99 protein-coding genes (1 of these 99 running past the window's edge) are annotated in these 102,182 nt (G+C 72.5%); 48 read left to right on the plus strand and 51 right to left on the minus strand.

Going from position 1 to position 102,182, the window contains the following annotated elements; all coding sequences use genetic code 11:
* From ACFYX3_RS26090 to ACFYX3_RS26130, 9 genes are all read left to right on the plus strand, one after another.
* Positions 1 to 571 carry the 3' portion of a carbohydrate ABC transporter permease gene (locus ACFYX3_RS26090; RefSeq protein WP_389017873.1) on the plus strand. Its footprint begins 359 nt before the window's first position, so the window shows 571 of its 930 coding nt (coding positions 360-930); its start codon lies off the left edge, out of view; its stop codon occupies positions 569 to 571.
* Positions 571 to 1,509, plus strand: a complete 939-nt coding sequence (locus ACFYX3_RS26095) for a carbohydrate ABC transporter permease (protein WP_389017876.1) — start codon at positions 571 to 573, stop codon at positions 1,507 to 1,509. The genes ACFYX3_RS26090 and ACFYX3_RS26095 overlap by 1 nt, the downstream gene beginning before the upstream one ends.
* Before the next feature lie 162 nt (positions 1,510 to 1,671).
* Positions 1,672 to 2,883, plus strand: a complete 1,212-nt coding sequence (locus tag ACFYX3_RS26100) for an ROK family protein (RefSeq protein ID WP_376594349.1) — start codon at positions 1,672 to 1,674, stop codon at positions 2,881 to 2,883.
* A 122-nt stretch (positions 2,884 to 3,005) separates the two neighbouring features.
* Entirely contained in the window at positions 3,006 to 4,070 is a 1,065-nt protein-coding gene (locus ACFYX3_RS26105) for a sugar ABC transporter substrate-binding protein (protein WP_389017880.1), read from the plus strand.
* 274 nt (positions 4,071 to 4,344) lie between these two features.
* The gene (locus tag ACFYX3_RS26110; RefSeq protein ID WP_167352215.1) at positions 4,345 to 5,133 is read left to right on the plus strand and encodes an ATP-binding cassette domain-containing protein; all 789 of its coding nucleotides are present in this window, start codon (positions 4,345 to 4,347) and stop codon (positions 5,131 to 5,133) included.
* A complete protein-coding gene (locus ACFYX3_RS26115) occupies positions 5,130 to 6,425 on the plus strand; it encodes a sugar ABC transporter permease (RefSeq protein WP_389017884.1) in 1,296 nt (431 codons plus the stop codon). The genes ACFYX3_RS26110 and ACFYX3_RS26115 overlap by 4 nt, the downstream gene beginning before the upstream one ends.
* Positions 6,426 to 6,648: 223 nt before the next feature.
* Positions 6,649 to 8,568 carry a 1-deoxy-D-xylulose-5-phosphate synthase gene (gene dxs / locus ACFYX3_RS26120; protein ID WP_389017887.1) on the plus strand — a complete coding sequence of 640 codons (1,920 nt, stop codon included), beginning with the start codon at positions 6,649 to 6,651 and terminating at the stop codon, positions 8,566 to 8,568.
* 178 nt (positions 8,569 to 8,746) lie between these two features.
* Positions 8,747 to 10,225: an amino acid permease gene (locus ACFYX3_RS26125; RefSeq protein ID WP_389018104.1), complete on the plus strand. Its 1,479-nt coding sequence runs from the start codon at positions 8,747 to 8,749 to the stop codon at positions 10,223 to 10,225.
* 88 nt (positions 10,226 to 10,313) lie between these two features.
* Entirely contained in the window at positions 10,314 to 11,393 is a 1,080-nt protein-coding gene (locus ACFYX3_RS26130) for a hypothetical protein (protein WP_389017890.1), read from the plus strand.
* 121 nt (positions 11,394 to 11,514) lie between these two features.
* Here ACFYX3_RS26130 and ACFYX3_RS26135 read toward each other — a convergent pair whose 3' ends face one another.
* Entirely contained in the window at positions 11,515 to 13,653 is a 2,139-nt protein-coding gene (locus ACFYX3_RS26135) for a 3-hydroxyacyl-CoA dehydrogenase NAD-binding domain-containing protein (protein ID WP_389017893.1), read from the minus strand.
* Positions 13,650 to 14,864 (minus strand): acetyl-CoA C-acyltransferase, encoded by a 1,215-nt coding sequence (locus ACFYX3_RS26140; protein ID WP_116158311.1) that lies wholly within the window; start codon positions 14,862 to 14,864, stop codon positions 13,650 to 13,652. Before ACFYX3_RS26140 ends, ACFYX3_RS26135 begins: the two co-directional genes overlap by 4 nt.
* A gap of 297 nt (positions 14,865 to 15,161) precedes the next feature.
* Here ACFYX3_RS26140 and ACFYX3_RS26145 point away from each other — a divergent pair, with 297 nt between their 5' ends.
* A complete protein-coding gene (locus ACFYX3_RS26145; protein WP_389017896.1) occupies positions 15,162 to 16,286 on the plus strand; it encodes an alpha/beta hydrolase in 1,125 nt (374 codons plus the stop codon).
* A 49-nt stretch (positions 16,287 to 16,335) separates the two neighbouring features.
* On the opposite strand, the gene ACFYX3_RS26150 is transcribed toward ACFYX3_RS26145, so the two are convergent.
* The 3 genes from ACFYX3_RS26150 to ACFYX3_RS26160 all read right to left on the minus strand — a co-directional run bounded on the left by ACFYX3_RS26150 (position 16,336) and on the right by ACFYX3_RS26160 (position 19,388).
* A complete protein-coding gene (locus ACFYX3_RS26150) occupies positions 16,336 to 17,619 on the minus strand; it encodes an HRDC domain-containing protein (protein WP_389017899.1) in 1,284 nt (427 codons plus the stop codon).
* 80 nt (positions 17,620 to 17,699) lie between these two features.
* On the minus strand, positions 17,700 to 18,365 hold the full coding sequence (locus ACFYX3_RS26155; RefSeq protein WP_382659281.1) for a LuxR C-terminal-related transcriptional regulator: 666 nt from the start codon (positions 18,363 to 18,365) through the stop codon (positions 17,700 to 17,702).
* 330 nt (positions 18,366 to 18,695) lie between these two features.
* A complete protein-coding gene (locus ACFYX3_RS26160; protein WP_389017903.1) occupies positions 18,696 to 19,388 on the minus strand; it encodes a DUF3000 domain-containing protein in 693 nt (230 codons plus the stop codon).
* Positions 19,389 to 19,478: 90 nt separating this feature from the next.
* Between ACFYX3_RS26160 and hemE the strand changes: the two genes are divergently transcribed.
* A complete protein-coding gene (gene hemE, locus ACFYX3_RS26165; protein ID WP_376594976.1) occupies positions 19,479 to 20,555 on the plus strand; it encodes a uroporphyrinogen decarboxylase in 1,077 nt (358 codons plus the stop codon).
* 60 nt (positions 20,556 to 20,615) lie between these two features.
* On the opposite strand, the gene ACFYX3_RS26170 is transcribed toward hemE, so the two are convergent.
* From ACFYX3_RS26170 to ACFYX3_RS26180, 3 genes are all read right to left on the minus strand, one after another.
* Complete coding sequence (locus tag ACFYX3_RS26170) at positions 20,616 to 20,762, minus strand: hypothetical protein (protein WP_389017907.1); 147 nt, start codon at positions 20,760 to 20,762, stop codon at positions 20,616 to 20,618.
* Between the two features lie 12 nt (positions 20,763 to 20,774).
* The gene (locus ACFYX3_RS26175; protein ID WP_389017910.1) at positions 20,775 to 22,148 is read right to left on the minus strand and encodes an FAD-dependent oxidoreductase; all 1,374 of its coding nucleotides are present in this window, start codon (positions 22,146 to 22,148) and stop codon (positions 20,775 to 20,777) included.
* A 62-nt stretch (positions 22,149 to 22,210) separates the two neighbouring features.
* Positions 22,211 to 23,155: a DUF4349 domain-containing protein gene (locus ACFYX3_RS26180; RefSeq protein WP_389017913.1), complete on the minus strand. Its 945-nt coding sequence runs from the start codon at positions 23,153 to 23,155 to the stop codon at positions 22,211 to 22,213.
* 195 nt (positions 23,156 to 23,350) lie between these two features.
* Here ACFYX3_RS26180 and hemG point away from each other — a divergent pair, with 195 nt between their 5' ends.
* Positions 23,351 to 24,814 carry a protoporphyrinogen oxidase gene (gene hemG, locus ACFYX3_RS26185; RefSeq protein ID WP_389017916.1) on the plus strand — a complete coding sequence of 488 codons (1,464 nt, stop codon included), beginning with the start codon at positions 23,351 to 23,353 and terminating at the stop codon, positions 24,812 to 24,814.
* 17 nt (positions 24,815 to 24,831) lie between these two features.
* Positions 24,832 to 25,545 (plus strand): hydrogen peroxide-dependent heme synthase, encoded by a 714-nt coding sequence (gene hemQ, locus ACFYX3_RS26190; RefSeq protein ID WP_116158303.1) that lies wholly within the window; start codon positions 24,832 to 24,834, stop codon positions 25,543 to 25,545.
* Between the two features lie 188 nt (positions 25,546 to 25,733).
* On the opposite strand, the gene ACFYX3_RS26195 is transcribed toward hemQ, so the two are convergent.
* The 5 genes from ACFYX3_RS26195 to ACFYX3_RS26215 all read right to left on the minus strand — a co-directional run bounded on the left by ACFYX3_RS26195 (position 25,734) and on the right by ACFYX3_RS26215 (position 30,958).
* On the minus strand, positions 25,734 to 26,456 hold the full coding sequence (locus ACFYX3_RS26195) for a TIGR04222 domain-containing membrane protein (protein WP_389017920.1): 723 nt from the start codon (positions 26,454 to 26,456) through the stop codon (positions 25,734 to 25,736).
* 48 nt (positions 26,457 to 26,504) lie between these two features.
* On the minus strand, positions 26,505 to 27,527 hold the full coding sequence (locus ACFYX3_RS26200; protein ID WP_389018107.1) for a TIGR04222 domain-containing membrane protein: 1,023 nt from the start codon (positions 27,525 to 27,527) through the stop codon (positions 26,505 to 26,507).
* Between the two features lie 10 nt (positions 27,528 to 27,537).
* Positions 27,538 to 28,923, minus strand: a complete 1,386-nt coding sequence (locus ACFYX3_RS26205) for a DUF692 family multinuclear iron-containing protein (RefSeq protein ID WP_389017923.1) — start codon at positions 28,921 to 28,923, stop codon at positions 27,538 to 27,540.
* A gap of 124 nt (positions 28,924 to 29,047) precedes the next feature.
* A complete protein-coding gene (locus ACFYX3_RS26210; RefSeq protein ID WP_389017926.1) occupies positions 29,048 to 30,163 on the minus strand; it encodes a hypothetical protein in 1,116 nt (371 codons plus the stop codon).
* 84 nt (positions 30,164 to 30,247) lie between these two features.
* The gene (locus tag ACFYX3_RS26215; protein ID WP_376590986.1) at positions 30,248 to 30,958 is read right to left on the minus strand and encodes a peptidyl-tRNA hydrolase; all 711 of its coding nucleotides are present in this window, start codon (positions 30,956 to 30,958) and stop codon (positions 30,248 to 30,250) included.
* A gap of 71 nt (positions 30,959 to 31,029) precedes the next feature.
* Here ACFYX3_RS26215 and ACFYX3_RS26220 point away from each other — a divergent pair, with 71 nt between their 5' ends.
* From ACFYX3_RS26220 to ACFYX3_RS26230, 3 genes are read left to right on the plus strand one after another with little or no spacing between them, the layout of a single operon-like run.
* Entirely contained in the window at positions 31,030 to 31,704 is a 675-nt protein-coding gene (locus ACFYX3_RS26220) for an AIM24 family protein (protein ID WP_376590988.1), read from the plus strand.
* Between the two features lie 10 nt (positions 31,705 to 31,714).
* Entirely contained in the window at positions 31,715 to 32,680 is a 966-nt protein-coding gene (locus ACFYX3_RS26225) for an ATP-binding cassette domain-containing protein (RefSeq protein ID WP_389017930.1), read from the plus strand.
* Complete coding sequence (locus ACFYX3_RS26230; protein WP_389017932.1) at positions 32,677 to 33,327, plus strand: ABC transporter; 651 nt, start codon at positions 32,677 to 32,679, stop codon at positions 33,325 to 33,327. Before ACFYX3_RS26225 ends, ACFYX3_RS26230 begins: the two co-directional genes overlap by 4 nt.
* Before the next feature lie 13 nt (positions 33,328 to 33,340).
* Here the strand turns inward: ACFYX3_RS26230 and ACFYX3_RS26235 are convergent, their stop codons facing one another.
* From ACFYX3_RS26235 to zapE, 5 genes are all read right to left on the minus strand, one after another.
* Positions 33,341 to 34,204: a polysaccharide deacetylase family protein gene (locus tag ACFYX3_RS26235; RefSeq protein ID WP_389018110.1), complete on the minus strand. Its 864-nt coding sequence runs from the start codon at positions 34,202 to 34,204 to the stop codon at positions 33,341 to 33,343.
* An 86-nt stretch (positions 34,205 to 34,290) separates the two neighbouring features.
* Positions 34,291 to 35,166, minus strand: a complete 876-nt coding sequence (locus ACFYX3_RS26240) for a PPK2 family polyphosphate kinase (RefSeq protein ID WP_389017935.1) — start codon at positions 35,164 to 35,166, stop codon at positions 34,291 to 34,293.
* 72 nt (positions 35,167 to 35,238) lie between these two features.
* Positions 35,239 to 36,600: an alkaline phosphatase PhoX gene (locus ACFYX3_RS26245; protein WP_389017938.1), complete on the minus strand. Its 1,362-nt coding sequence runs from the start codon at positions 36,598 to 36,600 to the stop codon at positions 35,239 to 35,241.
* Positions 36,601 to 36,767: 167 nt separating this feature from the next.
* Positions 36,768 to 37,193 (minus strand): OsmC family protein, encoded by a 426-nt coding sequence (locus tag ACFYX3_RS26250; RefSeq protein WP_116158292.1) that lies wholly within the window; start codon positions 37,191 to 37,193, stop codon positions 36,768 to 36,770.
* 33 nt (positions 37,194 to 37,226) lie between these two features.
* Positions 37,227 to 38,312, minus strand: a complete 1,086-nt coding sequence (gene zapE / locus ACFYX3_RS26255; RefSeq protein WP_116158291.1) for a cell division protein ZapE — start codon at positions 38,310 to 38,312, stop codon at positions 37,227 to 37,229.
* A 36-nt stretch (positions 38,313 to 38,348) separates the two neighbouring features.
* Here zapE and ACFYX3_RS26260 point away from each other — a divergent pair, with 36 nt between their 5' ends.
* From ACFYX3_RS26260 to msrB, 4 genes are all read left to right on the plus strand, one after another.
* Positions 38,349 to 39,119, plus strand: coding sequence for a pyrimidine reductase family protein (locus ACFYX3_RS26260; RefSeq protein WP_389017944.1), 771 nt, complete (start codon positions 38,349 to 38,351; stop codon positions 39,117 to 39,119).
* Between the two features lie 106 nt (positions 39,120 to 39,225).
* Positions 39,226 to 39,696, plus strand: coding sequence for an indole-3-glycerol phosphate synthase (locus ACFYX3_RS26265; RefSeq protein ID WP_382659250.1), 471 nt, complete (start codon positions 39,226 to 39,228; stop codon positions 39,694 to 39,696).
* A gap of 164 nt (positions 39,697 to 39,860) precedes the next feature.
* Entirely contained in the window at positions 39,861 to 41,252 is a 1,392-nt protein-coding gene (gene murC, locus ACFYX3_RS26270; RefSeq protein WP_389017949.1) for a UDP-N-acetylmuramate--L-alanine ligase, read from the plus strand.
* Positions 41,253 to 41,267: 15 nt separating this feature from the next.
* Positions 41,268 to 41,672: a peptide-methionine (R)-S-oxide reductase MsrB gene (gene msrB, locus ACFYX3_RS26275; RefSeq protein ID WP_376591006.1), complete on the plus strand. Its 405-nt coding sequence runs from the start codon at positions 41,268 to 41,270 to the stop codon at positions 41,670 to 41,672.
* A 10-nt stretch (positions 41,673 to 41,682) separates the two neighbouring features.
* Here msrB and ACFYX3_RS26280 read toward each other — a convergent pair whose 3' ends face one another.
* Positions 41,683 to 42,156 (minus strand): SgcJ/EcaC family oxidoreductase, encoded by a 474-nt coding sequence (locus tag ACFYX3_RS26280; protein WP_389017953.1) that lies wholly within the window; start codon positions 42,154 to 42,156, stop codon positions 41,683 to 41,685.
* 111 nt (positions 42,157 to 42,267) lie between these two features.
* On the opposite strand from ACFYX3_RS26280, the gene ACFYX3_RS26285 reads away from it, so the two are divergent.
* Positions 42,268 to 42,711 (plus strand): MarR family winged helix-turn-helix transcriptional regulator, encoded by a 444-nt coding sequence (locus ACFYX3_RS26285; protein WP_389017956.1) that lies wholly within the window; start codon positions 42,268 to 42,270, stop codon positions 42,709 to 42,711.
* Positions 42,712 to 42,730: 19 nt separating this feature from the next.
* Here ACFYX3_RS26285 and ACFYX3_RS26290 read toward each other — a convergent pair whose 3' ends face one another.
* The 4 genes from ACFYX3_RS26290 to ACFYX3_RS26305 form a co-directional block, all read right to left on the minus strand.
* Complete coding sequence (locus ACFYX3_RS26290; protein WP_376591013.1) at positions 42,731 to 43,513, minus strand: SDR family NAD(P)-dependent oxidoreductase; 783 nt, start codon at positions 43,511 to 43,513, stop codon at positions 42,731 to 42,733.
* A gap of 86 nt (positions 43,514 to 43,599) precedes the next feature.
* Positions 43,600 to 44,298, minus strand: coding sequence for a DUF4232 domain-containing protein (locus ACFYX3_RS26295; protein ID WP_389017960.1), 699 nt, complete (start codon positions 44,296 to 44,298; stop codon positions 43,600 to 43,602).
* Positions 44,299 to 44,413: 115 nt separating this feature from the next.
* Positions 44,414 to 44,593 (minus strand): DUF397 domain-containing protein, encoded by a 180-nt coding sequence (locus ACFYX3_RS26300; protein WP_389017963.1) that lies wholly within the window; start codon positions 44,591 to 44,593, stop codon positions 44,414 to 44,416.
* Positions 44,590 to 45,423, minus strand: coding sequence for a Scr1 family TA system antitoxin-like transcriptional regulator (locus ACFYX3_RS26305; protein WP_389017966.1), 834 nt, complete (start codon positions 45,421 to 45,423; stop codon positions 44,590 to 44,592). Before ACFYX3_RS26305 ends, ACFYX3_RS26300 begins: the two co-directional genes overlap by 4 nt.
* A 149-nt stretch (positions 45,424 to 45,572) precedes the next feature.
* Here ACFYX3_RS26305 and ACFYX3_RS26310 point away from each other — a divergent pair, with 149 nt between their 5' ends.
* Together ACFYX3_RS26310 and ACFYX3_RS26315 are read left to right on the plus strand one after the other, a co-directional pair.
* On the plus strand, positions 45,573 to 46,034 hold the full coding sequence (locus ACFYX3_RS26310; RefSeq protein WP_389017969.1) for an ATP-binding protein: 462 nt from the start codon (positions 45,573 to 45,575) through the stop codon (positions 46,032 to 46,034).
* A 33-nt stretch (positions 46,035 to 46,067) separates the two neighbouring features.
* Positions 46,068 to 46,526 carry a MarR family winged helix-turn-helix transcriptional regulator gene (locus tag ACFYX3_RS26315; RefSeq protein ID WP_389017972.1) on the plus strand — a complete coding sequence of 153 codons (459 nt, stop codon included), beginning with the start codon at positions 46,068 to 46,070 and terminating at the stop codon, positions 46,524 to 46,526.
* A gap of 55 nt (positions 46,527 to 46,581) precedes the next feature.
* Here ACFYX3_RS26315 and fusA read toward each other — a convergent pair whose 3' ends face one another.
* From fusA to ACFYX3_RS26330, 3 genes are all read right to left on the minus strand, one after another.
* Positions 46,582 to 48,567, minus strand: a complete 1,986-nt coding sequence (fusA, locus tag ACFYX3_RS26320) for an elongation factor G (RefSeq protein WP_389017975.1) — start codon at positions 48,565 to 48,567, stop codon at positions 46,582 to 46,584.
* A 253-nt stretch (positions 48,568 to 48,820) separates the two neighbouring features.
* Positions 48,821 to 49,228 carry a VOC family protein gene (locus ACFYX3_RS26325; protein ID WP_116158275.1) on the minus strand — a complete coding sequence of 136 codons (408 nt, stop codon included), beginning with the start codon at positions 49,226 to 49,228 and terminating at the stop codon, positions 48,821 to 48,823.
* Between the two features lie 139 nt (positions 49,229 to 49,367).
* Positions 49,368 to 50,021: a MerR family transcriptional regulator gene (locus ACFYX3_RS26330; protein WP_376591028.1), complete on the minus strand. Its 654-nt coding sequence runs from the start codon at positions 50,019 to 50,021 to the stop codon at positions 49,368 to 49,370.
* A 157-nt stretch (positions 50,022 to 50,178) separates the two neighbouring features.
* Here ACFYX3_RS26330 and ACFYX3_RS26335 point away from each other — a divergent pair, with 157 nt between their 5' ends.
* Both ACFYX3_RS26335 and ACFYX3_RS26340 read left to right on the plus strand, forming a co-directional pair.
* Positions 50,179 to 51,540 (plus strand): DUF3533 domain-containing protein, encoded by a 1,362-nt coding sequence (locus tag ACFYX3_RS26335; protein ID WP_389017979.1) that lies wholly within the window; start codon positions 50,179 to 50,181, stop codon positions 51,538 to 51,540.
* 31 nt (positions 51,541 to 51,571) lie between these two features.
* A complete protein-coding gene (locus ACFYX3_RS26340) occupies positions 51,572 to 52,207 on the plus strand; it encodes a nucleoside/nucleotide kinase family protein (RefSeq protein WP_389017982.1) in 636 nt (211 codons plus the stop codon).
* A 59-nt stretch (positions 52,208 to 52,266) separates the two neighbouring features.
* On the opposite strand, the gene ACFYX3_RS26345 is transcribed toward ACFYX3_RS26340, so the two are convergent.
* Positions 52,267 to 53,010, minus strand: a complete 744-nt coding sequence (locus ACFYX3_RS26345; protein ID WP_382659227.1) for a hypothetical protein — start codon at positions 53,008 to 53,010, stop codon at positions 52,267 to 52,269.
* 96 nt (positions 53,011 to 53,106) lie between these two features.
* On the opposite strand from ACFYX3_RS26345, the gene ACFYX3_RS26350 reads away from it, so the two are divergent.
* The 4 genes from ACFYX3_RS26350 to ACFYX3_RS26365 all read left to right on the plus strand — a co-directional run bounded on the left by ACFYX3_RS26350 (position 53,107) and on the right by ACFYX3_RS26365 (position 56,768).
* A complete protein-coding gene (locus tag ACFYX3_RS26350; RefSeq protein ID WP_389017986.1) occupies positions 53,107 to 53,628 on the plus strand; it encodes a tetratricopeptide repeat protein in 522 nt (173 codons plus the stop codon).
* A 3-nt stretch (positions 53,629 to 53,631) separates the two neighbouring features.
* Positions 53,632 to 54,504 (plus strand): LysR family transcriptional regulator, encoded by an 873-nt coding sequence (locus ACFYX3_RS26355; protein WP_389017989.1) that lies wholly within the window; start codon positions 53,632 to 53,634, stop codon positions 54,502 to 54,504.
* 49 nt (positions 54,505 to 54,553) lie between these two features.
* The gene (locus tag ACFYX3_RS26360; protein ID WP_376591040.1) at positions 54,554 to 55,513 is read left to right on the plus strand and encodes a hypothetical protein; all 960 of its coding nucleotides are present in this window, start codon (positions 54,554 to 54,556) and stop codon (positions 55,511 to 55,513) included.
* Positions 55,514 to 55,625: 112 nt separating this feature from the next.
* Positions 55,626 to 56,768 carry an aminopeptidase P family protein gene (locus tag ACFYX3_RS26365; protein WP_389017993.1) on the plus strand — a complete coding sequence of 381 codons (1,143 nt, stop codon included), beginning with the start codon at positions 55,626 to 55,628 and terminating at the stop codon, positions 56,766 to 56,768.
* Positions 56,769 to 56,774: 6 nt separating this feature from the next.
* On the opposite strand, the gene treZ is transcribed toward ACFYX3_RS26365, so the two are convergent.
* Positions 56,775 to 58,526, minus strand: a complete 1,752-nt coding sequence (gene treZ, locus ACFYX3_RS26370) for a malto-oligosyltrehalose trehalohydrolase (RefSeq protein WP_389018113.1) — start codon at positions 58,524 to 58,526, stop codon at positions 56,775 to 56,777.
* 52 nt (positions 58,527 to 58,578) lie between these two features.
* Positions 58,579 to 59,568, minus strand: coding sequence for a GNAT family N-acetyltransferase (locus tag ACFYX3_RS26375; RefSeq protein ID WP_389017997.1), 990 nt, complete (start codon positions 59,566 to 59,568; stop codon positions 58,579 to 58,581).
* Between the two features lie 135 nt (positions 59,569 to 59,703).
* Here ACFYX3_RS26375 and ACFYX3_RS26380 point away from each other — a divergent pair, with 135 nt between their 5' ends.
* The 3 genes from ACFYX3_RS26380 (at position 59,704) to ACFYX3_RS26390 (ending at position 62,126) form a co-directional block, all read left to right on the plus strand.
* A complete protein-coding gene (locus tag ACFYX3_RS26380; RefSeq protein ID WP_376591046.1) occupies positions 59,704 to 60,252 on the plus strand; it encodes an FHA domain-containing protein in 549 nt (182 codons plus the stop codon).
* Between the two features lie 291 nt (positions 60,253 to 60,543).
* Positions 60,544 to 61,551: a cytochrome P450 gene (locus ACFYX3_RS26385; RefSeq protein ID WP_389018001.1), complete on the plus strand. Its 1,008-nt coding sequence runs from the start codon at positions 60,544 to 60,546 to the stop codon at positions 61,549 to 61,551.
* A gap of 86 nt (positions 61,552 to 61,637) precedes the next feature.
* Positions 61,638 to 62,126: a hypothetical protein gene (locus tag ACFYX3_RS26390; RefSeq protein ID WP_389018004.1), complete on the plus strand. Its 489-nt coding sequence runs from the start codon at positions 61,638 to 61,640 to the stop codon at positions 62,124 to 62,126.
* Here the strand turns inward: ACFYX3_RS26390 and ACFYX3_RS26395 are convergent.
* Positions 62,104 to 62,667 (minus strand): hypothetical protein, encoded by a 564-nt coding sequence (locus tag ACFYX3_RS26395; RefSeq protein ID WP_389018007.1) that lies wholly within the window; start codon positions 62,665 to 62,667, stop codon positions 62,104 to 62,106. The two genes, ACFYX3_RS26390 and ACFYX3_RS26395, sit on opposite strands and share 23 nt — an antisense overlap.
* Positions 62,668 to 62,711: 44 nt before the next feature.
* Positions 62,712 to 65,030, minus strand: coding sequence for a malto-oligosyltrehalose synthase (treY, locus tag ACFYX3_RS26400; protein WP_389018116.1), 2,319 nt, complete (start codon positions 65,028 to 65,030; stop codon positions 62,712 to 62,714).
* A 99-nt stretch (positions 65,031 to 65,129) separates the two neighbouring features.
* On the opposite strand from treY, the gene ACFYX3_RS26405 reads away from it, so the two are divergent.
* Positions 65,130 to 66,362, plus strand: coding sequence for an MFS transporter (locus ACFYX3_RS26405; protein ID WP_389018119.1), 1,233 nt, complete (start codon positions 65,130 to 65,132; stop codon positions 66,360 to 66,362).
* On the opposite strand, the gene glgX is transcribed toward ACFYX3_RS26405, so the two are convergent.
* On the minus strand, positions 66,331 to 68,451 hold the full coding sequence (gene glgX / locus ACFYX3_RS26410; protein WP_376591054.1) for a glycogen debranching protein GlgX: 2,121 nt from the start codon (positions 68,449 to 68,451) through the stop codon (positions 66,331 to 66,333). The genes ACFYX3_RS26405 and glgX overlap by 32 nt on opposite strands.
* Positions 68,452 to 68,590: 139 nt before the next feature.
* Between glgX and ACFYX3_RS26415 the strand changes: the two genes are divergently transcribed.
* From ACFYX3_RS26415 to ACFYX3_RS26430, 4 genes are all read left to right on the plus strand, one after another.
* A complete protein-coding gene (locus ACFYX3_RS26415) occupies positions 68,591 to 69,433 on the plus strand; it encodes a Tat pathway signal sequence domain protein (protein WP_389018010.1) in 843 nt (280 codons plus the stop codon).
* Positions 69,434 to 69,487: 54 nt separating this feature from the next.
* Positions 69,488 to 70,825, plus strand: coding sequence for a copper amine oxidase (locus ACFYX3_RS26420; RefSeq protein WP_389018012.1), 1,338 nt, complete (start codon positions 69,488 to 69,490; stop codon positions 70,823 to 70,825).
* A gap of 121 nt (positions 70,826 to 70,946) precedes the next feature.
* The gene (locus ACFYX3_RS26425; RefSeq protein ID WP_389018015.1) at positions 70,947 to 72,269 is read left to right on the plus strand and encodes an SAV2148 family HEPN domain-containing protein; all 1,323 of its coding nucleotides are present in this window, start codon (positions 70,947 to 70,949) and stop codon (positions 72,267 to 72,269) included.
* An 87-nt stretch (positions 72,270 to 72,356) separates the two neighbouring features.
* Positions 72,357 to 73,082, plus strand: a complete 726-nt coding sequence (locus ACFYX3_RS26430) for a 3'-5' exonuclease (protein ID WP_389018018.1) — start codon at positions 72,357 to 72,359, stop codon at positions 73,080 to 73,082.
* Between the two features lie 14 nt (positions 73,083 to 73,096).
* Here the strand turns inward: ACFYX3_RS26430 and ACFYX3_RS26435 are convergent, their stop codons facing one another.
* The 3 genes from ACFYX3_RS26435 to ACFYX3_RS26445 form a co-directional block, all read right to left on the minus strand.
* Positions 73,097 to 74,947, minus strand: a complete 1,851-nt coding sequence (locus ACFYX3_RS26435) for an alpha/beta fold hydrolase (RefSeq protein ID WP_389018021.1) — start codon at positions 74,945 to 74,947, stop codon at positions 73,097 to 73,099.
* A 313-nt stretch (positions 74,948 to 75,260) separates the two neighbouring features.
* On the minus strand, positions 75,261 to 76,091 hold the full coding sequence (locus ACFYX3_RS26440) for an alpha/beta fold hydrolase (protein ID WP_376591063.1): 831 nt from the start codon (positions 76,089 to 76,091) through the stop codon (positions 75,261 to 75,263).
* A 46-nt stretch (positions 76,092 to 76,137) separates the two neighbouring features.
* Entirely contained in the window at positions 76,138 to 76,995 is an 858-nt protein-coding gene (locus ACFYX3_RS26445) for a phosphotransferase enzyme family protein (protein ID WP_389018026.1), read from the minus strand.
* Between the two features lie 146 nt (positions 76,996 to 77,141).
* On the opposite strand from ACFYX3_RS26445, the gene ACFYX3_RS26450 reads away from it, so the two are divergent.
* The 7 genes from ACFYX3_RS26450 to ACFYX3_RS26480 all read left to right on the plus strand — a co-directional run bounded on the left by ACFYX3_RS26450 (position 77,142) and on the right by ACFYX3_RS26480 (position 82,953).
* Positions 77,142 to 78,089 carry a carbohydrate ABC transporter permease gene (locus tag ACFYX3_RS26450; RefSeq protein WP_385665008.1) on the plus strand — a complete coding sequence of 316 codons (948 nt, stop codon included), beginning with the start codon at positions 77,142 to 77,144 and terminating at the stop codon, positions 78,087 to 78,089.
* Positions 78,086 to 78,928 (plus strand): carbohydrate ABC transporter permease, encoded by an 843-nt coding sequence (locus tag ACFYX3_RS26455; RefSeq protein ID WP_389018031.1) that lies wholly within the window; start codon positions 78,086 to 78,088, stop codon positions 78,926 to 78,928. Before ACFYX3_RS26450 ends, ACFYX3_RS26455 begins: the two co-directional genes overlap by 4 nt.
* Positions 78,925 to 80,217 (plus strand): ABC transporter substrate-binding protein, encoded by a 1,293-nt coding sequence (locus ACFYX3_RS26460; RefSeq protein ID WP_389018034.1) that lies wholly within the window; start codon positions 78,925 to 78,927, stop codon positions 80,215 to 80,217. The genes ACFYX3_RS26455 and ACFYX3_RS26460 overlap by 4 nt, the downstream gene beginning before the upstream one ends.
* 138 nt (positions 80,218 to 80,355) lie before the next feature.
* Positions 80,356 to 80,910 (plus strand): DUF1697 domain-containing protein, encoded by a 555-nt coding sequence (locus ACFYX3_RS26465; RefSeq protein ID WP_389018037.1) that lies wholly within the window; start codon positions 80,356 to 80,358, stop codon positions 80,908 to 80,910.
* A gap of 74 nt (positions 80,911 to 80,984) precedes the next feature.
* Entirely contained in the window at positions 80,985 to 81,611 is a 627-nt protein-coding gene (locus ACFYX3_RS26470) for a DsbA family protein (RefSeq protein ID WP_376591075.1), read from the plus strand.
* 195 nt (positions 81,612 to 81,806) lie between these two features.
* Positions 81,807 to 82,325 carry a hypothetical protein gene (locus ACFYX3_RS26475; RefSeq protein WP_389018041.1) on the plus strand — a complete coding sequence of 173 codons (519 nt, stop codon included), beginning with the start codon at positions 81,807 to 81,809 and terminating at the stop codon, positions 82,323 to 82,325.
* 55 nt (positions 82,326 to 82,380) lie between these two features.
* Positions 82,381 to 82,953: a TIGR03086 family metal-binding protein gene (locus ACFYX3_RS26480; protein ID WP_389018044.1), complete on the plus strand. Its 573-nt coding sequence runs from the start codon at positions 82,381 to 82,383 to the stop codon at positions 82,951 to 82,953.
* A 35-nt stretch (positions 82,954 to 82,988) separates the two neighbouring features.
* Here the strand turns inward: ACFYX3_RS26480 and ACFYX3_RS26485 are convergent, their stop codons facing one another.
* From ACFYX3_RS26485 to ACFYX3_RS26540, 12 genes are all read right to left on the minus strand, one after another.
* Positions 82,989 to 83,732 (minus strand): sirohydrochlorin chelatase, encoded by a 744-nt coding sequence (locus ACFYX3_RS26485; RefSeq protein WP_389018047.1) that lies wholly within the window; start codon positions 83,730 to 83,732, stop codon positions 82,989 to 82,991.
* An 8-nt stretch (positions 83,733 to 83,740) separates the two neighbouring features.
* Complete coding sequence (locus ACFYX3_RS26490) at positions 83,741 to 84,625, minus strand: ABC transporter permease (RefSeq protein WP_389018050.1); 885 nt, start codon at positions 84,623 to 84,625, stop codon at positions 83,741 to 83,743.
* Positions 84,612 to 85,406, minus strand: coding sequence for an ABC transporter ATP-binding protein (locus ACFYX3_RS26495; RefSeq protein WP_116158245.1), 795 nt, complete (start codon positions 85,404 to 85,406; stop codon positions 84,612 to 84,614). The genes ACFYX3_RS26490 and ACFYX3_RS26495 overlap by 14 nt, the downstream gene beginning before the upstream one ends.
* Positions 85,407 to 85,439: 33 nt before the next feature.
* Positions 85,440 to 86,546: an aliphatic sulfonate ABC transporter substrate-binding protein gene (locus ACFYX3_RS26500; protein ID WP_389018053.1), complete on the minus strand. Its 1,107-nt coding sequence runs from the start codon at positions 86,544 to 86,546 to the stop codon at positions 85,440 to 85,442.
* Positions 86,547 to 86,751: 205 nt separating this feature from the next.
* The gene (locus ACFYX3_RS26505) at positions 86,752 to 88,095 is read right to left on the minus strand and encodes a sulfate adenylyltransferase subunit 1 (protein ID WP_376591087.1); all 1,344 of its coding nucleotides are present in this window, start codon (positions 88,093 to 88,095) and stop codon (positions 86,752 to 86,754) included.
* Positions 88,095 to 89,030, minus strand: coding sequence for a sulfate adenylyltransferase subunit CysD (gene cysD, locus ACFYX3_RS26510; protein WP_376591089.1), 936 nt, complete (start codon positions 89,028 to 89,030; stop codon positions 88,095 to 88,097). Before cysD ends, ACFYX3_RS26505 begins: the two co-directional genes overlap by 1 nt.
* Complete coding sequence (gene cysC / locus ACFYX3_RS26515) at positions 89,027 to 89,605, minus strand: adenylyl-sulfate kinase (protein ID WP_389018058.1); 579 nt, start codon at positions 89,603 to 89,605, stop codon at positions 89,027 to 89,029. Before cysC ends, cysD begins: the two co-directional genes overlap by 4 nt.
* Complete coding sequence (locus tag ACFYX3_RS26520) at positions 89,605 to 90,318, minus strand: phosphoadenylyl-sulfate reductase (RefSeq protein WP_389018061.1); 714 nt, start codon at positions 90,316 to 90,318, stop codon at positions 89,605 to 89,607. The genes cysC and ACFYX3_RS26520 overlap by 1 nt, the downstream gene beginning before the upstream one ends.
* The gene (locus ACFYX3_RS26525) at positions 90,315 to 90,494 is read right to left on the minus strand and encodes a hypothetical protein (protein ID WP_376591095.1); all 180 of its coding nucleotides are present in this window, start codon (positions 90,492 to 90,494) and stop codon (positions 90,315 to 90,317) included. Before ACFYX3_RS26525 ends, ACFYX3_RS26520 begins: the two co-directional genes overlap by 4 nt.
* A complete protein-coding gene (locus ACFYX3_RS26530; RefSeq protein WP_376591097.1) occupies positions 90,491 to 92,188 on the minus strand; it encodes a nitrite/sulfite reductase in 1,698 nt (565 codons plus the stop codon). The genes ACFYX3_RS26525 and ACFYX3_RS26530 overlap by 4 nt, the downstream gene beginning before the upstream one ends.
* 136 nt (positions 92,189 to 92,324) lie before the next feature.
* Complete coding sequence (locus tag ACFYX3_RS26535) at positions 92,325 to 92,408, minus strand: putative leader peptide (protein WP_351188065.1); 84 nt, start codon at positions 92,406 to 92,408, stop codon at positions 92,325 to 92,327.
* A 145-nt stretch (positions 92,409 to 92,553) separates the two neighbouring features.
* Positions 92,554 to 93,123 carry a GNAT family N-acetyltransferase gene (locus tag ACFYX3_RS26540; protein ID WP_359516143.1) on the minus strand — a complete coding sequence of 190 codons (570 nt, stop codon included), beginning with the start codon at positions 93,121 to 93,123 and terminating at the stop codon, positions 92,554 to 92,556.
* Between the two features lie 221 nt (positions 93,124 to 93,344).
* On the opposite strand from ACFYX3_RS26540, the gene ACFYX3_RS26545 reads away from it, so the two are divergent.
* Entirely contained in the window at positions 93,345 to 94,406 is a 1,062-nt protein-coding gene (locus ACFYX3_RS26545) for a hypothetical protein (protein WP_389018066.1), read from the plus strand.
* 35 nt (positions 94,407 to 94,441) lie between these two features.
* On the opposite strand, the gene ACFYX3_RS26550 is transcribed toward ACFYX3_RS26545, so the two are convergent.
* Together ACFYX3_RS26550 and ACFYX3_RS26555 are read right to left on the minus strand one after the other, a co-directional pair.
* A complete protein-coding gene (locus tag ACFYX3_RS26550; protein WP_389018069.1) occupies positions 94,442 to 95,737 on the minus strand; it encodes a GAF domain-containing protein in 1,296 nt (431 codons plus the stop codon).
* Between the two features lie 295 nt (positions 95,738 to 96,032).
* Positions 96,033 to 97,670, minus strand: a complete 1,638-nt coding sequence (locus ACFYX3_RS26555; RefSeq protein WP_389018072.1) for an acyl-CoA dehydrogenase family protein — start codon at positions 97,668 to 97,670, stop codon at positions 96,033 to 96,035.
* Between the two features lie 17 nt (positions 97,671 to 97,687).
* Here ACFYX3_RS26555 and ACFYX3_RS26560 point away from each other — a divergent pair, with 17 nt between their 5' ends.
* Together ACFYX3_RS26560 and ACFYX3_RS26565 are read left to right on the plus strand one after the other, a co-directional pair.
* The gene (locus ACFYX3_RS26560) at positions 97,688 to 98,812 is read left to right on the plus strand and encodes a YihY/virulence factor BrkB family protein (protein ID WP_389018075.1); all 1,125 of its coding nucleotides are present in this window, start codon (positions 97,688 to 97,690) and stop codon (positions 98,810 to 98,812) included.
* A gap of 15 nt (positions 98,813 to 98,827) precedes the next feature.
* The gene (locus ACFYX3_RS26565; RefSeq protein ID WP_389018078.1) at positions 98,828 to 99,565 is read left to right on the plus strand and encodes a helix-turn-helix domain-containing protein; all 738 of its coding nucleotides are present in this window, start codon (positions 98,828 to 98,830) and stop codon (positions 99,563 to 99,565) included.
* Here the strand turns inward: ACFYX3_RS26565 and ACFYX3_RS26570 are convergent.
* Complete coding sequence (locus ACFYX3_RS26570) at positions 99,499 to 99,915, minus strand: VOC family protein (RefSeq protein ID WP_376591111.1); 417 nt, start codon at positions 99,913 to 99,915, stop codon at positions 99,499 to 99,501. The two genes, ACFYX3_RS26565 and ACFYX3_RS26570, sit on opposite strands and share 67 nt — an antisense overlap.
* A 101-nt stretch (positions 99,916 to 100,016) precedes the next feature.
* Here ACFYX3_RS26570 and ACFYX3_RS26575 point away from each other — a divergent pair, with 101 nt between their 5' ends.
* Positions 100,017 to 100,226, plus strand: coding sequence for a hypothetical protein (locus ACFYX3_RS26575; RefSeq protein ID WP_389018081.1), 210 nt, complete (start codon positions 100,017 to 100,019; stop codon positions 100,224 to 100,226).
* On the opposite strand, the gene ACFYX3_RS26580 is transcribed toward ACFYX3_RS26575, so the two are convergent.
* Positions 100,201 to 102,182 (minus strand): PA domain-containing protein (locus tag ACFYX3_RS26580; RefSeq protein ID WP_389018083.1); only part of this gene is annotated, 1,982 nt, incomplete at its 5' end. The genes ACFYX3_RS26575 and ACFYX3_RS26580 overlap by 26 nt on opposite strands.

A 102,182-nucleotide genomic window follows, 5' to 3' on the forward strand; every position in this document is an offset into this window, starting at 1 on the left:
TCAGGTGCTGTCGATCGCGATCGTCGCGCTGCTCTTCCAGTTCGCGTACAACCCGAACAGCGGAGCCATCAATTCCGTATTGAAGGGCGTCGGCCTCGGCTCCGTCCAGCCGGACTGGCTCGGTGATCCGGACCTCGCCCTCATCTGCGTGATGGTCGTCCTCGTCTGGTCCACCGTCGGATTCTTCGTCGTCCTCTTCTCGGCCGGCATGGCGTCCATTCCGAGGGACTTCTACGAGGCGGCCCTGCTCGACGGCGCGAACCGCTTCACCACCTTCTTCAAGATCACCATGCCGCTGCTCTGGGACACCGTGCAGTCCGGCTGGATCTACATGGGCATCCTCGCGCTCGGCGCGGAATCCTTCGCCGTCGTCCAGATCATGACCGTCGGCCCCAACGGCGGCGGACCCGACTTCTCCACCGTCGTCCTTCCGCTGTACGTGTACCAGAAGGCGTTCCGGGACGGTCAGGCCGCCTACGCAACGACCATCGGTGTCGCGCTCCTCGTCGTCACGCTGGCCTTCGCGGCCGTCGTGATGAAGGTGGGCCGGCGCGAGCGGCTGGAGTTCTGATGAAGACGACCGACACTGCCACCACCGGCGTCGGGACCCCCGGCTCCCCGGCCGGCCCCGGCCCCACGGTCACCAAGATCGCGACGCCCGCCGCGCGCAGGACCGCCAAGGCCGAGGGCGCGACCCTCAACGTCTTCTCGCACGGCGTCCTGATCATCTGGGCGATCATGGTCGTCATGCCGCTGCTCTGGGCGGTCATGACCTCCTTCAAGGACGACAAGTCGATCTTCACCTCCCCGTGGTCGCTGCCCGACAAGCTGCACTTCGAGAACTGGTCGCGCGCCTGGACCCAGGCGCACATGAGCGACTACTTCCTGAACACCCTGCTGGTGGTCGGCGGCTCGCTCGTCGGCACGCTGCTCCTCGGCTCGATGGCGGCCTACGTCCTGGCCCGCTTCGACTTCCCGGGCAACCGCTTCATCTACTTCCTCTTCATCGGAGGGATGAGCTTCCCGGTCATCCTGGCGCTCGTGCCGCTCTTCTACGTGCTCCAGAACATGGCCCTGCTCAACACGCTGCACGGCCTGATCCTGGTCTACATCGCGTACTCGCTGCCGTTCACCGTCTTCTTCCTCACGGCCTTCTTCCGCACCCTGCCGACCTCGGTGGCGGAGGCGGCCTTCGTGGACGGGGCCTCGCACACCCGGACCTTCTTCCAGGTGATGCTGCCGATGGCCAGGCCCGGCCTCATCAGCGTCGGCATCTTCAACTTCCTCGGCCAGTGGAACCAGTACCTGCTGCCCACGGTGCTCAACACCGAGCCGGAGAAGAAGGTGCTCTCGCAGGGCCTCGTCCAGCTGGCCGTCAGCCAGGGCTACAAGGGTGACTGGTCCGGCCTCTTCGCCGGCCTCGTGATGGCGATGCTCCCGGTCCTCGCCGCGTACATCGTCTTCCAGCGGCAGGTGGTCGCGGGCCTCACCGCGGGCGCCGTGAAGTAGCCCCGCGGACCCTTCCTCCGGAGCCCCCGGCGCACCCGCGCCGGGGGCTCCGGACGTCGTGTGACACTCGCCGCCGGATACTCAAGGTCTTGACGGGGACCAAGCCGAAAGCGTCCCCTTAGAGTTCACATGTTGGAGAAAACGGTGGGAGTGAGAGAGTCGATGGAGACTCCGGGGTCGCAGACCTCTCTGCACAGGGCCAATCTCGAACGGGTCGTCCGGGCGGTACGCATGGCCGGCTCGCTCACCCAGGCGGAGATCGCCCGGGCGACGGGCCTCTCCGCCGCCACGGTCTCCAACATCGTCCGGGAGCTGAAGGACGGCGGCACCGTCGAGGTCACGCCCACCTCCGCGGGGGGCCGCAGGGCCCGCAGCGTCTCCCTCTCCGGCGACGCCGGCATCGTGATCGGCGTGGACTTCGGCCACACCCACCTCCGGGTCGCCGTCGGCAACCTCGCCCACCAGGTGCTCGCCGAGGAGGCCGAGCCGCTCGACGTGGACGCCTCCGCCGCCGAGGGCTTCGACCGCGCGGAACAGCTGGTCAAGCGGCTGATCCGGGCCACCGGCATCGGCTACGACAAGGTGATCGGCGTCGGCCTCGGCGTGCCGGGACCGATCGACGTCTCCTCCGGGACCCTCGGCTCGACCTCGATCCTGCCGGGCTGGAGCGGCATCAACCCGGCCGACGAGCTCTCCGGCCGGCTCGGCGTCCCCGTGCACGTCGACAACGACGCCAACCTCGGCGCGCTCGGCGAGCTCGTCTGGGGCAGCGGCCGGGGCGTCAAGGACCTGGCCTACATCAAGGTGGCCAGCGGCGTCGGCGCCGGACTCGTCATCGACGGGCGGGTCTACCGGGGGCCCGGAGGCACCGCCGGGGAGATCGGGCACATCACCCTGGACGAGTCCGGACCCGTCTGCCGCTGCGGCAACCGCGGCTGCCTCGAGACCTTCACCGCCGCGCGGTACGTGCTGCCGCTGCTCCAGCCGAGCCACGGCCCCGATCTGACGATGGAACGGGTCGTCCAGCTGGCCCGGGAGGGCGACCCCGGCTGCCGCCGGGTGATCGCCGACGTCGGACGGCACATCGGCAGCGGCATCGCCAACCTCTGCAACCTCCTCAACCCCAGCCGGGTGGTGCTCGGCGGCACCCTCGCCGAGGCCGGTGAGCTGGTCCTCGCGCCCATCAGGGACTCCGTCTCGCGGTACGCGATCCCCAGCGCCGCCCGGCAGCTCTCGCTGGCCCAGGGGGCCCTCGGCGGGCGCGCGGAGGTGCTCGGCGCCCTCGCTCTCGTGCTGAGCGAAATGGGCGATTCGACCCTGTTGGAGAGTGCGCTGCCCTCTGCGGCGCCGACCTCCCGTCTTGCCTTCACTTAGAGAACGAACACCACCGTTGTCATCTCGTTAAGAATTTACTTCTTGACGACAACGTTGCGGCCGAGTTGACTTCGTGGCACCTCGGCCGCACCGTCGCGGCCTCGTCAGGGAGGCAACCCCACATGAACGCAGTGACGCGTCGTGCCGTCATAGCCACGGCCGCGGTCTCGATGGCCCTCTCGCTCGCCGCCTGCGGCCAGGCCGGTGGCGACGACAGCGGTGACAAGGGCAGCTCGACCAAGATCGGCCTGCTCCTGCCGGAGAACAAGACCTCGCGCTACGAGGCCCTGGACAAGCCCCAGTTCGAGAAGGCCGTCAAGGCCGCCTGCTCCGACTGCGAGATCGTCTACAACAACGCCGTCTCCGACGTCGTGAAGCAGAAGCAGCAGTTCGACCAGCTCATCGCCGACGGCGTCAAGGTCATCGCGCTCGACCCGGTCGACGCCGCCAAGGCCGAGGGCTGGGTCAAGGACGCCAAGGCCAAGGGCGTCAAGGTCGTCGCGTACGACCGCGCCGTCCCGGGTGCCGACGCCTACGTCAGCCACGACAACAACAAGGTCGGCGAGCTCCAGGGCCAGGCCCTGCTGACCGCGCTCGGCGCGAAGGCCGCCACCGCCAACGTCGTGATGATCAACGGCGACGAGAAGGACCCGAACGCCGCCCTGTTCAAGAAGGGCGCCCACACCGCGCTCGACGGCAAGGTCGGCAAGATCGCCTACGAGGCCTCCGGCGAGTGGGACCCGAAGGTCGCGGGCGAGAAGATGTCCGCCGCGATCTCCTCGGTCGGCAAGGACAAGATCGGCGCCGTCTACTCGGCCAACGACGGCATGGCCGGCGGCATCATCACCTCCCTCGAGAACGCCGGCGTCAAGGGCATCCCGGTGGGCGGCCAGGACGCCGAGGTCGCGGGCGTCCAGCGCATCATCGCCGGCACCCAGACCTTCACCATCTACAAGTCGCCGCTCCAGCTGGCCCCCGAGGCCGCCAAGTTCGCGGTGAACCTGCTCAAGGGCAAGGACCTCGGCGCCCAGGGCGCGACCGACGGCGTCCCCTCCACGCTCTTCGCCCCGGTGGTGGTCGACAAGACCAACATCCAGACCACGGTCGTCAAGGACGGCATCTACAAGGTCGCCGACCTCTGCACGGCGGACCTCGCCGCCAAGTGCACCGCGCTGGGCATCAAGTAGCACCGCCCGAACCCGCCGGGCCCGTAGAGGCCCGGCGGCGCGGATCCGGCCCCAGCGCCCCCGAAGCGGGCGCCGCCGCCCCGAGTACAGAGGGTGAAGACCCCCGGTAACAAGGCGGCGTACGACGCCCGGATCCGTCCCCAGAGCCCGTCCGGCCCCCGGCCGACCCAGACCCCGCTGTCGGTCCGGGGGCCGGACGAGCCCAGCCCCCCTCGAAACTTCGGCGCCGCACGACGGCGCGACATGCCGTCGCCCCCCTCGGGCGGCGAAGGAGTTGGTTCACGTGTCCCAGACGCCCGTGCTGGCGTTGCGCGGGATCTTCAAGCGATTCGGAGCGGTCCAGGTCCTCTCCGGTGTCGATCTCGAAGTCCACGCAGGAGAGGTCGTCGCGCTCGTCGGCGACAACGGAGCGGGAAAGTCCACGCTGGTCAAGACGATCGCCGGCGTGCACCCCATCGACGAGGGCGTCATCGAGTGGGAGGGTGAGCGCGTCGAGATCCAGCGCCCGCACGACTCCCAGAACCTCGGTGTCGCGACCGTCTACCAGGATCTCGCGCTCTGCGACAACCTCGACGTCGTCGCCAACCTGTTCCTCGGCCGCGAGATCAAGAAGGGCGGCGTCCTCGACGAGGTCGCCATGGAGAAGCGGGCCAAGGACCTGCTCTCCACGCTCTCCATCCGCATCCCCAGCGTCCGCATCCCCGTCGCCGCCCTCTCCGGCGGTCAGCGGCAGGTCGTGGCCATCGCCCGCGCCCTGGTCGGCAACCCCAAGATCGTGATCCTGGACGAGCCCACCGCCGCGCTCGGCGTCGAGCAGACCGCGCAGGTCCTCGACCTGGTCGAGCGGCTGCGCGAGCAGGGCCTCGGCGTCATCCTCATCAGCCACAACATGGCCGACGTGAAGGCCGTCGCCGACACCGTGGCCGTGCTCCGCCTGGGCCGCAACAACGGCACCTTCCCGGTGGCCACCACCACGCACGAAGAGATCATCGCCGCGATCACCGGTGCCACGGACAACGCCGTGACCCGCCGTCAGGCCCGCAACGCGGAGGTAGCGAAGTGAGCACGACCCCCAGCACCTCCGAGGAGACCGTGCCCGAGCCCCGTACGGGCGAGGAGGCGCCGGCCGCCGCCGCGGTCCCCGCCGTCGACCCCCGCCTGCTCGTCCGCGAGCAGGGCTTCAAGGGGTACGTCGACGAGTTCAAGCGCAAGATCCGCTCGGGCGAGATCGGCTCGCTGCCCGTCGTCGTCGGCCTGATCGTCATCGGCATCGTCTTCCAGGCCCTCACCGGCAACTTCATCACCTCGTACAACCTCGACCAGATCACGCTGTACGCGGTCGGCCCCGGCATCATGGCCGTCGGCATCGTCTTCGTCCTGCTGCTCGGCGAGATCGACCTCGCCGTCGGCTCCGTGGCGGGTCTGGCCGGCTCGGTCTGGGGCGTGCTCGGCACCGACATGCCCGACGGCCTCGCCATCCTCCTCGGCATCCTGTCCGGCACCCTGATCGGCGCCTTCCACGGCGTGGTCTTCGCCAAGATCGGCGTGCCCGCCTTCGTCGTCACCCTCGCCGGCTTCCTCGGCTGGGCCGGACTGCAGACCTGGGTGATGGGCGACCGGTCGACCATCCCGACCCCGATCGGCAGCTTCGTCGAGGACCTCACCAAGTACTACTTCTCCGACGTCGCCGCCGCCTACGGCCTCGCCGTGGCCGTCATCGCCGGCTTCTACCTCGCCCAGCTGCGCGACTCCCGCCGCCGCAAGGCCGCCGAGCTGCCGCACCGCCCGCAGAGCGAGATCATCCTGCGCACCGCCGTCCTGGCGGTCCTCGTCCTCGTCGCCGCGTACGGCTTCAACCAGGAGAAGGGCCTGCCGCTCTCCCTGGTGATCTTCCTGGTGATCCTGCTCGCCACCGACTTCGTCCTGCGCCGCACCACGTACGGCCGCCAGGTCTTCGCGGTCGGCGGCGGCATCGAGGCCGCCCGCCGCGCCGGCATCAGCGTGGACTGGATCCGGATCTCGGTCTTCATGATCTCCGGCACGCTGGGCGCCGTCGGCGGTCTCTTCCTCGCCTCCGCGACCGGCGGCGCCGACCGCTCCCTCGGCGGCGGCAACCAGCTGATGATGTGCATCGCCGCCGCGGTCATCGGCGGCACGTCCCTGTTCGGCGGACGCGGCAAGGTCTGGTCGGCGCTCCTGGGCATCCTGGTCATCCAGTCGATCGTCCAGGGCCTCAACCAGATGAACCTGTCCTCGAACGCGATCCAGTACATGATCACCGGAGCGGTCCTGCTGATCGCCGTGATCATCGACTCGGTCTCCCGCCGCACGCAGAAGACCGCCGGCCGCGCGTAACACCCGTCACATCAGCCCGGCACCGGGAAACCGGTGCCGGGCTGCGGCGCGTCCGGAGCGGTACGCCCGACCAGCACGCGCACGCGTGCGGAGCCGTACAGATCAGCGGCTTGTCGGCCGTGCGGGTGACGCCTCACCCCATGGCCCGATGCCCACGATCCAAGACGGAACATTAGACTCGACAAATCGGCAAGCTCGACCAGCTCAAAGCAAGGAGGAACGGGTGGCTCTGCTGACCCGTATCAGGGGACCGCGAGATCTGGACCGGCTCTCCCCGGAGCAGCTGGACCAGCTGGCCGACGAGATCAGGACGTTCCTCGTGGACGCCGTCTCCAAGACCGGCGGGCACCTCGGCCCCAACCTCGGTGTGGTCGAGCTGACCATCGCCCTGCACCGGGTGTTCGACTCCCCGAAGGACAAGGTCCTCTGGGACACCGGCCACCAGAGCTACGTCCACAAGCTCCTCACCGGGCGCCAGGACTTCTCGAAGCTCAAGATGAAGGGCGGCCTGTCCGGCTACCCCTCGCAGGCCGAGTCCGAGCACGACGTCATCGAGAACTCGCACGCCTCCACCGTCCTCGGCTGGGCCGACGGCCTGGCCAAGGCGAACGAGGTCCTGAAGAAGGACGACCACGTCGTCGCGGTCATCGGCGACGGCGCCCTGACCGGCGGCATGGCCTGGGAGGCGCTGAACAACATCGCCGCCGCCAAGGACCGCCCGCTCGTCATCGTCGTCAACGACAACGAGCGCTCGTACGCGCCCACCATCGGCGGCCTCGCCAACCACCTGGCCACCCTGCGCACCACCGACGGCTACGAGCGCTTCCTCGCCCGCGGCAAGGACATCCTGGAGCGCACCCCGGTCGTCGGGAAGCCGCTCTACGAGACCCTGCACGGCGCCAAGAAGGGCCTCAAGGACTTCATCGCCCCACAGGGCATGTTCGAGGACCTCGGCCTGAAGTACGTCGGCCCCATCGACGGCCACGACATCGAGGCCCTGGAGTCCGCGCTCACGCGCGCCAAGCGCTTCGGCGGCCCGGTCATCGTCCACTGCCTCACCGAGAAGGGCCGCGGCTACCAGCCCGCCCTCCAGGACGAGGCGGACCGCTTCCACGCCGTCGGCAAGATCCACCCCGACACCGGCCTGCCCATCGCCTCCTCGGGCGCCGACTGGACCTCGGTCTTCGGCGAGGAGATGGTGGCGCTCGGCAAGGAGCGCGAGGACATCGTCGCCATCACGGCGGCCATGCTCCAGCCCGTCGGTCTCGACAAGTTCGCCAAGGCCTTCCCCGAGCGGGTCTTCGACGTCGGCATCGCCGAGCAGCACGGCGCGGTCTCCGCGGCCGGCCTCGCCACCGGCGGCCTCCACCCGGTCTTCGCGGTCTACGCGACCTTCCTCAACCGGGCCTTCGACCAGGTCCTGATGGACGTGGCCCTGCACAAGTGCGGCGTCACCTTCGTCCTGGACCGGGCCGGTGTCACCGGCACCGACGGCGCCTCCCACAACGGCATGTGGGACATGTCGATCCTCCAGGTCGTGCCCGGCCTGCGGCTCGCCGCCCCGCGCGACGCCGACCAGGTCCGCGCCCAGCTGCGCGAGGCCGTCGAGGTGACCGACGCCCCCACCGTGGTCCGCTTCTCCAAGGGCGCGGTCGGCCCCGCCGTCCCGGCCCTGCGCCGGGTCGGTGGCATGGACGTGCTCCGCGAGGCCGGCAGCGACGAGCCGGACGTCCTCCTGGTCTCCGTGGGCGCCCTGGCGCCCATGTGCCTGGAGATCGCCGACCTCCTGGACCGGCAGGGCATCTCCACCACGGTCGTCGACCCCCGCTGGGTCAAGCCCGTCGACGAGGCCCTCGCCCCGCTCGCCGAGCAGCACCGGGTCGTCGTCACCGTCGAGGACAACAGCCGCGTCGGCGGTGTCGGCTCCGCGGTCTCCCAGGCGCTGCGCGACGCCGGTGTGGACGTGCCGCTGCGTGACTTCGGCATCCCGCCGCGCTTCCTCGACCACGCCTCCCGCGGCGAGGTCCTGGCCGAGATCGGGCTGACCGCCCCGGACATCGCGCGCCAGGTCACCGGCCTGGTCTCGCGGCTCGACGGACGGTTCGAGAGCAGCGCCAAGGCCGTGGAGCCCGTGCGCGACTGACGGACCGCCGTCACCCGGCGTCACCTTTGGGCCGGTCGGCTCACTCTTCGGAGTGCCGACCGGCCCTTTCGCGTGCATTCTGACCCTATGGCGGGCAGCCCCATGGCAGGGCAGACGCCAGCGAGACGGCAGGGAGGTGGACGTGAGTACGGACCAGCAGCCACGCGCCAATACCGGAATGTTCCGTACCAAATCGGTCGAGCAGTCGATCCGTGACACGGAGGAGCCGGAGCACGCGCTCAAGAAGTCCCTGTCGGCCTGGGACCTGACGGTGTTCGGTGTCGGCGTCATCATCGGCACCGGCATCTTCGTCCTCACCGGCAAGGTGGCCAAGGAGAACGCGGGCCCGGCCACCGCCCTCGCCTTCGTCGCGGCCGGCATCGTCTGCGCCCTCGCCGCCCTGTGCTACGCCGAGTTCGCCTCGACGGTGCCGGTGGCGGGATCGGCGTACACCTTCGCGTACGCCTCGATCGGCGAGCTGCCCGCCTGGATCATCGGCTGGGACCTGGTCCTGGAGTTCGCCCTCGGCACGGCGGTGGTCGCCGTCGGCTGGTCCGGGTACGTCAGATCCCTGATGGACAACATCGGCTGGCACCTGCCGGCCTCGCTCGAAGGCCCGGACGCCGCGGGCGGCACCTTCGACATCCTGGCGTTCCTCCTCGTCCTCGTGCTGACCGCGGTCCTCGTCCTCGGCATGAAGCTCTCCGCGCGGATCACCGCGGTCGTCGTCGCGATCAAGGTGACCGTGGTGATGATCGTGATCGTCGCCGGTCTGTTCTTCATCGTCGGCGACAACTACCACCCCTTCATCCCGCCGGCCGTCACCCCGCCCGGCGGCGGCTCCGGCTGGACCGAGCCGATGGTCCAGTTGATCTTCGGCTACGAGCCGACGAACTTCGGCGTCATGGGCATCTTCACCGCCGCCTCCGTCGTCTTCTTCGCCTTCATCGGCTTCGACGTGGTGGCCACCGCCGCCGAGGAGACCAAGCTGCCGCAGCGGGACATGCCCCGGGGCATCCTCGGCTCGCTCTTCATCTGCACCGTGCTGTACGTGGCCGTCGCCCTCGTCGTCACCGGCATGCAGAAGTACACCGAGCTGTCCACCAGCGCCCCGCTCGCCGACGCCTTCAAGGCGGCGGGACACCCGTGGTACGCGGGCGTGATCAGCTTCGGCGCCGCCGTCGGCCTCACCACGGTCTGTCTGATCCTGCTCCTCGGCCAGACCCGCGTCTTCTTCGCGATGAGCCGCGACGGCCTGCTGCCGCGCTTCTTCTCCATCACGCACCCGAAGTTCAAGACCCCGTACCGGCCGACCATCCTGCTCGGCGGGATCATCGCCGTCGTCGCCGGCTTCACCAGCATCAACGAGCTCGCGACCCTGGTGAACATCGGTACCCTCTTCGCCTTCGTCATGGTCGCCATCGGCGTCATCATCCTCCGCCGCACCCGCCCCGACCTGCACCGGTCCTTCCGTACCCCCTGGGTGCCGGTCCTCCCGATCATCTCCGTCGCGGCCTCGGTCTGGCTCATGCTCAACCTGCCCGGGGAGACCTGGTTCCGGTTCGCCGTCTGGATGGTGATCGGCTTCTTCGTGTACTTCCTGTACGGGCGCCGTCACAGCCGGCTCGGACAGGTGGGACGGGACGCCCGGTACTGATCCCCGGGGGTCGGAGACCGTCCGGGAGGGCGACTAAAGTCGGTTCGTACCCGAACTCCTCCCGACGACCGGAGTGCTGGATCCCCCCATGGCGAATCGATCCCAGGCCACCGACGACCGTTCCCACGGACCCGCCGCCCCCGTGCTCCAGGGCGGCTGGCTGACCAGAGGGGAGGAGGGCCGGTTCAGCGCCTACCTGCCCCGGGACGGCGAGGTGGTGCGCTGGACCGAGGAGCCCCGCGGCGGATGGAGCGGCCCCGTCTCCCTCGGCGGCGACGGACTGACCTCCTTCCTCGCGGTCGGCCAGGGCGCCGACCGCTACGTCCACCTCGTCGGACTGCGGCCCACGGGCGGCGACGAGGGGCACGTCGAGCTGGTGCACGCCGTCCAGTTCCAGACGGGCCGCCCTGCGGCCCCCTGGCGCTCCCTGGGGCACTCCAACGGCAAGGGGCCCTGGATGGGCAACCCCGCGGTCGCCGTGGACGCCCAGGGCCGCGTCTACGCCTTCGTACGGAACGGGGGCGGCGGCATCAGCTGCCGCGCCCAGAAGGACGCGGGCGGCTGGCACCCCTGGTGGGACCTGAAGGGTTCGAGGACCGACCCCTCGCCGGTCGCCGTCACCAACGGCGTGGGCATGGTCGAGCTGTACACCTCGCACGCCACCGGCCTCGCCCGCTACGTGCAGCGCGAGGCGGGGGCGAAGCCGGTCCGCGAGGAGATCCTGCCCGCCTCCGTGACCATGGGCACCCTCGCGGCCGTGACCGGTCCCTCCGGGCACGTGACGCTCTTCTACCTCGACCAGGAGGGCCAGGTCACCGCCTGGTCGCCGGAGCGCTCCCTGGAGCCGACGCCGCTGGGCAAGGCGGCCGGCACCGGCCGACCGTCCGTCACCCGCTGCCTCATCGACGGCTTCGACTGCACGGTCCTCGCCCAGCAGTCCGAGGACGGCCGGCTCGCCCTCGCCGCCTATCCCAGCGAGCAGGAGTCGGCAGGCCTGAACTGGTCGGAGACGGGGGAGCGGCACGGCAGCCTGAACGCCGTGCTGACCCGCGGCCTCGACGGCGGCCTGGTCGCGATGACGGTGGCCGACGGGCGCACGCCGGTCACCACCCGTCAGAAGGTGGGCGCCGAAGGGCTGCTGCTCGAAGGATGGCGCTCCATAGGCTGAGGCCGGCCCGGCCCGGCCCGGCACGTGGGCGAAAGGCCTTGTCGCGGACGCGAAAGGCCTCGCCACGTACACGAGAAGGCCCCGGCACCTGGGAAGGTGCCGGGGCCTTTCGCATGAGGCGTTACGCCGGGACGCTCGCCACGCCCTGGGCGAGGAAACGCTTGCCGTTGACGCGCTCGGAGACGCCCTCACGGTCCAGGTACGGCGTGATGCCGCCCAGGTGGAAGGGCCAGCCCGCACCGGTGATCAGGCAGAGGTCGATGTCCTGCGCCTCGGCGACGACACCCTCCTCCAGCATCAGGCCGATCTCCTGCGCCACCGCGTCCAGGACGCGGTCGCGGGCCTGCTCCTCGGTCAGGACGACGTCGCCCTGCTTCAGGAGCGCGGCGACCTCGGGGTCGAGCTCCGGCTTGAAGCCGTTCTCCGCGTTGTAGACGTAGAAGCCGCGCTTGCCGGCCTCGACGACGGCCTTCAGGTTGGGGGAGACCTTGAAGCGCTCGGGGAAGGAGCGGTTCAGGGTCTCGGAGACGTGCAGACCGATGGCCGGGCCGACGAGCTCCAGGAGGACCAGCGGCGACATCGGCAGGCCGAGCGGCTCGACCGCCTTCTCCGCCACGGCCACCGGGGTGCCCTCGTCGATGATGTTCTGGATCTCGCCCATGAAGCGGGTGAGGATGCGGTTCACGACGAACGCCGGGGCGTCCTTGGTGAGGACCGCGGTCTTCTTCAGCTTCTTGGCGACACCGAACGCGGTGGCCAGCGAGGCGTCGTCCGTCTTCTCGCCGCGGACGATCTCCAGGAGCGGGAGGATCGCGACCGGGTTGAAGAAGTGGAAGCCGACCACGCGCTCCGGGTGCTGGAGCTTGGAGGCCATCTCCGAGACGGACAGCGAGGAGGTGTTGGTGGCGAGGATCGCGTGCGCCGGGGCGACCGCCTCGACCTCCGCGAACACCTTCTGCTTGACGGACATCTCCTCGAACACGGCCTCGATGATGAAGTCCGCGTCCGCGAAGCCGGCGGCCTTGTCCAGGACACCGGAGACCAGGCCCTTGAGACGGTTGGCCTTGTCCTGGTTGATCCGGCCCTTGCCGAGCAGCTTCTCGATCTCGGCGTGGACGTAGCCCACACCCTTGTCGACGCGCTCCTGGTCGATGTCGGTCAGGACGACCGGCACCTCGAGGCGGCGCAGGAAGAGCAGGGCCAGCTGGGAGGCCATCAGACCGGCGCCGACGACACCGACCTTGGTGACCGGGCGGGCCAGCGACTTGTCCGGGGCGCCGGCGGGGCGCTTGCCGCGCTTCTGCACCAGGTTGAAGGCGTAGATGCCGGAGCGCAGCTCGCCGCCCATGATCAGGTCGGCGAGGGCCTGGTCCTCGGCGTCGAAGCCCTTCTGCAGGTCGCCGTCCTTGGCGGCCTCGATGATGTCGAGGGCGCGGTAGGCGGCGGGGGCGGCGCCGTGCACCTTGGAGTCGGCGACGAGACGGCCCTTGGCGACGGCCTGGTCCCAGGCCTCGCCGCGGTCGACCTCGGGACGCTCGACGGTCACGGAGCCGTTCAGGACGGACGCCGTCCAGATCAGCGACTGCTCCAGGAAGTCCGCGCCCTCGAAGATCGCGTCGGCGATGCCGAGCTCGAAGACCTGCTTGCCCTTGAGCTGACGGTTCTGGTTCAGCGAGTTCTCGATGATGACCGAGACGGCCTTCTCGGCGCCGATCAGGTTCGGCAGGATCGCGCAGCCGCCCCAGCCCGGGACGAGACCGAGGAAGACCTCGGGCAGCGAGAAGGCCGGGAGGGCCTTCGACACGGTGCGGTAGGTGCAGTGCAGACCGACCTCGACGCCGCCGCCCATGGCCGCGCCGTTGTAGTACGCGAAGGTCGGCACGGCGAGCGCGGACAGACGCTTGAAGACGTCGTGGCCGCCCTTGCCGATGGCGAGCGCCTCGTCGTGCTTCTTCAGCAGCTCGACGCCCTTGAGGTCGGCGCCGACGGCGAAGATGAACGGCTTGCCGGTGATGCCGACGCCGACGATCTCACCGTTCGCGGCCTCGGCCTCGACCTGGTCGATCGCCGTGTTCAGGTTGGCGAGGGACTGCGGGCCGAAGGTGGTCGGCTTGGTGTGGTCGAAGCCGTTGTCCAGCGTGATCAGCGCGAACCGGCCCGCACCCGCGGGGAGTTCGAAGTGCCGTACGTGGGCCGAGGTGACGACCTCGTCCGGGAAGAGCTCGGCGGCGCCCTTCAGAAGCTCGGCGGTGGTGCTCACTTGCCCTCCCAGTGGGGGTTTTCCCAGATGACCGTCGCGCCCATGCCGAAGCCGACGCACATCGTGTTGAGGCCGTAGCGGACCTGCGGGTTCTCCTCGAACTGGCGGGCCAGCTGCGTCATCAGACGGACGCCGGAGGAGGCGAGCGGGTGGCCGTACGCGATCGCGCCGCCGTACTGGTTGACGCGGGCGTCGTCGTCGGCGATGCCGTAGTGCTCCAGGAACGCGAGGACCTGGACCGCGAAGGCCTCGTTGATCTCGAAGAGGCCGATGTCCTCGATGGACAGGCCGGCCTGGGCGAGGGCCTTCTCGGTGGCCGGGATCGGGCCGTAGCCCATGACCTCCGGCTCGACGCCGGCGAAGGCGTACGAGACGAGGCGCATCTTGACCGGGAGGTTGTTCTCGCGGGCGAAGTCCTCGGAGGCGATGATCGAGGCGGTGGCGCCGTCGTTCAGGCCGGCCGCGTTGCCCGCGGTGACGTTGCCGTGGACGCGGAACGGCGTCTTCAGGTTCGCCAGCGACTCCAGGGTGGTGCCCGGGCGCATCGGCTCGTCGGCGGTGACCAGGCCCCAGCCGGTCTCGCCGGTGGAGGCGTCGGTGCGGCGGACCGAGATCGGCACCAGGTCCTGCTGGATCTTGCCGTCGGCGTACGCCTTGGCGGCCTTCTCCTGCGAGCGCACGGCGTACTCGTCGGCGCGCTGCTTGGTGATGCTCGGGTAGCGGTCGTGCAGGTTCTCGGCGGTCATGCCCATGAAGAGGGCGGACTCGTCGACCAGCTTCTCGCTGACGAACCGCGGGTTCGGGTCGACGCCCTCGCCCATGGGGTGGCGGCCCATGTGCTCGACGCCACCGGCGATGACGGCGTCGTACGCGCCGAAGGCGATCGAACCGGCCGTCGTCGTCACGGCGGTCAGCGCGCCGGCGCACATACGGTCGATGGAGTAGCCCGGGACCGACTGCGGCAGGCCGGCGAGGATGCCCGCCGTGCGGCCGAGGGTCAGGCCCTGGTCGCCGATCTGCGTGGTCGCGGCGATGGCGACCTCGTCGATCTTCGCCGGGTCGAGGGCCGGGTTGCGGCGCAGCAGCTCCCGGATGGCCTTCACGACGAGGTCGTCGGCGCGGGTCTCGTGGTAGATGCCCTTCGGGCCCGCCTTGCCGAACGGGGTGCGGACGCCGTCGACGAAGACGACGTCCCTGACGGTACGAGGCACGATGGCTCTCCTCCAGGGTGCGGGATGGCACTGCTGCTGCGGCCCACGCCTAAGCGCGCGCTTGCTCCCCCCATGCTACTTGCGGGTAACCAAGCTGCCCACCCCCTGAGGGCCAAGCGGTGAAGGTCACATCCCGCACCACCGCGCGCGCCCCCTCCGCGCGCCCCTCCGTTGGGACGGACCCGCAACCCGATGGGCCCAGGGCGGCGGCCCTGCCGTGGCGCCCGGCACCCGCCCGGAACACGCTGGCCGGGCCGGGGCCGCGCGGCCCCGGACCCCCACACGGAAAGGATTCCCATGGCGAAGGTCATCACCACCGATCACTGGGTCTGGCACACGTCCACCGTCCCCGCGAACAAGGACGAGGAGGTCGAGCTCTTCGTACGGGAGCGCAACGGCACGCCCCCCGGACAGAAGCGCAAGCCGGTCCTCATGCTCCACGGCCGGAGCGTCCCGGTGCTCCCGGGCTTCGACCTCCGGTACAAGGACTACAGCTGGGCCGGGGCGCTGGCGCAGGCCGGCTACGACGTCTTCATGATGGACCTCCAGGGCTCCGGCCTCTCGGCGCGACCCCAGATGGACGACCCCCGCAACGTCAACCCCGCCCAGCAGAATCTGCTGACGCCGAGGCCGCCGGGATTCGTCCCGGGCCCGCCGCACTACCCGTACCAGCTGAACGACTCGTACAGCGACTGGGGCGAGCTGCACACCGTCGTGGAGTTCATCCGCGAGCTGTGCGAGGCGGACAAGGTCGCCTTCATCGGCTGGTCCGCCGCCGCGTTCTGGATGGGGCCGTACGCGGTCAAGAACCCCGGCAAGGTCGAGAGCCTTTTCCTGCTGGCGCCGATCTTCCCGCCCAAGGGCAGCTCGACTCCGCCGGCCACGCTGCCGGTGCCGGGATTCCCGACCAACCTCAGCACGAAGGCCGGACTGTCTTCCCCGGGCGGCTGGGGCGGCGAACTGCACTGCGAGGGTCAGCGCGAGGACGGCATCGTCGACGTGGTCTGGGACGCGCTGCTGAAGAGCGACCCGGTCGGCAGCGTCTGGGGAGGCATCGACGGGCTCAGCCGCTTCAGGAGCTTCACCCGATGGGGGTGGAACGAGACCACCGCGAAGCAGGACGGGGTGCTCGGCGGAAGCGTGCCCGTACTGATCGTCTACGGGGAGTACGACAAGCAGGCGAACACGACCAGCACCAACCCGGAACTCGACTTCTCCGTCCCCGAGCTCTACAAGGCGGTCACGGGCTCCCACAAGCTGATGGTCAAGCTGGCCTGCGCGGGGCATTCCGTGCCGTGGGAGATGCAGCACGGGAACGTGCACGAGCTCTCGAAGCACTGGCTGAAGCACCTCAAGGTCGACGGCAAGACCAACGGGGTCTTCGACATGGACACCGCCGGCAACCTCAGCCCGGCGCCCTAGCGAAGAGCCCCCGGCGCCCCGAGGGGCGCCGGGGGCTCTTCCCGTCCGGTCACGCCTTCGCCGACAGCGCCTTCACGAGCAGCGGGGTCACCAGGTCGACCTGCCACGGACGGGCGCCGTAGCCGCTCAGCGCGGCCGCGACCACGTCCGGGGTGCCCGGGGCCGGCGGCTCCCAGCAGATCCGGCGCACGGTGTCCGGCGTGATCAGGTTCTCCTGGGGGAGGTGCAGCTCCTCCGCGCGCGCCGAGACCGCCGTGCGGGCCGCCGCGAGGCGGGCCGCGGCGACCGGGTCCTTGTCCGCCCAGGCGCGCGGCGGGGGCGGGCCCGCGACCTGCTGGCCCGGCTGGGGAAGCTCGCTCTCCGGGAGGGCCCTGGCGCGGTCCACCGCGGCCTGCCACTGCTCCAGCTGGCGGCGGCCCATGCGGTTGCCGAAACCGGGCAGCGCGGTGAGCGCGCCCACGTTCAGGGGGACCGCGAGCGCCGCCTCCACGATCGCCGCGTCGCTCAGCACCTTGCCGGGGGAGACGTCGCGCCGCTGGGCGACCTTGTCACGGGCCGTCCACAGCTCCCGTACGACCGCCATCTGACGGCGGCGGCGCACCTTGTGCATGCCGGAGGTGCGGCGCCACGGGTCCTTGCGCGGCGGGGCCGGCGGGGCCGAGGCGATCGCGTCGAACTCCTGGTGGGCCCACTCCAGCTTGCCCTGCCGGTCGAGCTCCTTCTCCAGCGCGTCGCGCAGGTCGACGAGGAGCTCCACGTCGAGCGCCGCGTACCGCAGCCACGGATCGGGCAGCGGGCGGGTCGACCAGTCCACCGCGGAGTGGCCCTTCTCCAGGGCGTAGCCGAGGACGGACTCGACCATCGCGCCGAGGCCGACCCGCGGGAAGCCCGCGAGGCGACCGGCCAGCTCGGTGTCGAAGAGCGAGGTGGGGAGCATGCCTATGTCGCGCAGGCACGGGAGGTCCTGGGTCGCGGCGTGCAGGATCCACTCGGTCCCGGTGAGCGCCTCGCCGAGCCCCGACAGGTCGGGACAGCCGACGGGGTCGATGAGCGCGGAGCCCGCGCCCTCGCGGCGGAGCTGGACGAGGTAGGCGCGCTGGCCGTAGCGGTAGCCGGAGGCGCGCTCGGCGTCCACGGCCACGGGACCGCTTCCGGCGGCGAACGCGGCGATCACCGCGGCGAGGGCCTCGTCGGTCTCGACGACGGGCGGAATCCCCTCGCGGGGCTCCAGCAACGGGATCGGAAGCCCATTCGCAGGGACATCGTCGTCCGGGGGGCCGCCCCCGGTGGTGCGCAGTGCTGTGTCTGCTGCGGTCTCTTGGGCGTCGGTCACGTGTCAAGGGTATCGGTCGACGGCAAGCGCCTGCCGACGGAACGTTCCGTCGGCAGGCGCGGGCCCGTGTCCACCGGCCGTCAGTGGATGATCCCCGTCCGCAGGGCGACCGCGACCATGCCGGCGCGGTCCCCGGTGCCCAGCTTGCGGGCGATGCGGGCGAGGTGGCTCTTGACGGTGAGGGCGGACAGCCCCATGGAGACGCCGATCGCCTTGTTCGACTGGCCCTCCGCGACGAGCCGCAGCACCTCGACCTCACGGCCGGAGAGCTCGCGGTAGCCGCCCGGGTGGCTCGGGGCACCCGGGGGGCGGCGGTGGCCGAGGCGGGCCGCCGAGGAGCCGATGGGGGCGGCGCCGGGGCGGGTCGGGTGACCGATGTTGGTCCGGGTGCCGGTGACGACGTAGCCCTTCACGCCGCCCGCCAGGGCGTTGCGTACGGCGCCGATGTCGTCGGCGGCCGAGAGGGCGAGGCCGTTGGGCCAGCCCGCGGCGCGGGTCTCGGACAGCAGGGTCAGGCCGCTGCCGTCGGGCAGGTGGACGTCGGCAACGCAGATGTCGCGCGGGTTGCCGACGCGGGGACGGGCCTCCGCGATGGACGACGCCTCGATCACGTCGCGCACTCCGAGGGCCCACAGGTGGCGGGTGACGGTGGAGCGGACGCGTGGGTCGGCCACGACGACCATGGCCGTCGGCTTGTTCGGGCGGTAGGCGACCAGGCTTGCGGGCTGCTCGAGGAGAACGGACACCAGGCCTCCTGGGGGGAAGGGTGCGGGACGGAGCCGGCTCGGGGAAGAAGCCGGGGGCGAACCCGTGCTGTGAAGGGGTCACTGACTCCTTCGGCAGCTGGGCCGCCCGCCTTTAGGGAAAGATCACGATTTGGTGAGTAATAATTAGGGCAATTCGGACGCGTGATCGATCATCCTACGAGCGGCCTCGCCCCATCACCCCCACGAGGGACGCGAAGGAGCCCCGCTCACGGGCCCCCTGCGGGGCCTCGTCCGGCTCGTCCTTCCAGGCCCCCACGAGGCCCCGTCCGGCTCGTCCTCGAGCCCCCGCGGCCTCGTCGAGCTCGTGCCTCAGGCCCCCTGCGGCCCCCGGCGCTGGGGCAGTGAGACGACCCCCGCGCCCGTCACCGTGCCCGCCCCCGGATCCGCCGGCGCGGGAGGCAGTCCAGCGATCTGGCAGAGCAGGTCGCACCAGGCCGCCAGGTGCGCCCCCGTGTCCGGCACCCCGCCCAGGCCCTCGCGCGGGGTCCAGGACGCCCGGATCTCGATCTGCGTCGCCGGCCTGCGGTCCGCGAGACCGCCGAAGTAGTGCGAGCCCGCCATCGTCACGGTCCCGCTCGCCTCCCCGTACGCGAGGCCCCGCGCCTCCATCGCCCCGGTCAGCCAGGACCAGCACACCTCGGGCAGCAGGGGGTCCGCCGCCATCTCCGGCTCCAGCTCCGCCCGGATCAGGGTCACCAGGCGGAACGTGCCCTTCCAGGCCTCGTGCCCGTCCGGGTCGTGCAGCAGGACGAGCCGCCCGTCCGCCAGGTCCTCCTCGCCCTCGACGACGGCCGCCTCCACCGCGTACGCGTACGGGGCGAGCCGCTGCGGCGGCCTGGTCGGGTCGATCTCGATCTCGGACCGCAGCCTCGCCGACCGCAAGGCCTCCACCGCCCGCCGGAACGCGGGCGGAACCCGGTTCGCCTCCGTACTGTCCGCCGTCTCGTCCTTCCCTCGGTCGCCGTCGGAATGATCGGAAAAATGTCCCTGAGCCGCAGCCATGCGGGGAAGAGTAGGCGGAACGGGGCCTCCGTGCAGGGAGGACACCCGGCCCGGACGAGCGGCTTCCCGCCACATGCGAAGATTCTGGGCGTGAGTGCCATGGACAGCCCGCAGGGCCAGCAGAAGAAGCAGCAGTCGCGGACGTACGACTCCGCGTTTCTCAAGGCGTGCCGGCGCGAGCCGGTGCCCCACACCCCCGTCTGGTTCATGCGACAGGCCGGGCGCTCCCTCCCCGAGTACCTGAAGGTCCGCGAGGGCATCCCGATGCTCGAGTCGTGCATGCGGCCCGAGCTCGTCACCGAGATCACGCTCCAGCCGGTACGCCGCCACAAGGTCGACGCCGCGATCTACTTCAGCGACATCGTCGTCCCGCTCAAGGCCATCGGCATCGACCTCGACATCAAGCCCGGCGTCGGTCCGGTCGTCGCCGACCCGATCCGCACCCGCGCCGACCTGGCCCGGCTGCGCGACCTCACCCCCGAGGACGTCCACTACGTCACCGAGGCCATCGGCATGCTCACCGCCGAGCTGGGCGACACCCCGCTCATCGGCTTCGCCGGCGCGCCTTTCACCCTCGCGAGCTACCTCGTCGAGGGCGGCCCGTCGCGCAGCCACGAGCACACCAAGGCGCTCATGTACGGCGACCCGCAGCTCTGGGCGGACCTGCTCGACCGCCTCGCCGAGATCACCTCGACCTTCCTCAAGGTCCAGATCGAGGCCGGCGCCTCCGCCGTGCAGCTCTTCGACTCCTGGGTCGGCGCCCTCGCCCCGGCCGACTACCGCCGCTCGGTGATGCCGGCCTCCACCAAGGTCTTCGACGCGGTCGCCGGCTACGGCGTCCCGCGCATCCACTTCGGCGTGGGTACGGGCGAGCTGCTCGGCCTCATGGGCGAGGCCGGCGCGGACGTCGTCGGCGTCGACTGGCGCGTCCCGCTCGACGAGGCCGCCCGCCGCGTCGGCCCCGGCAAGGCCCTCCAGGGCAACCTGGACCCGGCCGTGCTGTTCGCCTCGACCGACGTGGTGGAGGCGAAGACCGACGAGGTCCTGGCCGCCGCCGAGGGCCTGGAGGGGCACGTCTTCAACCTGGGCCACGGCGTCATGCCGGCGATGGACCCCGACGCCCTGTCCCGCCTCGTCGAGTACGTGCACACGCGGACGGCCCGCTGACCGGTGCCCGCACGCCGCTGTGCGCCGCCGGACATCCGGCGGCGCACAGGGCGACGGGCGTCAGGCCTCGCAGCCGACGGGCGGGCTGCCGGAGGCCACCCGGCACACGTCGAGCCCGGTGCCGCCGTTGACGGAGCCCGCGTCGTGGTCGCGGCCGGTGCCGCCCCGCACGGTGGCGCCGCCGCCGTCGACGACACGTTCGGTCATGCGCCGCTCAGGTCATTCCGCCGCCCGAACAGCCGCCACCGCCTTGCGCGCCGCGACCAGGACCGGGTCCCACACCGGCGAGAACGGCGGCGCGTACCCCAGGTCCAGGGCCGTCATCCCCTCCACCGTCATCCCCGCCGTGAGCGCCACCGCCGCGATGTCCACCCGCTTCGCCGCCCCCTCCCGGCCCACGATCTGCACCCCGAGCAGCCGTCCCGTGCGCCGCTCGGCCAGCATCTTCACCGTCATCGGCGCGGCCCCCGGGTAGTAGCCCGCCCGGCTCGTCGACTCGACCGTCACCGTCACGAACCGCAGGCCCACCTCCCGGGCGTCCCGCTCCCGCAGACCCGTCCGCGCGATCTCCAGGTCGCACACCTTCGACACCGCCGTGCCCACCACGCCCGGGAAGGTCGCGTAGCCGCCGCCCACGTTCGCGCCGATGACCTGGCCGTGCTTGTTCGCGTGCGTGCCGAGCGGCACGTGCCGCTCCCGGCCCGAGACCAGGTCCAGGACCTCCACGCAGTCACCGCCGGCCCAGATGTTCCCGTGGCCCCGGACCCGCATCGCCAGATCGGTGAGCAGCCCTCCGTACTCCCCGAGCGGCAGCCCCGCCGTCCGCGCGAGCGAGGTCTCCGGCACCACGCCCGTGCCGAGCACCACCACGTCCGCCGGGTACTCGTCGGCGTCCGTCGCCACCGCCCGCACCCTGCCGTCCTCACCCGTCAGGATCTTCGTCACCGGCGCCGAGACGACCGTCCTGATCCCGAGACCGTCCATCGCCCGGTGCACGAGCCGCCCCATGTCCGGATCGAGGGTCGCCATCGGCTGCTCGCCCCGGGTCAGCACCGTCACCTCGTAGCCCCGGTTCAGCAGGGCCTCGGCCATCTCCACCCCGATGTACCCGGCACCGACGACGACCGCCCGCCGCCCCGGCGTACCGGACAGCGAGTCGAGCAGCGCCTGGCCGTCGTCGAGGGTCTGCACCCCGTGCACCCCGGGCGCGTCGATCCCCGGCAGCGGCGGGCGCAGCGGCCGGGCGCCGGTCGCGATCACCAGCTTGTCGAAGCCCGTCCACGCCTCCGTGCCGGTCTCCAGGTCCCGTGCGCGGACCCGCTGCCCCGGGACGTCGATCTCCGTCACCTCGGTCCGCGTCCGCAGGTCGATGTCACGGGCCCGGTGCTCCTCGGGGGAGCGCGCGATCAGCTCCCCGCGCTCGGCGACGTCACCGCCGACCCAGTACGGGATGCCGCAGGCCGAGTACGAGGAGAAGTGCCCGCGCTCGAAGGCGACGATCTCCAGCTCCCCGGGGGACCTGAGCCTGCGCGCCTGCGACGCGGCGGACATGCCCGCCGCGTCGCCGCCGATGACCACCAGTCGTTCGCTCATGAGACTCATGGGACTCATGATGGGACGTCAGGGGGACGCCGGGGGACCTCGGGGGCACGAGGCTACTTCTCGGGGGTCTCCCGGGGGTGAGGCATCGTCGGCGCCCCGGCCGCGTTCCGCGGGGTGCCCGGCAGGACGGGGCCGGGCGCGGGGACCGCCGCCCTGGTGCGGGTCGCCAGACGGGGGCGGACCAGACGGCGCCACAGGACGAAGCCGACCAGCGCCACCGCGAGCCACGGGGCGAGCGCGCTCAGGACGACCCCGATCCAGGCCGCCGCGCCCACCAGCGCGTTCCAGCCGCCGCTCAGGGCCTCCCCGAAGCCGGGACGGCCCTCCTCCGGCTTCTCCTCCACCGGCTTCTCCTTCTCGGAGAGCCGGAGGGTGATCGTCGCCATCGTCGTCCGGTCCTTCAGCGAGGCCTGCTGGGCGAGGAGCGCCTCCAGGTCCGCCTGGCGGCGGCTCAGCTCGCTCTCCAGGCTCACGACGTCGGACAGCTTCTCCGCCCGGTCCATGAGCGCCCGCACCCGGGCCACGCTCGCCCGCTGGGTGGCGATCCGGCTCTCCACGTCCACGACCTGGTCGGTGACGTCCTTGGCGTCCGCCTTGCGGTCGAGCAGCTTCCCGGCGCCCGAGAGCTCGCCGAGGACGGAGTCGTACCGCTCCTGCGGCACCCGCAGCACGATCTGCGAGGCCAGGTGCGTGTCGTCGACCCGCTCGGTCGACTCGTTCTCCACGTGCCCGCCCGCGTCCGCCGCCACCCGGCGGGCCGTGGCCAGGGCCTTCGCCGCGTCCTTCACCTCGACGGAGAGCGAGGCCGTACGGATGACGTGCTGCCGGACCTGCGCCTTCGGCGCGGGCTTCCCGGCGGCCCCCGCGCTGCCGTCCGCGGCGCCCCCGCCCTCGGCCGCCCCGTCGGCGGGCTTCGCCGCCGCCATGCCCTGCTTGCCGTCGGAGGCCGTGTCCGTGGCGCCCGCGCCGCAGCCGGTCAGGACCAGTGAGGCCGTCAACAGGACCGCGGCCGTCGTTCTCGTTCTCGCTGCCCGCACGAGGATCCCCCCAGGTGGTGGTGAGTGATGCCCTTTGGATGAGTGATGTCCTTTGGACGTACGAGCCTCGGGCACGGGTTGCCCTCCGGCGGTAGCGATGCGGTCACGGTCCGGCCTCGGAACGGGAGCGCGCGGGCGATTTGAGAGAGTGGTGCCATGAACGCGGACATCACGGGACAGCACGCCGGGCCTCATGTCGTCGTCGCCGGAGGCGGGATCGCCGGTCTCGCGGCCGCCCACCGGCTGGCCCTCGCCGGCCACCGGGTGACCCTCCTCGAAGCGGACGGCCGGCTCGGCGGCAAGCTCCTCGCCGGGGAGATCGCGGGCGCGCCCGTCGACCTCGGCGCCGAGTCCCTGCTCGCCCGCCGACCCGAGGCCGTCGCCCTCGCCCGGGCCGTCGGCCTCGGCGACCGGCTCCAGGCCCCCGCGACGACCACCGCGTCCGTCTGGTCCCGGGGCGAGCTCGTCCCCATGCCCAAGGGCCACGTCATGGGCGTCCCCGGCGACCCCGCCGCCGTCGGGGGCCTGCTCTCCGCGGAGGGCGTGCGCCGCATCGGCGGCGACCTGGAGCTGCCGCCCACCGAGATCGGCGAGGACATCGCCATCGGCGCGTACGTCGCCGCGCGCATGGGCCACGAGGTCGTGGACCGGCTCGTCGAGCCCCTCCTCGGCGGGGTGTACGCCGGCGACGCCCACCGCATCTCGATGAAGGCCGCCGTCCCCGCCCTCTTCGAGGCCGCCCGCGTCCACCCCACGCTCACCGCCGCCGTCCACGCCGTCCAGCGGGCCGGCGCCGCCACCCCCGCCGACGCTGCGGGCGCCGCCACCGGCCTCGGAGGCTCCGCCTTCCTCGGCATCGACGGCGGCATCGGCACCCTCCCCGGCGCGGTCGCCGACGCGATCCGCGCCGCCGGCGGCGAGATCGTCACCGGCACCCCCGTGACCCTCCTCAGCCGCACCGGCGCCACCGGCTGGCGGGTCGTGACCCGGGACCGGACCTTCGACGCCGACGCCGTGGTCCTCGCCACCCCCGCCGGCGTCGCCGCCGGCCTCCTCGGCGGCCACGCCCCGGACGCCGCCGCCGAGCTCGACGCGATCGACTACGCCTCCATGGCCCTCATCACCCTCGCCTTCCGCCGCGCCGACATGCCCGCCCTGGAAGGGTCCGGGTTCCTGGTCCCGCCCGTCGACGGCCACACCATCAAGGCCTCCACCTTCTCCGCCCGGAAGTGGCAGTGGGTCGCCGACGGCGCCCCCGACCTGTTCGTGCTGCGCACCTCCGTCGGTCGCCACGGCGAGGAGGAGCAGGTCCACCGCGAGGACTCCGACCTCGTCGACGCCTCCCTCAAGGACCTCGCCGCCGCCACCGGCCTCTCCGCGCGTCCCGTCGCGAGCACGGTGACCCGCTGGATCGGCGGCCTGCCCCAGTACCCGGTCGGCCATCTCGCCCGTGTCGCCCGCGTCCGCGCGGCCGTCGCAGCCCTCCCCGGACTGCGCCTCGCGGGCGCCGCGTACGACGGCGTCGGCATCCCCGCCTGCGTCGCCTCGGCCCACCGCGCGGCCGACGAGATCATCGCCACGTCGAAAAGGACCGACCCCGGTGCGGGGCACTCCCTGTGACGGGCGAGAATAGGCGTATGAGTGCGCCCGAAAAGATCCCGAACGCCGGTAAGAAGGCGAAGGACCTCAACGAGGTCATCCGCTACACCCTGTGGTCTGTGTTCAAGCTGCGCGACGTTCTGCCCGAGGACCGCGCCGGCTACGCCGACGAGGTCCAGGAGCTGTTCGACCAGCTCGCCGCCAAGGACATCACGATCCGTGGCACGTACGACCTGTCCGGTCTGCGCGCCGACGCCGACGTCATGATCTGGTGGCACGCCGAGACGAGCGACGAGCTCCAGGAGGCGTACAGCCTCTTCCGCCGCACCAAGCTGGGCCGCGCCCTGGAGCCGGTCTGGTCGAACATGGCGCTGCACCGCCCCGCCGAGTTCAACAAGTCGCACATCCCGGCCTTCCTGGCCGACGAGAACCCGCGCGACTACGTCTCGGTGTACCCCTTCGTGCGCTCCTACGACTGGTACCTGCTGCCGGACGAGGACCGCCGCCGCATGCTCGCCGACCACGGCAAGATGGCCCGCGGCTACCCCGACGTCCGCGCCAACACGGTCGCCTCCTTCTCCCTCGGCGACTACGAGTGGATCCTCGCCTTCGAGGCCGACGAGCTGCACCGCATCGTCGACCTCATGCGCCACCTGCGCGCCTCCGAGGCCCGGATGCACGTCCGCGAAGAGGTCCCGTTCTACACCGGCCGCCGCAAGAGCGTCGCCGACCTGGTGGCGGGCCTGGCCTGACGGCCCTGCGAAACCTGGTGGCGCGCCCGGCTCCCGGCCGGGCGCGCCACCCCTTGACCCGGAAGATCAGACGGCGGGCGGCACCATTGCCCGCCGCTCCAGCGACACCGGGTCCGGCTCCGGGTGCGGCGCGCGTCACGCGCGCCGCACCGGCGTCATTTCCGGGACCTTTTTCTTCGAGGCGGCTCTCAGCCGCGCAGGGCCGCGCGGAGCTCCGGCTCCAGGACGGCGGGACCCCGCGTCGCGAGGGCGGTCAGCGGATCGGCCGACGACAGCCCGGACAGCAGCCGCTGCCCGGCCGGTGAGGCCCAGCGGGTGTACGGATACACCTCGACCCGCCCGATCAGCAGGCAGAGCCCCGACCCCACCAGCGGCAGCGCGAAGGCGGCGACGACCAGGCCCCGCTCCTCCGCCGGCACGAGCAGCGCCGCGACCGCCCCGAGCACCAGCGTCAGCAGGAACCCCGCCCGTACCGCCCGCATCCCGGCCGCGACCTCCCGGCGGCCCTCCTCGGACACGGCGAGCCCCCGCTCCACGAGTCCCTCCGCGAGGAGACGTACGGACTCGGCGGCGGCGACCACCGGACGCACGGCGGGAATCGGCGACTGTCCGCCCGGCCCGATCGCGCCGAGCACCGCACGCTCCAGCTCGTCCCCGCCGCCGGAGGCGTCCACGACCGTCGCCCAGCCGGTGTGGGCGAGCAGCAGCCGCCGCGCCCGGTGCATCGACACCAGGGTCAGGTCCGTCACCCGGAGCGGTCCGCCGGCCAGATAGGCCGCCTCGCACACGGTGAGATCGTCCGCACCGCCCGGCGTGGCGTGGGGGCCGGCGGCGAGCGAGGCACGGCAGACCCGCACACAGCCGACACCGGCCACGACGTACGCCACGAGGAGGAGCGGAACCCAGACCATGCCCCGGTTCTACGGGACGACGGGCAGGCCCGCCACCCGAATGGCCGCTCAGCTGCTGGAGCTGGAACACGAGCTGGAACTCGAACTCGAACACGAGCTGGAACTGGAACACGAACCGGAGCTTCCGCAGCTCGACCCGCCGCCGGAGCAGGAGCCGGAGGAACAGGACCCGGAGGAGCAGGAACTCCCACCCGAGCAGGAACTCCCGCCGCCTCCTCCGCCTCCGCAGGAGCTGTTGGTCGCACACCACTCGGTCGCCACGCCGAGGGCGACGGCGTCCGAGGACGAGAAGTGCGACGGCGAAGGCCGCCGCCCGCCGCGCCCGTTGCGGCGGGGCGGCCCGTAGAACCGGGCGGCGGCGACGAGCTGCTCCCGGAGCACCGGGTCCGGCACGGCCCGCAGCCCGTGCAGGGCCACGGGAAGGCCGGCGTCGGCGAGATGGCCGTGCTCCCTCCCGTACGCGAAGACCGCCCGCCGGCCCGCCGAGGTGACCTGCTTCGCGGCGATCGAGGCGCAGACGATCGCGGTGATCCCGGCCGCGAACAGCATCGGCAGCACCTTGATGATGAACGGGAGCCGGAAGTCCGGGTCGGCGGCGAAGTCGACCACCGTGAGGACGATCGACAGGGGGAAGAGCGCGAACGCCGTCACCCCGAGGACGCCGCACCAGCGGCCCGTGGTCCGCCGCGTCGCCGGCTCGACCACCAGCCCGCGCGCCGCGAGACCGTTGCCGATCTCCTGGACCGCCGGGTGCCGCATCACACCGAGCCGCAGATGGTGCAGGGCCCCGTGCGGGGCGGCCGCGAGCTCCTGGAGGACGGCGCGCTCCACCGGGTCGTACGCGGTGGGGCGGACGACCGCGACGATGCCGGGCCCGCCGATGGCGATCCTGCCGTCCGCCTGGAGGGCGGCGAGGGCGGTGTCCACGACCCTGGCCGGGCCGCCGTTGAGGAAGGCGACCTCGTACCGGTCGTGGACGGGCCCGCCGGGGCCGCCGCGCGTCCGGACGACCCGGGCGATGACGAGGGCGATGCCGACGGCGCCCGCGAGGTAGACGAGAACGACGAGCATGTTCACGGGGTCATCTCCGTACGAGGGCGTGGCGGGCGGCCCGGACGAGCCGGGTGGCACGGCCCGGCGGGCGGCTGCCGGAACGGTCCTGCCACCACTCGGTGAGCTGTTGCCGCGCCGCCGGATCCTCCGGGCGCCCCGCGAGCAGCAGGTGCTCGGCGAAGTCGAGCGCGTCACGGCGGTAGCCGCCGGTCATGGGACGGGACCTGGCGTACGCGAGGAACGCGGGCCGGAAGTCCTTCCCGAGGATCTCCGGCAGCTCCGGCGCGACCTTCGCGACGACCCCGGCCCGCTTGGCCGCGAGGGCACGGCTCTGGACCCCGACACGACGGGTGTCGAAGCCCTCGGGGACGGGGGTGCCGGCGACGAGCGCGGAGAGGAGGGAGGCCTGGGTGACGGCGAGGTGCTGGCGGGCGGCGTCCGCCGGCGCGGGGTCCGCGACGACGGCCCCCGGCATGACACCGCCCGAGACGCGCGCCCCGGCGCCGATCAGGAGCGGGGCCCGTCGAGGTGCGGGAGTCAGCGGAAGGGCGCCGTGCCGGTGGGTGGTGCCCACATGGTCCGCCCTTGCGGAACGTACGCCCACAGCGGTGGTGATCGCCCCCAACTCCCGCGCCAGCTCCTCCGCCGGCGGGAAGTCGTCGTCCCTCTCCAGCAGCACGCCCGGCGGGGTCACCCGCGAAGTGAGGTCCGCCAGGATGTCGAGGACCGCGGGCGGGACCGGGTGGGCGTGGGTGTCGTGCCAGACGCCGTCGCGTTCGACGCCGCCCGCCACGTGCACGTACGCGATGGCCTCGACCGGCAGTTCGGACAGGGCCCTGGCCGGGTCCTCGCCCCGGTTGACGTGGTTGGTGTGCAGGTTGGCGACGTCGACGAGGAGCCGTACCCCCGTACGCTCCACCAGCTCCGCCAGGAACTGCCCCTCCGTCATCTCCTCGTCCGGCCAGGCGATCAGGGCCGCGATGTTCTCCAGGGCGAGCGGCACGGGCAGCGCGTCCTGCGCGATGCGCACGTTCTCGCAGAGCACGTCGAGCGCGTCCCGCGTCCGGGGCACCGGCAGCAGGTGCCCCGCCTCGAGCAGCGGGGTCGCGGTGAGCGGTCCCCCGGCCCGTACGAACGCGATGTGCTCCGTGACCAGCGGCGCCCCCAGGGCCACCGCCTTCTCGCCGAGCGCCGCGAGCCGCGCCGGGTCCGGCCGGTCCGCGCCGCCGAGCCCGAGCGAGACGCCGTGCGGGACGACCGTCACGCCGCGCTCGCGCAGCCGGGTCAGCGAGTCGGGCAGGTGGTCGGCGCAGATGTTCTCCGCGACGACCTCCACCCAGTCGACTCCGGACAGCGCCTCCACCGCCTCCGCGATCTCGGGACGCCAGCCGATGCCGATGCCGAGTTCCGTCATGTCCCCCTCCTTCGGTCCTCAGTCCCTCACCTGATGGCCCAGGCGGCGTCAACCGAACCCCACGAGGCCGAGGTTCAGAGCTTCATTTGAGCTTCGGCCGACGTGATCGCCCCCGTCCCGGCGGTCACCGACCGGCAGCCACCCAGACGTGCAGGGCGTCGCCGGACTCGGACGGCGTCGCCCAGGCGCCGTTCCCGAGTGCGGTCGGCTGGCCGGAAGGCTGGGCGGGGTAGGTGATCGGCCGGAGTCCGTGCGTGCCCGTGGTGTCGAGCAGCCAGTGCCGGACCTCACCCCACTCGTCGTCGCTCTCGACGGTCGAGACGACGAGGGTCGACTCGTCCACGAAGCCGCCGGCCCAGTCCCAGTAGACGGGTTCTTCGTCCTCGTCCTCCGACGGGGCGTCAGGATGCGGTGGGAGCACCGACTCCGCGTCCCATTCGAGGCCGTCGAGCAGGATGCCGTGGAGGTCCCGGACGGAGAGCTCGTTCTGGTCGTGGGAGACCGTCATGAGCCGTTCGCCCGACGGGCTCATGTTCATCAGGCAGAGGTCGCCCTCCACGTACGTCACGTCCAGTCGTTCTCCGTCCCAGCCGCCCAGGCGCAGGGGTGCTCCGTCCTGGCCCTCACCGATGCTGAGGCCCATCCGGCGGGGATCGGCCGGGTGCGGGACGTGGAGGCTGCCGGCCGCTGCGGACTCGGCGTTCGCGCGGGCGAGCACACGACCGGTCCCGGTGTCGATCACCAGCCACTCGTCGACCGTGTCCGGGCTCAGCTCGCCGTCGGGCAACGGGCCGCGTACGTGGGCCCAGACGAGTGCTCCGTCCGCCGAGAAGCCGACCGACCCTCCGTCCGGGTAACGGTGGCCCGGGTCCTCCGCGTACTCCCCGTACGACTCGTGCATCGTCCGGCACGCGCCGTACCAGCATCCGTGCCGGACTTCCCAGCGCGTCGCACCCGACGGCTCCACGGCGCGCACCGCGTGCACCCCGGCGAAGACGGTCAGGCTCGCGTCCGGCGACACCTCCCACGTCCCGCGGCTGCGCGGCCACGGCGCGGGGAAACGGACCTCCGCCCCCGGGACCGCGGCGAAGGCGTCGTCCAGCGGCTGCGCCACGATCTCCTCGTCGCTCCGCTGGACGAGCATCCTGCGCCCGGGCGGCCCCGCGATCTCCGGCGGACCGGCCTGCGGTGAGGACATGAGCGACGGGACGGTGGCGTGGAGCCGGGCGTGAACGGACATGGAGAACTCCTCGAGGTGCAAGACCCGACGCACGCTACGGCACGGGTCCGACACCCGCGGCTCGCCCGCCGGGGCGGGGCGTCGTCACGCCCGGGGGAGACGCAGCTGCGGGGCGAAGCGAGCGCTGCCCTCGGACACCACCGTGCACGAGCCCGGGGCGATCTCCGTGAAGCCCGCGTCGCGGACGACCGGGAGGCCGCTCGACGTCAGGCGCGGCCAGTCCTCGGCCGCCGCCGTCCGGACCGCGAGCGGGAAGCCCGCCTCGTGCCAGGCCTTCCGGTCGGCCTCCGGCATCGCCCACCACAGGAGCTGCGCCCCGTGTCCGGCCTGGGCCATCGCCTTGCCGGCCGACATGTCGAGCTCCGGGTTGAGCCAGAGGACCGCCGCCCCCTCCGGTACGGGACCGGGCGCGGACGGGTCGTCGAGGTCGGTGCCCGAGACCTGGAGCTTGGCGAGGTCCTTGGGCCAGCCGTCGAGCGGGACGGGCGGGAAGACCCGTACCTCCGCCTCCGTGCCGTCGACCGTGATCCCCGGCAGCGTGCCCGCGCGGCGCCACTCCGCGCCGCGCGCCCGGCGCACCACCTTGCGGATCCGGGCGTCCTGCCAGTCGGTGACGGCCTGTGCCCACTCGCCGTCGCCGAGGGAGCGGTCGTCGGTCAGGATCTCCAGGACGGCCCGCGCCGCGGTCTCCAGGGCGTCGGTACGGCTCGGGGGCGCGTCGCGCTCGATCCTGACGACCAGGGGGAGGACGAACTGGGGCTTCTCATCGCGGAGATCGGTCTCGTTGCTGCTCACCCGGCAAGTCTGCCACCGCGGCGAGGCCTGATTCTTGTGGGAATCATCGCTTCCGGGACAGGATGCCCCTCATGAAGAGTGATCTTTTTGCAGGCGAGCACCTCGCCGAGGCGGCGACGTTTCCGGGGATGACCCTCCAGAACGCCAAGTCGGTCAAGTACACCGTGAACGGGGAGATGCACGCCCGCCAGGGTTCGATGGTCGCTTTCCGCGGCGACCTCCAGTTCGAGCGCAAGGGCCAGGGCATCGGCGGCCTCCTCAAGCGTGCCGTGACCGGCGAGGGCCTGGCGCTGATGGCCGTACGCGGCCAGGGCGAGGCCTGGTTCGCGCACGAGGCGCAGAACTGCTTCATCGTCGAGATCGAGCAGGGCGAGGCCTTCACCGTCAACGGCCGCAACGTGCTCTGCTTCGACTCCACCCTCCACTACGACATCAGGACCGTGAAGGGCGCAGGCATGACCGGCGGCGGCCTCTTCAACTCCGTCTTCTCCGGCTACGGCAAGATCGCCCTGATGTGCGAGGGCAACCCGATCGTCATCCCCGTCACCCCGCAGGCCCCGGTGTACGTCGACACCGACGCCGTCGTCGGCTGGAGCGAGCAGCTCCACACCTCCCTGCACCGCTCGCAGTCCCTCGGCTCGATGATCCGCGGCGGCTCGGGCGAGGCGGTGCAGCTCAAGCTGGAGGGCCAGGGCTTCGTCGTGGTCCGGCCGAGCGAGCTCACCCCGCAGAAGACCGCGAACTGAGGTTCTCGCATTGAGGCTGGAGCACGTCGGGCGGCGGCACGGCCTGCGCGGGCCGTGGGTGTTGCGGGGGGTCTCGCTCGACCTCCCGTCCGCCGCCCTCGTCCGGGTCGTCGGCACCAACGGCACCGGCAAGTCCACGCTCCTCCGGCTCCTCGCCGGCATCGACGCGCCCACCGAGGGCCGCGTCACCGGCCGGCCCGCCCGCACGGCGTACGTCCCCGAGCGCTTCCCGGTCGCCCTCCCCTTCACGGCCCTCGACTACCTGGTCCACCTCGGACGCGTCCAGGGCCTCGGCCGGGCGGCGGCCCGGGCCCGCGCGGGGGAGTGGCTGGAGCGTTTCGGGGCCGCCGAGCACGCCGGGACCGGGCTCGCGGAACTCTCCAAGGGCACCGGCCAGAAGGTCGCCGTCGCCCAGGCCCTCCTCGCCGACCCGGCCCTCCTCGTCCTCGACGAGGCCTGGACGGGCCTCGACGCCGGCGCCCGCGCCGAACTGGACACCGCCGTCCGCGAGCGCCTCGCGACGGGCGCGACGGTCGTCTTCGTCGACCACGACCCGCGCCGCCTGGAGGGGGAGTCGGCGGTGGTGTACGGGGTGGAGGCAGGCGGGGTACGGGAGATGAGGCCGGTGCTTGCGTCGACAGGGCCCGAGTCCGTGGCGACGGGCGTGGGGCTTCGGGGGGCTCGGTCCGGGCCCGGGACGGGGGCGGGCGGTCTTTCCGGGGGCAGGACCGGGCCCGGGCCCGACGTACGCCTGCCGGGGGCCGCTCCCGGCGTCCCCGGGGCCCGCGTCCGTATCGTCGTCTCCGGGGGATCGTCGCTCCCCGGGCGGCTGCCCGGCGGTCCGGCGGTCGTGGTCGGCGACGGCGGCACCACCGTCCTCACCGTGGACGCGGCGTACTCCGACGCCCTTCTCGGCGCGCTGCTCGCCGCGTCCTGGCACATCCACCATCTCGGCACCGAAGGCGTACGGGTATGACGGCGCTGCTGCGCTACCAGTCGGGTCTGCTGCTCCGCTCCCAGCGCTGGCTGGCGCCGCTGCTGCTGTACGCGGCCTTCATCGGCGTCGGCGTCCAGGCGGGCGAACCGGTGCTCGGCGCGCTCGGGTTCAGCGCGGCCGCGCTGCTCCCGGTGGCCGCCTGGTCGGTGCGGATCTGCCTCACGCAGGAGCCGCCCGCCGCCCGGAGCGTGGTCGCGGCGGCCGCCGGCCGGGGCCGTGCGCATCTCGCGGCGCTGGTCACCGGGACCGCGTGGCCGGTCCTCGTCGGTACGGTCGCGGTCCTCGCGGTGACGGCGATCGGCGACCGGCGCGGGGTCGGCGGGCTCGCCGCCGCGTCTGCCGGGCTGCTCGCGGCGTCGGCCTGCGCGTTGACGGGAGCGGTCGTCGGCGCGCTGAGCTCCCGCCCGTTCCTGAAGGCCCCCGGCTGGTCGCTCACCGCGCTCGTCCTGGGCTCCCTCCTCACGCTCGTGACGACGGGTTCCCCGGCGAAGTACGCCATGACCGCCCTGGTCACCGGGGCCCGCACGGCGACGGCCGACCCGCCGTGGCTCGCCTGCGGCGAAGCGCTGCTCCTCGCGGCGGCGACGGCGGCGCTCGCGTGCAGGGCCACGGCACGCCTGGAGTGAGGCGCGCGCCGGGTCAGCGGCGCATGAGCTCCGAGACCTTCACGAAGCGGTAGCCGCGGGCCCGGAGCTCGGGGACGATCCGGCGGATCGCCTGCTCGGTCACGGGGGCGGCGCTGCGGGTGCAGTGCATGACGACGAGCGAGCCGGGCTTCACGCCGTCGAGGACCTGGTCGGCGACGGCGTCGGGGTCCTTGGCGAAGGCGTCGCCGCTGACGACGTCCCACTGGACGGCGGTGACCCCGGCGGGCGCGAGGGCGCGCAGGGCGGCGTCGTCGTAGCAGCCGCCGGGGAAGCGGAAGTACGGGACGACGTTGACGGCCCCGGCGTCCCGGAAGGCGTCGAAGGCGCGCTGCACGTCGGACGCCTGGTCGGGTCCGGCGACGGTCGGCAGGCCGTAGCAGGGGGTCGCGAAGGCGTAGTGGCTGTAGGAGTGGTTGGCGATCTCGAAGCGCGGGTCGCCGCCGATGGACTTGGCCTGGGCGGGGTACTCCTCCGCCCAGCGGCCGGTCATGAACACGGTCGCGTCCACCTTGAGCCGGCGCAGGGTCGCGATGAGCTCGGGGTTGTCGAAGTGCTCGCCGCGCGCGGCCCGGGGTCCCTGATCGGCCGTCATGTCGGCGTCGAAGGTGAGCGCGACGACCTTCTCGGCGCTCTTCGCGCGGTGCGTGTAGACGGGGGTGAGGCCGCCCGGGCCGGGCGCCATGGTGGGCGGGGCGGCGGGGACGCGCGCGGGCTTGGGGCCGGGTGCGGCCGCGCTCGCCTTGGGCGAGGGACTCGCGACGACGGCCGCCTTCGCCTTCGGCTTGGGCGCGGGTGCGTCGGCCGCGCCGGTGCCGCAGCCGGCGAGGGCGGCACCCAGCAGACCGAGCGCCGCCATTCTTCGTACAGAAGTGTTCACGATCGGAAGTTAACCGATCAAAGTGATGATCGGATGACGGCTCGACGTTCACCCGCCGGATCGGCCTACGAGGCGAGCAGCCGCGCCCGGCACTCCTCCACGTCGAAGTCCCCCGGCGGGTACTTCGGATCCAGCGCCTCCAGGTGTTCGAGGAGCAGCTTGCTGATCGCCCAGTTGCGGTACCACTTGCGGTCCGCCGGGACCAGGTACCACGGTGCCTCGTCCGTCGAGCAGCGTTCGAGGGCCAGTTCGTAGGCCTGCTGGTACGCCGGCCACAGGGACCGCTCCTCGACGTCGCCCGGGTTGAACTTCCAGTGCTTGTCGGGGTTGTCCAGGCGTTCGAGGAGGCGGGCGCGCTGTTCCTCGTACGAGAGGTGGAGGAAGACCTTGACCACGGTCACCCCGTCGTCGGCGAGCGTCTTCTCGAAGCGGTTGATCTGGCCGTAGCGGCGGCCGAGCAGACGCCGGGGGACCAGTTCCCGGACCCGGGCGATGAGGACGTCCTCGTAGTGCGAGCGGTCGAAGATGCCGATCTCGCCCGGTTGGGGGAGCGCCCGCATGATCCGCCACAGGAAGGGATGGTTCCGCTCCTCCTGCGTCGGCGCCTTGAAGGCGTGGATGCGGCAGCCGGACGGGTTGAAGAGGCCGATGACGTGCTTGACCGTGCCGCCCTTGCCACTGGTGTCCATGCCCTGGAGCACGAGGAGCAGCCGCCGGCGGTCGCCGGCGGTGCTCGCCGCGTACAGGCGCTCCTGGAGCGAGGCGAGGCGCGGCCCCAGAGCGGCGGTGGCGGCGAGCCCCGCCGCCTTGTCGGCGGGGCCGGCCGGGGTCGCCCTCGCGTCGTACCCGGCGAGGTCGATCCGCTCGCCCTCGGGGATGCGCAGGACGTCGCGCAGGACGGGTTCCGGAGCGTTCCGTTTCTTCCCGTTGTTCTTCGCCATCCGTCGTCCCTTCCGTCGTCCCGCTCGACCTCTCCCGATCGATCCTGCGACGGATCCCGCGCGCCCGCTAGCTCAGCACCACGGCCCCGTCACCGCGAACGTCGTGCCGGGCGTGTAGCAGTTGACGTACATCGTCGAGCCGTCCGGGGAGAAGGTGACGCCCGCGAACTCGCCCCACTCCGGGGCCTCGGGGGTGCCGATGTTCTGTGCTCCCCGCGCGACCGCGTACACCTCGCCGTCCGCGCTCAGCCCGAAGACGTGCTGCGCCCCGTCGCCGTCCTCGCAGACCATCAGGCCTCCGGTCGGTGCGAGGCAGATGTTGTCGGGGGACTCGCCGGGGAGCCGGACGTCGGTGTCCGGGCCGAAGACCACCACCAGGGTCAGCCTGCGCCTGTGCGGCTCGTACTTCCACACCTGGCCGAAGTGCGTGGCCGCCGAGCCGTCCTTCGCCCGGGCGAAGGAGGACACGAAGTAGACGGCCCGCCCGCCCCAGTAGCAGCCCTCCAGCTTCTGGGCGTGGGTGATGCCCCGGGGGCCGAAGTCCTGGTGCCGGATCGGGGTCGCCGTGGCCAGGGGGTCCGGTACGGGGACCCATTCGACGCCCTCGAAGCGGGTGCCGGTCTCCTGGACCACGGACAGGTCGGGTACGCCCGGTACCCGCATGGCCTCCAGGGTGCCGCCCGCGCGCAGCGAGCCCGTGCCGCCCAGCGGCTTCTCCGGAAGGAAGCGGTAGAAGAGGCCGAAGGGGCGTTCGAAGGCGTCCTCCGTCTCGTAGACGATGCCGTTCGAAGGGTCGACGGCGATCGCCTCGTGCTGGAAGCGGCCCATCGCGGCGAGCGGGACGGCTCCCGTGCGGCGGGGGTCGGCGCCGTCGACCTCGAAGATGAAGCCGTGGTCCTTGGTGTAGCCGTTGGTGCCGGCCCGGTCCTCGGTCTCCTCGCAGGTCAGCCAGGTGTTCCAGGGGGTCGGGCCGCCCGCGCAGTTGACGGCCGTGCCGGCGATGGCGACCCGTTCGCCGAGGACGTTGTTCCGGCCGTCGAGTTCCAGGACCGTACAGCCGCCCTTGCCGGCCGGGTCGTACGTGAGCCCGGGGACGGTGGGGACGGCGATCTTGCCGGTGACCCGGTTCTCGTGGTTGCGGACGAGGTGCACCCGGCCGCGGCGGCCGGCGAAGGCGCCCATGCCGTCGTGGTTGCCGGGGACGAGGCCCTCGCCGGAGCGGAGCGGGTCGCCCTGCCGGGAGAGGACCCGGTAGCGGAAGCCGGCCGGGAGGTCGAGGAGGCCGTCCGGGTCGGGTACGAGGGGGCCGTAGCCGGCCGTGCGGGGCGCGGCGCTCGCGCTGCCGGCGAAGAGTTCGGAGAGAGCGCCCGTGAAGGCGATACCGGCGACGGACGCGCCGGTGCGGGAGAGGATCTGACGTCGCGTTGCGGACATGAGGCAACCCACTTTTCCTGTTCGGGGGTCTCCCCAGGCCGCAGGGCCCAGGGGGAGGACAGGTGTGTGATGTGACGTGTGACCCGCATGTGTGTATCACGCACTCTCGTGGCGCGTGAACTATGCGGGCCACAACTGCCTCGTGTGGCGCCCGTTCCGACCTGATGTCAGGCCAGTTCGGCGGTCAGCGTGATCGTCGTGCCCGTGAGCGCCTGGCTGACCGGGCAGTTCTTCTTGGCGTCCTCGGCCAGCGCCTGGAACTCGTCCGCGTCCAGGCCCGAGACCGTGCCGCGCACGGTCAGGTGGATGCCGGTGATGCCCTCGCCCGGCTGGAAGGTGACGTCGGCCTTCGTCTCCAGGCGCTCGGGCGCGTGGCCCGCCTTCGCCAGGCCGTTCGAGAAGGCCATGGAGAAGCAGGAGGAGTGCGCCGCGGCGATGAGCTCCTCGGGGCTCGTCTTCCCGTTGGGCTCCTCCGACCGGGCCGGCCAGGAGACGTCGTACGAGCCGAGACCGGAGGAGTCGAGAGTGACGACGCCGGAGCCCTTGAGGAGGTCGCCCTGCCAGATGGTGTGGGCGTGACGCACGGTGGCCATGTGAATCCCTTTCGATCGGGTACGGCCCCCAAGCTACTGCGCCACGAGCCCCTTCGCGTCGCGGGCGAGCGCGGTGAGCCGGGAGATCGCCCGGAAGTACTTCTTGCGGTAGCCGCCGTTCAGCATCTCGTCGCTGAAGAGCTTGTCGAAGGGGAGACCGGAGGCGAGCACGGGTATCTCGCGGTCGTAGAGCCGGTCGGCGAGGACGACGAGCCGCAGCGCCGTGGACTGGTCCGGGACCGGCTGGACGTCGGTGAGGCAGACGGCGCTGAGGTCGTCGGTGAGGGCGCCGTACCGGCTCGGGTGAACCCTGGCCAGGTGTTCGAGCAGGTGCGGGAAGTCGTCGAGGGAGGCGCCCGGCGTCGCGTACGCGGTCTGGGTGACGACCTGGTCGGAGTACGGGGACGGGGCCTCGGGCAGACCGCGGTGGCGGTAGTCCTCGCCGTCGATCCGCAGCGGCCGGAAGTGGGCGGAGAGGCCCTGGATCTCGCGGAGGAAGTCGGCGGCGGCGAAGCGGCCCTCGCCGAGCTTGCCCGGCAGCGTGTTCGAGGTGGCGGCGAGGGCGACGCCCGACTCGACGAGCTTGCCGAGGAGGCTGGAGACGAGGACGGTGTCGCCCGGGTCGTCGAGCTCGAACTCGTCGATGCAGAGGAGACGGTGTCCGCTCAGCGTCTGCACCGTCTGCTGGAAGCCGAGCGCACCGACCAGGTTGGTCAGCTCGACGAACGTGCCGAACGCCTTCAGCGCGGGCTCCGCGGGGGTCGCGTGCCACAGCGAGGCGAGCAGGTGGGTCTTGCCGACGCCGTACCCGCCGTCCAGGTAGACCCCGCGCGGGCCGCTGGGGGCGGCGGGCTTCTTCGCGAACCAGCGGCGCTTCCCGGCGCCGGTGGCGTGCGCCCCGCCGAGGCCCTCGGCGAAGGTGCTCAGCGTCTTGACGGCGTCCGTCTGGCTCGGCTGGTTCGGGTCGGGGAGGTACGTGTCGAAGCGGACGGAGTCGAAGCGCGGCGGCGGCACCATCTCCGCGACGAGGCGGTCGGCGGGGACGTGGGGCTCTCGGGAGCAGAGCGAGAGCGGGGCCGCTTCCTGGGAAGCCGCTTCGGTGAGGGCACGGGTCGACACAGTTCCCCACTGTAAGCGCCGTGTCAGACTTCGATCATGCGCCAGCTCTTCCCTGTGACGGACATGACAGCCTTCAGCGCCGCCTCCGACCGGGAGTGGTCGCTCGACGGCCTCGCCGACGCCTACGCGTATCCGGAAGGAGACGGTCCGTGGCTGCGGGCCAACATGGTCTCCTCGCTCGACGGCGCCGGTCAGCACGAGGGGCGCTCCCAGCCGCTCTCCTCCGAGACCGACATGCGGATCTTCGGCATCCTGCGCGGGCTCGCCGACGTGGTCGTGGTGGGTGCGGAGACGGTACGCCTGGAGGGCTACCGCCCGGCCCGCGCGCGGGAGGCCTTCGCGGACCGCCGCGCCGCCGCCGGCCAGGGCCCGGCGCCCGTGATCGCCGTGGTCAGCGCCTCCCTGAACCTCGACTTCTCGCTGCCGCTCTTCACCGAGCCGCTGCTGCCGACCCTGGTCCTCACGGGGGCCGCCGCGCCCGCCGAGCGGGTCGCGGCCGCCCGGGAGGCGGGCGCCGAGGTGCTGATCGCGGGCGACGGGGCCGGGGTGGACCCGGCCCGCGCGGTCGAGGTGCTCGCGGAGCGCGGGCTGCGCCGCCAGCTGACCGAGGGCGGGCCCCGGCTGCTCGGCCAGTTCGTGGGGGCGGGCGTCCTCGACGAGCTGTGTTTGACGATCTCCCCGACGATGACGGCGGGGGACGCCCAGCGCATCGCCGGAGGCCCCGCGGTGGCCGTCCCGACACGCTTCCGGATGGCTTCCGTGCTGGAGCAGGACGGCTTCCTCTTCACCCGATACCGTCGGATCTGACAATCGTCGGAATTTGCCGTTCCGCTTAGCGTCCGCTGGGCACACTTACTGTCGCAGACCCCGTGCGGGCACGGGGAAGGATGGTTTCCGCAGAAGGGCTCCTGAGGTGTTCACAAGCGTTCTGATGATCGAGAAGCCCCTCACGTCCGTCGACGTGGAATTCGTCACCACCCTGCACGGCGACGAGGGCATGTCCTTCATCGTTCTCATGCAGCCGCGTGGTGACCAGGCCGATGTACTGCTGCGTGCCATCGACGACGTCGCCATGGGCGAACTGAAGGATGCCGCCCACGAGGGCGACGAACCGGAGGGCAAGGAGGCCCGGCCGCTGGCCGAGAAGGCCCTGGAGGTCTCGCTCCAGGCCCTGAGGAACGCCGGCTGCGAGGCGGTCGGCCAGGTCGTCGAGGACCACCCGCTCGACAAGATGAAGGCGGTGGTCGACGAGTCGGAGGCGGACGAGGTGATCGTCCTCACCGCCCCGCACTACGTGGAGGAGTTCTTCCACCGTGACTGGGCCTCCCGGGCCCGCCACAAGGTCGGCGTCCCCGTCCTGAAGCTCTTCGCCCACAGCGAGTAGCGGGAAGGCCGGGTCCGCGCCCCGTGCAGGGGGCGCGGACCCGGGCCCGCTCCGCCGCGCCCCGCCGGGCACGCGCCTGGCGAGCCACTAGGCTGGGGGCTTCCAGATGCTTACCCGCTGCGCGCGCGGCAGGCAGTCACGAGACACCCCGGGGAGAGATCCGCATGGCACCCGCCATTCCCGCCGCCATGGAACGGCCGCACTTCATCGGCATCGGCGGTGCCGGAATGTCGGGCATCGCGAAGATCCTCGCCCAGCGCGGCGCCAAGGTCGCCGGCAGCGACGCCAAGGACTCCGCGACCGCCGAGTCGCTGCGCGCCCTCGGCGCCACCGTGCACATCGGCCACGCCGCCGAGCACCTCGCCGACGACGCCTCCGCCGTCGTCGTCTCCAGCGCCATCCGCGCCGACAACCCCGAGCTGGCCCGCGCCGCCGAGCTCGGCATCCCCGTCGTCCACCGCTCCGACGCGCTCGCCTCCCTCATGGACGGCCTGCGCGCGATCGCCGTCGCCGGTACGCACGGCAAGACGACCACCACCTCCATGCTGGCCGTCGCCCTCACCGAGCTCGGCCTCGACCCCTCGTACGCGATCGGCGGCGACCTGCACGGTCCCGGCACGAACGCCCGGCACGGCGCCGGCGAGGTCTTCGTCGCCGAGGCCGACGAGAGCGACCGCAGCTTCCAGAAGTACGACCCCGAGGTCGCGATCGTCCTCAACGTCGAGCTGGACCACCACGCGAACTACGCCTCCATGGACGAGATCTACGAGTCCTTCGAGGCCTTCACCGCGAAGATCCGCCCCGGCGGCACCCTGGTCGTCGGCGAGCACGCGGGCGCCCGCGAGCTGGCCCGCCGCGTCGCGGACCGCGAGGGCCTCTCCGTGATCACCGTCGGCGAGTCCGAGGACTCCGACGCCCGCATCCTGAAGATCGTCCCGAACGGCATGAAGAGCGAGGTGACGGTCCTCCTCGACGGCGTCGAGCACGCCTTCACCGTCTCCGTCCCCGGCCGCCACTACGCGCACAACGCCGCCGCGGCCCTCGCCGCCGGCGCCCGCGTCGGCATCGACCCGGCCGAGCTCGCCCAGGCCCTCACCGCCTACACCGGCGTCGGCCGCCGCCTCCAGCTCAAGGGCGAGGCCAAGGGCGTGCAGGTCATCGACTCGTACGCGCACCACCCCACCGAGATGACCGCCGACCTGGAGGCCATGCGCGGCGCCGCAGGGGCCTCCCGCCTCCTCGTCGTCTTCCAGCCGCACCTCTTCTCCCGCACCCAGGAGCTGGGCAAGGAGATGGGCGACGCGCTGGCCCTCGCCGACGCCTCCGTCGTCCTCGACATCTACCCGGCCCGCGAGGACCCGATCCCCGGCGTCACCAGCGAGCTGATCATCACGGCTGCCCGCGCCGCCGGTGCCGACGTCACGCCCGTCCAGGACAAGACCACCGTCCCGGACGTGATCGCGGGAATGGCCGCCCCCGGCGACCTCGTTCTCACGATGGGCGCGGGCGACGTCACGGACCTGGGTCCGCAGATCCTCGCCCGCCTGTCGAACTGAGGGAGTGGACGAACGATGGCGTACGAGGTCGAGAAGCCGGACGAGGAGTGGCAGGCGCAGCTGACCCCGTCGGAGTACCAGGTGCTCCGGCTGGCCGGCACGGAACCCGCGTTCCGCGGTGAGTACACCGACACGAAGACGAAGGGCGTCTACTCCTGCCGCGCCTGCGGGGCGGAGCTCTTCACGTCGAACGAGAAGTTCGAGTCGCACTGCGGCTGGCCGTCCTTCTACGACCCGAAGGAAAGCGAGGCCGTCGAGCTCGTCGCGGACACCTCGCACGGCATGATCCGCACCGAGGTCCGCTGCGCCCGCTGCGGCTCCCACCTGGGCCACGTCTTCGAGGGCGAGGGCTACCCGACCCCGACGGACCAGCGGTACTGCATCAACTCGATCTCGCTGCGGCTGGAGCCCACGGAGTGACCGAACGCCCCTAGGCCTGCGGGCGGGTCTTCGGCTGGGCGCGGAAGGAGAACGCCTCCGTCAGGGGGCGGTGCCTGGTCTTCTGGACGGCGGCGATGCGCCAGTCGCCGCCGTCCGTGCGGACCAGGGTGTACGTGGCGAGCTTGCCGAGGCGGCGGGGGCGGCGCGCGCCCTTGTGGACCTCGCCCCGGGTGACGGCGATGGCGGTGCCGGGCGCGGGGAAGCGCAGGTCGACGATGTCGACGACGAGCTTCGTGCCCTTGAGGAAGCTGTCGAAGAGCGCCTGGTGGGCGCTGCCGATCTCCGTGGCGCCGCGGTAGACGGTGCCGACGAAGGTGACGTCGGTGGCGTCCTCGGTGAAGAGAGCCCCGTAGGCGGCGCCGTCGCCGCGGCCCCATGCTTCGGCGCTGGAGCGGAGGAGCGCGTGGATCGCGGCGGTGTCGGTCTCGGTGCCGGGGGCGGTGGTGCGGGCGTGGGTGTGCATGGTGGTGCTCCCTTCCGTGGTATCTTCCGCAAGGAAGTAACTTCTTAGAGGAAGTCTCTTCCTTCGTAATTTCTCTTCTCTTAGGAAGAGATTAGGGAGTGGGGAGCCCCGATGTCAACGTCCGAGATGCCGTCCGACGCGAGCGCGATCTACCGCCGTTATCTGAGCGCCGTCCTGCTGCACGGCCACGCCGGCGCGCGCGCCGTCGGGCTCGGCGCCACCGACCTGTACGCGCTCAACATCCTCGACCTGGCCGGGCCCATGACCCCCGGCGAGCTCGGCGAGCGCACCGGTCTGACCACCGGGCCCACCACACGGCTCGTCGACCGCCTGGAGAAGGCCGGCTACGTCCGCCGCGCCGCCGACCCCCACGACCGGCGCAAGGTCATCGTCGAGCCCCTCGACCGGCCCGCCGGTCTCGACGGGGCCCTCGACCCGGCCCGCCGCCGGATCGGCGAGATCCTCGGCGGCTACACGCCCGAGCAGCTGTCCGTCCTCTTCGACTACTTCACCCGCGCCGCCGAGGCCTACCGAGAGGCGGCCGAAGAGCTCTGACCCGCGGCCGGAGTCGTCGCTAGTGGACGGAGAACCCGCCGTCCACGAAGAGGGACTGGCCCGTCACGTACGCCGAGGAGGTGCTCGCCAGGAAGACGGCCGCGCCCGCGAAGTCCTCGGCCAGGCCGTTGCGGCCGACCATCGTGCGGGCCGCCAGGGCGGCGACCTTCTCCGGGTCGGAGGAGAGGCGCCGGTTGAGCGGGGTCATCACGAAGCCGGGAACCAGGGTGTTCGCGGTGACGCCGTACGGGGACCAGGCCTCGGCCTGTGAGCGGGCCAGCGACTCCAGGGCGCCCTTGGACACCCCGTACGCCCCGCTCTGCACGAACGCGCGGTGCGCCTGCTGCGAGGTGATGTGGATGATCCGGCCGAAGCCCCGCTCGGCCATCCCGGGCCCGAAGCGCCGGCCGAGCAGGAACGGCGCCTCCAGGTTCACTGTCATCGTCGTGTCCCACACCTCGTCGCCCAACTCGCCGAACGGCGGACGCAGGTTGATGCCGGCCGAGTTCACCAGGATGTCCGGCTCCCCGAACACGGCCGCGGCGGCCTCCGCCCCCGCCTTGATGCCCTCCCGCGTGCTCAGGTCCGCGGTCACCCAGGCCGCCCGGCAGCCGTCGGCCGTCAGCTCGTCGACGGTCGCGACGAGCTCGGCCTCCTTGCGCGCCAGGATCACCACACGCGCCCCCGCCCGGGCCAGTGCCCCGGCGATGGCCTTGCCGATGCCGGAACTGCCGCCGGTGACCAGGGCGTTGCGCCCTTCCAGCGAGAACAGTCCGGAGAGGTAGCCGGCGGGGGTGCTCATGGAGGTCGCTCCTCGTGTCGTACGGTGCCGGCCGCACGTGTGCGGTGAGCGGCCGGTCCCCGCATCCTGACACACGGGTCTCGACGTCACCGGGCCTTGAAGACGAACCTCTCGACCTCGCTGCGGTCCAGGTTCCAGAACGTGACCGAGGGGTTCCGGCCCACGTTGACGAACTGGACCTCGTCGGAGAACGCGACGTCGATCGGTGACCCGTCCTCGGTGCTGCTCGGGTCCGCGTACGCGATGCCGAACGACTTGTAGGCGTCCGTCTTCTCGCCCCCCAGGAACAGCTTCACACCCGCGTACGCCTTCCCCTTCGGCCCGATCGTGGCGATCGCCTTCGCCGGGGACTCCATCGGGGTGAGCGGGCTGTCGGCGTCCTGACCGAAGGTGATGAACGGGTAGTTGTAGAGGGTGCACGGCTTGTCCGTGACGTTGGTGGCCGTGATCAGGAGGTGCTGGCCCGAGTCGTGCGCCCAGTACGACGTGCCGATCGAGACGTCCTTGTCGCCGCAGGCCGGGGCCTTGCCCGATCCCGTGGCGGACGGGCTCGCGGACGGGCTCGTGGAGGTGGTCGCGCTGGGCTGCGGTGCTTCGGTGGACGGGCTCGGGCTGGGGTCGGCGGGCCGGGTGGTCGCGCTCGCGGTCGGCGTACCGGAAGGGGCCTGGCTCGCGGCCCCGTCCTCGGTACCGCCGTCCGGCCCGCACGCCGTGGACGAGAGGAGCGCGGCGACGGCCGCGGCTCCCAGGGCGTACGTCTTCCAGCTCCTGCGGGCAGCGCGCATGGTGATCCCCCGTGTCATTCGCATGGCTCGACGAGCAGATTCTGCACCGGCTCGGCTGCCGTATTCCGGTGCAGGACTGCTCGTTACGAACCACGGACATGGAGGTGATGCTTCCTCAGCCGAGCTGGTCGAGGAACTCCGTCCAGGTGCCGGGGGAGAGGGTCAGCCGGGGGCCGGTGGGGTTCTTGGAGTCGCGGACGTGGACGGTGGTGGGGTCGGTGGCCACCTCGACGCAGTTGTCGCCGCTTCCGCTGCTGTAGCTGCTCTTGAACCAGGCCAGTTCAGTCGTGCTCATAGTGCTCCTCGGATCTCCCGCAGCAGGCTCGCGGATGCTTCTACGGACAGAGCCTGTGTCCGCATCCTGGCATATCGCTGTTGGAGGATGCTGACCACTTTGGGCTCGGAGATGAGCTGGCCGGTCTCCTGGCCCTCGCAGTACGCGTACCAGGTGTTCTCCTCGGTCTCCAGGAGGCACAAGGGGCCGCCGAGACCCGCGTGGTACCCGCGCGATTGCGACATCACCTGGATGTCGATGTTGCGCCGCTCGCAGAGATCGAGGATGTGGTCGATCTGCTCGCGCATGACGTCCGGGCCGCCCATCCGGCGGCGTAGTACGTGCTCCTCGATGATGAAGCTGAAGATCGTCTCCGGGCGTTCCGTGAGGATGCTCGCCCGCTCCATGCGGGCCACCAGGTTCGAGGCGATCTTGTCGTCGCTCATCGCCGGGATCTGCTCCTCGAAGAGTGTCCGGGCGTACGCCGGGGTCTGGAACAGGCCCGGCACGAGTCGGTTCTCGTATGTGTACAGCGTCACCGCCAGCGGCTCCAGCTCCGCCCACGCCGCGAACCACTTCGCAAGCCCCGCCCTCCGCGTCAGGTGCTTCGCCGCCGCCTTGATGACGCCGAACGCCTCCAGCACCTCCTCCGCGCGGTCCACGAACTCCTTCGACGGCAGTCGCCTTCCCTGTTCGATCGAGGCGATCATCGGCACCGAGTACCCCACCAGCGGGGCGAACTGTTCCTGTGTCAGGCCCGCTCGCCTGCGGAAGACCTTGACCACTTCCCCGAAAGCCCTCAGGCTCTCCGACGTCTCCGGTTCGCTGCCCTTCGGGACCTCGTCCGTCACCCCGCCACCTCCCGTACCGATGTGCTCGCGCTGAACGCATCAAGGTTCACCGATAGTCACCGGTACAGTCCAGGGAGTGAACCCGTACGCTGTGCAGCGTACGAGTTTCTGAGCTGGTAACTCGCCCCGGGCGACGTCACATTGGCCCCATGACCTCCCCCGTGACCCGCGAACCCGCCGTCACCGTACGTGTGTTCACCCAGCGCTTCAGCTCGACCCCGCGCGGCGCCCGCCTCGCCCGCCGGCTGGCCCTCCATCAGCTGGACCGTTGGCGGCTTCCGTACGGCTCCGAGACCTCCGACGCCGTCGGGCTGCTCGTCGCCGAGCTCGCCGCCAACGCCGTGACGCACGGCCGGGTGCCCGGGCGCGACTTCGAGCTGACGCTCTCGTACACCCCGGAGCTGCGGCTTCGGATCGACGTCTCCGACACCCGGGGGGAGCGCCGCCCCGCGCCCGTCGCCCCGGGGCCCCTCGACGAGGGCGGCCGTGGCCTGCTCCTCGTCGAGGCGCTGGCCACGCGGTGGGCGGTGCTCGACCGCGTACCGGTCGGGAAGACCGTACGGGCCGAGCTGGACCTCGCCGCTCGGCGGGCCGTTCGCGACGTGCCTTGACCTCAAGTCTGCTTGAGGTCCTACGTTCGCGTCATGACCACCACCGATCCTTACTCCCAGGAGCAGCTCGCCGCCCAGCCCATCGGTTACTGGAGCCGCGCTGCAGCGGACCGCGTGATCGGCGGCCTCCGCGCCGCCCTCGCCGAGGAGGACCTCACCCAGCCGCACTGGTGGACCCTCAACCACGTCGCCGGCGCCCCGGGCGAATGGACCCGCCCCGCCCTCACCGCGAAGCTCTCCCCCTACGACGACCAGCGCACCGACTTCGACGCCGTCTACGACGACCTGACGGCCCGCGGCTGGCTGACCGAGGCCGCCGGCCGTCTGACCCTCACGGAGTCGGGCGAAGCCGGCCGTCTTCGGGCCCGCGGCCGCAATGCCGAGGTCCACGCCCGCATGCGGGTCGGCATCGACGACGCCGAGTACGCCGCGACGATCGACGCCCTCCGCCGCATCGTCGCCAACCTCGGCGGCGACGGCACCCTGCCGTGACACCCGGCGGTGGGCCCGCACCGGCCTGCGGGCCCACCGTGTCCTTCCGGTGGTGCTACGGCGCCGGGGCGTACCCCGCAGGACGGGTGGTGAAGGTGCCCCGGCCCTGGGTGCGGCCGCGGAGGCGGGACGCGTAGCCGAACAGTTCGGCCAGCGGGACCGTCGCCGAGACCACCGCCGTGCCGGAGCGGGTCGTCTGGTCCGTGACCCGGCCCCGGCGGGCCGCGAGGTCGCCGAGGACCGAACCGACCGACTCGGCGGGGACGGTGACCGTCACCTCGGCCACCGGCTCCAGGAGCGTCATCACGCTCGCGCGGAGCGCCTCGCGCAGGGCGAACCTGCCTGCCGCGCGGAACGCCATCTCCGAGGAGTCCTTCGGATGCGTGGCGCCGTCCGTGAGCGTGACCCGGACACCCGTCACCGGGTGGCCGCCGAGGGGGCCCTCGACGAGGGCGTCCCGGCAGCCGGCCTCGACCGCGCGGACGTACTCCTGCGGGACGCGGCCGCCCGTGACCGTCGAGCGGAACGCGAACTCCTCCTCGTCGCCGGCCGGTTCGACGTCGATGACGACGTGGGCGAACTGGCCCGCCCCGCCGTCCTGTTTGACGTGGCGGTGGAGCAGACCCGTGACGCCCTTCGTCACCGTCTCCCGGTACGCGACCTGCGGACGGCCGACCGTGACCTCGAGGCCCCGGTCGCGCCGCAGCTTCTCCACCGCGACCTCCAGGTGCAGTTCGCCGAGACCCGACAGGACGGTCTGGCCCGTCTCCGGGTCGGACCGCACCACGAGCGACGGGTCCTCCTCCGTCATCCGGGCGAGGGCCGTCGCGAGCCGGCCCGTGTCCGTGCTGCGGCGCGCCTCGACGGCGACCGAGACCACCGGGTCGGCGGTCGTCGGCGGTTCGAGGACGACCGGTGCGTCCGGCGCGCACAGCGTCGCACCGGCGCGGGCGGACTTCGGCCCGACGACGGCGACGATGTCGCCGGCGCGCGCCTGGTCCACCTCGGTCGCCCGGTCGGCCTGGACGCGCAGGATGCGGGAGATCCGCTCCGTGCGCCCGGCGGCGGTGTCGAGCACGGTGTCCCCCTTCCCGATCGTGCCCGCGTAGACGCGGAGGTAGGTCATACGGCCGGTGGCGGTCGCGTTCACCTTGAACGCGAGCGCGGTGAACGGCGCCTCCGGGTCCGCCGGGACCTCGCCGCGCACCGGCGGCATGTCCGAGGGGGCCGGGAGGTACGCGACGACGGCGTCGAGCAGCGGCTCGATGCCCCGGTTGCGGTACGCCGAGCCGCACAGCACGACGACGGCCTCGCCGGAGAGGGTGAGGTCGCGCAGGGCGCCCGTGAGGGTCCCGGCGGAGAGCGCCCCGTCCGCGCAGAACTCCTCCAGGGCTCCCGGGTGCAGTTCCGCCACCGTCTCCTCCAGGACTCGCCTGCGCCGCCGCGCCTCGTCCGCGAGCTCGTCGGGGACCGGCAGGTCGGCGAAGGTGTCGGCGCCGTCGGCCCACACGTACGCCCGCATCCCGACCAGGTCCACGACTCCCGTGAAGCCGTCCTCGCGCCCGATGGGGAGCTGGACGGGGAGCGGGACGGTGCCCAGGCGCGTACGGATCGACTCGACGGCGTTGTCGAGCTCCGCGCCCGCGCGGTCCAGCTTGTTGACGAACGCGAGGCGCGGGACGCCGTGCCGGTCGGCCTGGCGCCACACCGACTCGCTCTGCGGCTCGACGCCCGCGACGGCGTCGAAGACGGCGACGGCGCCGTCGAGGACGCGCAGCGAGCGTTCGACCTCGTCGGAGAAGTCGACGTGACCGGGCGTGTCGATCAGGTTGATCCGGTGGTCCGCCCAGTCGCAGCTGACGGCCGCGGCGAAGATGGTGATGCCCCGGTCCCGCTCCTGCGGGTCGAAGTCCGTGACGGTCGTGCCGTCGTGGACCTCGCCGCGCTTGTGGGTGGCACCGGTCAGGAAGAGGAACCGCTCGGTGACGGTGGTCTTGCCGGCGTCGACGTGGGCGAGGATGCCGAGGTTGCGGATACGCATGGGGTCGTGCCTTTCGCTGCTGCGTGGAGAACGGGCAGCGCGATTCCCGGACGGATCGCCGGCGGATCAGTACGTCACGGGTCGGCGATGGCGGGCGCGCAGCCGCCATCGGCCGGAGCGAGAGGCGAGGATCACGTCGAAGCGGCGCGTACGCACGGTCGGCTCTCCTCGGTGGACACTCTCGCGGCACGGCGCACCGGTCGGTGTGCCGTGCCGCGAGTGTAGGGAGCGCCGCCGCGCGGGCGACACCGAATTATTCGGCGGGCTGCAGAAGGTCCCAGCGGTTGCCGTAGAGGTCCTCGAAGACGGCGACCGAGCCGTACGGCTCGTGGCGCGGCTCCTCCAGGAACTTCACCCCGGCGGCCGTCATGCGCTCGTGGTCGCCGGCGAAGTCCTCGGTGTGGAGGAAGAAGCCGACGCGGCCGCCCGTCTGGTTGCCGACGGAGGCCTCCTGCTCCTCGTTCTTCGCGCGTGCAAGGAGCAGCCCGGCGTTGCCGAGGCCGCCGACACCGGCCGCGCCGCGCGGTCGGACGACGACCCAGCGGCTTCCGTCGCCGCGGTCGGTGTCCTCGACCAGCTCGAAGCCGACGGCGTCGGTGTAGAAGGCGATGGCCTCGTCGTAATCACGGACGACGAGGGTGACGAGTGCGATGGACGGCATTTCCTCAACGTAATACGCGGAGGGGGAGGAACCCACCCGCGTCGACCCGCGTCGTGGCGGGGGATGACCCTTGTGGAAGGGAGGGTAGGAACGAGGGTGGGGAGAGGGTCGGGGGAGGGGTGGTGGAAGCGGTCGTCCCCTACGGGTTCTCGGGCGTGCGCGCCCACGCCGCCCTGCGGCGGGTCTCGCTCTCCTGGGCCATACGACGCAGCAGGGCCAGGACCGGTTCCAGGAGGAGGACGACGACGGCGGCGTGCTCGGCGAGCTTGAGCCGGTCCTCGGAGTCGTCGAGCTCCTCGACCCGGTCGACGTCGAGCTTCGCGGCGGCCGCCGCCAGTTCGGCGTACGGCAGGAGGTCCCCGGTGCCGTACTCGACGCCGAGGCGGCTGAGGTCCATGAGGCTCGCGGCGAGGGCGCGGCGGTGCGGGGAGTCGGGGGAGACGTCCCAGCCCATGGCGCGTACGAGCTCGTCGACCCGGGGGGCCTGCTCGTCCACCGCGTCCGTCTCGGCGGCGTCGACGGGCGTCGGCAGCGCGTAGTGCACGACGCCGAGCGTCGCGAGCGGGTCGAGCGGCTCGTCGATCGCCGTGAGGACGTCACGGGTGGCGGCGATGGACAGGCCGCCGCGGGCGGTCAGGGCGCGGATCAGGCGCAGGCGCTGGACGTGCTCGTCGCCGTACAGGGTCAGCGTCGCCCCGAGCGGGCGGCCGGGCGGCAGCAGGCCTTCCCGCAGGTAGTACTTGATCGTTCCGACCGGCGTTCCGGACAGACGGCTCAGGTCAGAGATCTTCATGCGCACTCTCGCTCGACGCTCTTCGGGTGTGATCAGTCTCCCAGGCCCACGAATGGACAGCTTCTCTGGATAGTGCCACTCTCTAGCTAGAGAGTGAAGGTTTCTAGTGTCATCGCTGAGCAGCGACGACGCCCCATCGAAGCGGGAGCCCCCTGTTATGCCCGAACCCACCCACCCGCTGCGCGTGAGCGCCCGCGGGCTGCTGCGCCGGCGCGGCGTGTGGCTGCCCTCGGCGGTGATCCTCGGCCTGCTGTCGTTCGTCCTGTCGCTGCTCTACCTGGGCGCCAACAACGACCCGGCCGGCTACACGAAGGACCTGCCCATCGCCCTGGTCGACACGGACGAGGGCACCCGGGTCGCCGGGAAGGAGATCGACCTGGGCGCACAGATCACCGCGAAGATCACCGGGTCGGCCGACCTCAAGGAGAAGGTCGACTGGAAGCAGGTCGACCGCCGCACCGCCGACGACCTCCTGGCCCGCGGCAAGGTGTTCGGCGCCCTCGTCATCCCCGACGACTTCTCCGCATCCGTGGCCGCCCTCGCCGGGCCCGCGCAGCGCACACCGCACCCGCCGACCATGACGGTCCTCACCAACCCCGCCGCGGGAAGCTTCGGGTCCGCCATGGCCACGGAGATCAACCGCAAGGTCGTCGCGACCACCTCCGCGGAGGTGGGCAAGCAGCTGAGCCAGGCCGCCGCGCACCAGGCGGCGCAGGCCGCCAAGGCGCACCCCGCCCCCGGGCACGCCGCCTCCGCTCAGGCCGCCGCGCCGGGCGCCGCCGCGCAGCTGATGATCGCCGACCCGGTCCACATCTCCGTCCAGGAGGGCCACCCCCTCGGACAGCACAGCGGCCTCGGCCTCAGCGCCTTCTTCTACGCGCTGATCCTCGTCCTCGGCGGCATGCTCGGCGCCAACGTCATCCACATGCAGGTGGACACCGACCTCGGCTACGTCGCCAGCGACAAGGGCCCGTTCCGTGCCCTCAGGCCCGTCCAGCACGCCACCCGGGTGCACCACTTCCTGGTCTGCTCGGTGCTCATGGTCGTGCTGTCGATGCTGACCTCCGCGCTCGCCATGATCGCGGCCGTCGACGTCGTCGGCATCGACGCCTCCCACCGGCCGATGCTGTGGTTCTTCGGCACCTGCGCCACGGCCGCCATGGGCATCACCGCGCTCGCCCTGCTCGCCGTCTTCGGCACCCCCGGCCCCATCGTCTCGATGCTGGTCCTGATCGGCCTCGCCATCCCGTCGGCCGGCGCCACCATCCCGATCCAGGCGCTCCCGGACTTCTACCGCTTCCTGGCCGAATTCGAACCGTTCCGGCAGGTCGTCGACGGCGTCCGGTCCATCCTCTACTTCGACGCACAGGTCGACGCAGGACTCGGCCGCGCCTGGACCATGGTCGGCATCGGCTTCGCCGTGTCGCTCGTCCTCGGCCTCGCCTTCACCTGGTTCTACGACCGCCGGGGCCTGCACCGCTCGACGCCCCACCTGGCACAGCCGGTTCCCGTCGGCTGAGAGGGGCCGGGGTCGCGGCGGCGGTGCGAGAATGCCCCGCATGGACGTGCAGGAGTTCGACCGGCTCGCCGCCCGAGCGCGAGGACTCGCCTCGCCCGGGCGGCGGCGGATCCTCGGGATCGCCGGGGCGCCCGGGGCCGGGAAGTCGACGCTCGCCGAGCGGCTCGTCGCCCGGCTCGACGGGCTCGCCGTCCTCGTCCCGATGGACGGGTTCCACCTGGCGCAGGCCGAGCTGGAGCGGCTCGGACGGGCCGGCAGGAAGGGCGCGCCGGACACCTTCGACGCCGCCGGGTACACCGCGCTCCTCACCCGGCTGCGCGCCCCCGTCCCCGGCGTCACCGTCTACGCCCCGGCGTTCGACCGCTCCCTGGAGGAGCCCGTCGCCGGGGCGATACCCGTCGCGCCCGAGGTTCCCCTCGTCGTCACCGAGGGGAACTACCTGCTGCACGACGAGGGCGCCTGGGCCGGGGTCCTGCCCCTCCTCGACGAGGCCTGGTACCTCGACCTGGACGCCCGCCGCCGCGTCCCCCGGCTCGTCGGGCGGCACGTCCGCTTCGGCAAGGACCGGGCGCACGCCGAGCGCTGGGTCCGGGACTCCGACGAACCCAACGCCCGCCTGGTCGCCCGCGGCCGCGACCGCGCCCACCTCGTCGTACCGATGGACTGATCCGGCCCGATCCGCATGTCCCGACCGGGCCCGACGCGGTCTGATCCGGAAGACCGGGCCTACGCGGCCTGCTGCGCCGCCACGCGCGACGCGTGTTCCGTCGCCGCCACCGCCAGCGCCCGGACGATCGGGTGCGGGCGGGTCCCGTCGCCCGCCAGTTCCGGCTGGAAGAGGGTCGCCAGGAAGAAGGGGTGCGAGGGGAGTTCGGCGATGCGGATGCCGCCCTCCTCGTCCGCGCCCGAGAAGCGCAGGCCGTGGGCCCGCAGGGTGTCCAGGTGGCGGCTGTCGGCGCCGTAGTTGCAGTGGTAGCGCTCCGTCGTCCGCTCCGCGCCGAGCGCCTTCTCGGCGAGCGTGCCCGGGGTGACGCGTACGACGCCCTCGTGGCCCACCAGCGAGCAGGCGAGCGGTGCGATCAGCAGGTCGCCCGGGTCGGCCTCCGGGTCGTTCTCGGCGTGCGCCGCCCGCTCCAGGCCGCAGACGTCCCGCGCGTACTCGATCAGGGCGTGCTGGAAGCCGGCGCAGGTGCCGAGGAAGGGGATGCCGTCCTCGCGGGCCGTACGGATCGCCGCGAGCGCCCCCGCCTCGCTCGCGTACGGGCTGCCCGGCAGCACCCACACCGCGTCGAAGCCCTTCACCGCGCCCGGGGCCTCCGCGTCGCCCGTCGGGATCCAGTACGCGTCGAGCGCGAGCCCGTCCCGCTCGGCGAGGGCGTCCAGGAGGACCGGGACGCGGACGTGCGAGCGGACGTGCGGGGAGCGGTCGCCGACCAGGGCGATACGGGGGGTGTGCGTGTTCGTGTTCATGTCCCTCATGCTCGGCCGCGCCCCTCGTTCACGTCCAACGATGATTCATGGACTCGCCATCACGGATGCTTATGTCGCTCCCGTTAGGGTGGCCGCATGACGAACGATCACGACTGGGAGACCCGCGTCGCCGCCCTCTGGGCGCGCCTCGACGACCTGGAGCCCGCCGACTTCCGCGCGCAGGTCGCCGCCCTCGCCGCCGAGCGCTCCGACGACGCGGCCGCCGTCTTCGAGCAGGGCGCCGCCCACGACTCCACCGGCATGCCCGAGGAGGCCGTCGTCCACTACCAGCGGGCCCTCGGCCTCGGCCTCACCGGGCTGCGCCGCCGCCGCGCCGTCATCCAGCTCGCCAGCAGCCTGCGCAACCTCGGCCGTCCCGACCGCAGCGTCGAACTCCTCACCGCCGAACGGGAGATCCCCGCCGACCGGCTCGACGCCGACGAGCAGGCCCTCTCCGGCGCCGTCGACGCCTTCCTCGCCCTCGCCCTCGCCGACACCGGCCGCGACCGCGAGGCCGCCTCCCTCGCCCTCGGTGCCCTCGCGCCCCTGCTGCCCCGCTACAACCGCTCCCTCGCGTACTACGCCAAGGACCTGTTGAAGACTCCCTTCGGGTCCTGATCCGTGGACCCGCACCTCCTCCGCACGTACGTCACCGTCGCCCGCCTCGCCTCCTTCTCCGAGGCCGCGCGCGACCTCGGCTACACCCAGTCCGCCGTCTCCCAGCACATCGCCGCCCTGGAGTCCGACCTCGGGCTCCCCCTGCTCACCCGGCGGCCGGTCGCCCCCACCCCGGCGGGGGAGCGGCTCCTCGAACACGCCGGGGCGCTGCTGCTCCGCCTCGACGCGGCCCGCGCCGACCTCGAACGGTTCACCGCCGCGTCCCGCACGACCCTGGGCGTCGCCGCCTCCCCGCTCGCCCTGACCGCCCGTATCGTCGCCGCCCTGCCCGCCACCGGCGTCACCCTGCACGCCCTGCCCCGCGAGCGGGTGCCCGTCGCCGTCGCCACCGGCGAGGCCGACGCCGGGCTCGTCGACGGCATCGCCGCCCCCAGCGACCCGCTGCGGCTCCCCGACGTCGCCCCGCTGTCCGCGACGCCCGTCGCCGAGGAACCGCTCGCCGTCGTCCTGCCCGACCACCACCCCCTCGCCGGACGTCCCGGGCTCCGCCTCGACGACCTCGTCGACGCCCGCTGGCTGGACGCCCCCGCCGCCGGCATCCCCCTCGACCGGCTCCGGGCCGTGCACGGCGGGCCCGCCGGTCGCGGCTTCCGCCCCGGCCTGCGCTACGACGGCACCGACACCCGCACCCTCGCCGTCCTGGCCGCCGCCGGGCACGGTCTGGCCCTGCTGCCGCTGTCCGCCGCGCAGGGCGCCACGGCCGTCCCCCTGGTCGCGCCCCGGCTCGTGCACCGCACCGAACTCCTCGTCCCGGCCGGCGCGCACCCCGAAGCCACGGGACCGGTGGCCGAGTTCACCGGACGGCTCAAGCGCTGACACCCGCAGTCGCTACCCTGTGCCCAACGGCGACGGAAGGCGGACGGGCGTGGGGTGGCTGCGACGAGGACCCAGGCGGGACGGCGACGACGCACCGAGGGACCCCGAGTTCGCGTACTTCTCCCAGCGCGAGGCCGCGGTCTTCCGCGGCCGCGTCCGCGAGACCTTCGCCGAACTCGGCCTGGAGGTCACCGTCTACGCCGGCCACGTCGTCGACGACAAGGGCCGCCGCTTCGGCCTCGGCAACCTCGCCGCCGTCTGCCACCAGGACCCGCGCGGCCCCCGCGTCTGGCCCGGCATGATCCAGCGCCACGTCGGCCTCGTCGTCCGCGCCATGGACGGACCCTCCGCGCTCGACACCCTGCCGCCCGAGCAGATCCGCGCCCAGCTCTATCCCCGGGTCGTCAGCGGCGACGGCATCGACGCCGGCGCCTTCGGCTACGCCAGGACCGTCGCCCCCGGCCTCTACGAGGTCCTCGCCCTCGACCTGCCCGAGAGCGTCATGATGCTCACCGACGAGGCCCTCGAACGGCTCGGGGACCACGCGCAGCTGCGCGACCGGGCCCTGCGCAACCTGCGGGGACTGCCCGTCGAGGAGCACGAGACCGTCCGCGACGCCGACGGCATGTGCTTCGAGATCATCCTCGGCGACTCCTTCTACACCGCGAGCCGCGTCCTCGACCTCGACGGCGTCGTCCGGCGCGTCACCGGCCTCCCGCTCGGCGAGCACGGTGCCCTCGTCGCCCTGCCCTTCCGGCACCAGCTCGCCTTCCACCCCATCCGGGACACCTCGATCATCCCGGCCCTCGGCGCGATGGCCTCCTTCGCCGCCGCCGGGTACGAGGACGTGCCGGGCGCCATCAGCCCGTACGTCTTCTGGTGGCGGGACGGCACGCTCACCCAGCTCAGCGAGCACGACGAGGAGCGGGGCGACCTGCGGATCGTCGTCGGCGACGACTTCCAGGAACTCCTGGAACGGCTCATCGCCCAGGGCCCCGACCGCCGCTGACCCCGGCCCGGTCCCGGCCCGGCCCGAGCCGCCCTCCATCCGGTCGCGTCCCGCGCCCCCGCCCGGCAGGATGCTGTACGACGACGATGTCGAACAGCCGAGGAGAAGTCCCATGCCGCGCACGGAAGCCCCCGAAGACGTCGTGCCCTTCACCGCGGACGACTACCGGGCCCGGATGGCCCGGGCCGCCGAGTCCGCCGCCGAGGCCGGACTCGCGGGCGTGCTCGTCGCCCCCGGACCCGACCTGGTCTACCTCACCGGCTACCAGCCGACCGCGATCACCGAGCGGCTCACCGTCCTCGTCCTCGCCGCCGGGCAGGAACCGGTGCTCGTCGTCCCGACCCTGGAGGCGCCCGACGCCGAGAAGGCCACCGGCGCCGCCGCGCTCACCCTGCGGGACTGGACCGACGGCAAGGACCCGTACGCCGTCACCGCCCCGCTCCTCGACGCCGACGGCCGCTTCGGCGTCAGCGACAACGCCTGGGCCATGCACCTCCTCGGCCTCCAGGCAGCCCTGCCCGGCACCTCGTACGTCTCCCTCACCGAGGCCCTGCCGATGCTCCGCGGCGTCAAGGACGCCCACGAGCTGGCCCGGATCGCGGCCGCCGGGGCCGCCGCCGACCAGGCGTACGGCGAGATCCTCAAGGTCCGCTTCGCCGGCCGCAAGGAGACCGACGTCGCCGCCGACCTCGCCCGGCTCCTCATGGAGTTCGGACACTCCCAGGTCGACTTCACCGTCGTCGGATCGGGACCCAACGGCGCCAACCCGCACCACGAGGCCGGCGACCGGACCATCGAGCGCGGCGACATGGTCGTCCTCGACTTCGGCGGCCTCAAGCACGGCTACGGCTCCGACACCACCCGCACCGTCCACGTCGGCGAGCCCACCGACGAGGAGCAGCGCGTCCACGACCTCGTCCGCGAGGCCCAGCAGGCCGGCTTCGAGGCCGTACGCCCCGGGGTCGCCTGCCAGGAGGTCGACCGGGCGGCCCGCAAGGTCATCACGGACGCCGGCTACGGCGAGTACTTCATCCACCGCACCGGCCACGGCATCGGCGTCACCACCCACGAGCCGCCGTACATGATCGAGGGCGAGGAGCTCCCCATCGTCCCCGGCATGTGCTTCTCCATCGAGCCCGGCGTCTACCTCCCGGGCCGCTTCGGCGTCCGCATCGAGGACATCGTCACGGCGACGGAGGACGGGGCGGGGCGCCGCTTCAACAACACCCCGCACGAGATGGCGATCGTGGAGTAGTGCGTATCAGCCGTCCGTGAGGACGATCGCCGACTCGCCGGGCAGGCGGAGGATGCCGTCCGCCGCCGGGGACTCGACCGGGTCCCAGGCGGCCAGGACGCGGTCGCGGCCGTTGGAGCCGAGCGGGATCACCGCCGGCTCCTTGCCCAGGTTCACCGCCACCCGCAGGACGCCGCGCCGGAAGACCAGCCAGCGGGCCTCCTCGTCGAAGGCCGCCTTCACCCCCGCCAGGTCCGGGTCCGTCAGGTCGGGCAGCGTGCGGCGCAGGGCGATGAGCTGGCGGTGCCAGGCGAGGAGCCGCTTGTGCGGGTCCCGCTCGCGCTCGGTCCGGTCGAGGACCGAGCGGTCGCGGGTGGCCGGCTCCTGCGGGTCGGGGACCTCGTCCTCGGACCAGCCGTGCGCGGCGAACTCCCGCTTGCGGCCCCGCCGTACGGCCTCCGCGAGCTCCGGGTCGGTGTGGTCGGTGAAGTACATCCAGGGCGTGCTCGCGCCCCACTCCTCGCCCATGAAAAGCATCGGCACCGAGGGGCCGGTGAGGACGAGCGTCGCCGCGCAGGCGAGCAGGCCGGGGGAGAGGGAGGCGGAGAGGCGGTCGCCGAGCGCCCGGTTGCCGATCTGGTCGTGCGTCTGCGCGTACCCCAGGAAGCGGTGGGCGGGGGTGCGCTCCCGGTCCACCGGCCGCCCGTGGTGGCGGCCGCGGAAGCCGGAGTACGTGCCGTCGTGGAAGAAGACCCGGGTGAGGGTCTTGGCGAGCGCCGCCATCGGGGCGCGCGCGAAGTCGGCGTAGTAGCCCTGGGATTCGCCCGTCAGGGCGGTGTGCAGGGCGTGGTGGAAGTCGTCGTTCCACTGGGCGTGCACACCGAGACCGCCGAGCGTGCGCGGGGTGGTCGTGCGCGGGTCGGCGAGGTCGGACTCGGCGATCAGGAAGTGCTGGCGGCCCTGTTCCTTCGCCAACACGTCCACGGCGGCGGAGAGTTCCTCCAGGAAGGTCAGGGCCCGCGTGTCGGCGAGGGCGTGCACGGCGTCGAGCCGCAGCCCGTCGATCCGGTAGTCCCGCAGCCAGGCGAGCGCGCTCCCCAGGAAGTACGCCCGGACCTCGTCCGAACCCGGCGCGTCCAGGTTCACCGCCGCGCCCCACGGCGTGTGGTGGGTGTCCGTGAAGTACGGCCCGAAGGACGGGAGATGGTTCCCGGACGGGCCCAGGTGGTTGTGCACCACGTCGAGGACGACGCCCATGCCGAGGCCGTGCGCCGCGTCCGTGAACCGCTTCAGCGCCTCGGGACCGCCGTACGGCTCGTGGACCGCCCACGGCGCCACCCCGTCGTACCCCCAGCCCCGCACCCCGGGGAACGGGCACAGCGGCATCAGCTCCACATGGGTGATGCCGAGGCCCGCGAGCTCCCCGAGCCGCGCGGCCGCCGCGTCGAGCGTGCCCTCCGGGGTGAAGGTGCCGACGTGCAGCTCGTACAGGACGGCGCCGCGCAGCCGCAGCCGCGGGGACTCGTGGCTCCAGGTGTACGCCGAGTGGTCGACGACCGCGCTCAGGCCGTCGGGCCCGTCGGGCTGCCGGCGGGAGCGCGGGTCGGGCAGCACGGGCCCGCCGTCGAGCGAGAAGCCGTACCGGTCGCCGTCCGCGGCGGGCACCACGCCCGACCACCAGCCGTCCCGCTCGGCGTCCCGGTCCAGGGGATGGTCGGAGCCGTTCAGCTCCAGCGCCACCCGGTCACGGGCGCTCGGCGCCCACACCTCGAAGAGCACGGGGATCCCCTCGTCGACGGTCAACCAACGGCTACCGCGACCATCCTGGCAGTCAGGAACCCGACTCGCCCGGCGCGTCCCACACGTAGTTGATCGCATGCTCGAATGCGACGTACCCCGCGCGGGCGAACGACGCCGCCATCGGCACGTTCCCCAGGTCCGTCGCCGCCCGGATCCGGGGCACCTCGGCGGCGGCCAGGATCCGGGTCCCCTCCGCCAGGATGTCGTCGACGTACCCGTGCCCGCGCCGGGCGGGCAGCACACCGATGTACGCGATCGTGTGGTGGTAGTTGTTCCGCGCGGGCACGACGAAGCCGACCGGCTCGCCGCTCCCCGGCAGCTCGGCGATCCGCCACCACTCGCGCGGCGAGGAGTAGTTCGCCAGCTCCTCGTCGAAGTGGAGCTCGGCCGCCTCGCGCACCGAAAGGCCCGAGGCCAGATCGGCCTGGCCGTGCGCGTCGAGCGTGCCCTCCATCACCGGCGTCATCAGCGCGAGGAGGTCCTCGCGGTCCCGCACCGGACGGAACTCCAGACGGCCCTTCGGTTCCGGTACGGGGGTGCCGGGGCGCCATTCCAGGCGCAGCCGCTCCACCAGCGGGCGGGCGCCCGTGCGTTCCAGGACCGAGAACACGGACTCCAGGACGGAGCGGGTCTCCGGGACCTCGCGCCAGTCCGCCGGGATGAACCGCCCGAACTCGGGGCGGGACGCGCCCGCCGGGATCACCGCGGCCGTCGCCGTCTCCAGGAGCCGCAGGCCGACCTCGGCGCGCTCCTCGGCGGACAGCTCGGGGGAGAGGTCGAAGAAGTCGAGCGCCTGCGGGTCGACGCCCGCCGTGTGCGTCCACCAGGACAGCCGGCCGAGGAGCCGGTCGCCGTCGAGCGCCACCCACATCCACGCGGGGAGACGGAGGCCGGTGGCGAGGTCGTCGGCGAGCTCGTGGTCGAGCGAGTACGTGAGGCGGAGGAAGAGATCGAGTTCCTCCGGCCCGGCGAGCGGGCGGATGACGAGGTCGGTGGCGGACGGTGCGGAAGACGTGGTCACGTCGTGGTTCCCCCGGGGGATCATGTGGTTGGCGAGCCCACGGACCGTAACAGCGATGTCGCCGTATCGGTACGGAATTTCCAGGTCAGCGGCCCTTCTGGACACGTCGGGGCCGACCGACGGACAATCAGTTGCGTGACGACCCCTTTCGAGCTTCCCGCGAACTCCCCTCGGCTGACCGACGCCGAACGGGACCGCGCGCTGGGGCTGCTCCGTGAGGGTGCCGCCCAGGGCCGCCTCTCGCACGACACCTTCCTCTTCCGGATGGAGCGCGCGCTCCAGGCCCGCCGGCCCGACGAACTCGCCCTGCTCACCGCCGACCTGCGGACCGAGGGCACCTGGACCCGGCGGGTGGTCGGCGCGGTCGAGCGGATGTCCGCGTTCACGGCGCGGATCGGGCGGGCCTGGAGCGCGGAGCGGCTGCCGAAGCTGCTGCTGCCGCTGCCCGGCCCGCATCCGCTGCGGATCGGGCGCGACCCGGTCAACGGGCTGCGGCTCAGCCACGAGACGGCCTCCCGGCTGCACGCCGAACTCTCGCTCCAGGGCGGGCTGTGGGTGCTGCGGGACCTCGGCTCGACCAACGGCACCACGGTCAACGGGCGGCGGGTCACCGGCGCCGTGGTGGTGCGGGCGGGGGACGTCGTCGGCTTCGGCCAGATGTCGTTCCGGCTGTCGCACGACTGAGCCCGGCCTTCACCCGTTCGGCGGTACGCGGCGGGCGGTGCGGTCCGTGCGGTGATGGGCTGGGCAGCACGCGCGCCACGATCTCCGGCCGCGCCACCCACCCGCCGATCGACAGGGGGCGAGATGAGCGACGCGCCGAACCACGAGCCGGACCGGGGCATACGGAGCGCAGGGCCGGAGGGCGAGCCTGACCGGGGCGTGCGGAGCGCACGGCCGATCCACGAGCCTGGTCGGGCCGTACGGAGCGCGGGACCGGAGGAGTCCGGGGATCCCTGGACCCGTCTGCCGTCCATGGCTCCGGCTGCGCCGTCGGGCCCGGCTTCCAGCCCCGGTCGTGTACGGCCCCTGGCCGGTGCGGTCGCCGCCGGGACCGTCCCGCCGAGCGGGCGGACCGTCGCGCCCAGCCCCCTCGACCCCGGCGCCACGCTGAACCCGCACGGGATCCACCGGACCCTGCGCGAGGAGTTCCCGCTCACGTACGACCCGCTGCTGCGCGCCTGGGTCCTCAGCCGGTACGCGGACGTGGCCACCGCGCTCACCGACGGGCGCTTCACGCACGGGCACCGGCCCGGCGACCCGCCGTGCGCGCGGGCCCACGTCGACGTCGACGCCGAGGCCCTGCGTGCGGTCACCGAACGGACGGCCTACGTCCTGGCCCGCCGGATCGCCGAGCGGCCCCAGGCCGACCTGGTCGCCGACTTCTGCCACTGGCTGCCCGCCGGCACCGTCGCCGCGGCCGTCGGCGTGCCCTACCGCGACATGATGCGGCTCGTCCGCGGCCGGGCGGCGGGCGCGCTCGCGGGGGAGTGCGGCGGCCAGATCGCCGTAAGGGAGAAGGCGCTCGCCTCCTTCCTCGGCAACGTCCTGTCCGACCCCGACCTGGTCGCCGCCCTCCGCGACGCGCCCGCGGGTCTCGTCGCCCGCGCCTGGACCGAGTCGCTGCGCCGGGACCCGCCCGTGCAGATCGCGGTGCGCCGCACCAGCGCCGAGGTGCCGGTGAGCGGCGGTGTCGTCCCGGCGGGCGCGTCCGTCGCCCTGCTCGTCGGCTCGGCGGGCCGCGACCCGGAACGCTTCCGCGAGCCCGACCGTTTCGATCCCTTTCGCAACGACCCGGGCCAGCTCACCTACGGCCCCGGCTTCTGCCCGGCCGTCCTCCTCGCCGGTCTCGAGGCGGAGTACGCCCTGCGCGCGCTGTTCACCGCGATGCCCCGGCTGCGGCTCGCCGACGGCTTCCGCCCCACGTCCACGGGCCTCATCACCCGCGCTCCCCGCAGTCTCATCGTCCGGCCGGGCGGCTGAGCGGCCCCTTCACCGCTGTTAGGGTGACGTGCGCCCGTCAACCGGACGCTCGAACCACCACTTTCCACGGGGATTCACATATGAATATGCGCCATGTTCGCGCCATCGCCGTCTTCGGCATCGCGGTCGTCGCCCTGACCGGCGCCCGCGGCTCGCACGGCGGCAGCTGCGGCGGCGGCCACAGCTCCGGCAGCCACAGCAGCAGCAACCACAGCGACGACCACGACGACACCTCGGGCAGCAGCTCCAGCGGCTCCGTGACGGGTGGGTCGAGCAGCGCGAGCAGGGCCGTGAAGGACGTGACCATCGACTCGTGCAAGTACGACCCGGCGACCAAGAACCTCGTCGCCCGGATCACCGTGAACAACGGCGGCGCCTTCGACTACGACTACAGCCTCACGATGAAGTTCAACGGCGAGGAGGGCTCCGGCGTCGTCCCGGTCACCGCGACGAAGACCGTCACCAAGGTCGCGGCGGGCGGCTCCGCGAGCGCCGAGCTGTCCGCCCCGTACCCCGGATCCGGCGACGCCTCCGAGTACACCGAGTGCTGGGTCACGCAGGCGTCCCGCTCCTGACCTCGGACGCCGCTGCGGCCGGGGTCGTACGGCCCGGCCGCAGCACCGAGGCGAGCAGCAGGGCGCCGGGGAGGACTCCGGCGACGGCCCGGATCGCGGCGACCGGGGCGTCGAGCCCCGCGAGGACCAGGCCCGCCGCGCCGCAGGCCGCGATCGACGCTCCCAGCACATGGAGCGCGGGCCTGCGCCAGGCGACCGCGAGGCCGGAGAAGTGCACGCCGACGACGAAGGCGATCCAGCCCACGGACGCCTGCGGGGTGTGCAGCACCTGGGCGATCACCACGAGGCCGGCCGCGAGCCCGGCGACCTCGGCCGCCACCACGTACCAGTAGCGCCGGCCGAACCGGGTGCCGGAGGGCGCCCCGGCCGGTGGGGCCGCCGCCCGGCCGCGCCGCCCGAGGACGGCCACCCAGAGGAACGCGGCGAGGGACAGCAGGCGCAGCGGCACGGCGACCGCCGTCGGCAGGGTGGCTGCGTTGGCCTGGATGAACACGAGCCCGAACGCGGCGCCGATGATCCGTCCGGTCTGATCTTTCGTCATGATCATCAGCTTGTCATGGCCGTGGCATCAACCCCTTCCCAGGTTCACTCCACCCGGGCGAGCAGCGCCACCGGCCGCTCCGCGAACAGTTCCGCCAGCTTCACCTCCGTCGCCGGTCCGCCCGTGAACTCCCGTACGCCGTCGAGCACGTCGGCCCAGCGCCCCTCCGGCAGCACCAGCTCCGTGTCCTGCCAGCCGCCCGCCTGCGCGAGCCGCAGCGAGAGCCGGGTCACGGCCGTCACCACCCGGCCGGAGCGGGCGAAGGCCAGGCAGTGCGCTGCCGCCGGACCCTCCGCCGGCAGCGGGACGTACGTGCCGGCCGCCCCGAAGGCCTCCGGGTGCGCCCGCCGCAGCCGCAGCGCCGCCCGGACGAGCGCGGTCCGCTCGTCCTCCGGGCCGACCGCGAACGGCGCCCGGTTGTCCGGGTCGACGAGCGCCCGGTACTCCCGCTCCGTGTTCTGGTACAGCTCCGGCACCCCCGGCATCGTCAGCTGCGCGAGCGCGGCGCCCAGCGCGTGCGCCCGGATGTGCGGCTCCAGGGCGAAGGCCGCCTCCGAGGCCGCCCGGAGCGGGATCCGGCCGGGCCCGGCCGCCGCGAACTCCGCCACCGCCCGCTCGTACGCGACGTCCGGCTCGGTCCAGCTGGTCCGGAGCCCCGCCTCCCGCACGGACTTGAGGATCGCGGGTACCAGCCGGTCCGGGTCCGGCGTGCCGAAGCCGAAGGCAGTCTGCCAGGCGGTCCACGCCACGTGCGCGTCGGGCGCGGGCACCCCGGCGACCTCCGCGAGGAGGTCCGCCCACACCTCCGGGCACTGCGCGAGCACCGCGATCGCCGCCCGGACGTCCGCGCTGCGCTTGGTGTCGTGCGTGGAGAGCACGGTGCCGGTGTCCGGCCAGTCCCGGGCGATCCGCAGGCAGTACGCGTGGAACTCGTCCACCGGCACGGCCGGACGCCCCGCGTCGCCGCCGACCTCGTTCGCCGAGAGCAGCGGCGCGTACCGGTAGAAGGCGGTGTCCTCCACGGACTTGGCCCGCAGCGCGGACGAGGTCTGAGCGAACCGCGCCCGGAACGCCCGGTGTTCGGGCCCGTCGCCGCGCGCCCCGAGCGCCAGGTCCCGTACGAGGTCGACCGCCGCCGCCTCCTCCGGCACCGCGAACGCGGCCTTCGCGCCGCGCGCCGCCTCCGGGGTCAGCACCTCCTCGCCGCCGGTCCGGTAGGGGCGGTAGACGGGGACCCGCACGAGCAGCTCCCGGATCGCGGTGCGCAGCGCCCAGGGGGCGTGGTCCCGCAGCGCGGGGTCGGCGGCGCAGATCCGGCCGGCGATCCGGGTCAGCGCGGCCGTCTCGGCGGCGAGGTCATGGCCGACCACCTCGTACGCGGCGCGGCGCGCGGTCGCCTCCCAGTGCCCGCCGCGGTCCGCGGCCTTCCCGACGGACTCCCGGTAGACGTCGGCGAGTTCGTCGGCGCCCACCGGGTCGGTGAACACGCCGTCGAGCTGCCGGAGCGCGTCGTACCCGGTGGTGCCCGCCACCGGCCAGCCGGCCGGCAGCGTCTCCCGGCCGGTGAGGATCTTCTCGACGACCGTCCAGCAGCGCCCGCCGGTCGCCGCCGCCAGGTCCTCCAGATAGCCCTGCGGGTCGGCGAGCCCGTCCGGATGGTCGATGCGCAGCCCCTCGACCACCCCGTCCGCGACCAGCTCCACGATCTTCGCGTGGCTCGCCGCGAACACCTCGGGGTCCTCCACCCGCACCCCGATCAGGTCCGAGATCGTGAAGAAGCGGCGGTAGTCCAGCTCGGTGCGGGCCAGCCGCCACCAGCCGAGCCGGTACCACTGGGCGTCGAGCAGCTCGTCGAGCGGCAGCCCCTCGGTGCCCGCGCGGAGCGGGAACTCCTGGCCGTCCAGGTGCAGGGACCCGCCGGAGACCCGGAACCGGTCCCGCACCTCCGGGAGCCGCGCGGGCAGCACGGGGAGCAGCACCCGGCCGTCCCCGGCCCGCCAGTCGATGTCGAACCAGCGGGCGTACGGCGAGTCCGGGCCCTCGCGGAGCACGGCGCGCAGCGCGTGGTTGTGGCGCGGGGAGGCCGCCATGTGGTTGGGCACCAGGTCCACGACGAGCCCGAGGCCGTGCGCCCGCGCGGTGGCCGCCAGGGCCCGCAGCCCCTCCTCGCCGCCCAGCTCGCCCCGTACGGACCGGTGGTCGGTGACGTCGTAGCCGTGGGTCGAGCCGGGCACCGCCTCCAGGACGGGGGAGAGGTGCAGGTGCGAGACCCCGAGACCGGCCAGGTACGGCACGGCGCGCTCGGCGGCCGAGAACGGGAACTCCGGCTGGAGCTGCAGCCGGTAGGTCGAGGTGGGTGGAATGGGCGTCATGCGAACGTACGTACCCCGTCGGAGGGCTTCTGTGTCATCGCCCCATGCACCCGTTCGAGTGCATCGCGTTACGTTCGCGTGATGCTCCGGATGTATCGCGACACGCTGTCCCTGCTCGGACCGGCCCTGCCGGTCGTCTCCTTCCTCGGCCGGCTGCCCACCGCCATGTGCCAGCTCGGCAGCCTGCTCCTGGTCGCCGAGACGAGCGGCTCGCTCGCCACCGCGGGCCTCACGGGCGGCGCGCTCGCCGCCGGACAGACGGTCGCCGGACCCCTCATCGGCCGGCTCGCCGACCGGCACGGCCAGCGTGGGATCGTCCTCGCGGCCTCCCTCGCCAACGCGGTCGCCGTCACCGCCCTGGTCCTCGCCGCCCTCGCCGACGCGGCCACCGGCGCGCTCATGGTGCTCGGCGCGCTCGCCGGGGCCACCGTCCCGCAGGTCGGACCGCTCGCCCGGACCCGTTCCGTGGCCCTCGCCCGCCGCTCCGGCGCGGACGACCGGCTCGTCGGCGCGGTGCTGTCCTTCGAGGGCACCCTCGACGAGGTCTCCTTCGTCCTCGGCCCGGCCCTCGTCGGCCTCGCCGCCGCCCTCGCGCACCCCGCCGCCGCGCTCCTCCTGGCGGCGCTCCTGCTCGCCGGCTGCGGGACGGCCTTCGCGCTCCACCCGACGGCCCGCGCCCTCGCGCCCGCCGTGACCACCCGTACGAGTGCCGCCGAACGGATGCGGCTGCCGGGATCCGCGTACGCCCTGCGCGGCACGATGGTCCTCCAGGGAGCCATGTTCGGCGCCTCGCAGGCCGGGATCACCGCCCTCACCGAGCAGCTGGGCGCGCCCGCCCAGGCCGGGCTCGTGTACGCGGCGATGGGCGTCATGAGCGCCGCCGTCGGCCTCTCCACGGCCGCCGTGCCCGCCCGCGTCGGGCTCACGACCCGCTGGCGGGCCGCCACCGCAGGGCTCGTCGTCCTCTCGGCGCCGCTGCTCCTGGTCGACTCCCTGGGCGCGCTGTACGCGGTCGTCGTCGTGCTCGGCGCCGCCTATGCCCCGCACCTGATCACCGTCTTCGGGCTCACCGAGCGGACCGTGCCGGCCGCCCGGCTCGCCGAGTCGATGGCCTTCCTCACCAGCGGGATCGTCGGCGGCCAGGCCCTCGCCCTCGCCGTCTCGGGCCGGCTCGCCGAGGGCCACGGCGCCCCCGCCGCCTTCGCGGTGGCGGTGGGAGCGGCCGTGGCCTGCGCGGTGCTGTCCTGGACGGTCCGGGTCGTGTCTCCCGTATCTCCCGTACGGGAAGAACTCAGGCCGGCCTCCGCAGCACCGTCAGGCTGAGCGGTGCGAGCGTCACCCGCTCGCCGGCCGCGATCTCCGGGCCCTCCTGCGGCGGCATGCCCTCCGGGTCCGAGGTGTCCACCACCATCCGCCAGCAGCGCCCGTGGCTGTCCGGGACCGCGAACTCCAGGTTCTTCGACGAGGCGTTGAACATCAGCAGGAAGGAGTCGTCGGCGATCCGCTCGCCCTGGGTGCCCGGCTCAGAGATGGCGTTGCCGTTGAGGAAGACGGTCAGCGCCTGGGCGTGCGCCGCCTGCCAGTCGCGGGAGGTCATCTCCTCGCCCTCGGGCGTGAACCAGGCGATGTCCGTCAGCTCGTCGTGCGTGCCCTCCACCGGCCTGCCGTGGAAGAAGCGGCGGCGCCGGAAGACGGGGTGGTCACGGCGCAGCCGGACCATCGCGCGCGTGAACCGCAGGAGCGTCGCCTCCGTCTCGCTGTTCTCCTTCGGCCAGCGCACCCAGGAGACCTCGTTGTCCTGGCAGTACGCGTTGTTGTTGCCGCCCTGCGTCCGCCCGAACTCGTCGCCGTGGCTGAGCATCGGCACGCCCTGCGAGAGCATCAGCGTGGCGAGGAAGTTGCGCATCTGGCGGGCGCGCAGCTCGGCGATCCCGACGTCCTCGGTCTCGCCCTCCACCCCGCAGTTCCAGGAGCGGTTGTAGCCCTCGCCGTCCCGGTTGCCCTCGCCGTTCGCCTCGTTGTGCTTGTCGTTGTACGAGACGAGGTCGCGCAGGGTGAAACCGTCGTGGCAGGTCACGAAGTTGACCGAGGCGAGCGGGCGCCGGCCGTCGTCCTGGTAGAGATCGGAGGATCCGGTCAGCCGGGAGGCGAACTCGGCGAGCGTGCGCGGCTCGCCCCGCCACAGGTCCCGCACGCAGTCCCGGTACTTGCCGTTCCACTCGGTCCACAGCGGCGGGAAGTTCCCCACCTGGTAGCCGCCCTCGCCCACGTCCCAGGGCTCGGCGATCAGCTTCACCTGGCTCACCACCGGGTCCTGCTGGACCAGGTCGAAGAACGAGGACAGCCGGTCCACCTCGTGGAACTGGCGGGCCAGGGTGGCCGCCAGGTCGAAGCGGAAACCGTCCACGTGCATCTCGGTCACCCAGTACCGCAGGCTGTCCATGATCAGCTGGAGCACGTGCGGGGAGCGCATGAGCAGCGAGTTCCCGGTGCCGGTGGTGTCCGTGTAGTACCGGCGGTCGTTCGACAGCCGGTAGTACGAGGGGTTGTCCAGGCCTCGGAAGGAGAGCGTCGGGCCCAGGTGGTTGCCCTCGGCGGTGTGGTTGTAGACCACGTCGAGGATGACCTCGATGCCCGCCTGGTGCAGCGCCCGGACCGCCGACTTGAACTCCAGGACCTGCTGGCCCCGGTCGCCCCAGGAGGCGTAGGCGTTGTGCGGGGCGAAGAAGCCGATCGTGTTGTAGCCCCAGTAGTTGGAGAGACCCGCGTCCACGAGCCGGTGGTCGTTCACGAACTGGTGAACGGGCATCAGTTCGAGCGCGGTGACGCCCAGTTCCTTCAGATGGCCGATGACCGAGGGGTGCGCGAGCCCCGCGTACGTCCCGCGCAGCTCCTCCGGAAGGTCCGGGTGCAGCATCGTCAGGCCCTTCACATGGGCCTCGTAGATCACCGTGTGGTGGTACTCGGTGCGCGGGCGCCGGTCGTCGCCCCAGTCGAAGTACGGATTGACCACGACCGAGGTCATCGTGTGCGGGCCCGAGTCGAGGTCGTTGCGCGCGTCCGGCCGCCCGAACGGGTAGCCGTACACCGCCTCGCCCCACTTCACCTGCCCCGACACCGCGCGCGCGTACGGGTCGAGCAGCAGTTTCGCCGCGTTGCAGCGCAGGCCGCGCTCCGGCGCGTACGGGCCGTGCACCCGGAACCCGTACCGCTGACCCGGCATCACGCCCGGCAGATAGGCGTGCCGCACGAACGCGTCGGTCTCGCGCAGCTCCACCGCCGTCTCCGAGCCGTCGTCGTGCAGCAGACACAGCTCGATCCTGTGGGCGGCCTCCGAGAAGACCGCGAAGTTGGTGCCCGCTCCGTCGTAGGTGGCGCCCAGGGGGTACGCCTGTCCCGGCCAGACCTGCATGGATATGACTCTTCCTCTTCTGTCCGGGTTTCATCCTCGTTCTTCGGCCAGATCCTGCCCGAAAGAGGCGCAACCTCCTAGGACTTCACCCCGTCCTACCGGGTGACCGCAGGACCAAGAGGGGGATAGAGGGGGAAGTGTGTACGAAATAGCGCGCCGCCACCTGGGGAAGGTGGTGGCCGGAGCGGCCATGGCGGTGACGGGAACCGCCGTCGCGGTCGCGGTCACCCTGCCGGGTTCGGCAGGGGCGAACGACACGCCGGGGGACCGCGGCACGGTCGCGGCGGGCGCCTCCGCGGGGGCCGGAGCGGACGGTACGGGCGGTACGGGCGGAGGGGGCGGGGGACAGGCCCAGGGGTCCGCGCCGCAGCCCGCCACCGTGGTCCCGCCGCCCGCAGAGGGGAAGAAGGGCGTCGGAAGCGATCCGCTCACCGACGACGAGCTCGCCCGTGCCGAGGCACTGGCGCTGACCCCGCCCGCCGCCTCCGCCCAACAGGACGTCACCGGCGGCCGGGGCCCGCAGCGCCTCGGCACCCGGCTCGCCGACCCGCTGCCGGGCGACGCGTCCCGCCGCGCCGAGGTCCGGCTCTACGACTACGCGCGCGACGAGCTCGTCACCAAGACCGTCAACCTCGACACCGGCAAGGTCGAGAAGTCCGGGGCGCAGCGCGGAGTCCAGCCCTCCGCCCATCCCGAGGAGCTGCGCGAGGCCCTGGAACTGATCCTCGCGAGCCCGCTCGGCAAGGGCGTCAAGGAGGACTACAAGGACGCCACCGGCAAGGAGCTGACCTCCAGCAGGCAGCTGTGGTTCAACGGCGACGTCTACCGCACCTACCGCGAGGCCGACGTGCCCGCGCAGCTCGCCCGTTGCGGGGAGCACCGGTGCGTCCGGCTCGTCACCAAGGTCCTCAACGGGGCCTGGATCGACACCCGGAACCTGATCGTCGACCTCTCCGCGAGGACCGTCACCCGCGTCGGCTGACCACCGGCCCGGCCACTCCACAGCCTCACGACACGTACGAGGGAGTACGTCCCCATGTCCACCACGCGCAACCAGAACCGGCGCACCCGCAAGCGGGGCGCCGTCCTGACCGCAGCCGCCCTGCTCGGCACCGCCACGGCCGCCGCCGGACCCGCGACCGGAGCGGTCGCCGTCCCGAGCCCGCCGTCCCCGACGCGGGCGGCGCCCGCGCAGAACACGCCCGACTGCTCGGCCGCGTACCGCATCACGCAGAAGCTCGACGGCGGCACCACCTGGCGCATGTGCTGGCGCTACGACACCGACGCCGGGCTCACGCTCGACCGGGTCACCTACCAGCCGCCCGGCGCCGCCGCGCCCATCCGCGTCCTCAACAGCGCCCGGCTCGCGCAGATCCACGTGCCGTACGACGACGGCGGCGCCGAGTACGACGACCTCACCGGCGCCGGTTTCGGCTGGGGCCTGCAGAACCTCAAGCCGGCCGAGTGCCCCGGCGGCACCCTCACCACGATCAAGGTGGCCGAGGTCGGCGACGTCAAGGGCCTGTGCACCACCACGCGGGCACGCGGGCACGCGTACCGCATGGCCAGCGACAACGGCTCCAAGGTGTGGGCGGCGCAGGCCAAGGACCTGCTCGTCTACACCGTCAACAAGGTCGGCTGGTACGAGTACATCACCGAGTGGCGCTTCACCGCCGACGGCACCATCGGCGCCAACGTCGGGGCCACCGGCAGCCTCTCGCCCGTCGACTACAACGCCACCGACGGACGCGGCTGGCCCCTCGGCAAGGGCGCCCGCGGCTACGCCACCAGCCACGCCCACAACGTCTTCTGGAAGCTCGACTTCGGCCTCGACGGCTCCACCAAGGACCGGATCGAGCAGTTCGACTCCACCGTCACCGCGGCCCCGGCCGCCGGCGGCGGACCCAAGGTGAAGACGACGCGCACGACCGTCACCAAGGAACTCGCGGGCGACGCGAAGAACATGCGCTGGTGGCGGGTGGTCAGCGGCACCGGCAAGAACGCCGACGGCCACGCCCGCTCGTACGAGATCGTGCCCGGCCACACCGACACCCACGCCGGCCGGCCCTTCACCAAGCACGACGTCTACTTCACCCAGGCGCGCGCCTGCGAGAAGTTCGCCAGCAACAACACCGGCGACTGCGCGGCGGGTGCCGGTGACAGCGTCGACAAGTGGGTCAACGGCGAGACCCTGACCAATCCGTCCGTGTGGGTCAACATCGGGTTCCACCACATCGCCCGGGACGAGGACCAGCAGCCGATGCCGGTCCACTGGCAGGGCTTCCAGCTCGTGCCCAGGGACGTAACCGCTATGAATCCGCTCACTCCGGCCGATCTCGCCTCCCAGAACGGGCAGCCGGATCTGGGGAGTTGAGGAAGCAGCCTGACGATCCTGCTGCACCGCCTCCCGCTCGCGGAGTACCCTTCCTTGATCGTTGTCACATGGTCATCCTGTCCGCCGGAACGGGTGTCCGGGAGCAGAAGGCGGTGCGCGGGTGAGCTCGGGAGGTCTGGAGCTGCCCCCAGGTGACGCGGGTCACGAGGGGGGCCCGGCCGACCCCGCAGAGGCGCCGCCCGGTGCGGCCGCGCCGCCGGGCGCGGCCGTCCCTCCGGGCGTGGTCCTGCCGCCGGGGACGGTCGTGCCGCCCGGCACGGTCACCGTCGGACGGCCGGTGGAGATCGGGGCGGAGCTCGACTGGGGCGCCGAGGCCTGGAGCGAGGTCCGCACCCGGGCCCAGCGCGCCGGCCGCGCCTACATCTGGCTGAACCTCGTCGAGCAGCGGCTGCGGGCCGTGGTCGCCGCCGTCCTGCGGCCCGTGTACGAACCGGTGCACGGCGAGGAGTGGGTGGTGGCCGCGGCCGGACCGGCCGGCCAGGAGTGGGTCCAGCGGGCCGTCGCCGTCCGCGAGGTCTCCCGGCGCAAGGGGTACCTCCTCGACCCGGCCGACGACAACGTGCTGAGCTTCCTCACGCTGCCGCAGCTGCGCGAGCTGATGGTGCAGCACTGGCCGTGCTTCGAGCCCTACTTCGACGACCGGCGCGAGGTCGAACTCGCCCTCGACGAGCTGGAGGTCACGCGGAACGTGGTCTCCCGCAACCGGGCCCTCTCGCTGACCGTCCTCGCCCAGTCCGAGCGAGCCTCCGCCCGCATCCTGGAGATCCTCGGCAGCGGCGCCGGGGTGCCCTCCGCCGACCGGCTGCCCGTGGACGCGGTCGAGGACCTCGTCGGCGACCGGTACGCGGACGTCGTCTCCGTCCATCCCGACCGCGTCCGGCTCCAGCGGCAGCTGCCCGCCGAGGACCTCTTCGGCGGGGCGCGCCGCCTCGACGCCACCGGCATAGGCCTCAACCTGCTCGTGCAGAACTTCTCCGGCCGCCGCATGGTCCGGCTCGCCGAGTCCGGCTGCCGGACCCGGCTCCTCTTCCTCAACCCCGCGAGCAGCGCCGTCAAGCGCCGCGAGCGCGAACTCGGCCTGAAGAAGGGCGAGCTGAGCCGCTCGGTCGAGATGAACATCCTGCACATGCGCCGGGTCCGCTCGAAGCTGCGCGACCCAGGGGCCTTCCAGATCCACGTCTTCGACGAGACCCCCCGCTTCACCGCGTACCTGGTGGACGGCGACGGGCCGGACGGTGTCGGCGTCGTCCAGTCCTATCTGCGCCGGGCCCGGGGCATGGAGGCCCCGGTCCTCGTCCTGCGCGGCGGCGGCCGGAACGTCGTCCGGCACGGACAGTCCGCACGTGACGGAGATCACGGACTTTTCGAGACGTACCGGGAGGAATTCGAGTCCGTCTGGCTCGACTCCCGGCCCGTCTCCTGACCCCTCGCCGGGGGCGGCCGGGGGCGTTGTCAGTGGTGCGTGCGAGGGTGTTCAGCACCACGGGGGAGATCACGTAAGGAGGACCCGATGGCTTGGCACGGCTCGACCCTTGTCGGCTTCGATCTGGAGACGACCGGCACCGAACCGCTGGAGGCCCGTATCGTCACGGCCTCGATCATCGAGGTCGACGGCGGCGGACAGGTCAGGAACCGGCGGGACTGGCTCGCCGACCCGGGCATCCGCATCCCGGAGCAGGCCTCCGCGATCCACGGCATCAGCACCGAGCGCGCGGCCGCCGAGGGCCGGCCGGTGCGGGAGGTCGCCGACGAGATCGCCGAGACCCTGACCGGCTACTGGAAGCAGGGCGTGCCCGTCGTCGCGTACAACGCCTCCTTCGACCTCACGCTCCTCGCCGCCGAGCTGCGCCGCCACGGGCTGCCCTCCCTGGAGGAGCGGCTCGGCGGGACGGCCATCGGCCCGGTCGTCGACCCGTACACCATCGACCGGGCCGTCGACCGCTACCGGCGCGGCAAGCGGACACTGGAGGCGGTCTGCGGGGAGTACGGCGTGGTCCTCGAAGCCGCCCACCAGGCCGCGGCCGACGCGCTCGCCGCCGTCCGGGTCGCCGTCGCGATAGCCGAGCGGCACCCGCAGGTCGCCGCCCTCGACCCGGCCGAGCTGCACGAGCGCCAGATCGCCTGGTACCGCGTGTGGGCCGAGGACTTCCAGGCCTTCCTGCGCCGCAAGGGCGACGCGGAGGCGGTCGTCGACTCCACGTGGCCCTTGCGCGGGACGGTCGCGGCGACGGTCTAGCCGTCAGGCGGTCGTCAGCCCAGCGGCAGCTTCAGGTGGGCGGCCCCGCCGTCGACGGACGTGATGGTGGTCGTGCCGCTGTCGGCCCCGGCGTCGGTGAGGGCGTCGGAGTAGAGCTGGTCCTTGCTGTTGACCACGAGCATGAGGCGGTGGCCCGCGGCCAGGTCGTAGCCCGCCGCCTGGAGCCTCCAGGTGGCCGTCCGGTCCTCGCCGGGAGTCAGGTCCGTCAGGGTGAGGGGCTCGTGGGTGATGATGCGCGCGGTGTCGTCGGCGCTGACGTCGAAGAGGTAGGCCACGAGCGTCGCCGAGGCGGCGCTGCTGCGGACTCCGAGCGTGAGCTCGGGGACGCCCCGGATGCGTCGGGCGGTCCCGTTCGTGTCGGCGTCGAGCGGGGCGCTGGTCCAGACGGCGAGGTGCCGGCGGTCGAACTTGTCCGTGGGGTAGGTCTTCGGGGTGCCCTTCCACTCGGCCTGGCCGGTGGTGACGAGGGCGTCGACCGCGGTGGCGTCCGTGAGCTCCCCGGCGGTGAACTCCTGCTTCCAGCCGGTCTCCGCCTCCCCGGCGAGGCCGCCGTCACGGCTGTCGGAGCCGACGGAGGTCAGGTACCAGGACTCGGTGGAGGTGGTGACCTCCGCCCAGGAGGACTTGGGCTCGCGGACGGCGGGCTCGGTGATGACGGTCTTCCCGGTCTCCGGGTCGGTCCGCGTCTGGTAGGTGAACATGATCTGGTTGTTCACCACGGGCCACTCGGGCACGCCGTTGGCGGCGCCGAGCACATGGTGGTCGAGCCAGGCGAAGGCCTCCTCGACGGGAAGGTTCGGCCCGCTGAACGGGATGGTCAGCCCGGCACCCTCAGGCGCGGCATGGTCGCCGATCCACAGGCTGAGGTGCTTGGGCACGGTCAGCTGCTCGAAGTGGTCGACGACCTGGTTGGCCGGGAACAGCGTCTCGTGCCACGTGTTGGAGAAGAACGTCGGGACGTTCCGGGCGTTGGTTTCGGTGAGGTAATGGGCCGGCGCGCGCTCCGTGGCCCAGTCCACCACCTTCTCCATGTTCGTTCCGGCCTCGAAGTCCTCCAGGAGCTTCAGGGTGGGGGCGTCGAACTTCCGCTCCTTGGGACCGCCGGTGAGCTTGACCAGGGCGTCCACGGCCTTCAGGTGCCGGGTGCCGTTGTCGTAGAGGCTGGTGGAGAGGTTGCCCCAGGTGCTCAGGGCGACGACCGCGTCGACGCGGTCGTCCGGGTCGTGCGCCGCGACGAGCTGGCTGATGCCCGAGCCGTACGACTCGCCGAGGAACGCGATCTTGCTCGGCTCGAAGTACTGCCGCGCGTAGTCGATGACGGTGGAGCCGTCGTACCAGTCGTTCGGCCCGGCGACGTCGATCGTGCCGCCGGAGGTGAAGAACGCGTCGACGTAACCGCCGCCGGGGAGGGGGAACGTCTGCCCGATGCCGCGCGGGGTGTACGCGAGGACGTGGTAGCCGCGCATGGCCAGCTGGAGGTACGCGTACGCGAAGATGGTCCAGCCGAGCGGCGTCCAGCCTGCCGGCACGATCACGACCGGGCGGGGCTCGTCGCCGTTCAGCTTGATCGTGAACGCCGACAGGCGCACTCCGTCATGCGCCTGGATCCTCGGGAGGTCGATCGTCGCCCTGGCCTGTACCTGCTCCACCAACTGCTGGAGCTCGGGCGTGAGCAGGGTCCGCTCCGCCGTGCCGCTCAGCGTGGCGACCAGCGCCTGGGCCAGGTTGGCGGCGGCCGGGTCGAGCTCGGTGGCGGAGGCGTAGATGCCGTGGTCGGCGATCCGCGCCACCTGGGCCGCGGTGACCGCGGTGATCTCGTTGTCGTCGTCCTGCGTGCTGCTCACGATGCCGTCCTCTCGCTGGGGCCGGCCCGGCGGATGCCGCGCGGGCCGGCGCATACGGGGTGCCTGGACGTCCCCACCGGGGCCCTGACCTTCCGGCCCGCGGGGCGGAGACGTCGGCATCGTTCCAGCTCAGACGGCATGGCAGCGCGGAAAGTGGCCACGGCCCCGGCTGCCCGTGCCGGCGGCGGACTCACTCTCCTGGAGGGTTTGAAACCGCCCCCGCCGACCCCGCCCACGGAAACGGTCACCATCCGCCGACCTTCCGACGGAAGCGATCACCCGAGATCAGCGGTGATCGACCGGAACCGGTCCTTCAGGAGTTCTCCTTGAGGAAGGACAGCAGCAGCTCGTTCACCTTCTCCGGCTGGTCCAGCTGGAGCCAGTGGCCCGCGTCCTCGACCCGCTCGTAGCGCCACGAGCCGGCGACGTACTCGCCCGTCCCGGACATCGAGCGCTCGGTGAGGAAACGGTCGCCGGTCGACCACACACCCATCACCGGGACCGTCTCCGGCAGCGGCACCGCCGGCGGTTCGGGGCCGAACTGGACCTCCGCCGACAGGCCCGCGCGGTAGATGTTCAGCGCGGCCGTCAGCGCGCCCGGCGCCCGCAGCGACTCGATCACGGCCTCCGCGTCCGGGTGCTCGCCCAGCATGTCCCGCAGGTGGGCGTGGTCGTCCCGCGCCAGCCAGTCCTCGGCGACCCCGGCCAGCTGGAACAGCAGCATGTACCAGGAGCGCTGCTTCTGCTCCCAGCCCGCCGACCGGATCGACGCCAGATGGCCCACGGACAGGATGCTCAGGCTCCGCACCCGGTCCGGGAAGAACTGGGTCACGGCCTGCGCGACGCCCGAACCCCAGTCGTGGCCCACCAGATGGACCCGGTCGAGGTCGAGCTGCGCCAGGAGCTCGATCAGGTCGCCGACGTGCTTGCCCGGGTGGTACGCCTCCACGCCGCCCTCGGGACGCTCCGAGGCACCGAAGCCGCGCAGCGTGGGGGCGACGGTGCTGAAGCCGGCCGCGTTCAGCGCCGCGACCTGGTGCCGCCACAGGTGGTGGCTGTCGGGGAAGCCGTGCACGAGCAGCACGGCCGGTCCCTCCCCGCTCACCTCGACGTCGAGGGTCACCTCGGACAGTTCGACACGCATCTCAACACCCCGTTCGTCACCGGCCGGTTCGACCGGCACCATGATGTCAGAACGGGTACCAGCGCACCTCGGGGTCGCCGTCCCGCAGCGAGGCCACCCGCCGCTCGAACTCGGCGAGCGCCTTCGGGTTCGACGGCGCGTGCTGCGCCACCCACGCGCAGCTCGCGGTCTCCCGCGCCCCGCGCAGCACCGCGCACCCCTCCCACTCCCGGACGTCCCAGCCGTACGCCTCGGTGAAGGCCCCGTACGCCGCCGGGTCCAGGCCGTACCGGTCCCGGGAGAGGGCCAGGACCACCAGGTCGTGCTCGCGCAGGTCCGAGGAGAAGGTCTCCAGGTCCACCAGGACCGGCCCTTCGGGGCCGACGTGGACGTTCCGGGGGAGGGCGTCGCCGTGGATCGGGCCCGGGGCCAGGTGCGGGGTGAGCGCGGCCGCCGCCGGGGCGAAGGAGTCGCGCCGCTCCCGCAGGAACGCCGCGTCCGCCGGGTCGATCGCGTCCCCCGCGAGCCGCAGCCACCGCTCGACCCCGCCGAGCAGCTCACGCCGGGGGAGCGTGAACCCCGTCGGCTCCGGCAGCGCGTGCACGGCCCGGAGCAGCGGGGCCAGGTCGCGGGGCTCCGTCGCCCGTACCGCGTCCGGCAGCCGGTGCCACAGGGTGACCGGATGCCCGTCCACGAGCCGCGGCTTCTCCTCGGCGGCCCGGACCGCCGGGACACCGGCCGATTCCAGCCAGGTCGCCAGCGCGAGCTCCCGCTCGGCCCGCTCGAACAGCTCCGCGTCCCGGCCGACCTTCACCACCAGATCGCCCACCGCGAAGACCGCGTTCTCGCCGAGGGCGAGCAGCCGCGCCTCCGCGACCGGCAGCTCCGCCCCGGCCAGGATCTCCCGTGCCCGCGCCTCGTCCATCGACCTCTCCCTCACCTGTGCGTTCGAGCCAAAGTCTCCCATCCGCGCAGCTCGTCCCGCGGAGCGCCTTGACGGTCCCCCGGCCGGTCAGGACCATGACTGGGTTCCCACGACGGCGTCATCAGACAACAGACGGGGGTCCGATCGTGAGCTCCGTGACCGCGACGAAGCGGCCCGGCAGAGCGCGCGCACCGCGCGCCGCCGCCCCCGGGGCACGACCGCGCGGCCCCGACCCCGGTGCCTGGTTCCTGGTGCTCCCGGCCCTCCTGCCGATCCTCGTCCTCAGCGTCGGCCCGCTCCTCTACGGCATCGCGCTCGCCTTCACCGACGCCCAGTCCGGCCGTGTCCAGGCCACCCGCTGGGTGGGCACCCTCAACTTCCAGGACCTGCTGCACGACACCCTCTTCTGGGAGTCCTTCCGCATCGGCGCGGTCTGGGCCGTCGGGGTCACCGTCCCGCAGTTCCTGCTCGCCCTCGGCCTGGCCCTGCTGCTCGACCAGGACCTCCGCCTTCGCCGGCTCGCCCGGGCCCTCGCCATCGTCCCCTGGGCGATGCCGGAGGTCGTCGTCGGCATCATGTGGCGGCTCGTCTACAACCCCGACGCCGGCATCCTCAACGAGACCCTCCGGAACCTGGGCCTCGGCGAGGGCCACGACTGGCTCTCCGGGCTCGCCACCGCCCTGCCCGCCGTCATCGTCGTCGGCGTCTGGGCCGGCATGCCGCAGACCACCGTCGCCCTGCTCGCCGGACTCCAGAACACCCCGCGCGAACTCCACGAGGCCGCCGCCCTCGACGGCGCCGGCGCCTGGCGCCGCTTCCGCACCGTCACCTGGCCCGCGCTCCGGCCCGTGGCCCTCGCCATCACCGCCCTCAACCTCATCTGGAACTTCAACTCCTTCGCCCTGGTCTACGTCCTGACCAACGGTGGACCGGGCGGCCGCACCCGGCTCCCCATGCTCTTCGCCTACGAAGAGGCCTTCCGCTACGGGCAGTTCGGCTACGCGGCCGCCATGGGCTGCGTGATGGTCGCCGCCGTCTCCGTGCTCATCGCCCTCTCCCTCGTGCGCCGTCTGAAAGGGGACCAGGACCGGTGAGCGCCCTCCGGACGAGCGGGCCCGCGCGCGGGGGGCAGTACCTGGCCCTCCTCGCGTACCTGGTCTTCCTCGCCTTCCCCTTCCTCTGGCTGCTCTCCACGGCCTTCAAGCCCGCCCCCGAGCTGTCCTCGCTGCACCCCACCTGGATCCCGAAGGACCCCACCCTCGACAACTTCCGGCAGGCCTTCGACGAGCAGCCGCTGCTCGGGGCCGCCGCGAACAGCCTGCTCGCCGCCGTCTGCGCCGCCTTGATCGCGGTGGCCGTCGCCACCCCGCTCGCCTATGTGACGGCCCGCCACCGGGGCCGGCTCGCCGGGGCCGCCACCGGCTGGGTGGTGATCAGCCAGGCCTTCCCCTTCGTCCTCGTGATCATCCCGCTCTTCCTCGTCCTCAAGAACCTGCACCTGATCGACAGCGTTGCCGGCCTCGTCCTGGTGTACGTGGTCTGGTCGCTGCCCTTCGCCCTCTGGATGCTCATGGGGTACGTGCGGGCCGTCCCGGCCGAGCTGGAGGAGGCCGCGGCCGTCGACGGCGCCGGCCGGATCCGTACCCTCGTCTCGGTCACCGCCCCGCTGCTCGGCCCGGGCATCGTCGCCACCGCGCTCTTCGCCTTCGTCACCGCCTGGAACGAGTTCTTCTTCGCCCTCGTCCTGCTCAAGACCCCCGAGAAGCAGACCCTGCCGGTCGTCCTCACCCACTTCCTCGGCGCCGAGGGCGTCGCCGACCTCGGCCCGCTCGCGGCCGCGGCCTTCCTCGCGACCCTGCCGTCCCTCCTCGTCTTCGCCCTCCTCCAGAAACGGATCGCGGGCGGCACGCTCGCCGGGGCGGTGAAGTCATGAGACGGCTCCTCGGCCTCGTCGCCTCCCTCGCCCTGCTCCTCACCGGCTGCGCCGCCGGCGACGACGGTCCCGACGACGGTGTCGTACGGCTCCGATTCCAGTCCCTGGCCTGGCAGAAGGAGTCCGTCGACGCCAACCGGCAACTGGTGGACGAGTGGAACGCCGGCCACCCCGGCGTCCAGGTCGACTACGTCCAGGGCAGCTGGGACTCCGTCCACGACCAGCTCCTCACCTCCTTCGAGGGCGGCGAGGCGCCCGACATCATCCACGACGCCTCCGACGACCTGGCCGACTTCGCCTACGGCGGCCGACTCGCCGACCTCCGCCCGCTGCTGCCCGAGCGGCTGCGCGCCGACATCCCCGCCCGCAGCTGGGAGACCACCACCTTCGGCGAGGGCGTCTACGGAGTGCCCTTCCTCCAGGAACCACGCGTCCTCATCGCCAACCGGAAGATCCTGGAGTCCTCCGGAGTCCGCGTCCCCACCCCGGAGAAGCCCTGGAGCTGGAGCGAGTTCCGGCAGATCGCCCAGGACCTCACCCGCACCATGGGCCCCGGCCGGTACGCGGTCGCCTGGCCCCTCAAGGAACCCGTCTCCGTCAGCCTCAACCTCGGCGTCTCCGCGGGCGGCCGGCTCTTCCACCGGGACCCCGACGGCCGGGTCACCGTCGACTTCACCGAGGCCGACGGCATCGTCCCCGGTACCGTCCACGACCAGGTCGCCACCGACCGGAGCGCCCCGCGCACGACGCTCGGCAGCGGCGGCTCCGACACCCTCCCCGGCTTCTTCGCCGGCAAGTACGCCATGGTCCCGCTGGGCTTCGCCTACCGGCAGCAGATCGCACAGCAGGCACCCGAGGGCTTCGAGTGGACCGTGCTGCCCGCGCCCGCCGGCGACGAGGGGCTCGCCCAGGGCGTCTCCCCGCAGACCCTGTCGATCGCCGAGGACAGCCCCCACAAGAAGGAGGCCGCGCAGTTCCTCGACTTCTTCCTGCGCCCGGCGAACATGGTGCGGCTCGCACGCGGCGACTGGATGCTGCCCACCGGCGCGGCCGCGCTCGCCGACCCCTCCCTGCACACCGCACGCGACGGCTGGGCGACCGGGGCGGCGGTGGCGCGGCACCTGCGGCCCGCGCCCGCCCAGTCCGTGCGCGGCTATCCCGAGTGGAAGGACAAGGTGGCGACCCCGGCCTTCCAGGAGTACTACAGCGGCGCCATCGACCAGGCCGAGCTGCGCAGACGCCTGGTCGAGGACGGCAACCGGGTCCTCGCCCGCTATCAGCGCAGATGACGGATTCGTCATTACGAAACATTGTTGAATAAGTCACAGATGGGTGAAGGGTCTTCTCCGCGCCCCCGTCATCGGACAGTGTTCGAACCGGCCATCGTGCCGCCCCCCACGAGGCGCGGTGGCCATACATTGAGGTCCATGACGAAGACGTACGCGGCCCTGCTCCGCGGCATCAACGTGAGCGGCCACCGCAAGGTCCCCATGGCGGAGCTCCGGAGCCTCCTCGAAGGGCTCGGGCACACGGACGTCCGCACCTACCTCCAGAGCGGCAACGCCGTCTTCACCACCGACACCGGCGCCGGCGAGGACGAGTTGCGGGCCGCCCTCGAAGACGCCATCGAGGAGCGCTTCGGCTTCCGGGTCGACACGCTCGTCCGCGACGGCGACTACCTCGCCGCGGTCGCCGCCGCCTGCCCCTTCCCGGCCGCCGAACTGCAGGGCAAGCAGCTCCACGCCATCTACTACTCCGGTCCCGCCGACCCCGAGCGCTTCGCCGCGATCGACCGCGAGGCCTTCCTGCCCGAGGACTTCGCCCTCGGCGACCGCGTGCTCTACCTCTACGCGCCCGAGGGCCTCGGGAAGTCCAAGCTGGGCGAGGTGGTCTCCCGCCCGTCCGTCGTGAAGGGGCTCGTCGCCACCGGCCGGAACTGGAACACGGTGCTCAAGCTCATCGAGATGACGCACGAGGACTAACCTCGAATTGGCCCAGTGGAACGATCGTCCAATGGCCCGTGGAACCGGGCCATCTCCGGACTAGATTCATGGTCATGACGAACACCGAGACCAAGAACCGTCCGACCGTCGACTTCTACTTCGACCCCGCCTGCCCCTTCGCCTGGATCACCTCCCGCTGGATGCTCGAGGTCGAAGCCCACCGGGACATCGACCTCCGCTTCAAGGTCATGAGCCTGTACTTCCACAACGAGGGCAACACCCTGCCCGACTGGTACCGCGAGCTCGTCGACGCCTCCATCGGCCCCGTCCGGGTGGCGGCCGCCGCCGCCGAACAGCACGGCGAGGAGATCCTGCGCCCGCTCTACACCGCGTACGGCACCCGCATCCACGAGAAGAAGCAGAAGGACTTCGACGCCGTCATCGCCGAATCCCTCAACGAGCTCGGGCTCGCCCCCGAACTCGCGGCCGCCGCGCACGACCCCTCCTACGACGAGCTGGTCCGCCGCAGCCACGACGCGGGCAAGGAGTCCGAGGAGGAGGGGTACGTCGGCACCCCGACGATCCACGTCGACGGCACCGTCTGGTTCGGCCCGGTCCTGCGCGCCATCCCGCGCGGCGAGGACGCCGCCGAACTCTTCGACAGCTTCCGCGTCCTGGCCGGCCACCCGGACCTCTTCGAGCTCAAGCGCACCCGCACCGGCGGCCTGGACTTCAGCTAGACCGCCCCGTCCGGGCAGGTCGGGAAGCCGGAAGCCCCGTACTCCAGGCAGCCGTCACGGGTTGATCCGACCGGTCGGATCTTCCGGTGGGTCGCGCCGTGAGGCTCCGGGCGACGGCCGGGCCGAGGTTATGCATATGTCGCCGGACCATTCGTCTCCGGACCGTCCATGAGCATCGACCTCAGGAGCCCCACCATGCGCCCCATCAGAGCAGTCCGCCTCGGCACGGCCACCGCGCTCGCCGCCCTCATCGCCTGCGCCCCCGTCACCTCCGCCGCGGCGGACGCCGGTTCCGCCCACGGCAAGAGCCACGGCAAGGGCCAGGGCCGGGTCATCACCCTCATCGGCAGGCTCGCGGAGCAGACCCGCTACCCCGTCAACCCCGGCGGCGTCCCCGCCGCCCAGGGCGACCGCACCGTCGTCCGCTCCGACCTCTACGACCTGGACGACAACCTGGTCGGCGAGACCGGCGGTCACTGCACCACCACCCGGGTCGCGAACGGCGGAGCGGAGGAGTGCGTCGTCACCTACACCCTCCCCGGCGGCCAGATCACCGTGCAGGGCATGCTCTTCGGCTTCCTCAACCCGGGCCCGGCCCCCTCGTTCGACAACGCGATCACCGGCGGCACCGGGGAGTTCGACCGGGCCCGCGGCTCGGTCCACGCCGACACGATCGGCGTGGGCGTGCGGCGCTTCACGATCACCCTCCGCTGACCGGCTGTCGCGAAAGTTCAAGACCGGGCGGCCGGGCGGCCCGTAGCGTCGGGGCATGAACGAGATGCACACCCACCTCACCGTCTGCGCCGCCGAGGCGCGCCGCGTCGCCCGCGCCGTCACCGTCGAGCAGCTCGGCGAACCCTCCGTCTGCACCGACTGGACCGTGCGCGAACTCGCCAACCACCTGGTCCTCTACTCCGCGCACGGCCTCGAACACCGGGCCCTGCGCACCCAGCTCCCCGAGGAGACCGTCCAGCGGGACTTCGCCGGAGAGGACGGCTGGGCCGAGGCGTACGCGGCCCAGCTCGACCGGGCCCTGGCCGCGTGGGAGCGGCCGGAGGCCTGGGAGGGGGAGGTCGACATGGGCGGCAGCGCCATGCCGGCCGGGGAGATCGCCGCCATGCTCGTCGAGGAACTCGCCCTGCACGGCTGGGACCTGGCCCGCTCCACCGGGCAGGACTTCACCCTGCCGGAGGAGACGGCGGTCTTCCTGCTCGGCGTGGTCGAGCGGTACGCGGAGATGTACCGCCAGTACGAGGGCTTCGCCGCGGTCGTCGACGTCCCCGACGACGCACCGGCCCTCGACCGCGCCCTGGCGATCAGCGGCCGGAACCCGAAGATCTGAGCCGACCCGGTGATCAGCGGCCGGAACCCGAAGGCCTAAGCCGTCCTGGCGACCGCGCCGTCCACCGCGTGGGCCCCGTCGTACCGCTCCAGGAGCAGGCGGGCCAGTTCGGGGGAGGGGCCCAGGACGTCCGCCAGGACGTCGGCCCCGGCCGCGCCCGCCGCGATGCGGTCCGGGAGGCGGCCCGGGGCGATCACGTACGGGGCGACCGCCACCCGCCGGACACCCGGCTCCGTGCGCAGGGCCCGGACGGCGTCCTCCGTACGGGGGAGAGATGCGGAGGCGAACGCGGGCCGCACGGAGCACCAACCGGTGCGCCGCAGCTCCCGCGCCGTTTCTGCGATCACCGCGATCGCCTCCGGGTCTGTGGAGCCCGCCGAGGCCAGGACGACCCCGGTCGCGCTCTTGTCGGCGGGCGTGAGGCCCGCCTCATACAGCCGCCGCTCCACCGCCGTCATCAGCAGCGGCGACGGGCCGAGGACCTCCGCCTGGCGGATGCTCAGGGAGGGGGGCGCCTGGCGCAGTACGGCGGGGATGTCGGCCTTCGCGTGGAAGGCCCGGGTCAGGAGGAGCGGCAGGGCCACGACCTCCCGTACCCCGTCGGCGGCGAGGCGGTCCAGGACCCCCGGCACCGACGGCAGGTTGAAGTCCAGGAACGCCGTCTCCACGCGCAGCCCCGGCCGCAGCGCACCGGCCCGGCGCACGAGCGCCTGGACGGTCGCCGCGTGCCGCGGGTCGCGGCTGCCGTGGGCGATCACGAGGAGGACAGGGCGGTTCATGGTCCGGTTCAGCCCTTCGCGAGCAGGCCGCGGCGGCGCAGGACCGCGCGCTCCAGCGGGCTGAAGACGAGCAGGTCGATGGCGATGCCGACGGTCAGGATCAGGATGATCGCCAGGAAGATCCCGGCCATGTCGATGTTGTTGCGGCCGTTCTCCAGGAGCTGGCCGAGGCCGAGGCCCAGGTCCGGCGAGGAGGCGATGATCTCCGCGGCCATCAGCGAGCGCCAGGAGAACGCCCAGCCCTGCTTGAGGCCGGCCAGGTAGCCGGGGAGCGCGGCCGGCATCACGATGTACCAGGCGCCCTTGACGCCCGTCGCGCCGAGCGTCTGCCCGGCCCGCAGGAAGAGCGGCGGGACCTGGTCGACGCCGGCGACGAGGCCGTTGGCGATCGACGGGACCGCGCCGAGCAGGATCACCGCGTACATCATGCTGTCGTTGAGGCCGAGCCACAGGACGGCCGGCGCCACCCAGGCCACCGAGGGCAGCGACTGGAGGCCCGCGAGGATCGGGCCGATCGCCGCGCGCACGAACTTCACGCGGGAGACGAGCAGGCCCAGCGGGGTGCCGATCGCGAGCGCCAGGACGAAGCCGTACAGGGCCCGGGACACGCTGGTCCACAGGACGCTGAACAGCGTTCCCTCCCGCCACATCACGGTCAGGCTGTCCCACACGGCGGACGGCGCCGGAAGCTTGTACTCGTCGGTGACCTTGAAGGACACCAGGAGCTGCCACACCACCAGGACGAGCACGACGGCGACGACCGGCGGGAGCACCTTCTTGACCAGCACCTGGCGGACCGGGGTCCGGTCGACGTTCACGGTGTCGAGGGCGTCCAGACCGGCTTCGAGACCGGCGAGGTCGTCCGTGTTCGGACTGATGTCAGTGCTGGCCATGACGGCGGATCTCCCCACGCAGGTGCTCGGTGATCTCGAGGGACAGCTCCGCGACGGCGGAGTCCTCGATGCGGCGCGGCTGAGGGATGTCGATGGTCCACTCGTGCGCGATCCGGCCGGGCCGGGACGAGAGGAGGACGACGCGCTCGGCCAGCCGCACGGCCTCGCGCACGTTGTGCGTGACGAAGAGCACCGACAGCTTCGTCTCCCGCCAGATCCGGGTCAGCTCGTCGTGCAGCACGTCCCGGGTGATGGCGTCGAGCGCGGCGAACGGCTCGTCCATCAGCAGCAGGTCGCTGTCCTGGGCGAGCGCGCGGGCCAGCGCGACGCGCTGCCGCATGCCGCCGGACAGCTCGTGGACCCGCTTGTCGTACGAGCCGCCGAGCCGGACGAGGGTGAGCAGCCGCTCGGCCTCGTCGCGGCGCTCGGCCTTGGGCACCCCGCGCAGCCGCAGGGCCAGTTCGATGTTCTTGCCCGCGGTGAGCCACGGGAAGAGGGCGTGCTCCTGGAACATCAGGGCCGGCCGGCCGCCGGGGGTCTCGATGGACCCCGCGGACGGCCGGTCGAGCCCGGCGACCAGGTTGAGCAGCGTGGACTTTCCGCAGCCCGAGGCGCCCAGGAGGGTGACGAACTCGCCGGGGGCGACATCGAGCGAGATGTCGTCGAGGACGAGCTGCCCGCCGGCGGGTCCGCCGAAGGACTTGGAGACATGCTCGATGCGGGCGGCATGGGTCACCGCCGCACGGTCCTCGGCCTTGGCGAGCGTCGCGGTCGTGGCCATGGTCGTCACCTCCTGGGGATCAGCTGCGGGCTGTTACTTCGCGCCGAGACCGGCGTCGGAGACCTCGGGCTGACCCGCGGCCTTCAGGACCTTGTTGAGCGGCTTCAGGTCGTAGATGCCGGACAGCTCGGGCTTCTCCAGGAGACCGGCCTTCACCGCGTGGTCGGCCTGGGCCTGCAGGGTGGCCGCCAGCGGGTCGTTGGTGAACTGGATGGACGGCCACGCGGCGTCGATCACCTTCGCGCCCAGCGCCTTGCCCGAGAGCTCCTTCAGCTTGGCGTTGGCGGAGGCCTTCGCCTTGTCCTGGTTGGCGTTGATCCACTCGTTGGTCTTCACCGAGCCGCGCAGGAACGCCTCGACGACGTCCGGGTGCTCCTTGAGGAACTTCTGCGACACGATGATGTTCGTGATGACGAACTTCTTGTCGGGCCACAGGTCGGACTCGTCGAGCAGCACCTTCGCCCCGTCGGCGACCAGCTTGGACGCCGTCGGCTCGGGCACCCAGGCGCCGTCGACGGCACCGGAGGCGTAGGCGTTCGGGGTGACCTTGTTGTCCGTGCGGACCACGGAGACGTCGCCCTTGCCGCTCTGGGCGTCGACCTTCCAGCCCTTCTCGGAGATCCAGTTGAGGAAGGCCACGTCCTGCGTGTTGCCGAGCTGCGGGGTGGCGATCTTCTTGCCCTTGAGATCGTCCAGGGTCTTGATCTTCGCCGGGTTGACCACGAGCTTCACGCCACCGGAGGCGGCGCCGCCGACGATGCGGAGGTTGGTGCCCTTGGTCTTGACGTAGCCGTTGATGGACGGCGAGGGGCCGATGAAGCCGATGTCGATCGATCCGGCGTTCAGCGCCTCGATCTCGGACGGGCCCGCGTTGAAGGTGGTGGGGACCAGCTTGGTGCCGCCCAGCTCCTTCTGGAGGATGCCCTCCTGGTCACCGACGAGCGCGGTGGCGTGGGTCAGATTGGGGAAGTACCCGAGCCGTACGGTGTCGGCGGAGAGCTTCTCGCCCTCGGCGGCCACCTTCTTCTCGTCGTTCTTGGCCTCGGAGCCGTAGCCGCAGGAGGCGAGGACGCCGATCAGCAGCGGCAGGGCGGCGGCGGCCAGGCCGCGGCGCAGGGTGGTACGGGTGGTGGCAGGCACGGGTGGTCCCCTCGGTTCAACTTCTCAGCGAAGTCTGCGTTTATGTCGTTCGGGGTGGAGCGGGTGGAGCCGTGTCGCACCGCCGGCGCGGCGCATCGAGGTCAGCACGCACATCGCGCGACACCTCCCATGCCCGAACCGAGGGCGCCGGAGCCGATCCGGCCGCCCTCCTTCGCGAAGGTGGCCCAGAAGTTCTGACCCGTCATCAGAAGTCCCACCCTTCTTCCTCGTCCACCGCGGCGACGGCCTTGGTCGTGGCGAAGGACTCGCCCGCCATGCCGGCTGCGAGCGTGGTGCCGTCCGCCGGGTCGATCAGCAGGAACGAACCCGTACGGCGGGAGTCGGCGTACGCGTCGAGCGCGAGCGGCTCGGCGGTGCGGACCACGACCCGGCCGATGTCGTTGGCGACCAGCTGCCCGGGGTTCGGGTGCTGGGAGAGGTCGTCGAGGGTCAGCCGCGAGGGGATGTCCTTGACGATCGCCTTGACCGTGCGCGTGGTGTGCTTGAGCAGGACCCGCTGGCCGACGGCGAGCGGCTGGTCCGCCACGTGGCAGACCGTCGCCTCGACGTCCTGGCTGGTGGCCGGGGCGTCGGCGCTCGGCGCGAGCAGGTCGCCGCGCGAGATGTCGATGTCGTCGGCGAGCCGGATCGTCACCGACTGCGGCGCCCAGGCGATGTCCACGGACTCTCCGAGCGCGTCGATCGCGGCGATCTTCGACTTCTTCCCCGACGGCAGGACGGTGATCTCCTCGCCGACCCGGAAGGCACCGGCCGCGATCTGACCGGCGTAGCCCCGGTAGTCGGGGTGCTCGGCGGTCTGCGGGCGGATCACGTACTGCACCGGGAAGCGGGCGTGGCAGGCCGTCAGGTCGTGGCTGACCGGGACGGTCTCCAGGTGCTCCAGGACGGTCGGGCCGCCGTACCAGTCCATGTTCGCGGACGGCTCCACGACGTTGTCGCCGGCGAGCGCCGAGATCGGGATCGCGGTGATCTCCGGGACGCCGAGCTCGGAGGCGTACGTCGTGAACTCCTCGGCGATCGCGGCGAAGACGGACTCCTGGTAGTCGACCAGGTCCATCTTGTTCACGGCGAGGACCACGTGCGGGACGCGGAGCAGCGCGGCGACGGCGGCGTGCCGGCGGGTCTGCTCGACGACGCCGTTGCGGGCGTCGACCAGGACCACGGCCAGCTCGGCGGTGGAGGCGCCGGTGACCATGTTCCGGGTGTACTGCACGTGCCCGGGGGTGTCGGCGAGGATGAACCGGCGGCGGGGCGTCGCGAAGTAGCGGTACGCCACGTCGATCGTGATGCCCTGCTCGCGCTCGGCCCGCAGACCGTCGGTGAGGAGCGCCAGGTCGGGCGCCTCCTGGCCGCGGGAGCGCGAGGCGTGCTCCACGGCCTCCAGCTGGTCGGCGAGGACCGACTTGGAGTCGTGGAGCAGCCGGCCCACCAGGGTGGACTTGCCGTCGTCGACGGAGCCGGCGGTGGCGAAACGCAGCAGGGTGGTGGCCGCCAGCTGGTCGGACAGCTGCTCGGTGGACGTGCTCATTAGAAGTACCCTTCGCGCTTGCGGTCTTCCATCGCGGCCTCGGACAGCTTGTCGTCGGCCCGGGTGGCACCCCGCTCGGTGAGGCGGGAGGCGGCGATCTCGGCGATGACGGCGTCCAGCGTGGTGGCGTCGGAGTCGACGGCGCCGGTGCAGGACATGTCGCCGACGGTGCGGTAGCGGATCAGCCGCTTCTCGACCGTCTCCGACTCCTTCGGGCCGCCCCACTCGCCGGCCGTGAGCCACATGCCGTTGCGGGCGAACACCTCGCGCTCGTGGGCGAAGTAGATCTCGGGGAGCTCGATCTTCTCCCGCTGGATGTACTGCCAGACGTCCAGCTCGGTCCAGTTGGAGAGCGGGAAGACCCGGACGTGCTCGCCGGGGGCGTGCCGGCCGTTGTAGAGCTGCCACAGCTCGGGGCGCTGGCGGCGCGGGTCCCACTGCGAGAACTCGTCGCGCAGGGAGAACACCCGCTCCTTGGCGCGGGCCTTCTCCTCGTCGCGGCGGCCGCCGCCGAAGACGGCGTCGAAGCGGTGCTGCTGGATCGCCTCGGTCAGCGGGACGGTCTGCAGCGGGTTGCGGGTGCCGTCGGGGCGCTCGCGGAGCTTGCCGGCGTCGATGTACTCCTGCACGGAGGCCACGTGCAGGCGCAGCCCGTGCTGGGCGACGACCCGGTCGCGGTACTCGATGACCTCGGGGAAGTTGTGCCCCGTGTCGACGTGGAGCAGCGTGAAGGGGACCGGCGCCGGGGCGAAGGCCTTCAGCGCCAGGTGCAGCATGACGATGGAGTCCTTGCCGCCGGAGAAGAGGATCACCGGCCGCTCGAACTCGCCCGCCACCTCACGGAAGATGTGGACGGCCTCGGACTCCAGGGAGTCGAGGTGCGACAGCGCGAACGGACTGTCCGTGGTGTCGTGAGCATGGGCAACGGTGGTCACAGCAGACCCCTCTCGGTGAGCAGCGCGTGGAGCTGCGCCGCGGACTCCTGCACGGTCTGGTTCTGGGACTCGATCCGCAGATCGGGGTTCTCGGGCGCCTCGTACGGGTCGTCGACGCCGGTGAGGCCGCTGATCTCGCCCGCGGCCTGCTTGGCGTAGAGGCCCTTCACGTCGCGGACGGAGCAGACCTCGACCGGGGTGGCCACGTGGACCTCGACGAAGGCGGTGCCCTCGGTCTGGTGGCGCTTGCGGACCGCCTCGCGGCTGTCGTTGTACGGGGCGATGACCGGGACCAGGACCTTCACGCCGTGCGAGGCGAGCAGCTCGGCGACGAAGCCGATCCGCTGCACGTTCGTGTGGCGGTCCTCGCGGCTGAAGCCGAGGCCCGCGGAGAGGAACTCGCGGATCTCGTCGCCGTCGAGGATCTCGACGCGGTGGCCCTCGTCGCGGAGGCGGCCGGCCAGCTCGTACGCGATGGTGGTCTTTCCGGCGCTCGGCAGGCCGGTGAGCCAGATGGTGGCACCGGTCACGTGGTTCTCCTGGGAGGTGTGGGAGGTCTGAGGGGTGGGGGTCATCAGCCGTGCAGTCCGCATTCGGTCTTGGTGCGGCCCGCCCAGCGTCCGGCGCGGGCGTCCTCGCCCTCCAGGACGCGGCGGGTGCAAGGGGCGCAGCCGACGGAGGCGTACCCGTCCATGAGGAGCGGGTTGGTGAGGACACCGTGTTCCGTGACGTAGGCGTCGACGTCGTCCTGCGTCCAGCGGGCTATGGGGGAGACCTTCACCTTCTGCCGCTTCTCGTCCCAGCCGACGACCGGGGTGTTCGCCCGGGTCGGGGACTCGTCGCGGCGCAGGCCGGTGGCCCACGCGCCGTACGCGGTGAGGCCCTCCTCCAGCGGCTTGACCTTGCGCAGCGCGCAGCACAGGTCGGGGTCGCGGTCGTGGAGCTTCGGACCGTACTCGGCGTCCTGCTCGGCCACGGTCTGACGCGGGGTCAGGGTGATGACGTCGACGTCCATGACGGCGTCCACGGCGTCCCGGGTGCCGATGGTCTCCTCGAAGTGGTAGCCCGTGTCGAGGAAGACGACGTCCACACCGGGCTTCACGCGCGAGGCGAGGTGGGCGACGACGGCGTCCTCCATGGAGGAGGTCACGCAGAAGCGGTCGCCGAAGGTGTCCACGGCCCAGCGGAGGATCTCCAGGGCGGAGGCGTCCTCCAGGTCGCGGCCGGCCTGCTCGGCGAGTGCCTTGAGGTCGGCCGCGGTCGCGTCCTTCAGCTGATCGTTCGTCATATGCCTTCCCTCCCGGTGGAGTTGCCCGGAGTCGCCGGGGCGAGGAGCCCCAGGAACTTCAGCTGGAAGGCTCGACTGCACGCGGCGCACTCCCATGCGCCGTGACCCTGCTCGTTGGGACGCAGGTCCTCGTCCCCGCAGTAGGGGCAGAAGAAGGGGGCCGCACGCTCGCTCATGAGAGGGCCTCCTCCGAAGCGCGGGCCGCCCAGGTCGCGAAGCGCTCGCCGGTCTCGCGCTCCGCCTGGAAGCGCTTGAGGACCCGCTCCACGTAGTCCGGCAGCTCGGCCGCCGTGACCTTGAGGCCGCGGACCTTGCGGCCGAAGCCGGCCTCGAGGCCGAGCGCGCCGCCCAGGTGCACCTGGTAGCCCTCGACGCGGTTGCCCTCGTCGTCCAGGACCAGCTGGCCCTTGAGGCCGATGTCCGCGACCTGGATGCGGGCGCAGGCGTTCGGGCAGCCGTTGATGTTGATCGTCAGCGGCTCGTCGAACTCCGGGATGCGGCGCTCCAGTTCGTCGATGAGCGAGGAGCCGCGGCCCTTCGTCTCGACGATCGCGAGCTTGCAGAACTCGATGCCGGTGCAGGCCATCGTGCCGCGTCGGAACGGCGAGGGGGTGACCCGCAGATCCAGCGCCTCCAGGGCGGAGACGATGGACTCGACCTGCGCCTCCTCGACGTCGAGGACGAGCATCTTCTGCTCGGCGGTGGTCCGGACCCGGCCGGAGCCGTGCGCCTCGGCGACCGCGGCGATCTTCGTCAGGGTGGCGCCGTCGACCCGGCCGACACGCGGCGCGAAGCCGACGTAGAACTTGCCGTCCTTCTGCTTGTGGACGCCGACGTGGTCGCGCCAGCGGCCGGCGGGCTCCGCGGGGGCGGGGCCGTCGGTCAGCTTGCGCTTGAGGTACTCCTCCTCCAGGACCTGGCGGAACTTCTCCGGGCCCCAGTCGGCGACGAGGAACTTCAGGCGGGCGCGGTTGCGCAGCCGGCGGTAGCCGTAGTCGCGGAAGATCGAGATGACGCCCTCGTAGACGTCGGGGACCTCGTCGAGGGAGACCCAGGTGCCGAGGCGGACGCCGAGCTTGGGGTTGGTGGACAGACCGCCGCCGACCCACACGTCGAAGCCGGGGCCGTGCTCCGGGTGCTCCACGCCGACGAAGGCGATGTCGTTGATCTCGTGCGCCACGTCGAGCAGCGGCGAGCCGGAGACCGCGGACTTGAACTTGCGGGGCAGGTTGGAGAAGTCCTTGTTGCCGACGATCCGGCGCTGGATCTCGTCGATGGCGGGGGTGCCGTCGATGATCTCGTCGGCGGCGATGCCGGCCACGGGAGAGCCGAGGATGACACGCGGGGTGTCACCGCAGGCCTCGGTGGTCGACAGGCCGACCGCCTCCAGGCGGTTCCAGATCTCGGGGACGTCCTCGATGCGGATCCAGTGGTACTGGACGTTCTGCCGGTCCGTGATGTCGGCCGTGCCGCGGGCGAACTCCTCGGAGATCTCGCCGATGACCCGGAGCTGCTCGGTGGTCAGCCGGCCGCCGTCGATGCGGACCCGGAGCATGAAGTACTCGTCGTCCAGCTCCTCCGGCTCCAGCACGCCCGTCTTGGTGCCGTCCAGACCCTGCTTGCGCTGGGTGTAGAGGCCCCACCAGCGCATGCGTCCGCGCAGGTCGTTGGGGTCGATGGAGTCGAAGCCGCGCTTCGAATAGACCGTCTCAATACGTGTCCGCACATTGAGACCGTCGTCATCCTTCTTGAACTGCTCATTGCCGTTCAGGGGGGTGAAGTGCCCCACCGCCCACTGACCCTCGCCACGGTGGCGCCCGGCCTTGCGGCGGGCGGCGGCGGGAGTGGGGTTTTCCGGGGTGGCGGCCATGGCGTTTTGTCCTTCGGGACTGCGAGAGGGCGGCTCTGACCTGCACACTCGCGCTCAGGTCAGAGGGTGGCGCGTCAGTGCGCAGCAGGGTGGGGCAGAGTCGGGCTATCAGGAGATCGCGGCGGTGCTGGTTCTCTCAGCGCGCCGAACAGATGGCGCTGGACATGCGGCCGAGGTCGACGTGCCGCCGACTCACCAAGGCAATTCCAGTTCCAGACATGACGGAAGCGTGTCACGGGACTTTGGACCCAGTCCAGCATCGTCCATTATGCGGACGTAGTCGTCTCGCACGTCGAGACGGTGTGCTCCAGGTCACGCGAAAGGGGCCCTGTTCAGGGCCCCTTCGGCGGATCGGTGGGTACGGCTCAGGCGTACGCGCCCGGCCAGGGACCCGGGGTCTCCGACTCCTCGGCCTCCTCCACCTTGGTGTCGAACAGCCGGAAGCCGCGCCGCTCGTAGTTGGCCATGGCGTGCGGCCCGTCGAGCGAGCAGGTGTGCAGCCAGACGCGCTTCGTGGGCTCACGGTCCGGCCAGCGCTCGGCCAGGTCCCAGGCGCGCGCCGCCCCGTAGGAGAGGAGGTGGCCGCCGATCCGGCGCCCCCGGAAGGCCGGGATCAGGCCGAAGTAGACGATCTCCACCACGCCGTCGTCCTGCGGGTCGAGCTCCACGTACCCCGCCGGCGTCCCCTTGTCGTACGCCACCCAGATCTCGGCGCCCGGCTTCTCCACGATCTCCTGCCACTGCTTGTACGTCAGCGACAGCCGGTCGGACCAGCGGATGTCGCCGCCGACCGCCGTGTAGAGGAAGCGGCTGAACTCCGCCGAGGGCACCTCGGCGCGCCGGATCGCCACGTCGTCGCCCTCCGGCGGGGTGGCGGGCCGGAGGTCGGACGGCGAGGTCTGTTCGAGGGACCAGGTGGTGAGAGTGATGCTCATGGGGTCATCGCATCATGCGGAGCGCCGGATTCCCACCCTGTTCGGTACCGGCGGACAGGCTGTCCGCCATGCGGACAGACGGTGTCGCCCCGTGCCGCCTCCCGGCATGACCTCGCCATGACCTCAGAGGTAATCGACCCCCGCACCGCCCTCCCGGCAGGGTGAGCGCACCGGGACGGCACACGGCCGCACCCGGCGGTGAACGACACGAGGGATACGACATGGGTACGGGTCGACGTGGTCTGGTGGGCATCGCGATGGCGACGGCGATCGTCGCGGGAGCGGCGGTCACCGTGACGACGGCCGAGGCGCGGCCGGGCGGCACGGCCGCGGCGGGGCGGGGCGACTGCCCGGCGGCGCGGGAGAAGGTGGACCGGCTCGAAGGCCGCATCACCCCGAACGCCTGCGCCTTCATGGAGAGGCAGATCACGTTCGGCGAGATGCCGACCGGCACGCCGCCCGCGCCCGGCGACCTGACCCACCCCCGGGTCCGCGCCTACCTCGACATCTTCGACCCCGAGGCCACCCTCTGGGAGGCCGGCAGCGACCCGCAGCGCGGCCTCACCACGATCGGCACCTCCATCACCGGCTCCCTGCGCCTCGCACCCGGCCTCGCCTACCGGGGCACGGACGTGGTCGCCGACGGCAGCACCGTGATGTTCGGGCAGTGGAACGAGGTCACCCTCAAGGGCCACACCATCGCCTATCCGCAGATCGCGCGGAACGTCCTCGGCGACGAGGGCCGCACCCTCCAGGCCCGCCGCTACTACGACCGGGCCGTCCTCTTCCAGGACACCCTGCCGGAGGCGGCGCCGGCCCCGCTCTTCGCGGGGATCAAGGACGCGGGTTCACCCGGGGAGGCGGACGACGCGCAGCCCGCGGCCGGCTTCCGACCCGGCGAGATGCCGGAGCGTCTCGCCGCCTGGAAGGCCGAGGACGCCGACGCACTCCTCGCCCGCACCCGCGGCGCGCGGCTCAGCGGCCCCGGGCTCGCCGCCCCGCTCGCCACCGAGGCCGGCAAGCGCGCCTACCTGGAGCGCCTCTTCGCCACCGCCGACCTCCACCTCAAGGCCGGCCAGGTCGCCGCCGGCGAGACCACCACCTATGTGGAGTGGTACGGGACCGTCGACGTACGCGACGGCGACGTGACCCGTACCGGCATCCCCTTCGGCATCGTGGAGCGCTTCGGCCCGGGCGGGGAGTGGGAGCTGTACTTCGACACCCTGCCGCTGGTCGCGGACCAGCGTGAGATCGGCACCCTCTTCCAGAAGCTCCTCTCGTAGGGCGGAAGCTCCTCCCGGAGGGCCGATCGCGCCGATCAGGCCGGGCTCGCCGCGCGGACGGCGGGGGCGGTGGAGTGCGGCAGGAGGTCCGCGGGACGCTCCGGGCGCAGGACCTCCACCGCGACCTCCTCCCGGAAGCGGTACGGGCGGTGCGCCAGGACCCCCGCCAGGTTCCGCCGCACCCGGGACATCTCCGCCCGCACGGTCACCGTCCTCGTACGGTCGCCGAAGACGTCGTCGGCGAGCTCCGCCGCCGTCCGGCCGTCGCGGTGCAGCGCCAGTACGTAGAGGAGCTCCGCGTGCCGGGGGCTGAGCTCCTGCTGCCAGCTGCCCGCCGCCCCGGACACGGCCACCGTCCAGCGCCGCGGCCGGCTCAGGTCCAGGACCACCCGGCTCGCCGCCGCCTCGGAGCCGGGCTCCTCGGGCCGGGACTCCTCCTCCACCCGCAGCAGCCAGCCGCCCGGCAGCGGCTCCACCGCGCACACCCCGAGCGAGGGCAGCCAGACCCGGCCGACCCGGAACGACTTCGGCAGCGGGATCCGGTCCACCGGCGCGAGCCCGGTCACCGCCGCCGTCCAGCCGTGGTCGTCCACCGCGACGGCCCGGCCGCCCACCCGGCACAGGATCGGGGCCGCCACCGCCCGCAGCCGTTCGATCGACCGGCGGTGCCGCTCCCGCATCTCGGCCTCGGCGAGCTGCGCGACCGAACCGACCAGGGCCAGCATCGCCGGATGGAAGCTGGACGCGGGACCGGACACGTCCAGGATCCCGAGCAGCCGCTGGTCGCGCGGATCGTGCACGGGCGCGGCGGCGCAGGTCCAGTTGTGCAGCGTCTGCACGTAGTGCTCGGCGGAGTGCACCTGCACGGCACGGCCCAGGGCGAGGGCCGTGCCGACCGCGTTCGTCCCGGTGGCGTGCTCGGCCCAGGCCGCGCCCTCCTCCAGGCAGATGCCGTTCGCCTGCCGCAGGACGGCGAGGTTGCCCTGGCGCCACAGCACCCGGCCGTGCTCGTCGGTGACCACCATGATCTGGAGGGAGGCGTCGGCGATGCCGGCGATGCCGCCGCTCAGCGTCTGCATCACCTCGGAGAGGAGCGTGGTCCTGCGCCGCTTCTCCAGCTCGTCCCGCTGGAGCAGGACGGTGCTGGTGCTCTGGTCCGGGTCGAGGCCGAGCCGGGCCATCCGCTGCCAGGACGCGTCGATCACCGGGCGGGGCGCGATCGGGGGCGTGCGGCCGGCGAGGGTCTCCTCGCGCACCCGGTGCAGCAGCCGGCTGGCCTGGGCGGCGTCCATGGCGGCGAGCCGCTTCATGTCGAGCTGCGTGTTCTTCATCGGTCTCTCCCAGCCACCCGGGTGCTGTATCGGTTCTGCACGGGGCAGATGTCCGGAGTGTCGGTGCCCATCGTGCCGTCCGGGACCACCCGGCGAGGCCCGGTTCGGGTAATCCTGCAACCCTTTGCAACTCTGGCGAACGACCGGCCTTCTGAGTGAGGGTGGTGCGAGCGGCGGGTGGTGCCGTGTCGGCGCAGCACCACCCCCGCTTTTCCGCGCGTACCGACCTGACCGAGCACGACACCCCGTCAGGTCCACCCCTGGTACGCGCGGCACAGCACTCCCGTACGACCCCTCACACCACGGCGCGCGCCCGCTCCACCACCGCCCGCAGGTCCAGCGTGTGCGGGAGCGTCCCGAACGCCGCGCCGCCGTCCCCGCCGAGCCGCGTCGCGCAGAACGCGTCCGCCACCTCCGGCGGAGCCCACCGCACGAGCAGCGCCCCCTGGAGCACGAGCGCGAGCCGCTCCGTGAGCCGCCGGGCCCGCGCCTCGATCCCCTCCAGGTCCGCCAGTTCGACGAGCAGCCCCCGGATCGCCCGGTCGAGCCGGTGGTCGGCGCCCCGCGCGGCCCCCACCTCCCGCAGCAGCGCGTCCAGGGCGGCGGGCTCGGTCCGCAGCGCCCGCACCACGTCGAGCGCCTGCACGTTCCCCGAGCCCTCCCAGATGGAGTTGAGCGGCGACTCCCGCAGCAGCCGGGGCATCCCCGACTCCTCCACGTACCCGTTGCCGCCGAGGCATTCGAGGGCCTCCGCGACGAGGGGCGTACACCGCTTGGTCACCCAGTACTTGGCCGCCGGCACGGCGATACGGAGGAGGGCCAGCTCCTCCGGAGTCCCGGCGTCGTAGGCCGCTGCGAGACGCATGCCGAGGACTGTCGCCGCCTCGGACTCGATCGCGAGATCGGCGAGTACGTTCCGCATCAGCGGCTTGTCGACGAGCGGCCCGCCGAAGGCCGAGCGGTACGAGGCGTGGTGCACGGCCTGCGCCACCGCCTGCCGCATCAGCGCCGCCGAGCCGAGGACGCAGTCGAGCCGGGTCGCCGCGACCATGCCCATGATCGTCCGGATCCCGCGCCCCTCCTCGCCGACCCGGTGCGCCCAGGTCGTCCCGTCGAACTCCACCTCGGCGGAGGCGTTCGACCGGTTGCCCAGCTTGTCCTTGAGCCGCTGGAGGGCGAACGCGTTGCGCGAGCCGTCCGCGAGCACCCGGGGCACCAGGAAGCAGGTCAGCCCCGCCGGGGCCTGCGCCAGCACCAGGAACGCGTCCGACATCGGCGCCGAACAGAACCACTTGTGCCCCGTCAGGACGTACTCGCCGTCGGCCGCGAGCGGCCGGGCCTCCGTCGTGTTCGCCCGGACGTCGCTGCCGCCCTGCTTCTCCGTCATCGCCATCCCGAGCAGCACGCCCGGCTTCTCCGCGACCGGACGCAGCTCCCGCTCGTACACGTGCGAGAGCGCCGCCGGCTCCCACACCGCCGCGAGCTCCGGCTCGGCGCGCAGCGCGGGCACCGCGGCGTGCGTCATCGACACCGGGCAGCCGTGCCCCGCCTCCGCCTGCGACACCACCAGGAACCCGGCGGCTCGCCGCACATGACCACCCGGACGGCCCCACGCGTCCGTGAGCCCGGCCGAGACCGACCGCCCCAGGAGCCGGTGCCAGGCCGGATGGAACTCGACCTCGTCGATCCGCCGCCCGTACCGGTCATGCGTCCGCAGCCGCGGCGGATCCCCGTTCGCCTGCTCCCCCCACTCCCGCACCTGCGCCGAACCGCTCGCCCGGCCCAGCAGGCTCAGCTCCTCCCGCGCCTCCGCGAGGAGGCCCGGATCGAGATGCCGCTCGACCGCCTCCGCCAGCGCCGGGTCGCTCGTGAAGACGTCGTACCCCACCAGGGGCGGAGCCTGGTTGGTCACGGTGTGGGTGCTCGGTGCCATGCCGATACGGTAAGCAGGTGCAGGCAGCAAGAGAAACACCCGATCGGCCCGAGCGGCGGCCCTGGAGCAGGCTCCACCGTGCGCGCGTCCTCTACCGCAACGTCTCGAAGCGGAAGATGGCCTGGCTGCTCCTCAAGGACACCGTCAACTCGTGCATCGAGTACCGGATCCTCGGTCTCGCCGCCGAGGCCGCGTTCTTCACGCTGCTGTCGCTGCCGCCCCTGCTGCTCGGTCTGATCGCCGTCCTCGGCTACGCCGACGACTGGACCAACACCGACACCGTCGCCAGCATCCGGGAGAACATCCTCCACGCTGCCGCCACGGTCCTCTCCGACCGGGGCGTCCACGAGATCGCCGAGCCGCTCCTCGACGACATCACCCAGGGCAAACGGCCCGAGCTGATCTCCCTCGGCTTCGCCATCGCCCTCTGGTCGGGCTCGCGCGCGGTGAACGTGTTCATCGACACCATCACCGTCATGTACGGACTCGACGGGCGCCGCGGCATCGTCAAGACCCGGCTCCTCGCCCTGCTCCTCTACATCGTGGCGCTGCTCATCGGAGCCGTCGTGCTGCCCCTCGCGGTGGTCGGCCCGGACCGGGTCGTCGAACTCGTCCCCTGGGGCACCGAGGTCGTCGCCGTCCTCTACTGGCCGGCCGTCATCCTGCTCTCCATCGCCTTCCTCACCACGCTCTACCACGTCTCCGTGCCCGTCAGATCGCCGTGGATCGAGGACATCCCCGGCGCCCTCGTCGCGCTCGGGATGTGGGTCCTCGGCAGCTTCCTGCTGCGCGTCTACCTGACCAGCCAGGTCGAGGGCCCGACGATCTACGGCTCGCTCGCCGCGCCCATCGCCGTCCTCCTCTGGATCGGCGTCTCGGCCTTCGCGGTCCTCGTCGGCGCCGCCGTGAACGCCGCCATCGACCGCGTCTGGCCCTCCGTCGCCACCGCCGCCGCCCGCGAGGCCAACGAACGGGCCCGCGCCGTCCAGGCCGCCGAACTCGTCGCCCGGGTGCGGGCCGAGGCGGAGGACGTCGACGAGGACGACCCGGACATGCCGTCCGAGTTCCCCGAGCGCTGGTCCAAGTTCCTCCCCCCGGACGACGTGAAGTCCCGCCTCCACTCGGGCCGGGAGAAGGACTGACCCTAGGCTGGAGGGATGTACGAGGAGCGCCCCGCCCTGCTCGACGGGGCCGTGCTGTGGACCCGGACCGCCACCGGGCCCACGGCGGAGCGGCCCGTCCTGCCCGACGGCTGCATGGACCTGATCTGGGCCGACGGCAGCCTCCTGGTCGCCGGACCCGACACCCACGCGTACGTTCCGGGCGAGTTCGCCGCGCGGTACGCGGGCATCCGCTTCGCCCCCGGCGACGCCCCCGGTCTCCTCGGCGTCCCCGCCCATGAACTCCGCGACCGGCGGGTCGCCCTCGGCACGCTGTGGGGCGAGGCGGCCGCACGCCGGCTCGGCGAGCGGATCACCCAGGCCCCCGACCCGGCCGCGGCCCTGGAGGAGCTCGTCCTGCGCCGGGCCGCCGAGGTCCCGGGACCCGACCCGCTGCTCCGTGCCGTCGTGGCGCGCCTCGCGGCGGGCCGGCCGGTCGCCGAGACGGCCGAGGCGGTCGGGCTCGGCGCCCGGCAGCTGCACCGGCGCTCCCTCGACGCCTTCGGCTACGGGCCCAAGACCCTCGCCCGCGTCCTGCGCCTCCAGCGCGCACTCGCCCTGGTCCGGGCCGGGGTGCCGTACGCGGAGGCCGCCCTGCGCGCGGGCTGCGCCGACCAGGCCCACCTCGCCCGGGAGACCCGGGCGCTCGCGGGGACGACCCTGAGCGCCTACACGGCCTCGGTGTCCGCGAAGAGCGAGACGCCGCTGCCGTCCGGGTCGAGGACCACCGCGTAGCGCTGCCCCCACACGGCGTCCCAGGGCTTCAGGTGCCCTCGATGCCCGGCGGCGACCAGCTCCTCGTACACCGCGTCCACGTCCGCGGGCTCGGCGCACCGGAAGGCGAGCTCGACCCGGTTGCCGCCCGCCGGGCGCGTCCAGCCGGGATCGAAGGAACGGACGACGTCCTCCGTGTCCCAGGCGATCCGCAGCCCGCCGGGCAGCGCCGCCTCCACGTGCGGGGCGGACTCGGCCCCGGCCGGGATGTCCAGGCCGAGGCGCCGGTAGAAGGCGAGCGAGGCGGCCATGTCCGAGACGACGAGGCCGACGAGGTCGAAACGGGGAGTGATACGGGGTGCGGTGTCCATGAGGGCACGGTAGGCAGGGCGTGCGCGGCCGGTCTTGTACGAATCGGACGCGGGCCCCGGGGGCCTCCCGCACGGTCCGACCCGGCGGCTACTGCCGGGCCATGAGCACGCGCGTACGGACGGAGGTCCTGGCCCCGGGCCTGCGGTCCTCGACGCCGGGCACTCCGGCCCTGCTGCTCACCGGAGTGTTCACGGCGGTCCTCCTGGCCCTGCTCGCCGCGGCCCGGGACGGGAGCCCCGCCGGGCGCCCGCCCACGAGGGGGGACGCCCGGCGGGGCCTCGGGATCAGCGGACGTCGTAGGCGCGGGTGACCGTCTGGCGGACGGAGTTGCCGTTCGCGTCGGTCAGTTCGGCCCGCAGGGTGACCTGCCTGCCGGAGGCGGCCGAGTGGTCCACGGTCGCGGTCCACACGCCGTCGCGCTGGGCGACCGGGGCCTCGGTCCAGGTCGTCCCACCGTCGTACGAGTACGACAGCGTGGCGGAGACGAGAGCCGCGGGGGTGTAACCGCCGTGGCCGGTCGCGGTCAGGGTGATCTTCTGGCCGGCCTCGGCGGCGAGGGTCTTGGCGCCGTCCTCGGGCAGTTCGTACCGGGGGAAGAGGAGCGGGACGGCCTGGGAGTAGACGTTCTCGTCGCGTGCGGAGCGGAACCGCCAGACGGTGTCGACCGCGGTCGACCGCTGCCAGACCTTGGCCGGCGCACTGATCTTCTGGATGAACTGCTCCAGTTCGTACGAGCCCTCCTCCGCCGGGACGTCGAAGACCCCGTAGGGGTAGACGGACCGGCCGATCTCCTGCCCGTCCCGGCGCAGACGGAGGTTGCCGATGTCACCGAACGATCCGGCCTCGCCGTAGTGGGCGCCGTCGCCCCACATCGCGGTGGAGACGCCGATCAGGTCGCCCTGGCGTTCGGCGGCCAGGCGCGGAGCGCCGGAGGGGTCGATCGGGGCGCGCGGGGCGACGACGCCGTCGTACCAGGCTTCCTCGCGCCGCTCTCCCGCCGTGTACGCGTGCGGTGCGGCGACCATGGCCTCGCCCCAGGGGAAGCTGCTGGAGAGGTAGCGCTGCCAGGTGGTGTCGCCGGGGGTGAGGAAGTCGGTCCGGGTGCCGGGCACCGCGACGCTGTCGAAGGGCATCAGCACCCGCGAGCCGTCCGGTCGGCCGGCCAGCACGGCGTCGATGTAGTCGGTGGCGACGCCCATGGAGTGGTACGTCGACGTGTTCCGGCCGAGGCGGTCGTCGTCGACGCGGTACGCACGGTCCTCGTCGATCTCGCCGCGCTGCGGGAAGGCGAGGGTGTACGTGTACGGGCTCTTCGCGGTGGCCTTCCAGCGGAGCGTGACCCCACCGGTCGCCAGCCGCTCCAGCAGGGCCCCGGCCTCGGCGGACTCGACGGCGAGGACCGGGAATTCGGTGGCGGTGCCGATGGCGGGCAGCCAGCGGCCGGGGGCGGTGCGGTAGGCGAGGACGGCCTTGGCACCCGCGGCCTTGGCGTTGCGGGCCTGCAGGGCGACGCTCGTCGTGCCGTCCGGGATCCGGACCAGGGCGATCCGGCCCTGGACACCGGCGGCCGCGAGCTCCTCGACCGTGCCGGACTTGGCGTCGACGAGGGGCGCCTCGCCCGTTCCGTCGAGGTTGACCGAGCCCGTCGAGGCGGTGACGGGATGCAGGCTCTCGCCCCCGGCGACGGCGAACTCGGAGATCTGCGGCGCCGCGGCCCGCCAGTAGCTGGTGAACTCGAAGTCCCCGTCGCTCGCCTCGCCCTCGACGGAGGCGTAGTAGCCGCGGACGGTCCGGCCGCCGGAGAGGGTCCCGGAGTGCCCCCAGGTGTCGTCCCAGGACCGTGCGAAGCCCAGCATCCCGCTGCGCACCTCGGTCGGGCGGTCGGTGCGCAGCCGCAGCCGGTGGGCCTGGCGGGCGTCGAGGACGACGGTGGTGTCCTTCGTCAGCTCGATCTGCGGGCGGCCCAGGTACGTGATCGAGTCGACGAGCCCGGCACCCTCGCCGGCGTCGGGGGTGACGACGTAGCCGGACAGGAAGTAGCTGCCGGCGCGCAGCCGGTACGTCTGCTCCGCCGCGCCGCCGTTGTAGCGGCGCTCGCCGTTGGCGGTGTCGGTGCTGACGACGTCCAGCGAGGAGGCGCCCGTGGCCGGCTTGCCGAGTCGGTCCACGGTCTTGACCCGCAGGGTGACGGTCTCGGGCTCCACGTACAGGGAGAACGGGGTGGAGACGTGGATGCCGCCCGGGCCGGTGGCGACGACGCGGCCGG

This window comes from Streptomyces sp. NPDC002463, assembly GCF_042889835.1.
GTDB lineage: Bacteria > Actinomycetota > Actinomycetes > Streptomycetales > Streptomycetaceae > Streptomyces > Streptomyces nymphaeiformis.

Excerpts from the sequence above, each read along its gene's own strand:
- ACFYX3_RS26300 (WP_389017963.1), bottom strand. The coding sequence starts at position 44,593 with ATGAGCACGACTGAACTGGCCTGGTTCAAGAGCAGCTACAGCAGCGGA.
- ACFYX3_RS26505 (WP_376591087.1), bottom strand. The coding sequence starts at position 88,095 with ATGAGCACGTCCACCGAGCAGCTGTCCGACCAGCTGGCGGCCACCACC.
- murC (WP_389017949.1), top strand. The coding sequence starts at position 39,861 with ATGGCACCCGCCATTCCCGCCGCCATGGAACGGCCGCACTTCATCGGC.
- ACFYX3_RS26485 (WP_389018047.1), bottom strand. The coding sequence starts at position 83,732 with ATGAACCGCCCTGTCCTCCTCGTGATCGCCCACGGCAGCCGCGACCCG.
- ACFYX3_RS26310 (WP_389017969.1), top strand. The coding sequence starts at position 45,573 with ATGACCTCCCCCGTGACCCGCGAACCCGCCGTCACCGTACGTGTGTTC.
- ACFYX3_RS26565 (WP_389018078.1), top strand. The coding sequence starts at position 98,828 with ATGTACGAGGAGCGCCCCGCCCTGCTCGACGGGGCCGTGCTGTGGACC.
- ACFYX3_RS26325 (WP_116158275.1), bottom strand. The coding sequence starts at position 49,228 with ATGCCGTCCATCGCACTCGTCACCCTCGTCGTCCGTGATTACGACGAG.
- ACFYX3_RS26170 (WP_389017907.1), bottom strand. The coding sequence starts at position 20,762 with ATGACCGAACGTGTCGTCGACGGCGGCGGCGCCACCGTGCGGGGCGGC.
- ACFYX3_RS26475 (WP_389018041.1), top strand. The coding sequence starts at position 81,807 with ATGCGCCCCATCAGAGCAGTCCGCCTCGGCACGGCCACCGCGCTCGCC.
- ACFYX3_RS26440 (WP_376591063.1), bottom strand. The coding sequence starts at position 76,091 with ATGCGTGTCGAACTGTCCGAGGTGACCCTCGACGTCGAGGTGAGCGGG.
- ACFYX3_RS26280 (WP_389017953.1), bottom strand. The coding sequence starts at position 42,156 with ATGCACACCCACGCCCGCACCACCGCCCCCGGCACCGAGACCGACACC.
- hemG (WP_389017916.1), top strand. The coding sequence starts at position 23,351 with ATGAACGCGGACATCACGGGACAGCACGCCGGGCCTCATGTCGTCGTC.
- ACFYX3_RS26345 (WP_382659227.1), bottom strand. The coding sequence starts at position 53,010 with ATGAACACGAACACGCACACCCCCCGTATCGCCCTGGTCGGCGACCGC.
- ACFYX3_RS26195 (WP_389017920.1), bottom strand. The coding sequence starts at position 26,456 with ATGGTCTGGGTTCCGCTCCTCCTCGTGGCGTACGTCGTGGCCGGTGTC.
- ACFYX3_RS26205 (WP_389017923.1), bottom strand. The coding sequence starts at position 28,923 with ATGACGGAACTCGGCATCGGCATCGGCTGGCGTCCCGAGATCGCGGAG.
- ACFYX3_RS26490 (WP_389018050.1), bottom strand. The coding sequence starts at position 84,625 with ATGGCCAGCACTGACATCAGTCCGAACACGGACGACCTCGCCGGTCTC.
- ACFYX3_RS26575 (WP_389018081.1), top strand. The coding sequence starts at position 100,017 with ATGAGCACGCGCGTACGGACGGAGGTCCTGGCCCCGGGCCTGCGGTCC.
- ACFYX3_RS26555 (WP_389018072.1), bottom strand. The coding sequence starts at position 97,670 with ATGGCACCGAGCACCCACACCGTGACCAACCAGGCTCCGCCCCTGGTG.
- ACFYX3_RS26465 (WP_389018037.1), top strand. The coding sequence starts at position 80,356 with ATGACGAAGACGTACGCGGCCCTGCTCCGCGGCATCAACGTGAGCGGC.
- ACFYX3_RS26125 (WP_389018104.1), top strand. The coding sequence starts at position 8,747 with ATGTTCCGTACCAAATCGGTCGAGCAGTCGATCCGTGACACGGAGGAG.
- ACFYX3_RS26290 (WP_376591013.1), bottom strand. The coding sequence starts at position 43,513 with ATGAGCACCCCCGCCGGCTACCTCTCCGGACTGTTCTCGCTGGAAGGG.
- ACFYX3_RS26460 (WP_389018034.1), top strand. The coding sequence starts at position 78,925 with ATGAGACGGCTCCTCGGCCTCGTCGCCTCCCTCGCCCTGCTCCTCACC.
- ACFYX3_RS26420 (WP_389018012.1), top strand. The coding sequence starts at position 69,488 with ATGTCCACCACGCGCAACCAGAACCGGCGCACCCGCAAGCGGGGCGCC.
- ACFYX3_RS26340 (WP_389017982.1), top strand. The coding sequence starts at position 51,572 with ATGCCCCGCATGGACGTGCAGGAGTTCGACCGGCTCGCCGCCCGAGCG.
- ACFYX3_RS26230 (WP_389017932.1), top strand. The coding sequence starts at position 32,677 with ATGACGGCGCTGCTGCGCTACCAGTCGGGTCTGCTGCTCCGCTCCCAG.
- ACFYX3_RS26350 (WP_389017986.1), top strand. The coding sequence starts at position 53,107 with ATGACGAACGATCACGACTGGGAGACCCGCGTCGCCGCCCTCTGGGCG.
- ACFYX3_RS26545 (WP_389018066.1), top strand. The coding sequence starts at position 93,345 with ATGGGTACGGGTCGACGTGGTCTGGTGGGCATCGCGATGGCGACGGCG.
- ACFYX3_RS26210 (WP_389017926.1), bottom strand. The coding sequence starts at position 30,163 with ATGTCCGTTCACGCCCGGCTCCACGCCACCGTCCCGTCGCTCATGTCC.
- ACFYX3_RS26175 (WP_389017910.1), bottom strand. The coding sequence starts at position 22,148 with ATGAGCGAACGACTGGTGGTCATCGGCGGCGACGCGGCGGGCATGTCC.
- ACFYX3_RS26480 (WP_389018044.1), top strand. The coding sequence starts at position 82,381 with ATGAACGAGATGCACACCCACCTCACCGTCTGCGCCGCCGAGGCGCGC.
- ACFYX3_RS26365 (WP_389017993.1), top strand. The coding sequence starts at position 55,626 with ATGCCGCGCACGGAAGCCCCCGAAGACGTCGTGCCCTTCACCGCGGAC.
- ACFYX3_RS26535 (WP_351188065.1), bottom strand. The coding sequence starts at position 92,408 with ATGTCTGGAACTGGAATTGCCTTGGTGAGTCGGCGGCACGTCGACCTC.
- hemQ (WP_116158303.1), top strand. The coding sequence starts at position 24,832 with ATGAGTGCGCCCGAAAAGATCCCGAACGCCGGTAAGAAGGCGAAGGAC.
- ACFYX3_RS26390 (WP_389018004.1), top strand. The coding sequence starts at position 61,638 with ATGCGCCATGTTCGCGCCATCGCCGTCTTCGGCATCGCGGTCGTCGCC.
- ACFYX3_RS26335 (WP_389017979.1), top strand. The coding sequence starts at position 50,179 with ATGCCCGAACCCACCCACCCGCTGCGCGTGAGCGCCCGCGGGCTGCTG.
- ACFYX3_RS26250 (WP_116158292.1), bottom strand. The coding sequence starts at position 37,193 with ATGGCCACCGTGCGTCACGCCCACACCATCTGGCAGGGCGACCTCCTC.
- ACFYX3_RS26285 (WP_389017956.1), top strand. The coding sequence starts at position 42,268 with ATGTCAACGTCCGAGATGCCGTCCGACGCGAGCGCGATCTACCGCCGT.
- ACFYX3_RS26430 (WP_389018018.1), top strand. The coding sequence starts at position 72,357 with ATGGCTTGGCACGGCTCGACCCTTGTCGGCTTCGATCTGGAGACGACC.
- ACFYX3_RS26145 (WP_389017896.1), top strand. The coding sequence starts at position 15,162 with ATGGCGAAGGTCATCACCACCGATCACTGGGTCTGGCACACGTCCACC.
- ACFYX3_RS26445 (WP_389018026.1), bottom strand. The coding sequence starts at position 76,995 with ATGGACGAGGCGCGGGCACGGGAGATCCTGGCCGGGGCGGAGCTGCCG.
- ACFYX3_RS26130 (WP_389017890.1), top strand. The coding sequence starts at position 10,314 with ATGGCGAATCGATCCCAGGCCACCGACGACCGTTCCCACGGACCCGCC.
- ACFYX3_RS26235 (WP_389018110.1), bottom strand. The coding sequence starts at position 34,204 with ATGGCGGCGCTCGGTCTGCTGGGTGCCGCCCTCGCCGGCTGCGGCACC.
- msrB (WP_376591006.1), top strand. The coding sequence starts at position 41,268 with ATGGCGTACGAGGTCGAGAAGCCGGACGAGGAGTGGCAGGCGCAGCTG.
- ACFYX3_RS26220 (WP_376590988.1), top strand. The coding sequence starts at position 31,030 with ATGAAGAGTGATCTTTTTGCAGGCGAGCACCTCGCCGAGGCGGCGACG.
- ACFYX3_RS26540 (WP_359516143.1), bottom strand. The coding sequence starts at position 93,123 with ATGAGCATCACTCTCACCACCTGGTCCCTCGAACAGACCTCGCCGTCC.
- ACFYX3_RS26395 (WP_389018007.1), bottom strand. The coding sequence starts at position 62,667 with ATGACGAAAGATCAGACCGGACGGATCATCGGCGCCGCGTTCGGGCTC.
- ACFYX3_RS26570 (WP_376591111.1), bottom strand. The coding sequence starts at position 99,915 with ATGGACACCGCACCCCGTATCACTCCCCGTTTCGACCTCGTCGGCCTC.
- ACFYX3_RS26240 (WP_389017935.1), bottom strand. The coding sequence starts at position 35,166 with ATGGCGAAGAACAACGGGAAGAAACGGAACGCTCCGGAACCCGTCCTG.
- ACFYX3_RS26495 (WP_116158245.1), bottom strand. The coding sequence starts at position 85,406 with ATGGCCACGACCGCGACGCTCGCCAAGGCCGAGGACCGTGCGGCGGTG.
- ACFYX3_RS26520 (WP_389018061.1), bottom strand. The coding sequence starts at position 90,318 with ATGACGAACGATCAGCTGAAGGACGCGACCGCGGCCGACCTCAAGGCA.
- ACFYX3_RS26100 (WP_376594349.1), top strand. The coding sequence starts at position 1,672 with ATGGAGACTCCGGGGTCGCAGACCTCTCTGCACAGGGCCAATCTCGAA.
- ACFYX3_RS26330 (WP_376591028.1), bottom strand. The coding sequence starts at position 50,021 with ATGAAGATCTCTGACCTGAGCCGTCTGTCCGGAACGCCGGTCGGAACG.
- ACFYX3_RS26405 (WP_389018119.1), top strand. The coding sequence starts at position 65,130 with ATGTATCGCGACACGCTGTCCCTGCTCGGACCGGCCCTGCCGGTCGTC.
- ACFYX3_RS26105 (WP_389017880.1), top strand. The coding sequence starts at position 3,006 with ATGAACGCAGTGACGCGTCGTGCCGTCATAGCCACGGCCGCGGTCTCG.
- ACFYX3_RS26095 (WP_389017876.1), top strand. The coding sequence starts at position 571 with ATGAAGACGACCGACACTGCCACCACCGGCGTCGGGACCCCCGGCTCC.
- cysC (WP_389018058.1), bottom strand. The coding sequence starts at position 89,605 with ATGACCCCCACCCCTCAGACCTCCCACACCTCCCAGGAGAACCACGTG.
- ACFYX3_RS26200 (WP_389018107.1), bottom strand. The coding sequence starts at position 27,527 with ATGCTCGTCGTTCTCGTCTACCTCGCGGGCGCCGTCGGCATCGCCCTC.
- ACFYX3_RS26260 (WP_389017944.1), top strand. The coding sequence starts at position 38,349 with ATGCGCCAGCTCTTCCCTGTGACGGACATGACAGCCTTCAGCGCCGCC.
- ACFYX3_RS26245 (WP_389017938.1), bottom strand. The coding sequence starts at position 36,600 with ATGTCCGCAACGCGACGTCAGATCCTCTCCCGCACCGGCGCGTCCGTC.
- ACFYX3_RS26525 (WP_376591095.1), bottom strand. The coding sequence starts at position 90,494 with ATGAGCGAGCGTGCGGCCCCCTTCTTCTGCCCCTACTGCGGGGACGAG.
- ACFYX3_RS26160 (WP_389017903.1), bottom strand. The coding sequence starts at position 19,388 with ATGGCTGCGGCTCAGGGACATTTTTCCGATCATTCCGACGGCGACCGA.
- ACFYX3_RS26550 (WP_389018069.1), bottom strand. The coding sequence starts at position 95,737 with ATGAAGAACACGCAGCTCGACATGAAGCGGCTCGCCGCCATGGACGCC.
- ACFYX3_RS26470 (WP_376591075.1), top strand. The coding sequence starts at position 80,985 with ATGACGAACACCGAGACCAAGAACCGTCCGACCGTCGACTTCTACTTC.
- ACFYX3_RS26530 (WP_376591097.1), bottom strand. The coding sequence starts at position 92,188 with ATGGCCGCCACCCCGGAAAACCCCACTCCCGCCGCCGCCCGCCGCAAG.
- ACFYX3_RS26295 (WP_389017960.1), bottom strand. The coding sequence starts at position 44,298 with ATGCGCGCTGCCCGCAGGAGCTGGAAGACGTACGCCCTGGGAGCCGCG.
- glgX (WP_376591054.1), bottom strand. The coding sequence starts at position 68,451 with ATGCAGGTCTGGCCGGGACAGGCGTACCCCCTGGGCGCCACCTACGAC.
- fusA (WP_389017975.1), bottom strand. The coding sequence starts at position 48,567 with ATGCGTATCCGCAACCTCGGCATCCTCGCCCACGTCGACGCCGGCAAG.
- ACFYX3_RS26385 (WP_389018001.1), top strand. The coding sequence starts at position 60,544 with ATGGCTCCGGCTGCGCCGTCGGGCCCGGCTTCCAGCCCCGGTCGTGTA.
- ACFYX3_RS26315 (WP_389017972.1), top strand. The coding sequence starts at position 46,068 with ATGACCACCACCGATCCTTACTCCCAGGAGCAGCTCGCCGCCCAGCCC.